The organism is Mycolicibacterium houstonense (assembly GCF_900078665.2).
GTDB lineage: Bacteria > Actinomycetota > Actinomycetes > Mycobacteriales > Mycobacteriaceae > Mycobacterium > Mycobacterium houstonense.
In genome coordinates, this window is record NZ_LT546207.1 from 738,057 (window position 1) to 850,044 (window position 111,988).

Below are 111,988 nucleotides of genomic sequence, written 5' to 3' on the forward strand. Positions count from 1 at the left end.
GGCGCCTCGAGGCCGACGCGGCCCCGGCCCGACCCGGCCATGACATCGATGCGTTGTTCGCGACCCACCGGCAGCGCATCGAGGGGGCCGAGATGCGGGCCGGCTACGACGAGCGCGGCATCCAGTACGGACCGGCCTTCGCCGGGCTGGTGGCCGCGTACCTCACGGACGACACGGACGGCCCGGTCGACACGGTGCTGGCCGAAGTCGCGCTGCCGGGGTCGATCCGGTCTCAGCAGGGCGTCTACGAGATCCATCCGGCGTTGCTGGATGCCTGCTTCCAGGCGGCAGGCGCTCATCCGGCCCTGCGCGACCTGACCGGGACACTGATGCTGCCGCTGGGCGTGCGACGGCTCCGGGCGTACGGCTCGACCCGCAACACTCACTACTGCCTGGTGCGGATCACCGATGTCGCCGCCTCCGGCGTCGAGGTCGACATCGACCTGCTCGATGAGCAGGGCACCGTGTTGTTGAGCGTCGGCGGTTTGCAGCTGGGGACCGGTGTATCGGCCGACCGGCAGCAGGAGCGCACCCTCAACGACCGGCTGCTTGCCATCGAATGGCGCCGGCAGGAGCTTCCCGAACCGGACTTCTGCGAGCCGGGCCGGTGGCTGCTGATCAGCACGTCCGACGCGGCCGATCTGAATGCGACCAGGCTGGCCGATGCGCTGAAGACCCACGGTGCCGACGTCACGACCATGGCGTGGCCGCAGCGGTCCGATCACGCTGCGCATGCCGAACGGCTGCGCGAGTACCTCGCCGCCCGGCCGTTCACCGACGTGCTCGTGGTGACGGCGCCACGCAGCGGCGTCACCGACGATCAATCCGGCGTCCGCGGCGGCGACACCGTGCGGCATCTCGTGCACATCGTGCGGGAACTGACCGAGGTTCACGGCGAGCCACCACGCCTGCATGTGCTGACCCGCACCGCCCAGACGGTGTTGGCCGAGGACACCGCGAATCTGGAGGAGGCCGGACTCCGCGGCCTGATCCGGGTGATCGGCATGGAGCACCCGCGGCTGCGGGCCAGCCAGATCGACGTCGACGACTACACCGATCCGGCCCGGGTGGTGGCGCAACTGGTGGCCGGATCCGACGAGGACGAAACCGCCTGGCGTGGTGGGAATTGGTATGCAGCCCGGTTGATCCCGGGCCCGCTCCGCCCGGAGGAACGCCGCACCACGGTGGTGAACCCGGCCCGCGACGGCATGCGGCTTCAGATCCGGACACCTGGTGACATCCAGTCCCTGGAACTGGCCGCGTTCGAACGCGTGGCGCCGGGACCCGGGCAGATCGAGGTGGCGGTCCGGGCGTCGAACCTGAACTTCGCCGACGTGCTGGTGGCCTTCGGCCGGTACCCGAGCTTCGAGGGGCGCCTGCCCAAGCTGGGTGCCGACTTCGCCGGCGTGGTGACGGCCGTGGGTCCCGGAGTGGTCAGCCACCAGGTCGGTGACCAGGTGGGTGGCATCTCGGCCGACGGGGCCTGGGCGACGTTCGTCACCTGCGACGCCAACATGGCTGTGACGCTGCCGCCCGGCGTGCCCGTCAACCGGGCCGCCGCCGTGCCCAGTGCCCACGCCACCGCCTGGTACGGCCTGCACGATCTGGCCGGGATCTCGGCCGGAGACAAAGTGCTCATCCATTCCGCCACCGGCGGTGTGGGACAGGCCGCGATCGCCATCGCGCGAGCGGCCGGTGCCGAGATCTTCGCCACCGCGGGCAGTGAGACGCGACGGGACTTGTTGCGCAGCTGGGGTATCGAGCACGTCTACGACTCGCGTAGCACCGACTTCGCCGACGCGATCCGCCGGGACACCGACGGCTACGGCGTGGACATCGTGCTCAACTCGCTGACCGGTGCTGCCCAGCGGGCCGGGCTGGAGCTGCTGTCCTTCGGCGGGCGGTTCGTCGAGATCGGCAAGCGCGACATCTACGGCGACACCCGGCTCGGGCTGTTCCCGTTCCGCCGCAACCTGTCTTTCTATGCCGTCGACCTGGCCCTGCTGGCCCTGACCGAGCCCGACACCGTGCGTCGGCTGCTCGAGGTCTGCTATCAGCGGATCGCCGACGGAACGCTGCCACTGCCGGAGACGACCCACTTCCCGCTGCAGGACGGCGCCACCGCGATCCGCGTGATGGGTGCGGCCGAGCACACCGGCAAGCTGGTGCTCGACATCCCGGAGGGCGGGCAGATCTCCGCGGTGGTACCGCCGGAAGAGGCACCGGCATTCCGCTCGGACGGCGCCTACGTGGTGACCGGCGGGCTGGGCGGGCTCGGATTGTTCCTGGCCGAGAAGCTCGCCGCGGCCGGTTGTGGCCGCATCGTGCTCAACGGTCGGTCGGCGCCGTCGGACGAAGCCCAGGCGGTCATCGATCGGATTCGGCGCGCGGGCACCGAAGTCGCGGTGGAGCTGGGTGACATCGGCGAGCCCGACACGGCTGTCCGGCTGGTCGAGGTGGCCTGCGCGACCGGCCTGCCGCTGCGTGGCGTGCTGCACGGCGCCGCCGTGGTCGAAGACGCGGTGCTGGCCAACATCACCGATGAACTCATCGAAAAGGACTGGGCGCCCAAGGTTTACGGTGCCTGGAATCTGCACAGCGCGACGCTGCGCCAGTCGCTGGACTGGTTCTGCTCGTTCTCGTCGGCGGCAGCACTGGTCGGCTCGCCCGGTCAGGGCGCCTATGCCGCCGCGAACAGCTGGCTGGACGCGTTCACCCACTGGCGGCGCAGCCAGGGCCTGCCCGCCATGGCGATCGCATGGGGGCCGTGGTCGGAGATCGGCCGTGGTACCGGTCTGGCCGACGGTGCGGGTGCGGCGATCTCGCCGGAGGAAGGTGCCTACGCCTTCTCGACATTGCTGCGCCACAACCGCGCGTACACCGGATACGCGCCGGTGCTCGGGACCCCGTGGCTCACCGCGTTCGCGCAGAACAGCCGATTCGCCGAGGCGTTCGCGTCCGCCGGTGGCGGACGTGGCGGTGCGGGCGGCAGCGCATTCCTCACGGAGTTGCGCGGTCTTGCCCCGGCCGAGTGGCCGAGCCGGATGCGCCGGATGATCGCCGAGCAGATCAGCATGATCCTGCGCAGATCGGTTGATCCGGACCGTCCGCTCGCCGAGTACGGTCTCGACTCGCTCGGCACCCTCGAGGTGCGGACCCGGATCGAGGCCGAAACCGGTATACGTATCGGCGCAACGGATATCAGCACGATCAGGGTTCTGGCCGACCGGCTCTGTGACGCGCTGGCGCCGGATTCGCCCGTAGCGGTTTCGTCGTGATGACGGAATGCGCCAAGGTGCCGACCGGGGGCTCACCGACGTGCATTTCGCCCGGCGTGGTCGTTGAGACAGGAGATACGCAGTGGTTGCGATGAAACCAATCCACGACTGGTCGGGCGAGCCCGGCGAGGTGGTCTCGTGGAGCCCCTCGCGGGCATCGGTGGCCAAGGTGGCCGAAGCCCCGGTCAGCGACGTCCCGGTGAGCTATCAGCAGGAACAGCACCTGTTGGCCTTCCGCAAGCACACGTCGCAGGGCACCGACATGGCGCGGCTGAACATCCCGGCCTGGGATGTTCCCGGCCGCTGCGATCTGCGTGCGATGTCGCACGTGATCAACGCCTACCTGCGCCGCCACGACACGTTCCACAGCTGGTTCGAGTACACCGACGACGACCGGATCGTCCGTCGGACCGTGGACAATCCGCGGGACATCAAGTTCGTGCCCACCAAGCACGGCGAGATGTCGGCGAGCCAATGGCGGGAGCACATTCTGGCCACCCCGGATCCGTGGCAGTGGGACTGCTTCCGGTTCGGGATCATTCAGCGCGAGAGCCATTTCACCGTCTACATCAGCGTGGACCACGTCCATACGGATGCCATGTTCATGGGTCTGGCCTTCGTCGAGATCCACATGATGTACCAGGCGCTGGTGCACGGTGCGGCGCCGCTGCAGCTGCCCGACGCCGGTAGCTACGACCGGTACTGCCAGGAGCAGCGCCGGTACACGGCCGAACTCAATGCGGACTCGCCGGAAGTGCGGGATTGGATCACGTTCCTGCAGGCCAATGGTGGGACCCTGCCGCAGTTCCCGCTACCGCTCGGCGATCCGTCATTGCCCCATACGGGCGACGTGATCACCGTCGAGCTGCTCGACCGTGAGCAGGGGGACCGGTTCGAACAGGCCTGCATGGCCGCGGGCGCCCGGTTCAGCGGCGGCGTATTCGCCTGTGGCGCAATCGCTCAATATGCCCTCACCGGCGCCGAGACCTATCGGGTGATCACCCCGACCACGACGCGGCGCAGCGAGGCCGAGTTCATGACCACCGGCTGGTTCACCGGCTTGGTCCCGATCACTGTCGGGGTGTCCACCTCGTCGTTCGGCGCCACCGCGCGAGCCGCCCAGCAGTCCTTCGACGGCGGCATGGGCCTGGCACACGTCCCGTTCGAGCGGGTGCTCGAAATCGCCGACCCCGACAGTGGCATCCGCAGCCCGGATCCCGGCGTGCCGATGTTGTCGTACCTGGACGCGGGCCTGCTGTCGCCCGGTGTCATCGCCGAATGGCAGCGGCTCAACGGCACCCTGTACAGCGATTCCCGGTCGGCGTACCAGGTCGGGATGTGGGTGAACCGGGTGGAGGATCGCACCACCGTCACGGCGGCCTTCCCGAGCAACCCCGTCGCGCGGGAATCGGTGCTTCGGTACCTGGAAGCGATGAAGGCGGTGTACCTGCGGGTGATCGAGGGTCACGACGAGGTGATGGCACTCGGCGAGCTCGACGGCGCCGATGCCGACCTTGATCTGAAAACTGCGTGAGCACGACGATGTTGGGGGATTCTGCGCGATGACGGATGCCATCACGCGTCAAGCGGACCGGCTGGAGTTCACCGACCAGGCCATGTTTCTCGGCCTGCGCGCCACCGGCCAGGAAGCCGTCATGCAATGTGTGTGGATCTACGAGCGGCCGGTGGACTACGACGGTCTGCGCCGGTTCCACGACGGCATCGGTCACGGGGTCTTCGGGCGCCGGATCGAACGTTCGCCATTGCCCTTCGGCCGGCATCGCTGGGTCGCGGCTCCGGGACCGCAGGCCGATCTCGACATCGCCCAGCCCCGGTCGCGCGAGGAACTCGGCGCCTGGGTGGACGAGCGCGCGGCGATGCCGTTGGACCCCGAACACGGTCCGGGCTGGCACATGGGTGTGCTGCCGATGACCGACGGTTCCACCGCGATCTGCCTGGTGGGCTCGCACTGCCTCGGTGACGGCGGTGGCGGGATACTCACGATCCTGGATGCGGTGTACGGCAACAAGACCGACTTCGGTCACGCACTGCCTGCCTCGCGCACCCGGTGGCGCGCCATCGGGGCGGACCTGCGCGAAACGCTGCGAGGAACTCCCGAACTGGCCCGCACCGTGGTCGCCGCGACCAAACTGGCCCGACGCAAGCGCGGCGACATCTCGCGTTCCGGCGCGGCGCGACCCCGCGTCGTTGCGGGGGCGGACGAGCGGGTCTACATGCCTGCCGTCACCGTCTACGTCGCCGTGGAGGACTGGGACCTGCGAGCGAAAACTCTTGGTGGGAACAGCTATTCGCTGGTGGCCGGCCTGGCGGCCAGACTCGCCGAGTCGATGGGACGGGTACGCGCCGAGGACGGCGCGGTCACGCTGAACATTCCGCAAAACGATCGCACCCTGGATCGCGACACCCGGGCCAACGCGGTACGGCTGGTCAACGTCGCGATCGACCCGCAGAAGGTGACCACCGATCTCTCCGAGGCCCGTGCCGCGATCAAGCAGGGCCTGGCCACCGCCCGCGACGTTCCGGACGAGACGTTGCAGCTGCTTCCGCTGACCCCCTTCATCCCGAAGCGGGTGGTGCGCAAGATGGCCGACGTGGTGTTCGGCTTCGCGGCCGATCTACCGGTCTCGTGCTCGAACATGGGAGTGGTACCCCCGGCGGTGGCAATGGCCGACGGCACCGAGGCCGACTACGTCTACTTCCGCGGGATCGATCGGTATGCCACCCGGGGGGCCCTTGAGCAACGCTGTGGTCTGCTCACCGTGGTCGCGTGCCAGGTCGACAACAAGGTCTCGCTCAGCGTCGTTGCCTACCAGCCGGGTTCGGCGAACTCCACGCCCTGGCTGCGTGATCTGGTCGCTCGGACGCTGACCGACTTCGAACTGACCGGCGTGATCGAGTAGGTACGTATGCCCAGATCCCTCTCTTTGCCCAACCGACCCAAGCCGGCTGCCGCTCTGCCGGACAACCGGCTGTCACTGTGGGACGAGGCCGCGGTGCGGACCATGCGTGCCACCGGGCGCGTACAGGTGATGCAGTGTTCGTGGGTTTATGACCACCCCGTGGACTTCGACGGCATCCGGCGGTTCCACGAGAACTTCGGTGGTGGCCTGTTCGGCCGCCGTATCGAGCGTTCCCCGTTGCCGTTCGGCCGCTACCGCTGGGTCAGCGCGGTGGGTCCCCAGGCGCCGCTCGATGTCGCAGAGCCACGCACCCGGGCCGAGATCGGGGACTGGATCGACGAGCGGGCGCAGTTGCCCATCGATCCCGAACGCGGTCCGGGCTGGCATATGGGCGTGCTGCCGGTGACCGACGGCTCGACCGCGGTGACCGTGGTGGTGTCGCACTGCCTGGGCGACGGTGTCGGGGGAGTGATGGTCATCGCCGATGCCATCGCCGGCCGACGGCCCGACCTCGGCTACCCGATACCCAACTCGCGCAGCAGGTTACGCGCCATCGCGGCCGATCTACGGGCCACCCTGTCCGACGCGTCTGAGGTGGCCGGCGCGATCGGCGTCGGAATCGGACTGTTGCGGCGCCGGGAGTCCGATGTGGCCGAGACGACCACGCCGAAGCCGGCGCGGGTGGTGCCGAACGGTGCTGAACAGATTGTGCTACCTGCGATTTCGGTCTTCGTCGACCTCGCGGACTGGAACGCGCGCGCGGAGGCGATCGGTGGCAACAGCTACTCGATGCTGGCCGGATTCGCGGCACGGCTCGGTGAACGGATGGGGCGCTGCGCCGCCGAAGGCGATGTCACGTTGCTGATCGCCGTCAACGACCGCACCGACGGCGATACCCGGGCGAACGCGATGCTGCTGGCCACCGCGCAGATCGACCCGATGTCGGTCACCGCCGACCAGTCCGCCGCCCGCGGCGCCATCCGCCAGGCGTTCAAGACGTTGCGTGAGGTGCCCGACGAGACCCTGCAGTTGTTGCCGCTGACGCCGCTGGTGCCCAAGGGGGTGCTCAAGCAGGTTGCCGACGGATTCCTCGGGAATGACGATCTGCCGGTGTCGTGCTCGAATCTGGGCGATCTCACCACGGACGTGACCAGGCTGGACGGCACCGAGGCCGAGTACATCGTGTTTCGGGGTGTCGATCAGGGCACCACCCGGCAGGAGCTGGAGGACAACGACGGACAGCTGGTGCTGGTATCCGCCCGGGTCGGCGGAAAAGTGTCCATCGGGATCACCGCATATCAAGCGGGCGAACAGAATTCGAAGGCGAGGCTGGCCGAGTTGGCGGCCAAGACCCTGGCCGAATTCGATCTCACCGGCGAGATTGACTGGAACAGCTGAGGAAGGCTGAATCGATGAACGATACGACTCTGGTCGGTGTTCTGCGGGAGCGTGCCAGCCTGCAGCCCGACGACATCGCCTACACCTACCTGGATTACGACCAGGACCCGGAGGGCGTGCCGGTCACGCTGACGTGGGCACAGCTGTACCGCAAGGTGCGCGGCCTGGCACATGTGATCCGGCAGCACGGAGCGGTCGGCGATCGCGCGGTGATCCTCGCGCCCCAGGGCCTGGAATACGTCATCTCCTTCCTCGGCTCCCTCGAGGCCGGGTTCATCGCGGTTCCGCTGTCGGTCCCGATGGGCGGCGTGCACGATGAGCGGGTATCGGCCGTGCTCGGCGACTGCCGGCCGTCGGTGATCCTCACCACCTCGCCATCCAGCGCCGCGGTCACCGAATATGCGGTCCGGCAAGGGGACTCGGCGTCGCCGACGGTAATCTCGGTCGATACGCTCGATCTGGACGCGCGGGTCAAGGCGATCAGCAGTCGCGAGGCGCGTCCGGCGACCGCCTACCTGCAGTACACGTCCGGTTCCACCCGTACCCCGGCCGGTGTGATGGTGACTAACACCAACCTGACGGCCAACTTCGAACAGATGATGTGCGATTTCTTCCCGCACTTCGGCAAGGTCCCGCCGCCGGGCACCAATGTGGTGTCCTGGCTGCCCTTCTACCACGACATGGGCCTCATGCTCGGGGTGGTGGCACCGATCCTGGGCGGCTGGCACACGGTGTTCACCACACCACTGGCCTTCCTGGCCCGCCCGGCGCGGTGGATCCAGTTGATGGGCAGCTATCCGCGCGTGGTCACCGCCGGACCGAACTTCGCCTTCGAACTGGCTGTCGGCCGCACGTCGGACGAGGACATCGCCGGTATCGATCTCGGTGATGTGATCGCGGTGTGGAGCGGAGCCGAGCGGGTCCACGAGGCGACGCTGAAGCGTTTCACGCAGCGGTTCGGCAAGTTCAACTTCCCCGACGATGTGCTGCGTCCGTCCTACGGTCTGGCCGAGGCCACGCTGTATGTCGCGACCGGTCAGCCCGGTCCGCCCAACGTGGTGGCGTTCGAAACGGAGAAGCTGTCGGCCGGGCACGCAGAGCGCTGTGCCCCCGGGTCGGGCACCGAACTGGTCGGATACGGCACTCCGGAATCACCGCTGGTGCGCATCGTGGACCCGGAGACCCGCGTCGAGGTTCCGGCCGGTGTCATCGGCGAGATCTGGTCGCACGGTGAGAACAACTGCCTCGGCTACTGGGAGAAGCCCGAACAGACCGAGTACACCTTCGGCGCCAAGCTGGCCGGCCCGTCGGCGGGTACGCCGGAAGGGCCGTGGCTGCGGACCGGTGACCTCGGGTTCATCTCGGACGGCGAGCTTTTCATCATCGGGCGGATCAAGGACCTGCTGATCGTGCGGGGCCGCAACCACTATCCCGACGACATCGAGGCCACCATCCAGGAGATCACCGGCGGACGTGTCGCGGCGATCGGTGTGGAGGAGGATCGCACCGAGCAGCTGGTCGCGATCATCGAGGTCAAGAAGCGCGGCGACACCGAAGAAGCGGTCGCGGAGAATCTGTTGACCATCAAACGTGATGTGGCGGCGGCGATTTCGCAGGCATACGGCCTCAGCGCCGCGGACCTCGTGCTGGTACCCCGGGGCGCGATCCCGATCACCACCAGCGGCAAGATCCGCCGGGCTTCGTGCGTGGAGCAGTACCAGAACGGTCAGTTCAACCGGCTCGACGACTGCCTGCAGTCGGCGTAGCGAGGTACCCGACGCACGTGGATTGTCGACTCGCCTATATCGACCAGGCCTCGTTTCAGGGTTTGCGGGCGCTGGAACGTGGACCGCTGATGCAGTACACGTGGATCTACGATCGCCCGGTCGACGTGGACGGCATCCGCCGATTCCAGCGCAATCTGGCCGACGGGCTCCTCGGGCGACGTATCGAGCGGTCGCCCTTGCCATTCGGACGACACCGCTGGGTGGCGTCGGCCGGACCCGCCGATGTCGAGATCTCGGCGCGGACGTGCCCGCGGGCCGACGTCTGGACGTGGGCCGACGACCGGATGCGGCGGCCGATCGATCCGGAGCACGGGCCGGCCTGGCATCTCGGTGTACAGCCCTTCACCGACGGCGGCGCGGCGGTGTCCCTGGTGGCCTCGCACTCCGTGGTCGACGGTCAGGGAATGACGATCGCGGTCGTCGACGCGGTGAACGGTGCCGATCGTCAACTGGGCTACCCACTTCCGGGGTCACGGCCCCGCCGGCGGGCACTGGTGGACGATGCCGGGGCCGCGCTCCGTTCGATACCCGAGATCGGCCGGGCGGTTGTCGCCGGGGTGCGGGTGGCCCGGTCCGAACAGCAGGATCTGGCGTCGTCGTTCAAGACCGCCGCCGAGGCGCCGCCGGGCGACGACCGTCCGGTACTGGCCCCGACGGTGGCGGTGTTCATCGATCTGGATCAGTGGGACGAACGCGCGAGACGGCTTGGCGGCACCAGCAATTCGTTGTTCGCCGGTCTGGCCGCACGGCTGGGGAAGAGGTTGGGCCGTTCCGGCGCGGATGGGACGATCGCACTGTCGTGGCCGGTCAGCGAGCGCACTGAAGGCGATACCCGCGCCAATGCGTTGATCGCCGCGAAGATGCGGGCCGACCCCGACACGGTGACCACCGACCTGAACCCGGTTCGCGGCGCGATGAAGTCCGCTCTCGCGGAGTCGGGCGAGCTGTCGGCTCGGCTGCTCGCACCGCTGCCCCTGACGCCGTTCACGCCGAAGGCCTTGGTCCGACGGCTGGAGGCGCTGGTGGTCTCTGTCGACAACCCCGTCGGGTGCTCCAACATCGGAGATTTGGATCCGGCGATGAACCGTCCCGACGGTACCGACGCGGACTTCGTTTCGCTGCGCCTGCTCGAGCCTCAGATCACCACCCGAGTCCTGAACCGGATCGGTGGCTATCTCTCGCTGGTGTCAGGGCGGGTACACGGGCGGATCTTCATCAGCGTGGGCGCATGGACGGTCGGCGCCGGCAATACGAAACAGGAGCTGCGCGAGACCGTGCTGGCGGCCCTGTCCGATTTCAGCCTGTCCGGCATCGTCGAATAACGGTCAGTGCCCGGCGATCCCCATGGCGATCAGCACGCAACCCGCCACGGCGAGCACCACCGCGAAATCGCGCCGCTTGCGCGCCCGGATCCAGCTCTGGAACCCTGCCAGAGCCGTACGCGTACGGTCCGGGGCGATGTAGTAGCTCACCAGCGGAACCGCGGACACGATGTTCGCGACCAGAAGATAGACGCCGATGGTCAGCGCCTTGGCCCATGCCGAGACGCTCGATGCCCCGATGACCACGAGCAGAGCCATGTACTCCACCGACGGCAGTGCGGTGCTGACCCCCATCGCTCCCGAGAACCACGGGGACGTGCTCAGCGAGCTGCCCTCGAAGCGGCCGGGCTTCTTGGCGACGTTCCCGTCGTCCGGGCCGGGGGAGACCCCGCCGGCGGCCACCTTGCTGCGGGACCGACGGCTGACCGAGGTGCTGGCGGCCAGGCCCGCGGCAAGTAGCAACGCCAGCACGCCAACGGCGATTTGTACTGTGGCTCCGTCGATCTCGGGGATGCTGAACAACCCGCGGTGAACCACGAACACCACCAGGATCGCGACGGCCGCGCTCATCAGCACGCCGCCGCTCAGATAGGCAGCCAATTGGAGGATCGGGCGGGGCCGGCTCAGCACGACGAGGATGAAGCCGATGCGGGTCGGATCGAAGTTCACCGCGATGGCAAGGGCCAGAACGGTGGTCCACATGGCAGCCGACCCTACCGGCGCCCGGCGACGGCGGCTTCTTCGAGCAGTCGGACCGCCGTCGCGACACTGGTTTCCGGCGGTGTCGCCGCGGCCCCGAACGCACGCGCGCGTGCGGCGTATCCGGGCTGCAACACGGTCTGCAGCGCGGTGCGCAGCAGGTCCGGGGTGAGTGCGGAAAAGCGATGTGACGTACCCACTTTGAGCCGGCGGATCTGGCGCGCGAAGATCGGCTGGTCGGCGGCCACCCACAAGATCAGCGTCGGGACCCCGGCGCGCAAGCCGGCTGCCGTGGTACCCGCACCGCCGTGGTGTACGACAGCACGGCAGCGGGGGAAGACCGCCGCGTGGTTGACGGCCCCGACCATCTTGACGTGATCGGGCCCGTGGTCGTGGGGCAGATCCCACACACCCGAACTGATCAGTGCGCGCTGCCCCAGCTCGGCGCAGACGTCGGAGATCATCTGAACCGTGGCGGCCGGGTTGCTGACCGGCATGCTGCCGAATCCGAAGTAGATCGGCGGCTTTCCGGCGTCGATCCACGACGCCACCTCGTCATCGCCGTCGGTGCCCAATCCCATCGTGATGGCGCCGACCAACGGTCGGGTGTCGCCCCACTCCGCGGACAAGCCCGGGAACAGCAGTTCGTCGTAGGCCTGGATCTCCAACGCGCCGCTCTCCACGATGCGGCGCACCGAGCGGACCCGTGCCGGCGGCAAGCCGAGTTCGCGCCGCTGGGCATCCTCGGCTTTCTTCGACAGGCGCCAGAGTCCCCATTCCAGGCTCGCGAAGCCCGATCGGATCAACCAACCCGGCAATGGCATCGGGACGATCTGGCGGTTGGGGCGCGCCGGGAAGTAGTGCAGTGCGGCCAGCGGAATGCCGTGGTGTTCGGCCACATTCGCGGCGACTTCCTGATATGTGGTGCCCGTCAAGATCAGATCCGCGCCGTGGGCCAGCGGCGCCAGGGCGGTGTTCATGTCGGCCCAGCCCTCGGCGATGTAGGCGATGCCCTCGCGGAGGGCGGTCACCGGATTCTGCGGTTTCCAGAAGTTGCGGAAGACGTCGTTGTCGAGTTGCTTCTGGGAATCCACTCCGTACGCGGTGGCCGGTGCCAGGCCCACCTTCTCGACGAACCCGATCAGGTTGGGCGGCACGGCCATCCGGACTTCGTGGCCACGGTCGCGTAACGCCAGGCCGACCGCCGCGCACGGCTCGATATCGCCTCGAGTCCCGTGGACTGCCACGACAAACTTCACTGGCCACCCAATGTCGATCTTCGGGCGCTGGGCACCCTGGTTCGGGTACACGTTAGCCGCTGACCGGGGTGTAAGGCGTGCCAGGTCGGCAGCGACCGTGGGTAATTCGGTTCCCGCCGCGGGGGATGTGCCGAAGCCGACTTTGCCAGGGGTGCACTGCATCAGCCCGTTTCTGATATCGTCGCAGCCCTCGCCGTGCGTAGGATGACCGCGGCTCGTAGCCGTTGTTTGCGCGTGGCGGCCGTGTAGCCTATGGGAATGTTCAGCCGCGCCAAGATCCGCGGCGCGTTTGCCGGCGTGGGATTCACAGGTCTTGGTCAGCTGGTGGTCCGGCGCCCGGTGACGATCATTCTCGGATGGTTGCTGCTCGCGCTGACGCTGTTCTTGGCCGTTCCGTCATTGATGGAAGTGGCGCAGAAGAACCCGCCCGATTTCCTGCCGGCCGACGCGCCGGTGCTGGTGGCGGGGCAGCAGATGAAAGACGCCTTCCACGAGGCCGACGCGGGCAATTTCGCCGTCGTCGTACTGAGCAATGAAAACGGACTGTCCGAGGCCGACGAGGCCACCTATCGGAACCTGGTCGCCCAGCTGAAGGCCAACAGCGCCAGTGTGACGTCCACGCAGAACTTCGTCGACATTCCCGAGCTGCGCCAGGCGATGACCAGCAAGGACCAGAAGGCCTGGACCTTGCCGATGAGTCTGGCCGGCACGATGGGGACCGGGCCGGGCCAGGAGTCCTACCGGAGCGCCATCAAGACGGTCAACGAGGCCACCGCGAATTCGACCCTGGCGGTCAACGTCGTCGGCGCCGCCGCCACGTTCGACGACATCGACAAGATCGGCGCGCGCGACCAGCACCTGATCGAGATCTCCACGGTCGTGATGGTCCTGACGATCTTGATCATCGTCTACCGAAACCTGGTCGCGATGCTCATCCCGCTGATCACCATCGGGGTGTCGATGATCGTCGCCCAACAGGTGGTGGCCGCCCTGGGCGAACTCGGGCTCGGGCTCGGACCGCAGACGATCGTGCTGATGACCGGCATGCTTATGGGCGCCGGGACGGACTATGCGGTGTTCCTGTTCAGCCGATATCAGGAATGTCTGCGCGGCGGCATGGAGTCGGACACGGCCGTCGTCAGCGCGCTGAGCTCGATCGGCGAGGTGATCGCCGGGTCGGCCGCCACCGTCGCGATCACCTTCCTCGGCTTGATGTTCACCAAGCTCGGCGCCTTCTCCACCGTGGGCCCGGCACTGGCGGTAACCGTGTTCATCGGCTTCCTGGCATCGGTCACTTTGCTTCCGTCACTGATCGCGCTGGCCGGTCGCCGCGGCTGGGTCAAGCCGCGCCGCGACGTCACCGGGCGGTTCTGGCGCCGCTCGGGCATCCACGTGGTGCGCCGGCCTGTCGCGCACCTCGCCGGCAGCCTGGTGATCCTGGTGGCGCTGGCCTCGTGCGCGGCGATGGTCAAGTACAACTACGACGATCGCAAGGCGCTGCCCGCCGACTCCTCCAGCAACCGCGGCTACGAGGCGATGGACAAGCATTTCCCGATCAGTCAGACGCTGCAGCAGTTCATCCTGATCGAATCGCCGCAGGATCTGCGCACGCCCAAGGCGCTGGCGGACATGGAGCAGATGGCCCAGCGGGTGAGCCAGCTGCCGGACATCGAGGTGGTGCGCGGCATCACCCGGCCCACGGGTGAGGTCCTCGAACAGGCGAAGGCCACCTACCAGGCCGGTGAGGTCGGCGGCAAGCTCCGCGATGCGTCCAATCTCATCGCGAACAACGACGAGAACCTCAACCGGCTCAGCGGTGGGGCCCACCAGCTCGCCGACGTCCTGGGCCAGGTGCGCACCCAGGTGGTCGGGGCGATCGGCTCGGTGCGCGGCCTGGTCGGTGCGCTGAAGGAGATGCAGACCCGGTTCGGCGGGGACAAGACGCTCGCCGATGTCGGTTCGAAGTCCAAACTGGTGACGAACATGCACTCGCTGGGTGATGCGCTGCGGCAGAACATCGCCCAGGCCAAGGCGATCCGCGACTGGGCCCTGCCCGCCGTCACCGCGCTCAACGCCAGTCCGGCCTGCAACATCGACCCGGCGTGCGTGTCGTCGCGGGCCGATCTGCAACGCGTCGTCACCGCCTATGACGACGGGACCGTCAACACCATCGCCGACCTGAGCCGACAACTCGAGTCGGCCGAGGGGACAGACACCGTCGACGAGGCGGTCGAATCCCTCGGGACGACGGTGACGACGGCGACCAAGGCGCTTCAGCAGTTGGGCATGGACGATCCGGATGGGCTGCAGCAGAAGATCAACTCCGCGGTGGACGGGGCCAATCTCCTGGCCGATGCGAGTCGCCAGCTCGCCGACGGTGTGCAGTTGCTCGTCGACCAGACCAGGACCATGGGCGGTGGTCTGGACCAGGCCTCCGGCTTCCTGCTCGGGATGAAGCGCGACGCGGCGAATCCGCCCATGTCGGGCTTCTACATTCCGCCGGAGATCCTCACCCAGGCCGAGTTCGAGAAGGCGGCCAAACTCTTCGTGTCCGATGACGGGCACACCGTGCGCTACCTCGTCCAGACGGCCCTGAATCCGTTCGGCAGTGAGGCGATGGATCAGATCGATCAGATCATCGCCACCGCGAACAGCGCCAGACCGAACACGACGCTGTCCGACGCGAAGATCTCGATGGTGGGGTTCTCGGCCGTCAACCGCGACATCCGCGGCTTCTACAACGCCGACATCCGCTACATCGTGGTCATCACGCTGATCGTGGTGTTCCTGATTCTGATGGTGCTGCTGCGGGCCATCGTGGCACCGCTGTACCTCGTGCTCTCGGTGGTGTTGTCGTATCTGTCAGCGCTCGGTATCGGCGTGGTGCTGTTCCAGTTCATCTTGGGCCAGGAACTCTCCTGGAGTGTCCCGGGCATGGCGTTCTTGGTGCTCGTGGCGGTCGGAGCCGACTACAACCTGCTGTTGATCTCCCGAATCCGAGATGAATCGCGGCTGGGCATCAGATCCGGCATCATCCGAACGGTCGGAGCGACCGGGGGAGTGATCACCTCGGCCGGTCTGATCTTCGCCGCCTCGATGTTCGCGTTGACGGTGAGCAGCATCGCCAGCATCGTCCAGATCGGTTTCATCATCGGCGTCGGTCTGTTGCTCGACACGTTCCTGGTGCGCACCATCACGGTGCCTGCCGCCGCCGCGCTGATCGGGAACGCCAACTGGTGGCCGTCGAAACCCCGCTACTCCCAGAAAGCCGAGGGTGATGCGGCCGGCCACAGCCCCGCACCCGACCGTGAGCGCGAGTCCGAGGATGCCACCGGTGCGGCGACGTCGGAAGAGGCCGGTTCCGAGCTGGCGGCGGTGGACTGAGCCGCGTCAGAGGAGGCGGATGCGCGGCGTCAGCGCCGGGTGCCGACCAGCCACTTGGTCTTGATCCGCCAGGAATGGGCCGAGGCGAGTGCGAAGATCGCACCGCAGGCACAGGCGAAAACCCATACCAGGCGGCCGTTTTCGATCGGCTGCAGCGACGGCACCAGCGACGTCACGATCCGGGTGGTGCAGGCGAGCATGCCGCTCACCGAGGCGAACAGGTAGATGTTGGCGATCCGGCGGGACCGCGGATCCCGGCGCAGCACCAGCATGGCGCGGGCGCCGTAGCACAGCAGGTAGATCAGGGTGCCGCACAGCAGGATCCAGTAGGCGGCGAGCCAGAAGTCGGTGGGCACCTGGAAGAAGTCCGCGCGGTAGACGCTGGCGCCGTTGCCCATCGAGAACGTCGCCAGCAGCACCGGGATGCAGATGGTGGCCGGGCGCTCCACGTATTGCTTGAACGAACGCTGCATCGCGTTGTCGTCCTGAAGCCGGCCCAGGGAGTTGTAGACGATGGCCGAGGCGGCCACGATGTAGCAGTCGTGCCCGATGTAGTCCTCGACGTTCCACTTGCCGGTCAGCTCGTACAGGACGTGGCCAATGGTGCCCGAGGCCCACGGCGACATCAGCAACACCGCGGCGCCCTGCAGCGCGATGTTGAGGGTGGCGGCCACCTCCCACCGGCAGGACCAGGTGACTCGCCTGATCCACAGGCTCCACAGAATGCAGGCCAGGGTGATGGCGATGAGTGTGGCTACGGACATAGAACTTTGCCTCGGGCGGTGTTGCGGGTCAGCGGACGTGCGGGTCGCTCATAGCGGCGGCGCGTCGGATCGTGGGGTCAGCTCGGACAGTTTCCTGGGCCGAACACGGGTGGCGGTCTCGACGGGAGCCACGGTGACCGGAGAAGACTCCATGTAGTGCCAGACTTCCTGCCGGCTCATCAGGCCGAAGCGGATCTGCAGATCGGGGTAGCTCAGGTGGAAGCGATCGGCTACCTGGCGCAGTTCTTCGGCGTTGGGATAGTCGGCTTCCTTCACCCGCCGGTAGTACGTGCTGCTGGACACGCCGAGGGCGCTGTACACGGCTTTGGCATCAACCTCGCCGTCCAGCAGATAATCGAGCAAGGCTTTGAGTTGCCTGCCGTTCTCGTCGGTACGCGGCATCAGAACACCATAAACCCCGTACCCGGTGTTGGTCACAGCGAACCGCAGCGAAGGCAGCAATCACGAAATTGACAACCATGTCAGAGTTTTGGCACAGCTCTCCCAATTCTGGGAATCACTGGCTACCGTTACGGATATGTCTGTTTCTGTCCTTCCCAGTGCTTCCGGCACCAACTCATGGATCGCCGACCATGACACCGCCGGGCCGCCGTTGGCCGCGGACATGGCAACGGTCTGGAGCGCATTGGACGAGGTGCTGGCCGCCGAGCTGCTCGGCGCCCATGTCGCGATGGGCTGCACCGTCGAGGATCTGCTACTGGCCGCGCTCGGGCGGACGGTCGCCCGCACCATCGGTGAGGGCATGCTGACCGTGGACATCGCGAGTGATTCCGGGGCCCGAACCCGCCGGGTGGGTGTGCCCTGTGTGGCGCGTCGCGGCCTATCGGGTGCCGAACTGCTCGCGGCCGCTCGACGAGATGCCGGTGACGCGCGGGCCGAGGCAGACGTGAGCTTCGGTTACGGCGAGTGCGCCGGTGACTGCGGGCATCCGCTGGCGCTGCGGGTCCACCGCGACACCGCCACCACCATGCGCCTGCGCTGGCAGTTCGACACCCGCGGTTTCGACCGGTGCACGGTCGAGGAGCTGGCCGAGCAGTTCCCGCTGGCGCTGATCGAGGTCACCTCCGGATAGGCGGTCCCCGAACGATTTGCGGTGCTCATTAGACTTGGTGCATCGGCGCTGATCCGGCCATCACCGGGGAGCCTTCGGAAGAACAGCCGCGGCATCGAATACCGCAGCCCAGTAGAACCGGACGGGTGGGCCCGTGATCGCCCGAAAGTTGAGCGGCGCGCTGCGGTGCAGCGCGCAAGCGGGGTGGTACCGCGGCGCTTGCGCACCCGTGCGACGTCGTCCCCGTGCCTGGACAGACAGACTCCCTGAGCGGGAGTCCCCGACGCGGCCCGGCCGCGTCATAGGCACAGGAGACGCGTAGTGACTGCCCCATCGGAGTCTTCAACGTCGGCCGGGTACCCCAAGCCGGCCGCACCCAACTTCCCCGAGCGGGAACTCGAGGTGCTCGACTACTGGGCCGCCGACGACACCTTCCGGGCCAGCCTGGAAAGACGTGCCGGCGCGCCTGAATACGTCTTCTATGACGGCCCGCCGTTCGCCAACGGGCTGCCGCACTACGGCCATCTCCTGACCGGCTACGTCAAGGACATCGTGCCGCGCTTCCGCACCATGCGGGGCTACAAGGTGGAGCGCCGGTTCGGCTGGGACACCCACGGGCTGCCCGCCGAGCTCGAGGTGCAGCGCCAGCTCGGCATCGCCGACAAGGCCCAGATCGAAGAGATGGGCATCGAGAAGTTCAACGAGGCATGTCGTGCCTCGGTGCTGAAGTACACCGACGAATGGCGTGCCTACGTCACCCGGCAGGCCCGCTGGGTGGACTTCGACAACGACTACAAGACCCTGGACCCCACCTTCATGGAGTCGGTGATCTGGGCCTTCAAGCAGCTGTGGGACAAGGGTCTGGCCTACGAGGGCAACCGGGTGCTGCCGTACTGCTGGAACGACGAGACCCCGCTGTCCAACCACGAACTCCGCATGGACGACGACGTCTACCAGAGCCGCCAGGACCCGGCCGTGACCGTCGGCTTCACCGTGACCGACGGTCCGCTCAAGGGTGCCCACCTGCTGATCTGGACGACGACCCCGTGGACGTTGCCGTCCAACCAGGCGGTGGCCGTGAATCCGGACATCGACTATGTCCTGGTGCAGGCGCCCGACGGCCGACGTTATGTCCTGGCTCAGGCCCGGCTCGCCGCGTATGCCCGTGAACTCGGGGAGGAGCCCGAGGTGCTGGGCGGCTACACCGGGCGGGACCTGCTCGGCACGCGGTACCTGCCGCCGTTCACCTACTTCATGGATGCCCCCAACTCGTTCCAGGTGCTGGCCGCCGACTTCGTCAGCACCGAGGACGGCACCGGCATCGTGCACATGGCGCCGGCCTACGGCGAGGACGACAAGGCCACCGCGGACGCCGCCGACATCGTCGCGGTGACACCGGTGGATTCGAAGGGCCGCTTCGACGCGTCGGTGCCCGATTACGCGGGCCAGCAGGTCTTCGAGGCGAACTCGCAGATCATCCGTGATCTCAAGAATCATGCCGCGGGCGCAGCCGCCAACGGGGCGGTGCTGCTGCGGCACGAGACCTACGAACACTCGTATCCGCACTGCTGGCGCTGCCGCAACCCGTTGATCTACCGCGCGGTGTCGTCGTGGTTCATCAAGGTCACGGAGTTCCGGGACCGGATGGTCGAGCTCAACCAGCAGATCACCTGGTATCCCGAGCACGTCAAGGACGGGCAGTTCGGCAAGTGGCTGTCGAATGCCCGCGATTGGTCAGTATCGCGAAATCGCTACTGGGGCAGCCCGATCCCGGTGTGGAAGTCCGATGACCCGGCCTACCCGCGGATCGACGTCTACGGCAGCCTCGATGAGCTCGAGCGCGATTTCGGGGTGCGTCCCACCGATCTGCACCGGCCGTTCATCGATCAGTTGACGCGCCCCAATCCCGACGATCCGACCGGCAAGTCGACGATGCGGCGGATCGAGGACGTGTTCGACGTCTGGTTCGACTCGGGCTCGATGCCATACGCGCAGGTGCACTATCCGTTCGAGAACCAGAAGTGGTTCGACGGCGTCAGTGGCGCGGCCGGCGATGCGGGCGAGGATGCCCATTTCCCGGGCGATTTCATCGTCGAGTACATCGGCCAGACCCGCGGCTGGTTCTACACCATGCACGTGCTGGCCACCGCGCTCTTCGACAAGCCGGCCTTCAAAACCTGTGTCGCGCACGGGATCGTGCTGGGCAACGACGGTCAGAAGATGAGCAAGTCGCTGCGCAACTACCCGGATGTCAGTGAGGTGTTCGACCGCGACGGGTCCGACGCGATGCGCTGGTTCCTGATGGCCTCGCCGATCCTGCGCGGGGGCAACCTGATCGTCACCGAGCAGGGCATCCGCGAAGGCGTGCGTCAGGTGCTGCTGCCGTTGTGGAACGCCTACAGCTTCCTGGCGCTGTACGCGCCGAAGAAGGGCACCTGGCGTACCGATTCGACCAACGTGCTCGACCGCTACATCCTGGCGAAGCTGGCGCAGCTGCGCGACGACCTCACGGTGGCCCTGGACACCTGCGACATCTCCGGGGCCTGTGACGAGCTGAGGCAGTTCACCGAGGCATTGACGAACTGGTATGTGCGCCGGTCTCGTTCGCGGTTCTGGGAAGAAGACGCCGACGCCATCGACACACTGCACACCGTCCTGGAGATCACCTGCCGGCTGGCTGCACCGTTGCTGCCACTGGCCACCGAGGTGATCTGGCGCGGCCTGACCGGCGAGCGCTCGGTCCACCTGACCGACTGGCCGGAAGCGGGAGTGGTGCCGCATGACGCCGAGTTGGTGGCCGCGATGGACCAGGTCCGCGAGGTGTGCTCGGTCGGGTCCTCCCTGCGTAAGGCCAAGAAGCTGCGGGTCCGGTTGCCGTTGCTGAAATTGACTGTCGCGGTGGAGAATCCATCCGTCCTGACCCCATTCGCCGATCTGATCGCCGACGAACTCAACGTCAAGGCGGTCGAGTTGACCGACGACATCGACACCTATGGCAAGTTCGAGCTCGCGGTTAACGCCCGGGTAGCCGGACCGCGGATCGGCAAGGATGTGCAGGCCGCGATCAAGGCGGTCAAGGCGGGAGAGGGCGTCGTCAACCCCGACGGCACCCTGACCGCCGGATCTGTGGTGCTGCAGCCTGAGGAGTACACCGCCAAACTGGTTGCGGCCGACCCGGAGTGGACCGCCGCCCTACCGGACGGCGCCGGCCTGGTGGTGCTCGACGGCACGGTCACCGAGGAGCTCGAGGCCGAGGGCTGGGCCAAGGACCGCATCCGGGAACTGCAGGAACTGCGCAAGTCGACCGGTCTGGAGGTGTCCGATCGCATCGTGGTCACGATCGCGGTGCCCGATCGGTACGAGCCGTGGGCCCGGGCCCACCGCGACCTCATCGCCGGTGAAATCCTCGCCACCAGTTTCGAATTCGTGGGTACCGACATGGTGCTGGAGGGCACGGTGATCGGGGACGGGGTGCGGGTCGCGATCGCCAAGGCATGACGCGCGCGACGGCGTCGAGCGTGCACAAGATTGCGAGGAATCAGACCTTCTTCGACACCATGTTCACGTTCGGCGCAGCTGTCGATCAGCCTTCGGCCACGCGAGCCGTGCGGCCGGCGAGCGACACGATGTCGCCCGGCCGTAGCTGGCGCCCGCGCCGGGTCTCGACCTCGCCGTTGACACTGACCAGGCCGTCGGCGATCACCGCCTTCGCGTCAGCGCCGCTGTCGATCAGGGATGCCAGCTTGAGGAACTGTCCGAGGCGAATCGACTCATCCCTGATCGGCACGTCATCCGGCATCATGGAAGTCAGGCTAGCGCCATAGCATCAGCAACTATGAACGGCGCCGAGCACTCGGGCGCAGGCGGCCGCTGGGTGCTGCACCTCGACATGGATGCGTTCTTCGCGTCCGTCGAACAGCTCACCCGGCCGACCCTGCGCGGACGGCCCGTCCTGGTCGGCGGACTGGGCGGCCGCGGTGTGGTGGCCGGGGCCAGTTACGAGGCGCGACGGTACGGCGCTCGCTCGGCGATGCCGATGCATCAGGCCCGTCGTCTGGTCGGGGCACCGGCGGTGGTGCTCCCGCCCCGCGGCGCGGTTTACGGCGTCGCCAGCCGTCGTGCCCTCGACACCGTCCGCAGCGTCGTCCCGGTGCTCGAGCAGCTGTCGTTCGACGAAGCGTTCGGCGAGCCGGCCGAATTGGCCGGCGCCACCGCCGCCGACGTCGAGGCGTTCTGTCAGGACCTGCGTGCCAAGGTGCGTGAGCAGACCGGTCTGGTGGCCTCGGTGGGCGCCGGATCCGGCAAGCAGATCGCCAAGATCGCCTCCGGCCTGGCCAAGCCGGACGGAATCCGGATCGTCCGGCGCGACGAGGAAACCCTGCTGCTGGAAGGGCTGCCGGTCCGGAAACTGTGGGGCATCGGACCGGTGGCCGAGGAGAAGCTGCACCGGCTCGGGATCGAGACGGTGGGTGCGCTGGCGGCCCTGTCGGATGCCGAGGCGGCCAGCGTGCTGGGCACCACCATCGGACCCGCGCTGCATCGGCTGGCCCGGGGAATCGATGACCGCCCCGTGGCCGAGCGGGCCGAGGCCAAGCAGATCAGCGCCGAGTCGACGTTTCCCGAAGACCTCACCACCCTGCGCCAGCTGCAGGATGCGATCGGTCCGATCGGTGAGCACGCGCACCGGCGCCTGGAGAAGGACGGCCGCGGCGCCCGCACCGTGACGGTGAAACTGAAGAAATCCGACATGAGTACGTTGACCCGGTCGGCGACGCTGGCCTACGCCACCACCGAGGCCGCCACCCTGATCGGCACCGCGCGCCGGCTGCTGCTCGACCCGGTCGAGGTCGGCCCCATTCGCCTTGTCGGCGTGGGCTTTTCGGGTTTGTCGGACAGCAGGCAGGAATCGTTGTTCCCGGATCTGGAACAGCCCGACGACATCGTCGAGGCGCCCCAGCAGGCCGCCGAGGCCGCCCAGGTGACCCAATCCGGCTGGCGCATCGGCGACGACGTGACGCACCCCGACCACGGACACGGCTGGATCCAGGGCGCCGGGCACGGGGTGATGACCGTGCGGTTCGAGACCCGCGCCAGCGGCCCCGGCCCGGCGCGTACGTTTCCCGAAGACACCCCGGGTTTCAGCCGGGCCAACCCGGTCGACAGCCTCGACTGGGGCGAGTACCTCAGCGGATTGGCCGACTACCAGAGCACGCCGTAGGTGCTGCTCAGGATGAAGCCGTGCGCGCCGTACGTCTTGCACGTCACGGTGCCCTGGAAGCCCACCCCGCAACTGGCGCCCCAGTTCTCGAGCCGGTGTCCCTCGGGCAGCACGTCGACGTCGCGGGTGAACGATGCCGTGTCCGAGTGGCGGTAGGACGCGGGGGCTCCGCTGTTCACCACGGTCTGATTGGCGCCGGCCGGAGCGTCGATCGGCACGGCGTCGCAACCCACCGGCCCGCCGTTGGGGCCGATTCCGCAGTGTCGACCGTCCGGGGTCCGGAAGAACACCCCGTAGAAATCGGTGGGCGAGCTGTAATTGCCCTGCGCAATCGGATAGTCGTCGATGTCGTAGGCCCCGGGCGGAGGCTCGGCCGCGGCCATCGGCGCGGCGCCGAGTGTCACCAGACCGATCGCGGCGAATGCGATGAGCTGACGGCGCATGGCTTCCATTGAACCGGCGTCGTCAATGCCTGACCAGCAGAGCACGCCAGAATCGGCGGTCAGCGAAAAGCCGTGCCGGCCGGAGATTTTACAGATCTGTCCGAGCGCCAGCAGGCCAACAGGCCGCAGCCGGGCAAACGTGGAAGCGCACGTTCTCTATGTGAGTACAGGCCGTCAACCCCAGACGTCGACGACCTCGGCAACCGGCCGTCCCGCAGCCAGGACGGCCATCAGCAGAACCCGCGCCTGAGCGGGGCGCAGGCGGGGCACGACCACTGCACCGGCATCGACAAGCTCCTGCCCGGGCCCGTACCGAGCGGCGACGGGGCCATCGGGAACCCGGGTCGACACCGCGATCACCACGCCGTCACGGCAATGCCGGCGCACCCCCTCGATCATCGCCGCACCCGCGTTGCCCGAGCCGAACGCTTGGATCACGACGGCCCGCGCCCCGGCGGCGACACAGGCATCCAGCGCCGCGGTGTCGGCCCCCGGATAGGCGGCGACGATGTCGACCCGAGGTGCCGACGCTGCGGCCTGCCGGCCCAGAAGCAGCCGCTGCTTGGCCGTATCGATCGCACACCTGCCGTCGGCGACGACTCCCAGCGCCGTGCCGGTGAAGGCGGCCAACTCGTCGGTGTGCCGTTTGTGTAGCCCCAGTGGCTGCCACACCGTGCCGGCGAAACTCACCGTCACGCCGAGCTCCCGGGCCTGCGGGCTGGCCGCGACGGTGATCGCGTCGCGCAGGTTGCCCGGTCCGTCACTGTCCGGTGTGTCGGTGCTGCGCTGGGACCCGGTCAGCACCACGGGCACGTCGCCGCCGTAGGTGAGGTCCAGCCACAGCGCCGACTCCTCCATGGTGTCGGTGCCGTGGGTGACCACGACACCGTCGTAGCGCGCCGCCGCGGAGCGGACCGCCGCCGCGATCTGGTCCCAATCCGCCGGGGTCAGCTTGGCGCTGTCCATGGTCATCAGATCTATGACGTCGATGTCGGCACCCATGGCCAGGCCGGCCGTCAACTCGGCCCCCGAGCGGGTCGGGCGCCGGATTCCCGAGTCGTCGGTGCTGGTCGAGATGGTGCCGCCGGTGGTGATGACGACGATGCGCCTGGTCGGACCACCGGGCACCGTCACGCTCTCCGTCACGGTGCAGATTGTCCCGCACGGACTGTTTGGGATGATGGGGGAGTGACTGATGAATCGTCAGGCCCGGCGCAGCCGGTGACCGACGCAACCGGGGACGGCGAATCGTCCTCCGCACCTCGGCGACGCCTGCGTCTGCTGCTCACCGTTGCGGCGGTGGTGCTGTTCATCGACGTGGTGACCAAGGTGCTCGCGGTGCGACTGCTGACACCGGGCCAGCCCGTGTCGATCATCGGCGACACCGTCACCTGGACACTCGTGCGCAACTCCGGAGCGGCCTTCTCGATGGCCACCGGATACACCTGGGTGCTGACGCTCATCGCCACCGGCGTCGTGATCGGGATCGTCTGGATGGGTCGCAGGCTGGTGTCCCCGTGGTGGGCGATCGGCCTCGGCATGATCCTGGGCGGTGCCACCGGGAACCTCATCGACCGGTTCTTCCGCGCGCCCGGGCCGCTGCGCGGTCACGTGGTGGATTTCTTCTCGGTCGGTTGGTGGCCGGTGTTCAATGTGGCCGACCCCGCCGTGGTGGGCGGGGCGATCCTGTTGGTGGCCCTGTCGTTGTTCGGCTTCGACTTCGATACCGTCGGCCGGCGTCAGCCCGACAAGCCCGTTGACGGGGATACCCAGCGGCAACCGGAACAGGCGGACGAGGCCGAGCCGAAGGCGGAGGCCGCGGCGGACACTGCCGCCGAGAACACGCCCGACACGGACCCGACGGCCCCTGCCGACGAAACGAGCAAGGTCGGTCGCCAGGCCGAGACGTCATAGTGACGACCCGGTCGATGCCGGTGCCCGAGGGCCTGGCCGGAATGCGTGTCGACGCCGGGCTGGCCCGGCTGCTCGGGCTGTCGCGCACCACCGTGGCGGCCCTGGCCGAGGACGGCGGAGTCGACATCGACGGGGCGCCTGCGGCCAAATCCGACAAGCTCGTCGCCGGATCCTGGCTGGAAGTCCGCCTGCCCGAGGCGCCCGCGCCGGTCGAGAACACCCCGGTCGACATCGAGGGCATGGGAATCCTCTACGCCGACGACGACATCGTGGCGGTGGACAAGCCGCCGGGGGTTGCCGCGCACGCCACCGTCGGCTGGCACGGCCCGACCGTGCTGGGCGGGCTGGCTGCGGCCGGCTTCCGGATCAGCACGTCGGGTATCCACGAGCGGCAGGGCATCGTGCACCGGCTCGACGTCGGCACCTCCGGGGTCATGGTGGTGGCGTTGTCCGAGCGGGCGTACACGGTGCTCAAGCGGGCGTTCAAACAGCGCACCGTGGACAAGCGTTACCACGCCCTCGTACAGGGGCACCCCGACCCGTCGAGCGGGACCATCGATGCGCCGATCGGCAGGCACCGGGGGCACGACTGGAAATTCGCGGTCGTGGACGGCGGCCGGCACAGCATCACCCATTACGACACGCTTGAGGCGTTCCAGGCCGCGAGCCTGCTCGACATCGAGCTCGAGACCGGCCGGACCCATCAGATCCGGGTGCACTTCGCCGCCCTGCACCATCCGTGCTGCGGGGACATGACCTACGGGGCCGATCCCACCTTGGCCAAAAAGCTCGGGCTGGAACGCCAATGGTTGCACGCCCGGTCCCTGGCCTTCGCTCATCCGGCAGACGGCAGGCGCATCGAGATCACCAGCCCGTATCCGGCTGACCTGCAGGCCGCCCTCGACGTGCTGCGCCGCCACTAGCCGTGGGCGTGACCGCACCTCGACAGCGAAACGGCGCAGACCGCACCGGAATGTTGTACGGAGCGGGCGCCTACATCTGGTGGGGGTTGTGCCCGGGTTTCTTCCTGCTGCTGCTCCCCGCGGGGGCACTGGAGGTGCTGGCCCACCGCATCGTGTGGAGTGCGGTGTTCCTGCTGCTGGTGCTGGCGGTGGCGCGCAAACTCGGCGACCTGCGCCGGTTGCCGGCGCGCACCTGGCTGCAACTGGTGGCGGCCTCCGCGCTGATCTCGCTCAACTGGGGGACCTACATCTACGCCGTCACGACCGGACATGTCGTGGATGCGGCCCTCGGCTACTTCATCAATCCCTTGGTGAGTGTGCTGCTGGGTGTCCTCGTGTTTCGTGAGCGGGTCAACCGATGGCAGGCGGTCGCGTTGGTGCTCGCGCTCGTCGCGGTCGCGATCCTGACCGTCGAGCTCGGCGCACCGCCCTACATCGCGGTGACCCTGGCGTTGTCCTTCGGAATCTATGGCCTGGTGAAGAAGGTGGTGCAGGCCGATCCACGGGTGAGCGTGGCGGTGGAAACGCTGGTGGCCCTTCCGCTCGCCGCCGGCTACGTGATCGCCCTTGAGGTCCTGGAGCGCGGCAACTTCCTCAACCACGGACCCTGGCATGCGGCGCTGCTGCTGTTGGCCGGTCCGGTCACCGCGGTGCCGTTGTTGTTGTTCGCCGCGGCCGCGCAGCGACTGCCGATGGTGACGCTCGGCCTGCTGTTCTATCTCAATCCCGGACTGCAGATGGCCTGGGGCGTGTTCATCGGCCACGAACCGATGCCGCCGGGACGGTGGATCGGGTTCGCTCTCATCTGGGTGGCGCTCGTGGTCATGACCATCGGCGCGCTGCGCAAGAAGCCGGCCCATCCGGCGCCCGGCATTGTCGATCAGGTCCAACCGGAATCGTCATCACGGTGACAGGCTGAAAACGAGACCGGGAGGACACCATGCAGTACTGCCTACTGATGCACTACCAGGAAGGGCCGGAGGCGGGCCTGAGCGACGAGGACATGAAACCGGCTCAGGCGGCCTTCGCGCGGTATGCCGATGACCTGGACGCGGCCGGGGTGCTGATCGGTACTCAGGTACTTCAATCGGCGTCGGCGACGACGACCTACAGCGCGCGCACCGGAACCGCGGAAATTCAGGACGGGCCGTTCGCCGATACCAGGGAACGGTTGGGCGGAATCTTCGTCATCGAGGTGCCCGATCTCGACGCGGCGCTGGCCTGGGCCGAGAAGTGTCCCGCCGCGGCGNAGGCATCCAGCGCCGCGGTGTCGGCCCCCGGATAGGCGGCGACGATGTCGACCCGAGGTGCCGACGCTGCGGCCTGCCGGCCCAGAAGCAGCCGCTGCTTGGCCGTATCGATCGCACACCTGCCGTCGGCGACGACTCCCAGCGCCGTGCCGGTGAAGGCGGCCAACTCGTCGGTGTGCCGTTTGTGTAGCCCCAGTGGCTGCCACACCGTGCCGGCGAAACTCACCGTCACGCCGAGCTCCCGGGCCTGCGGGCTGGCCGCGACGGTGATCGCGTCGCGCAGGTTGCCCGGTCCGTCACTGTCCGGTGTGTCGGTGCTGCGCTGGGACCCGGTCAGCACCACGGGCACGTCGCCGCCGTAGGTGAGGTCCAGCCACAGCGCCGACTCCTCCATGGTGTCGGTGCCGTGGGTGACCACGACACCGTCGTAGCGCGCCGCCGCGGAGCGGACCGCCGCCGCGATCTGGTCCCAATCCGCCGGGGTCAGCTTGGCGCTGTCCATGGTCATCAGATCTATGACGTCGATGTCGGCACCCATGGCCAGGCCGGCCGTCAACTCGGCCCCCGAGCGGGTCGGGCGCCGGATTCCCGAGTCGTCGGTGCTGGTCGAGATGGTGCCGCCGGTGGTGATGACGACGATGCGCCTGGTCGGACCACCGGGCACCGTCACGCTCTCCGTCACGGTGCAGATTGTCCCGCACGGACTGTTTGGGATGATGGGGGAGTGACTGATGAATCGTCAGGCCCGGCGCAGCCGGTGACCGACGCAACCGGGGACGGCGAATCGTCCTCCGCACCTCGGCGACGCCTGCGTCTGCTGCTCACCGTTGCGGCGGTGGTGCTGTTCATCGACGTGGTGACCAAGGTGCTCGCGGTGCGACTGCTGACACCGGGCCAGCCCGTGTCGATCATCGGCGACACCGTCACCTGGACACTCGTGCGCAACTCCGGAGCGGCCTTCTCGATGGCCACCGGATACACCTGGGTGCTGACGCTCATCGCCACCGGCGTCGTGATCGGGATCGTCTGGATGGGTCGCAGGCTGGTGTCCCCGTGGTGGGCGATCGGCCTCGGCATGATCCTGGGCGGTGCCACCGGGAACCTCATCGACCGGTTCTTCCGCGCGCCCGGGCCGCTGCGCGGTCACGTGGTGGATTTCTTCTCGGTCGGTTGGTGGCCGGTGTTCAATGTGGCCGACCCCGCCGTGGTGGGCGGGGCGATCCTGTTGGTGGCCCTGTCGTTGTTCGGCTTCGACTTCGATACCGTCGGCCGGCGTCAGCCCGACAAGCCCGTTGACGGGGATACCCAGCGGCAACCGGAACAGGCGGACGAGGCCGAGCCGAAGGCGGAGGCCGCGGCGGACACTGCCGNCGACGCGGCCGCCATCGCTGCGGCGTTCGCCGTCGCCCCGGCGACCATGGCGCAGCGACTGGTGCGGGCCAAGAAACGGATTCGCGACACCGGCATCCCGTTCACGCTGCCCGAGCGTGCCGACCTGGCGCCGCGACTGCGCGAGGTACTCGAAGCCGTCTACGGCGCATATTCCATCGACTGGCTGTCGGTGCCGCAGGGTGCGCCCGTCGATTCGCTGTCGTCGGAGGCACTGCACCTGGCCATGGTGCTGGTCGAGTTGTTGCCCGATGAGCCCGAGGTATTGGGCCTGGCCGCCCTGCTGTGCCTGTGCGAAGCGCGGCGCCCGGCGCGCCTGGACGCCCACGGCAACTTCGTCGCGCTGGACGATCAGGACCGGGCCCGGTGGGATGCCGAGTTGTACGCGCGGGGGGAGCGCCTGCTCGGGCGGGCCCACGGTTTGGGACGGCCGGGCCGGTTCCAGTACGAGGCGGCGATTCAATCGGCGCACTGCGCGCAAGAGGTCGACCTACCCGCGCTGCGCAAGCTGTATCGGGCGCTGACCCGCGTGGGACCGTCGCTCGGCGCCGCGGTGGCATTGGCGGCACTGGACGGCGAAATCGACGGTGCCGACGCCGGACTGCGCGCCCTCGATGCCATCGCGGACCGCTCGGTCGACGTGTTCCAGCCGGCGTGGGTCACCCGCGGCCATCTGCTGGCCAGGTCCGGCCGCGTCGATGAGGCGGCGGTTGCCTACCGGCGAGCGATGGAGTTGACGGCCGACAGCGCGGTGCGGACCTATCTGGATGGCCGTTTGACTGCGCTGCTGTCGTCCGGGAACACGGCGCCCCCGCCAGAGTGACGCCCGCACCCGCACGGGGGTTCAACTCGACCGGGACCCCGCGGCTGCGTCGCCGCTTCCGGCATGCTATTTGCGAATGCCGTTTTTGACGCCCATTTGGCAATGCAATAGTGTTTGCTAGATGACTCCGCGGGGTAGGTCTCGGGGCGGTGGCCGTGGGCCGGGTAGGCCGGTCGGCGCCGACGCCGCGCAAACGCGTGAACGTATCGTGCGTGCGGCATATGAAGTCATCAACGAGCACGGCTACGCCGGGGCCACCTTCCAGGAGATCGCCAAGCGCAGCGGGTTGAGCCGCCCGACGCTGAACTATTACTTCGCCACTCGTGAAGATCTGTACGGCGCACTGCTCACGCAGGCGCACGAGGTCGTGACCAGGTGTATCCACCTCGCGAAACAGCATGAGGGAACACTGGATCGGTTGCGTGCGTACATCGACGCGGTGGTGGCGGTCTGGCATCGCGACAGCGCCGTGGTCGGGTTCCTGGTCAATGCCAGACTCGAGGCCTGCCGTCATCCGGACCTGCCGGCCGCGACGGCTGCGGCCACCCGCGGATTTCTCGACGAGGTGGTGACCGAGGCGATCGCCCGCCGGGAGCTGCCGCCACACACCGAGCGGGCGGCCCTGGTCGAACTGCTCCACGCGATGCTGTGGGGAGTCGGAGCCTACACCGGTTGGCAGCGGCGTTCCGTTGACTTTCCCGGCATAGCTAGGCAACTGCACATGGTGATCGGAAACGGGTTGCTGTCCGGCGCGGGTGGGGAGTGCTGACCGGCCGGCAGAGACACGCCTCGCGACACGCCCGGAGGGTGTCGGTGGTCGGCAATAGACTGGCCACCCTATGAGCGGTTCATCTTCGGGCTCCTTTGTCCACCTGCACAACCACACCGAGTACTCGATGCTGGACGGCGCCGCGAAGATCACCCCGATGCTGGCCGAGGCGCAGCGGCTGGGCATGCCCGCGATCGGCATGACCGACCACGGCAACATGTTCGGCGCCAGTGAGTTCTACAACTCGGCCACCAAGGCTGGCATCAAACCGATCATCGGTATCGAGGCGTACATCGCGCCGGCCTCCCGGTTCGAGACCAAGCGTGTCCAGTGGGGCGATCCGAGCCAGAAGAGTGACGACGTCTCCGGTAGCGGCGCCTACACCCACATGACGATGGTCGCCGAGAACGCGACCGGTCTGCGCAACCTGTTCAAGCTGTCGTCGCTGGCCTCGTTCGAAGGCCAGCTCGGCAAGTGGGCGCGCATGGACGCCGAGATCATCGCCGAGCACGCCACGGGCATCATCGCCACGACCGGTTGCCCGTCGGGTGAGGTGCAGACCAGGCTGCGGCTGGGCCACCGCCAGGAGGCGCTGGAGGCCGCCGCCAAGTGGCGCGAGATCTTCGGCCCCGAGAACTTCTTCCTCGAGCTCATGGACCACGGGCTCGACATCGAGCGCCGGGTCCGCGAGGGCCTGCTGGAGATCGGGCAGAAGCTCAACATCCCGCCGCTGGCGACCAACGACTGCCACTACGTCACGCGCGAGGCCTCGCAGAACCACGAGGCGCTGCTGTGCATCCAGACGGGCAAGACCCTGTCCGACCCGAACCGGTTCAAGTTCGACGGTGACGGCTACTACCTGAAGTCGGCCGAGGAGATGCGCGCACTGTGGGATTCCCAGGTGCCGGGTGCGTGCGATTCCACGGTCCTGATCGGCGAGCGGGTGCAGTCCTACGCCGACGTGTGGACGCCCACCGACCGGATGCCGGTATTCCCGGTCCCCGATGGACATGACCAGGCCTCATGGCTGACCCATGAGGTGCAGGCCGGGCTGGAGCGCCGATTCCGTGGGGCGGCCGTGCCCGTCGAGTACACCGACCGCGCGTCCTACGAGATCAAGGTCATCTGCGAGAAGGGATTTCCGTCCTACTTCCTGATCGTCGCCGACCTGATCAACTACGCCCGTTCGGTCGGGATCCGGGTGGGGCCCGGCCGTGGATCGGCCGCCGGGTCATTGGTGGCCTACGCGCTGGGCATCACCAACATCGACCCGATCCCGCACGGTCTGCTGTTCGAGCGCTTCCTCAACCCGGAGCGCCCGTCGGCCCCCGATATCGACATCGACTTCGACGACCGTCGCCGCGGCGAGATGCTGCGGTATGCGGCCAACAAGTGGGGCAGCGACCGGGTCGCCCAGGTGATCACCTTCGGTACCATCAAAACCAAAGCGGCGCTGAAGGATTCGGCCCGCGTGCACTACGGTCAGCCGGGCTTCGCGATCGCCGACCGGATCACCAAGGCGCTGCCGCCGCCGATCATGGCCAAGGACATCCCGGTCTCGGGGATCACCGATCCCAACCACGAGCGGTACAAGGAAGCCGCCGAGGTCCGCGCGCTCATCGACACCGATCCCGATGTCCGGACCATCTTCGAGACCGCGCGTGGCCTGGAAGGCCTGGTCCGCAACGCGGGTGTGCACGCCTGTGCGGTGATCATGAGCTCCGAGCCGCTCATCGACGCGATCCCGCTCTGGAAGCGCCCGCAGGACGGCGCGGTCATCACGGGTTGGGACTATCCGTCGTGCGAGGCCATCGGCCTGCTGAAGATGGACTTCCTCGGCCTGCGGAACCTGACGATCATCGGTGACTGCCTGGAGAACATCAAGGCTAACCGGGGCATCGACCTGGATCTGGACACGCTGCCGTTCGACGATCCGGCCGCGTACGAGCTCCTCGGCCGCGGGGACACGCTGGGCGTGTTCCAGCTCGACGGCAGCGCGATGCGGGATCTGCTGCGCCGCATGCAGCCCACCGGATTCAACGACATCGTCGCGGTGCTCGCGCTGTACCGGCCCGGGCCGATGGGCATGAATGCCCACAACGATTACGCCGACCGCAAGAACGGCCGCCAGGCGATCAAGCCCATTCACCCCGAGCTCGAGGAACCGCTCAAGGACATCCTGGCCGAGACCTATGGCCTGATCGTCTACCAAGAGCAGATCATGTTCATCGCCCAGAAGGTGGCCTCCTACACGATGGGTAAGGCCGACGCGCTCCGAAAGGCCATGGGCAAGAAGAAGCTTGAGGTGCTGGAGGCCGAGTACAAGGGCTTCTACGAGGGCATGACCGCCAACGGCTTCTCGGAAGGCGCGGTGAAGGCGTTGTGGGACACCATTCTCCCGTTCGCCGGCTACGCGTTCAACAAGTCGCACGCGGCCGGTTACGGCCTGGTCTCCTACTGGACCGCCTACTTGAAGGCGAATTACCCGGCCGAGTACATGGCCGGCCTGCTCACCTCCGTCGGCGACGATAAGGACAAGGCCGCGGTCTACCTCGCGGACTGCCGCAGGCTGGGCATCACCGTGCTGCCACCCGACGTCAACGAGTCGGTGCAGAACTTCGCCTCGGTGGGTGACGACATCCGGTTCGGCCTCGGGGCGATCCGCAACGTCGGCGCCAACGTCGTTGCCTCCCTGATCAATACCCGCACCGAGAAGGGCAAGTACGCCGACTTCTCCGACTATCTCAACAAGATCGACATCGCGGCCTGCAACAAGAAGGTCACCGAATCGCTGGTGAAGGCAGGCGCGTTCGACTCGCTCGGCCATCCCCGCAAGGGGCTGTTCCTGGTGCACACCGATGCCGTCGACTCGGTGCTCGGTACCAAAAAGGCCGAGGCCATGGGGCAGTTCGACCTCTTCGGCGGTGCCGACGACGGTGGCGGCACCGACGCCGTCTTCACCATCAAGGTGCCCGACGAGGAGTGGGAGGACAAGCACAAGCTCGCCCTCGAACGCGAGATGCTGGGCCTGTACGTGTCCGGCCATCCGCTCAACGGCGTCGCCCATCTCCTGGCCAACCAGGTCGACACGCAGATCCCGGCCATCCTCGACGGCGATGTCGCCAACGATGCGCAGGTGGTCGTCGGTGGCATCCTGGCTTCGGTCAACCGTCGCGTGAACAAGAACGGCTTGCCTTGGGCCTCAGCCCAACTCGAAGACCTCACCGGTGGTATCGAGGTGCTGTTCTTCCCGCAGACCTACTCGCTGTTCGGCCACGAGATCGCCGACGACGTGGTGGTGCTGGTCAAGGCGAAAGTGGCCGCGCGCGACGACCGCATCTCGCTGATCGCCCACGAACTGGTCGTGCCCGACTTCAGCAGCGCCCAGGCCGACCGTCCACTGGCGGTCAGCCTGCCCACCCGCCAGTGCACGATCGACAAGGTGAGCGCCCTCAAGCAGGTGCTGGCCAATCATCCTGGCACCGCCCAGGTGCACCTGCGGTTGATCAGCGGGGAACGGATCACCACGCTTGAGCTGGATCAGTCGCTGCGGGTGACACCGTCCTCGGCGCTGATGGGTGATCTCAAGGCGTTGCTCGGTCCGGGCTGCCTGGGCTAGTCGGGGAGTGCTGCGGCGCCAGTTCGATGCGGACGATGGCGCTGTCGGGCCACACCTCACGGGTTCGGGCGCGCCGCAACTTCTCGCGCAGGGGCAGGTCGCGGTGCACGTTGTTGACACCGGGGATCTTCAGCAGCGGCACGATGTTCCACTGCCAGCCGTATCGCCGGTGCAGGGCCCGGTTGGCCTGTTGCGCCCGATCGCCGGACAAGATGACGGCCCGGCCGTGCACGGTGGTGGTATCGGTGACACGGCCACGGTGATCGCAGGCGACCAGTTCGACTTCGGGATGTGCGGTGAGCCGCTTGGTCTTCGGGCCCACCTTGGTCCGGAACACGAGCGCGTCGTCGCCGTCGGCGGCGAACCAGATCGGGGTGTCGACGGGGGAGCCGTCGCGGCGGAACGTGCGCAGCAGGGCGTAGCGGGTTCGGTTCAGGCTAGGGGTAGATGGCATGTCACGAGTCAACAACTTAGAGTTGGCTGTAAGTCAAGCCTACGGTGAGGAATCCACGATGAGCGGACAGCTGACCATCGGCGAGGTGGCCCGTCGCACCGGCGTGGCTCAGACCGCGCTGCGCTACTACGAGCAGGTCGGTCTGCTCCCCGCCCCGCACCGGGTGGGTGGTCAACGTCGATATCCGGAGTCGGTGCTGGTCCGGCTTGAGGTGATCCGGCTGTGCAAGACCGCGGGTTTCGCCCTCGACGACATCGCCATGCTGATGGACGACGACACCCCTGGGCGTCCGGTGGCCCGGGCGCTCGCCCAGGCGAAGCTCACCGAAATCGATGAGCAGATGAGCGCATTGACGCGGGCCAGGGCAATCATCGAGTGGGGCATGCGATGCACGTGTCCGTCCATCGATGCGTGTACGTGCGGCATCCACAACGCCATTCCGGTGTGAGTCGGGCGCCGACGTGGCGGTCAGTACCGGCTAGAACGTGTACCGGAGGATTCTCGCCTTGCGCGCGGTGGCCGGCGTCAGGCCACTCAGCCGGGTCGCCACCCGCAACCAGCCCGGAAACCGGTCGACTTCCGGCTGGTGCGCGAGGCTTGACTCCTCGACCGGGCGCAGCTGTGGGCTCCAGAGCTGAGGATGACGCGCATCCTTGAATCCCGGGTAGCCCCACTGACTTCCGACGTCTTTGAACATCTTCTGCGGGAAGAACTTGAGTGCTGCCCGGCTGACCCAGCCGATCCGGCCGTAGTCGTTGAAGACCACCTCACCCGAGGCGAAGTGGCCGGTGATCTTTCGGAAGATGCCGGCGATCACCGGTTCGGTCAGGAAAGCGAACAGGCCGTCGGCCACCACGATGGTCGGCCGGTCACCCGGGATGGCGTCGGCCCAGCCCGGGTCCGACACAGATGCTGCCACCGTATGCGCCTGCGGCAGCGCGGGCAGCACACGATCCCGCAGTGCGCTGATTCCGGGCAGGTCGACGCTGTACCAGTCCACTGTCGCGACGGGGGAGACTCGGTAGACGCCACTGTCCAGGCCTGCGCCGAGATCGACGACCACTGCGTCGGGGTGGACGGCGACGAAGGCCCGGACCCGGTCGTCGAGCATCTTGGCGCGCAGAGCCGTCTGACACACCACACTGCTCTGCACGCCCAGGCCGGCGAAGTCGTAGGCGAGTTCGCCGACTGTCGCGTCGGCCAATGAATCGCCCAGGATCGGGTGCGCCCAGCGGTTGTCGAGCGCTCTGGCGTACAGGGTCAGGAACGCGGTTTCCTCCACCGGTGTCAGGCCGGTCGTCGCAGCACCCACACGCCCGACCATACACCGGCCCCGTGACTGAACAATAAGGCGAAAACGTTTACCGCCCTTGCGATCACGGGCCTTCGCGCATCGGATCCCCGGTGTGTGGGGTGCGCGCCGACGATGCGGGGGCCTACGGTGGAATCATGCGCAGCAGGCACGTGAGCGTCTGGATCGATGTCGCCCCCGACGCGGTGTATGCCTACGCCGCCGATCCGCACCAGATGGTCAACTGGGCCGCGGGTCTGGCGCAGGGCGGGCTGCGTCTAACCTCGCGGGGGTGGTCGGCGGATTCCCCGATGGGCGAGGTCACCGTCGAATTCACCGGGCCGAACACCCTGGGTGTCCTCGACCACGTGGTGCGTCTGCCCTCGGGCGAGGCCGTCTACAACCCGATGCGGGTCGTTCCTGCGGGCGTGGATGCGAGGTCGTGCGAAGTGGTGTTCACCGTGCGGCAGCGGCCAGGGATGACGGACGAACAATTCGAGGCGGATGTGGCCGCCGTCGCCGCCGATCTCGAGACGTTGCGGGAATTGCTCGAAAACTACTGATCGGCCGGCGTCACGTTGCCCAGCACGAGCCAGATCACCGCGGTGACCGCGGCAGCCGAGAGGACGGCCGGTGCGGCACTCATCGTCGCGACGCCGACAACCACCAGCACCAGCGCGCCGATCGCCAGGGCGATCAGCTTGTAGGTCGGCCAGGGCACCCCGGCGATGTCTACCTGATGATCGGCCCGGGTGCTACGAAGGTTCCCGGCGGTGGTCATGTATTGACGATAGCTCGCAACAAAGATTTCGGCCAGCCGAAACATCGGATGAGGGTCGCACTTTAACGGTCCAGAAGGTTCAGCAGTGGGCTTCCATCCGGTACTTGACCTCGGCCGCCTTGGTGGGGCGATCGTTGAACGAGCCGTGCGCCGTGCCGCTCATGTGGAATGTCGTGCCGTCGATGGTGGCCTGGGTGTCGGTCGCCTCGTCGGGGGAACTACCGGTGAATCCGGCCAGGTCCCGGATTCGCATCACCTCGGGTGTGACCGTGCCGCCCGTCTGCACGATCGCGGTGAAACCGGGGGCCGGCGGCAGCGTCTCGATGGTCCAGAACCAGTCCTGCTGCGTGCACTGCACCGAATACGTCGTGGGCATTTCCTGGTTGTTGATCAGCACTCGGGCGGTGTAGGCATCGGCCGAGATGCCGGTTTCCGTCGCGCACCCGGATGCGACCACTCCGATCGCGATGGTCGCCGCGACCACCTGCACCTGCTGCCCGATCCGCCGCATGTGGTTGTTTTCCCGGTTCCGGGCCGGTGCAACCATATGGGGCCGAATTTCGGCGGTCCGCCGGTCGGTTGCGCCTGTCCGTCCCTTTGTGTTCCCCCCGATGCAGTGAAACCGCTGGCCAATGGCACCATTGAACAGTGACTGCCGACTTGAGCAAAGGCTCCCGAGTGCCCCCGCTGGCTGCGCCGCTTTCCGCGGCCGACATCGACGATGCCGCCAAGCGAATTTCCGGGGTGGTCACGCGCAGCCCGCTGCAGTTCAACGAGCGGCTGTCGGAAGCGACCGGCGCCAACGTCTATCTCAAGCGCGAGGACTTGCAGGCGGTGCGTTCGTACAAGGTGCGCGGGGCGTTCAATCTGATGGCCCAGCTGTCCCCCGAGGAACTGGCCGCCGGTGTGGTGTGCTCCTCTGCGGGCAACCACGCCCAGGGCTTCGCCATGGCCTGCCGGTCGATGCGAACCCACGGCCGCGTGTACGTCCCGGCCAAGACGCCCAAGCAGAAGCGCGACCGGATTCGCTACCACGGCCGTGAGTTCATCGAACTCATCGCGATCGGAAAGACCTACGACCTGGCCGCCGCGGCGGCACTGGATGACGTGGCGCGTACCGGGGCCACCCTCGTGCCCCCCTATGACGACGTGCGCACGATGGCCGGGCAGGGCACCATCGCCGCCGAGGTGCTCGACCAGCTCGACGAGGAACCGGACTTGGTGATCGTGCCGGTCGGCGGCGGTGGGTGTATCGCAGGCATCACCACGTATCTGGCCGAGCGGGCCTCCGGCACNCCAGTTCGTCGACGGCGCGGCGGTGGCACGGGCGGGGGCGCTGCCGTATGCCGCGCTGGCCGCCGCCGGTGACATGGTCACCCTCACCACGGTCGACGAGGGCGCGGTGTGCACTGCGATGCTCGACCTCTACCAGAACGACGGAATCATCGCCGAACCTGCCGGCGCGCTGTCGGTGGCCGCGCTGTTGGAGGCCGACATCGAACCCGGCTCCACCGTGGTGTGCCTGATCTCCGGCGGCAACAACGACGTGTCGCGCTATAACGAGGTGGTCGAGCGCTCACTGGTGCACCTGGGTCTCAAGCACTACTTCCTGGTCGACTTCCCCCAGGAACCCGGGGCGCTGCGCCGCTTCCTCGACGAGGTGCTCGGCCCGGGCGACGACATCACGTTGTTCGAATACGTCAAGCGCAACAATCGGGAGACGGGCGAGGCGTTGTGCGGTGTCGAGCTCAGTGCGGCAACGGATCTGGAAGGTCTGCTGGCGCGCATGGCGGATTCCGACATCCACGTCGAGTTGCTCGAGCCGGGTTCACCCACCTACCGCTACCTGACCTGAACCCACGGCGGTTCAGGCACCGATCCCGGCGGCCTCGAAGCCGGCGTTGATCGCGGCGACCTTCTCGTCCCGCCCGGAATCGGAGTCCCCGCGGAACAGGGATTTGGCGACCAGTTCGACGGCTCGACGGCTGTCGCTGAACCCCGATGTCCGCGAAAGGTGAAGGGTCAACGCGAGATAGAACAGCGTTGCCGCGTCCTGGGGCGTGAACAGGTGCCCGTTGCCGTTCTTCGCCGTGATGATGTTGAACGCCGCCTTGTTGTGGATGCCGCTGTTGGTGTGCACACCACCGTTGTCGCGGGTGGTGACCAGGTAGTCGCGCATGTGGTCGGGCTGACCGCGGCGCACGGGGTCGCTCAGATCGCGCAAGGGGATGCCGGTTCCGTCGAGATCCTCGCCCATCTCCCAGTTCCAGTTGTCGATGTCGGGTTCGTGGGCGTTGGCGATGATCGTGCCCAGGATGTCGGAATATGACTCGTTGAGGGCTCCGGATTCGTTCTTGTACTCCAGCCGGGCCGTGTTGTCGGTCAAACCGTGTGTCATCTCGTGGGCCACAACGTCTTTGGCCACCGCATAGGACCGCAGTTCACCGTCGACGCTGCGTTGCCCGTACACCATCTGACTCCCGATCCAGGCGGCGTTGCGCCACTGCCGAGGCGTCGGGTCCTGGATCGAGGTGCAATTGATGGACGAGATGAACCGGCCGCCCTGGTTGTCGAGGCCGTTGCGCCGCAACGTGTTGAGCAGATAATCGGCGACTTCCTGCGCATTGGCATGAGCGCTGATCGCCGCCGGACTCCACGGTGCGGGCGGGTTGCTGATCGGCGCGCTACCCGGTAGCGAGCGGAACTGCGGCTCGATCTTGCGGAATCCGAAGTCGTACGTTTCGATGCGCCGGGTGGGATCCACCAGGCGCGTGTTCGCGAACTCGTCGCGCTCGGCCCGGATTCGCCTGGTCTGCCCGAGGGCATCGGTGGAGTCCAGTTCTTCTAGCGTCCACGAAACAGTCTGGGTGCGAGGAAGTTTGGTGACGAGCTCGCCGGAGTGAGCGTCGACGACGTAGTCGAACAGTTCCGGCAGCGTCTGCGGGTGACCGTCCGAGGTGCGCTTGCGGTGCCGCTGCACGTTCTTGGCGATGTAGACCAGGCGCCATACCCCGGGACTGGAACCGTTGTCGTAATAGAAGTAGAGCCGTGGCGGTTCCGGCAACGGTAACGCGTCCGTGCCGGCGTCCTCGACGATCACGGACTGCGCCTGTGCCGGCGATACCGCCGCGACCGCGTCCACCGCGGTGGGATTGCCGATCGCCGAACTCACGGCCAGCATGTTGTTGTCGTCGTCCAGTTCGATGGTCACCAGCGATCCGTAGACGGGAATGCGCTGCCGGTACTGGGCGAACTTGACGACGGTGGAGTCGGTCAGCGGGATGGATTCGGTGCCCAGCGCTCGATACTCGGTGCCCTGTCCGGCACTGCTGTCGGTGATGGCCGGCACCTCTGGGCTGGCGATCATCTGGTTCAGGTAACGGCGCGCGGCGGATTCCGGGTCGAGCGTCGCCACGTCGACGCCGGGGGCACCGCCCGTCCTGACGGACTCGTCATTGATCGCCTGCACCGCGGGGCCCTGGTACCGGTCCGCGCTGTGCAGGGCAAAGCTCTCCAACCCGTTGTCGTTCATGGCTTCTCACGCTTTCTGCTCCGACGGGATCGGCTGCCGCGCTGCTGGGCCGGCGCCGGCCGCTTGGCACGTCGTTGATCATGCGTCGGCGGGCGGCCGGAATTCGTGCGTAGTCGCCTACTCGAAAATCGGCCCTGGATCAGGTCCGGGCGGCACAGCCAGGGGGCGAAGGAGCCGACTCGCCGATACCCCGGTCCCGAATACAGGTAGTGGCGTACGCGCGTGCGCCGCGGTCCGGGTACCTAGCGTCCATTCCGTGGGATAGCGCCCCACTTGCCTATCGCCGTCGAGGGAGTCAGCCATGGCCCGATATGTCGTCCATTCCGGGGATACCCTCGGCGCGATCGCGACTCGGTTCGCCGTGAGCCTGGCGGGCCTGGTTTCGGTGAACCCGCAGCTCGCCGATCCGAACCGGATCTTTCCCGGCCAGGTGATCACCATCCCGGGCAGTTTCCCGGCGCCCGGCCCCGATTACGTCGTGCGCTCCGGGGACACCCTCGGCGCGATCGCGAGCCGGTTCGCCGTGAGCGTGACCGGTCTGGTTCTGGCGAATCCGCAGATCGCGGACCCGAATCGCATATTCGTCGGCCAGGTCATCACGGTTCCGGGGAGTTCGCCGGCGCCCGGACCGGAGTATGTCGTGCAGCCCGGTGACTCCCTCGCCTCGATCGCCGGCCGATTCGGGGTCAACCTCGGCGCGGTGAAGTCGGCGAATCCACAGATCTCCGATCCGAACCGGATCTTCGCGGGCCAGGTCATCACGGTTCCGGGGAGTTCGCCGGCGCCCGGACCCGGGTATGTCGTGCAGCGCGGTGACACTCTCACCGCCATCGCCGCCAGATTCGGACTCCGACTGTCTGATCTCGAGGACGCCAATCCGCAGATCATCGACGCGAACCGGATCTTCGCCGGGCAGATCATCACAGTCGCCTCACCCGCCGCCTTTGTCCGGCAGAACATCTGGACGCTGGACCAGATCGATCATTGGCACCCGACGATCCATGCCTACGCCAGGGGAGTGCAGGTACTGATCGATCGGGCCGCCGCGGATCAGCTCGACCCGATCGGGTGGCAATACCAGTCGGACATCCACGGCACCACGGAGAGCCCCGACCAGTTCCGCAACCAGTGTCAGCACTTCTGCTGGTTCTTCCTGCCCTGGCACCGGATGTATCTGCAGTGGTTCGAACGGATCATCAGGTCGGCCATCGCCGATCTCGACGACGTCGACGACCAGACGAAGGCCATGTGGGCGTTGCCGTACTGGGATTACAGCAGCGACGATCCCGCCCGCAGGCGACTGCCGCAGGCGTTCCTGGATGTGACCCTGCGCGACGGCGTGACGCCGAATCCGCTGTGGGTACCCGGGCGCAACCTCAACGACGGTTCGTCATTGCCCGCGTCCGACGTCGATCTGTTGAGTGCGCTCGCGCCGGTGGACTTCGCCGGAATCGGCGGATTTGCCGGCGGGCGCACCGGTTTCAGTCATGCGGGTGAGGACCCGGGCTCGGCGATGGGTCCGCTCGAAGGCACGCCGCATGGTGCGGTGCACGTCGGTGTCGGTGGATTGATGGGATCGTTCAACACCGCGGCGCTCGATCCCATCTTCTGGTTGCACCACTGCAACATCGACCGGATCTGGGAGATCTGGCGGGCGATGCCGGACCGGTCGAACAGCACCGAGGCGGCGTGGCTGACCGGCGTCACGTTCCACTTCCATGACGAGAACCGGGCTCCACTGGCCGAGACGGTGCAGGACGTGCTCGACACCGCGGCCCAACTGGGCTACAGCTACGACGACATCGCCGCACCGTTCGCCCTGGAGGCTCTCATGCCCGCCGCTCCCGCACCGGAGAATCCACCAGAACTCGTCGGCGCGTCGGACAACGCCGTCGCGCTGGCCGGCGAGACGACGAGCGTCGCATTCGCCATCGCACCCCCGGTGGGCCCGCTGGCTCAGGAAGCGACACCGGCGTCCCGCGCGTATCTCCGCGTCGAGGATGTGACGTCGCCGGCGCCGGTGGGGGTGACCTACAAGGTCTATCTGAACGTGGCCGGCGCCGAACCCGTCATCGACGACGACCACTTCGTCGGTGTCGCGGCGTTTTTCGGGATCGAGGAGACGAGCAACCCCGACAACGAGCACGGCGGGATGCGGCTCGCGTTCGACATCACCGGTCTGTATCAACGATTCAGCGCCGAAGGTCGGTGGGGTGATCAGGTCAATGTCACCTTCGTCCCACAGTACGTCGAGCCGGCCCCCGATCCGATCCGGCGCGCAGGTGCTCAGGCTTCGGCTCCGCAAGAGCCGGGCAGCGCGCGGGTCGGGCGAGTCAGCGTCTTCCTGCAATGACCACCACCCGGGTGCGACCATCGGCCTGGCAACGGCTGTGGTGGACGCATCCGGAATTGTCCCTCCTGGTCGTCGCGCTCCTCGCCTGGCTGGTCGTACTGGTGCTGCATTCGACGATGCCGTCTCACGCGGCGGCCCAACACTGTTCGGCATCACCAGATGGCGGTGTGCTGCACCATCACGGCCCGGCGAGCCCGGGTACCGCGGTTCGGTGTACGGCGAGTTCGGCGGGGATGCCGCGATTCCCAGAGACGCCGGCCCTGTGGACGGTGATGGCGGCGGCCATGATGCTGCCGACGACACTGCCCGTCGCACGGTCGATCTCGCTGAACGGCAGGTGGAACCGCCGTCACCGCAACCAGGCTTTGTTCGCGGCCGGCTATCTCGCGGTGTGGTCGGCCTTCGGTGCGGTGGCCGCTGTGTTCGCCAGGTTGGCCGGGCCCGGATCGGGTGGCGCGATGGTGGTTTCGGGTGCCCTGGCAGCTGCGGCCGCCTGGGAGCTGACCCGCAGGAAGCGATTCTTTCTCCGAGCGTGCCACCGGGTCCGATCACTGGCCGCCGACGGCCGGCGCGCGGATCGCGCCTGCATCGGTGAGGGATGGCGTAACGGGCTGCAGTGCACCGGTTCCTGTGGCCCGATGATGGTGCCGATGGTCCTGGCGCCGCACAGCGTGTGGCTGATGGTCCTGCTGTTCGGGCTCGTCTCGGCGGAGAAGCTGGTCACGAAAGGCGTGGAGCACCTTCGGCTTTTCGCCGCGGTGCTGGCCCTGACCGCGCTCGTCGTGGCGTTCGGCGCACCGCTCGCCTAACAGGTGTGCTGCGGCAACTGCATGCCCAGACGATGAGGGCGCAGCCGGCGAAGCCGGCGCCGAGGATGCTCGAGCCCGGCCATCCGGCCGATGCGAATACAGCTGTTGTGGTCGTGGCGCCGAGGGCTGAGCCCAGCGAGTAGAAGATCATGTAGCCGCCGATGACGCTGCTGGTCCGGTGCGGATGCGCCGTGGTCAGCAGGTGCTGGTTGTTCACGTGTACGGCCTGCACGGCGAAGTCGAGAACGACCACGCCGGCGCCCACCAGCAGCAGTGACCACGATGCCTGGCCGATGGCCGCCCAGGAGGCGACCAGCAGCGCGAGTGCCCCGCCGGTGACGATTCGGGCGTACCCCGCGTCCGCCCAGCGCCCCGCCCTCGCGGCACCGAGTGCACCGGCGAGGCCGGCGATTCCGAACAACCCGATCTGTGCGGTGCTCAGGTGCCAAGGCGACGCCGACAGGGGCAGGGCCAGACCGCTCCACAGCGTGCCGAAGGACGCGAACAGGAAGAACGCGATCAGCCCGCGCGATACGAACAGGCCGTCGCCGAACAACCGCCACATCGATGTCAGCACCTGCCGGTAGGTGGATTGGCGAGGCCGCGGGTCGGGTGGCAGGAGCCGGGGGACAAGGCATGCCAACACGATCAGGAGTACCGCCAGCACGATGTAGACGCTGCGCCATCCCCACGCGGCGGCGAGCGCCCCGGCGACCACCCGGGCACCGAGGATCCCGACCACGACCCCGGAGGTGACCAGGCCGAGGGTGTGACCACGCGCCTCGGGAGTGGACAGCGCCGCGGCGTAGGCAACGGTGGTCTGCACGACGACCGCGAATACGCCCGCGATCGCCAGCCCGGCCAACAGCAGCCAGAGCTGATCGGCCACCGCGGCCAGGGTCGTGGCGGCGGCGGCCAACGCGAGATGTGTGGCGATGAGGGTGCGGCGGTCGACCATGTCGCCGACCGGAACCAGCAGCACCAGGCCTGCCAGATAGCCGACCTGTCCTGCCGTGACCACCCAACCGAGCTCAGCGTCCGGTACGCCCAGGTCGCCGCCGATCTGGGCGAGCACCGGCTGCGCTGCGTAGATGGTGGCGACGGCTACCGCGCAGACGGCGGCAAACAGCATCCGTAGGGCAAGGGTCAATTCGATCCGCCTCCATTCCAATTGGTTGCATATTGCAACTTATTGCACGGTACGGCAGAATGGTTTCAATCAGCAACTCTTCGGGGGTGGGATGACCGACTCGCCGGATCGCGAGAAGGGTGTGACGTGGACCGACCCGTCCTGCCCGGTGGCGCGCACGCTGGACCTGGTCGGGGACCGCTGGAGTCTGCTCATCGTCCGCGATGCCATGGACGGGGCGCGGGCGTTCACCGACTTTCAGCAGCGCACCGGCATCGCCCGCAACATCCTCACCGACCGGCTGCGCCGCCTTGTCGAGCGCGGCGTCCTGCACCGGGAATCGGCGCCGTCGGGACGTCGGCAGGTCTACACGCTCACCCCGGCCGGCCGCGACCTCTTCACCGTCGTGGTTGCGTTGCGGCAGTGGGGCGAGCGGCACGCGTTCGCTGCCGGGGAGTCCCACTCCGTTCTGGTCGACGAGGACGGGTCCCCGGTGCCGGAACTGGTGCCGACGAGTTCACGCGGTCGTGCCGTGGATGTCGACACGGCGTCGGTCCGAAAGGGATAGCCGTCGCTAAGCGGTGCGTACGATCGCGAACGAATGCCCGGGCAGCGTCGTGGCGTCGGGACCGAGCTCAGGGGCGTCCCAGGCCAGCACCAACTCGCCGATGACCGGCACCGAAACTTCCTCGCGGCCGAGGTTGCAGGCGATCGCCAGGGCCCCGCGGTGCAGGACGATCCAGCGCTGCTCCTCGTCGAAGTCGATCGCCATGTGGTCCAGCCACGGGTCGGCCAGATCGGGCTCCCTGCGCCGCAACGCGATCAGCTCGCGGTAGACGCGGTGTAGTCGACCGTGATCGCCTTCGCTGACCTCTGCCCAGTTCAATTTGGACCTCAGGAACGTCGCCGGGTCCTGTGGGTCGGGGATCTCGTCGGCATCCCAGCCGTGTTCGGCGAACTCGGCCTTGCGACCCTCGGCGGTGGCCCGGGCCAGCTCCGGTTCGGGGTGTGAGCTGAAGAACTGGAACGGCGAGGACGATCCCCACTCTTCACCCATGAAAAGCATTGCCGTATATGGTGACCCGAGCGCCAGCGCGGCCTTGACCGCGAGCTGTCCGAACGTCAGCCGCTGCGACGGCCGGTCACCGACGGCACGGTTGCCGACCTGATCGTGGGTGAGCGTGTACGCCAGCAGCCGGGTGGCCGGAATCGTCGCGGTGTCCAACGGGCGCCCGTGCCTGCGGTGCCGGAACGACGAGTACGTACCGGCGTGGAAATAGCCGTGCCGCAGCGTCTGCGCCAGGGTGGCCAGCGACCCGAAATCGGCGTAGTAACCCTGCCGTTCACCCGACACCGCGGTATGGATGGCGTGATGGATGTCGTCATCCCACTGGGCGGTGAGGCCGTAGCCGCCACGATCTCGCGGGGTGATCAACCGGGGATCGTTGAGGTCGCTCTCGGCGATCAGGGACAGCGGCCTGCCGAGATCCTCGGCGAGCGCATCGGTTTCGGTGGCCAATTCCTCGAGCAGATGGATCGCGGTGTTGTCCATCAGGGCATGGACGGCATCGAGCCGGAGGCCGTCGGCGTGGAAGTCCCGCATCCAGCGCAACGCGCACTCGATGATGTAGGTGCGCACCTCGTCGGCGTCGGCATCGGACAGGTTGATCGAACTGCCCCAAGGATTCTGCCCGGCCGACAGGTACGGCCCGAATCGCGGTAGGTAGTTGCCCGACGGGCCGAGATGGTTGAACACCGCGTCGATCAGTACGCCGAGGCCGCGCGCGTGGCACGCGTCGATGAGCCGGACGAGTTCGTCCGGGCCCCCGTAGGGTTCGTGGACCGCGTACCACAGCACCCCGTCGTAGCCCCAGCCGTGCGTTCCGCTGAACGCGTTGACCGGCATCAGCTCGACGAAGTCGACACCGAGATCCACCAGGTAGTCCAGCTTCTCGATGGCGGCGTCGAATGTGCCCTCCGTGGTGAAGGTTCCGATGTGCAGCTCATAGATCACCCCGCCACCGACGGGACGACCCGTCCAGCCGGTGTCCGTCCAGGCGTCCGGCCGGGGCTGCCACAACTGCGAGCGTTCGTGCACGCCGTCGGGCTGCCGGGGTGAGCGTGGGTCGGGCAGCACCGCCGGATCGTCGTCGAGAACGAACCCGTACCGGGCGTCGGGACGGCACGTCACGCCGGCGCGCCACCAGCCGTCGGCGGAGCGCGTCATCTCATGCAGGATCCCGTCCACGTCGACCCGTACCAGATCGGGTGTCGGTGCCCACACGGCGAACTCAGTCATCGATGCGCTCCAGCAGTGCCACGGGTGATTGCGCGAGCAGGTCCGCCGCGGGAACGGGACCCGTCCACCGTCGACCGCTGAGGCGATCTCTCCACTGACCGTCGGGCAACGTCAACACGGTGTCCGCCCAACCGGTTTCGGCCAGTTCGACCGTCCATCGGCTGACGGCCACCACCACGTCGTCCCCACGTGCGAAGGCGATCAGGTGCCGCGCCGTGCTGCCGGTGGCCGGAAGCGGGGTGTAACGCCCCGAGCGGAACGTCGCCGGCCGCGCGCGGCGCAGCGCCAGGGCGGCAGCGGTCACCAGGAGTTTGGGGTCGTCCCCGCGCTCCAGGGCCGCGCGCAGCGCCGGATAGTCGACCGGCCGCCGGTTGTCCGGGTCGACGAGGCTGTCCTCCATGGATTCGGTGCCCTGGTAGACGTCAGGAATGCCCGGTGCGGTCAACTGCAGCAACTTCTGGCCCAGGCTGTCGTTGCGGGCGTGCACCTCGAGCCGGGCTACCAGCGCGGTCAATTCGACCGAGACCGGGCCGTCGAGCACGCGGTCCAGCCAATCGTGCATCTCACGCTCGAAGTCGGTGGCCGGATCATGCCAGGAGGTCCGGACGGCGGCCTCGCGCATCGCCTTCTCGGTGTAGCCGTGCAGCCGCTCGCGTAACGCGTCGGTGACGGTGCCGTCGACCGGCCAGACACCGAAGATGTTCTGCCACAGGAACAATGCGGTGGGCGTGTCCGGGGGAGTGGTCAGTGCTGTCCACCGCTCGACCGATTCGGCCCAGGTCTGCGGAATCTGCGACAGGAGCCCGATACGGGCGCGGACATCTTCGCCGCGTTTGGTGTCGTGTGTTGACAGCGTGGTCATCGCCGACGGCCAGGCCTGCGAGCGGGTCGCCGCCCGCTGATGGAACTCGGCTGTGGAGACCCCGAACAGCTCGGGCGCCCCGCCGACCTCGTTGAGCGAGACCAGCCGGGCGTCGCGATAGAACAGGCAGTCCTCGATGGCCTTGGCCGTCGCGGCCCCGCACAGTTGATTGAACCGCGCGACCACCTCGGGGCTGGTCGACGACGCGGCCGCGATCAGCGACAGGGAGTCGGTGAGTTCGGGTGAGACGCAGGAAGTTTCCTGCAGTGCGACCGGCAGGATCGCGGCCAGCGCCGGATAGTCACTGCGGTACACGCCGATCCGGCTGATCAATGCGGCCACCGCCGTGGGCAGCAGCGGGTCATTCCGCGCGGCCTGCACCGAGATGACGCGGCACAATCGGTTCAGCTCGCTGGCCAGGGTATCGGTGACGGCCGCCATCTTGAGTCGGTGCTCGGCGTCGGGATCCGGACCCGTGCTCGCCGCGGTGAGCGCGGCCTTGCCCGCGGGAGAGACGAACAGTCCGCCGATCTCGCGCAGTGCGTCGTATCCGGTGGTGCCGTCGACCGGGAGCGATGCGTCGAGGCTCTCGTCGGGGGCCAGGATCTTCTCCACCACGATCCAGGCGTCAGGGCCGGTGAGCTCACGCAGCCACCGCAGATACCCGGCCGGGTCGGCCAATCCGTCGGGATGGTCGATGCGCAGCCCGTCCACCAGTCCTTCGTCGAACCAGCGCTTGACTTCCACGTGGCTGGCGTCGAAGACGTGGCGGTCCTCCTGGCGGAGCGCGGCCAGCGATGTGATCGAGAAGAAGCGGCGGTAACCGCACACCCCGGTGCGCCAACCGGTCAATCGGTAGTGCTGGCGATCGTGCACCTGCTGCCCGGTGCCGGACCCCGTTCCCGGTGCGATGGGATACCGCAGGTCGCCCAGGCGCAGCGCGTCGCCGTCCACGGTCAGGTTCGCCACGTCATCGTCGGAACCCAGGACCGGCAACACGATTCGGCCACCGTCGAGGTTCCAGTCGACGTCGAAGAACTCGGCGTACTCGGAAGCCCGGCCATGCCGCAGCAGGTCCCACCACCAGGGGTTCTGCTCGGGGTGGTCGACCCCGACGTGATTGGGGACGATATCGACGATCAGGCCCATGCCGCGGGACCGGGCCGCCTCCGAGAGCCGGCGGAGACCGTCGTGGCCGCCGAGGGCCGGGGAGACCGTGGTCGGATCCGTGACGTCATAGCCGTGCGTCGAGCCGTCGGCCGCGGTCAGGATCGGTGACAGGTACAGGTGCGAGACACCGAGCTTGTCGAGGTAGTCCAGCAGGTTCACCGCGTCGTCGAATGTGCAGCAGTCCCCACGCATCTGGAGTCGATACGTGGACAGGACCGGCCGGGGCATGTCAGGCCGTCTTGCGCAGGACGAGTAGTGACCGGGCCTGAAGGGAGATCTTCTCGCCCGCCGCCAAGACGAGGTCGGAATCTCCCGTCGGACTGGCGGTATCGAGATCGCCGGTCCACTCTGTCGCGTAGTCGCCGTTCGGCGTGACGAAATCCTGTGCGTGGTCGTTGGCATTGAAGCACAACAGGAACGTGTCGTCGACGACACGTTCGCCGCGGGCGTTGGGAGCCGGAATGGAATCACCGTTGAGGAACACCGCCACGCAGGTGCCGAGCCCGGTACCCCAGTCCTCCGGCGTCATCTCGGTGCCCGCCGGCGTCAGCCAGGCGATGTCGCGGACCTGATCACCGCTGCGGATCGGTTTGCCCTCGAAGAACCGGCGCCGCCGAAAAGCGGGATGCCGCTTGCGGAATGCCAGTGCCTTGCGGGTGAACTCCAGGTGCTCGGCATTGGTCTCCAGCAGCGACCAGTCCATCCAGGACAGTTCGGAGTCCTGGCAGTAGACGTTGTTGTTGCCGCGCTGGGTCCGGCCGATCTCGTCGCCGTGGGCGATCATCGGGGTGCCCTGCGAGAGCATCAATGTCCCCATGATGTTGCGCATCTGCTTGGCGCGTAACGCCAGGATCTCGGGGTCGTCGGTCGGCCCCTCGACGCCGCAGTTCCACGATCGGTTGTGGCTCTCGCCGTCGCGGTTGTCCTCGCCGTTGGCCTCGTTGTGCTTCTCGTTGTAGGAGACCAGATCGTTGAGGGTGAAGCCGTCGTGGCAGGTGACGAAGTTGATGCTCGCGCTCGGGCGCCGGCCGGTGGCCTCGTAGAGATCCGAGGAACCCGTCAGCCGGGAGGCGAATTCGCCAAGGGTTGCGGGCTCGCCCCGCCAGTAATCGCGCACGGTATCGCGATACTTCCCGTTCCACTCGGTCCACAAACCTGGGAAGTTGCCGACCTGGTAGCCACCCTCGCCGACGTCCCACGGTTCGGCGATCAGCTTCACCTGGCTGACCACGGGATCCTGCTGGACGAGATCGAAGAACGCCGAAAGCCGGTCCACGTCATAGAACTCGCGCGCCAGGGTGGAGGCCAGGTCGAACCGGAAACCGTCGACGTGCATCTCCAGCACCCAGTACCGCAACGAATCCATGATCAGCTGCAGTGTGTGCGGATGGCGGGCATTGAGACTGTTGCCTGTTCCGGTGAAGTCCTTGTAGTACTCGGGTTGACCGTCGAGCAGCCGGTAGTAGGCGGCGTTGTCGATGCCGCGGAAGTTGATGGTGGGGCCGAGGTGGTTGCCCTCAGCGGTGTGGTTGTAGACCACATCCAGGATCACTTCGATGCCGGCGTCGTGGAAGGCCTTGACCATGGTCTTGAACTCGGCCACCGCACCGCCGGCATGCCTGGTGGCCGCGTACTGGAAGTGCGGGGCGAAGAAGCCGACCGTGTTGTAACCCCAGTAGTTTCGCAGCCCGAGGTCCAGCAGCCGGTGGTCGTGCATGAACTGGTGCACCGGCATCAGCTCGATGGCGGTGACGTTCAGCGACTGCAGGTGCTCGATCACCACCGGATGGCTCAGCCCCGCGTACGTGCCGCGGAGCTCTTCGGGAATGCCGGGGTGGGTCTGCGTCATGCCCTTGACGTGGGCCTCGTAGATCACCGTGTCGTGATACGGGGTCTTGGGCGCCCGGTCCGAGCCCCACTGGAAGAACGGGTTGATCACCACGCTGGTCATGGTGTGGCCGAGCGAATCGACCCGCGGCGGCGTGCCGGTTCCCGGCGGTTCGGCCGACATGTCGTAGGAGAACAACGCCTGGCTGAAATCGAAGTCGCCGTGGAACGACTTGCCGTAGGGATCCAACAGCAGCTTGCTCGGATCGCACCGGTGTCCGGCCCCGGGATCCCACGGGCCGTACACCCGGTAGCCGTAGCGCTGTCCCGGGGTGACCGTGGGCAGGTAGGCGTGCCACACGTACCCGTCGACCTCTTCGAGGTTGATCCGGTGTTCGGTGCCGTCCTTGGCGATCAGGCACAGCTCGACCCGCTCGGCGACTTCGGAGAACAACGAGAAGTTGGTGCCTGCGCCGTCGTAGGTCGCACCGAGGGGGTAGGCCTCACCTGGCCAGACGGTCGACATCGGCGTGGGCACTTGAGCTGACGGTCCAGGAGACGACGGCGGCATGGCCTCACCACCAACCGGTGGCCGCCGCCAACTGACGACCCAGTTCACCCGTCATCGTGCGCATGTATGTCGTGGAGAGATGGTGGGAATCGTGATACATCAACACGTTTCCCTCCACCACGCGGCAGTAGTCCTTACGGCACACGGCATCGCTCATGTCGAGTGGCTTGAGCAGAGGGAACCTCCCGACGAAGTCCAGCGTGGGGTTGTGGTCGGAGAGTACCTTGGACCGGTCGATGCCGCAGGAGATGGCGTCGCCACCGTTGGCCAGGCAGTCATAAGGAAAGTAGGGCTTGCCGTTTCGCGTCAGCCACGGCGTGTCGCGCATGGCCAGGATCGGAATGTTGTTCTTGGACAGGGTTTCCCAGATTCCGATGTAGGTGCCGGGCATCACGTCGCCGGGCTTGATGTTCCACGGGCGGGTCGAGGTGGTGAACACGTAATCGGGATGATCGGCAATCAGCTGAGCCATCACCTTTTCGTTCCACTCACGACATTTCGGATACGGGCGGTTGTCGCCCATCACGAGTGGTGTTTCCTCGGTGGTCAGCGGACAACCCATCTTCAGGTAGGTGACCACCTTGAAGTTGTGCAGCCGGCCCAGAAGATCGAGCGCGGTGATCCAGTGTTCGGCGTGCGATCCGCCGGCCACCGCGATGGTGCGCGCCGCGGCCTTGTCGCCGTAGGTGCAGTTGATCACATCGGTGTTGCCGAAATCGCTGATGCAACCGTCCGTCGTCGATGCGGGCAGATCGTCTTTGGCCTCCAGGACCGTCGGGCGCATCGGCAGTTTCGGGACCCGCGCGTGGTCGATCAGGGCCCGGGCTCCCGGATAGTCGCGGGCGGACAACCCGGAGAGTTCCTTGCCACTGGCGCGTTGCACGGTGACGTGCTCGCGCCAGGTGAACGACGTTGCGGTGAGCGCGACGCCGAGCAATCCGACGATCGAGCCGAGAACGATGGTGGGCCTGCGCATCCGGACCCGCAGCGGCACGGCCGGCGCGGTGGTGGCCTTCACCTTCTGCGGGCGCAGCGGCTCCTCGATGTAGCGATTGGTCAGCCAGGCCAGCACACCCGAGATCAGCAGAATGATCGTGCCTTCGAGGAAGTTGGCGCGGGTGTAGCCCGAGTAGGACAGCCAGAAGATCAGCAGTGGCCAGTGCCAGAGGTAGAGCGAGTAGGCCATCGACCCGAGCGATACGAACGGTTTCGTCGCCAGCATCCGGTTGGGCGCGGGCAGCCGCTCCGCGGTGGCCGGATCGTCCATCCGGTTCGCGGCGGTCAGGATGAAGATGACGGTGGCCCCGACCGGCACCAGTGCCCAGGGGCCTGGGAATTCCTTGACGCCGTCGATCAACCAACCGCACGACAGGATGGCCGCCAGCGACACGGTGGCCAGGACGGTGCGCAGCCACATCGGCCACCGCACGGCAGGCACCAGCGCACCGGCGAGTGCACCGATCAGCAGTTCCCAGCCGCGGGCGAAGCTGTTGTAGTACGCCGTCGCCTGATCGCTGTTGTGGGCGATGATCGCGTACACGAACGAGGCGATGGTCAGTGCGCTCAGTAACACGATGAACGCGACGCGCAGGTGCCGGCCGAACACCCGCCGACCGAGGAAAGCGAACCCGAACACCACGGCCAGGAACGCCACGTAGAACTGTCCCTGGACCGACATCGACCAGATGTGTTGGAGCGGACTGACCGCCTCACCGGCGCGAAGGTAGTCCGCGGCGGTGTTGGCCAGTTCCCAGTTCTGGAAGTAGCCCAGGCTCGCCAGGCTCTGGTCAGCAAATGTTTCCCAGCGGGTTTCGGGCTGGACCAGGATCGTCAGCACGGCCCCGGCGGCAAGCACCACGACCAAGGCGGGCAGCAGTCGCCGCACCAGCCGGAGCACTTCTGACAGGGGCTGCAGCGGAGCGTCCGGGTTGAGCGCGATGCGCAGGATCTTGCCGCCGAAGAAGAATCCGGACAGCGCCAGGAAAACGTCCACACCACCGGAAACGCGGCCGAACCAGATGTGGAACACCGCCACCAGGGCGATGGCGACACCGCGCAGTCCGTCCAGATCATGCCGGTAGAAACCCGCGTTACGGGTCCCCATGGCCGCGCGCGAAACGGAACCGGATTCGGTGCCGGGCTCCGTCCGGGGGGCGTCAAGGGTTTTCATGGTCGAGGCCAATTTACCTAACATCGGCCTGCCGCTCACATTTCGGATGGGTGCGTCACGCCCGGTGAGCAAAGGGCTAGGCTGCCCGACTGTGGCTGAGCTGACCCCAGCGCAGATCAACGCCATCGACACGGCCCACATCTGGCATCCCTACAGCGCCATGGGCGCGCAGGCGTTGCCTCCGGTGGTGGCGGTCGGGGCCAAAGGCGCGTGGCTGACTGTGATCGACCCTTCCGACGGTGCACCGATCGAGGTGCTCGACGCGATGGCGTCCTGGTGGACGGCCGTGCACGGGCACGGACATCCGGTGCTGGACCGTGCGATCAACGACCAGCTCGCCACGATGAACCACGTCATGTTCGGTGGTCTCACCCACGAGCCGGCCGCACGGCTGGCCCAGCTGCTCGTCGACCTCACCCCCGCGGGTCTGGAGACGGTGTTCTTCAGCGATTCCGGATCGGTGTCGGTCGAGGTGGCGGTGAAGATGGCGCTGCAGTACTGGCGCAGCCTCGGCCGAGGTTCCAAACACCGGCTGATGACCTGGCGCGGCGGCTATCACGGCGACACGTTCACCCCGATGAGCGTGTGCGACCCGGATGGCGGCATGCATGAGCTGTGGGCCGGGGAAAACTCAGTTCTGGTGCCCCAGATTTTCGCGCCGCCCGTGCCCGCCGACTATCAGCCGGCCTACAGCGAGGCGTTCGAGCGGCAGCTCGCCGAACACGCCGATGAACTGGCCGCGGTGATCGTCGAACCCGTCGTGCAGGGTGCCGGGGGCATGCGTTTCCACGATCCCCGCTACCTGTCCGACCTGCGGGCCATCTGCGATCGCCACGACGTGTTGTTGATCTTCGACGAGATCGCCACCGGGTTCGGGCGCACCGGAAAGCTGTTCGCCGCCGAACATGCGGGCGTCAGCCCGGACATCATGTGCGTCGGCAAGGCATTGACCGGGGGCTACATCACGTTGGCCGCCACGTTGTGCACGCGTGCGGTCGCGCAGACGATCAGCGCGGGGGAGCCCGGCGCACTGATGCACGGTCCGACCTTCATGGCCAACGCGCTGGCTTGTGCCGTCGGCGTCGCCGCGGTGGAGTTGTTGGTCGCCGGAGACTGGCAGGCCCGGGTCCGAGAGATCGAGGCTGGTCTGCGCACCGGACTGGAGCCGGCCCGCGCGCTGCCGAGCGTCGCCGACGTCCGGGTGCTCGGTGCCATCGGCGTGATCGAGATGCGGGAGCCGGTGAACATGCGGGTGGCCACGCTGGCGGCGTTGAACCACGGGGTATGGCTGCGGCCGTTCGGCAAGCTGATCTATGCCATGCCGCCGTTCATCTGTACCCCGCAGGAGGTCGAACAGATCACCGCGGGCATGGTGGGCGTGGCCCGTGCACTAACCTGAACGGTGTTCAATGGCCCGCCGGGTTCACCGAGGAGCACCGCGTGACACGCACTGACCTTTCACCGCTGGCCTGGTTGGCCGGCGTCGAGCAGCAGCGCCGGGACGCCGGGCTGCGTCGTGAGCTGCGCACCCGCCCGCCCGTCGCCACGGAACTGGACCTGGCCTCCAACGACTACCTGGGGTTGTCGCAACACCCGGCAGTGCTCGACGGCGGCGTCGAGGCGCTGCGTACCTGGGGCGCGGGTGCGGGCGGATCCCGGCTGGTCACCGGCAATACCGAACTGCACGAGGGATTCGAGACGGCCCTGGCGACGTTCGTCGGTGCCGAATCGGCGCTGGTGTTCTCATCGGGCTACACGGCGAACCTCGGCGCTGTCGTCGCGCTGTCGGGCCCGGGTTCGCTGCTGGTGTCCGACGCGCTCACCCATGCCTCCCTGGTCGATGCGTGCCGGCTGTCGCGCGCGCGGGTGACGGTCACGCCGCACCGCGACGTCGATGCGGTCGAGGCGGCGCTGTCGACCCGCGCCGAGGAACGCGCGGTGGTGCTGACCGAATCCGTGTTCAGCGCCGACGGGGTATTGGCGCCGCTGCGGGAACTGCACGCGGTCTGCCGGCGTCACGGCGCACTATTGCTCGTCGATGAGGCACACGGCCTCGGTGTGCGCGGTGCCGGTGGGCAGGGCCTGCTGTACGAGGCAGGTCTGGCCGGTGCGCCCGACGTGGTGATGACGACGACGCTGTCCAAGGCGCTGGGCAGCCAGGGTGGTGTGGTGCTCGGTCCCGAAGCCGTCCGCGCCCACCTGATCGACGCGGCCCGGCCGTTCATCTTCGACACCGGGCTGGCGCCGGCCGCCGTCGGTGCGGCCTGGGCCGCGCTGAATGTCCTGATCGCAGAACCTCATCGGGCCCGCGCGGTGTTGGACCATGCCGCCGAACTGGCCCGGATCTCCGGCGATTCCGCGGTGCCGGACTCCGCGGTCGTGTCGGTGATCCTCGGCGACCCCGAGGTGGCGGTGGCCACCGCGGCAGAATGTCTGGACCGTGGTGTGCGGGTGGGTTGCTTCCGCCCGCCGACGGTGCCCGAGGGCACCTCCCGGCTGCGCCTGACCGCCCGGGCCTCGCTCACCGCCGACGAGATGGGCCTGGCCCGACAGGTGCTTACCGAGGTCCTGGCCAAGGCCCGGTCGTGAGCACGCTGGTTGTCACCGGGACCGACACGGGGGTCGGGAAGACGGTGACGACTGCGGCGCTGGCCTGCGCGGTGCGCCTGGCCGGATTCGACGTCGCGGTGTGCAAGCCGGTGCAGACCGGAACCGTGGACGGCGACAACGATCTCGGTGAGGTGGGGCGGCTGTCCGGGGCGGTCAACCTGCACGGCGGCTGGCGCTATCCGGAGCCACTGGCCCCGCTTGCGGCAGCGCAGCGGGCCGGGCTGGCATTGCCGACCCGCGCCGAGTTGGTGGACGCCGTTCGGGCAGCCGAACTGCCCGGTGGGATCACGCTGGTCGAAGGCGCCGGGGGTCTGCTCGTCGAATTGGGCGCCGGTGGGGTCACGGTTCGCGATCTGGCGGCCGACCTCTCGGCGGCCGTCCTGGTGGTCGTCTCGCCCGGCCTCGGCACGCTCAACCACACCGCTTTGACCTTGGAATCCCTTGCTGGACAGGGAATTCCGTGTGCCGGCCTGGTGATCGGCGCGTGGCCGGCGAACCCGGGTACCGCCGAGTCGGGCAACCGGGACGCGCTGGCCGAGCTGGCGCCGGTGCGCGCGGTGCTGCCCGCCGGCGCCGGTGGCCTGGGCGCCACGGAGTTCGAAGCGTTGTGCGCCGACGCCTTCGACCGGGACTGGCTGTCCGGCCTGATCTGACATGGTCCACTCCGTCGAGCTGGTCTTCGATCCGGACACCGAGGCCGTGGTCCGCGGGATCTGGGACGCCCTGCGCGAGGCGGGAATTCCCAGTCAGGCGCCTGCCGGCCGTCCGCATGCGACGCTGACCGTCGCCCAGCACATCGACGCCGCGGCCGACGTGGCGCTCGAGGATCTGCTCGACCGCTTCCCGCTACCGTGCAGTCTCGGTGCGACCTTGATCTTCGGGCGCACCGGCGGGGTGCTGGCACGCCTGCTGGTCCCCACCGCCGAACTGCTCGATCTGCAGGCCGAGGTCTATCGCCGGTGCCTGCCGCATGTCAGCCCGGCCCCGATGCCGCATGCCGAACCGGGCCAGTGGAGCCCGCACGTGACGCTGGCTCGGCGGGTTGCTCCGGCCAGGCTGGCCACCGCCGTGCGGATCGCCGGCCGGCCCACCGAAATCGTCGGCCAGGTGACCGGGATCCGGCATTGGGACGGCGATCACCGCCTCGCCCATCCGATCGGCTGACCCGCCCGGCCGTCAGCTCCGGCTGCGCTGCCGATCGTCGCCTCCCGCGCTCAGCGTGCTCGCGCCCCGCACAGCCAGCCCGTCGACCAGGAGCTGAAGGCCGAACGCGAACTGCCGGGAGGTGTCGCGATTCAGTACCGACTGCTCGTCGGTGAGGGCACCGGCTGCGTCCCACTGGAGCCGGGACTGTTCGTCGGCGGTGAATCCGAGCACGTAATAAAGCACGGTGCGGGCGGCCAGTTCATCATCCGGCGCCGTCACGCCGGCATGCTGGGCGGCGTCGGCAAGCCGCGCCACGATCTCGCCGGCGATCTGCGACTGACCGGCCGCGAAGCTGGACGAGACGAGTTCGGCTCCGTCGGTGTGTGAGAGCAGCGCGTCGCGCAACGCCGTACAAATCTGGTGGATTCGTCCCGGCCAGGCCGACACGGCACTCTCGACGTGTACCGGTTGCAGGATGCGGTCGGCGACGGCGCCCAACAGCTCCTGCTTGTTGGCGAAATGCCAGTACAACGCGCCCGGGCTGACATTGAGCTCACGGGCCAGGCGTCGCATCGTCAGGTCGGCGATGCCGTAGGTGTCCAGGATGGCCGTCGCCGCATCCACCACGTCGGGTTTGTGGAGTTGCACACCGTTACCCTAGCCTGAACGGTGTTCAAGTGTTGGCCCGACCGGCCACCATGATCCACAGGAGGACGTTTCGTGACGCAGGCAGCCGTCGATGTGTTGGGCATGGCTCGCGAGCAGGTTCTGGAGCGGGGCGTCGGCCTGGACCGGGACCAGACGCTGCAGGTGCTGCAGCTGCCCGACGACAAGCTCGAGGAGCTGCTGGCTCTGGCCCACGAGGTCCGGATGAAGTGGTGCGGCCCCGAGGTCGAGGTCGAGGGCATCATCAGCCTCAAGACCGGCGGCTGCCCGGAGGACTGCCACTTCTGTTCGCAGTCGGGTCTGTTCGCCTCCCCGGTGCGCAGCGCCTGGCTGGACATCCCGAGCCTGGTCGAGGCGGCCAAGCAGACCGCCAAGACCGGCGCCACCGAGTTCTGCATCGTGGCCGCGGTCCGTGGGCCCGATGAGCGCCTGCTGTCCCAGGTGGCCGCGGGTATCGAGGCCATCCGCAACGAGGTCGACATCCAGATCGCCTGCTCGCTGGGCATGTTGACCCAGGAGCAGGTGGACCGCCTCAAGGACATGGGCGTGCACCGCTATAACCACAACCTGGAGACGGCACAGTCGTTCTTCCCCAATGTCGTCACCACCCACACCTGGGAGGAGCGCTGGGGGACGCTGGAAATGGTCCGCGAGGCAGGCATGGAGGTGTGCTGCGGCGGCATTCTGGGCATGGGGGAGACGCTGGAGCAGCGTGCCGAGTTCGCCGCCAATCTGGCCGAGCTGGACCCGCACGAGGTGCCGCTGAACTTCCTGAACCCCCGTCCGGGCACGCCGTTCGGCGATCTCGAGGTGCTTCCCGCCTCCGAGGCGCTCAAGGCCGTTGCCGCGTTCCGGCTGGCGCTGCCGCGCACGATGCTGCGATTCGCCGGTGGCCGCGAGATCACGCTCGGTGACCTCGGTGCCAAGCAGGGAATCCTGGGCGGCATCAACGCCGTCATCGTCGGCAATTACCTGACCACGCTGGGCCGCCCGGCCGAGTCGGATCTCGAATTGCTCGACGATCTGCAGATGCCGATCAAGGCGCTGAACGCCAGCCTGTAGAACTGGTGGTGATGGTTCACAATCTGCCCGCGCCCGTCGGCGCCGGCCTCTACAACGTCTACACCGGGGTCCAGGCTGACGCCGCGGACGGAAGTGTCGTGCCCACGGCCGCCCAGCTCGGTCTGGAACCGCCCCGGTTCTGCGCCGAGTGCGGACGCCGGATGATCGTTCAGGTGCGGCCGACCGGATGGTGGGCCAAGTGTTCGCGGCACGGGCAGGTGGATTCGATCGACCTGGATACGCGGCGATGAGCCTCTCGGGCGAAGAGCAGAAGGCACCGATGAGCCTCTCGGGCGAAGAGCAGAAGGCACCGATGAGCCTCTCGGGCGAAGAGCATGCCCGGCTCAGTTCGCCTACCGATATTCCTGGCGCGCCGCGAGTTTCGCGTGACCGGGCGGTGCTGATCGTCATTGCGGCCCTCGCGGTCGCTGGTGCGGTGCTCGGCGCGCTGTGGGCCTGGTTGGCGCCGGGAGTGCACGGAGTAGTGGCGCTGACTCGTGGCGGTGAACGAGTGCACGCCTATCTGGGCGCCGAATCCGACCACTTCTTCACCTCGGCGTTCATGTTCGTCGGCATGCTCGTGGTGCTGGGCATCGTGGCCGCGGTCGCGCTGTGGCAGTGGACGGCCCGCCGCGGGCCGGTCATGGTCGCCGCGCTGTCGGTCGGTTGTGCGGCGGCCACCGCGGTGGCCGCGGGTGTCGGTGCAGCACTTGCCCATTGGCGGTTCGGTTCGGTCGACATTGCGGCGGCACCGGTCAGTCCGGAACACCGGGTCCACTACGTGGTGGAGGCCGCGGCGGTCTTCTTCGGGCATTCGCCGCTGCAGATCGCAGGCACCCTCTTGTTCCCGGCTGCCGCGGCGGCGCTGGTCTACGCGCTGATCGCGGTCTCCACGGTGCGCGACGACCTCGGCGCCTGGCCGCCGATGCAGACTCCGACCTATCCGGTGCTCCCGCCGGTGGTCAGCCCACCTGGGGCTTGACCCGCTGCCACCTTGTTGACGAGGAGGCCGACCGAACTCTTATCGGGGCGGGCCGGCCAGGTGCGCCGCCAAGCGGCGGTAGTACCTGCGGTTGGCCCACCAGGCCACCAAAACCAGGACACCCAGCAACGTCCCGTATCCGGCGAAGAACACCCATGCCCCGGGACCGGTGTACGGCTTCGTCAGCAGAAATCGCGCATCTTCCACCCCGGTGCAGTTCACGGTCAGGGGTCCTCTGTCGGTGGGCAATTGGGCCACTGACCGGTATTTCGTCGCTGGTCTGCGGTTACGCGACACGGTGACAGGTTCGGCCGGGGGAGACAGCGTCAGGCGCTGCCCGGAGTCGGTGATCCCCGTACAGCGCACGGTGCTGGGAAGCTGGCCGGACAGATCCTTGTCCTTGATGAACACGATGTATTCGTCAGCTGAGGGCGTCACCTGCGCGCCGCTGGTGAAGTACTGGCCGCCCCTGGGCATCACCATGAACATGTAGCCGGCGACGAAGACCATGGTCAGGATCGCGACACCAAAGGCCACGCCCACACCCAAACGGTTCGACGGTCCCGGTGGACTCGGTGGCGCCGGCGCGGCCTCCCATGGGGTCGGCGGAATCGGCGCCGCCGGCGGGTATCCCGGCGGTGGGTAGGGCGGATACGCGGGATGGCCGTGGGGCTGCCGGTACTGGGGATGGTGCGGATATCCGGGCGGATACTGCGGACCTGAATAAGGTTGTTCGCCAGACGGATACACGCTTCCCCTTCCTTGGCGCCACTGCGGTCTGCAGTGATCGTAGGGTGCCGCTGAGCACCCTCGGTGCAGCAGTTTGGGTGTGGCCGTCACTCGGCCGCAGGCTTGACTGCCGCGGCTTCGAAGAGCTCGATGGGGTTGCCGTCGGGGTCGTCGACCTGGATCTGCCGGCCACCGGGTCCGGTCTCCATCGTGTTGCGGAATGTCACTTCGGCTCCTCGTAACTCTGCGATCGCCGCGTCGAGGTCGTCGACCTCGAGGACGATCCGGTTGAATCCTCCTGGGGTCTGCGGGCTGCCGTCGGGCAGCTGCCGCGCGCCCGAGCTACCGGGCCCGCTCAAGAACACGGTGAGATTGCCGTTGACCACGGAGGCGAAGGCCGGCCCGCCGCGGAGAGCGACATCGAACCCCAGGTGCTGGGTGTAGAACGCGACCGCACGCTCCACGTCGGTGACCTGGTAGCGCACTGCGCCGGTTCGGTAGGTGATGTGTCCAGACATGACCGCAGTGTGCCGGTCGCCGCGGCGGTTGTATTGAACAAAATTGACCTATGGTTCGAGCGCGATGTGGTCGTCCTTCGCGGCATACCCACGTCGGCGCAGTTGCTCGGCGGGCGTCATCCCGGAGAACTCCTGGAACTCGCGGATCATGTGCGATTGGTCGGCGTACCCGTGCTCGATGGCGAATGTCGACCAGTGCGGCGACGCCGGCGCTGAGCAGACGGCAGCGTGTGCGTGGCGGAATCGGTGTAGGCGGGCAAAGCGTTTGGGCGACATGCCGATCTGCTCGGTGAACAACTGGATCAGCCTGCGGTGGCTCAACCCCACGTCGCGCGCCACTGTGGCGATCGACGGCTGGTGGGAGGCGACCCGCAGGGCGGCCATGGCGAAGGACACCGCACCGGCCGGTTGCCGGTCATCGCGGAACTGCGCGAGCAAGGCGGCTTCCACGATCGCCAATCGTTGTGCGGTCGAGGTCGCCTCGCAGACCCTGTCGCGGAATCCTGCCGCGCGGCCCCACAGCGCATCGAGGTCGACATGCGCATCGAGCAGTTCATGCGGGGCCACGCCGAGCACCGCCCGGACGCCGCCCGGCTTGAAGTGCACGCCGATCATGGCGGTGTGCTCGCGGGCGTCGATGTCGAACGGGCCGGTGTAGGGCCCGGACACCGCGGCTCCCGAAAACCGTTGTGAACCTGAATGGTTCGTAATTGCGACGACGTCAGCGCTCAGGTTGATGACGAGTTCGGTGATGCCGGTGGGAAGGATACGCTCGGCGGGATAGGCGGGTCCGTCCGCAATACTCCACAGGTGGTCGACGCTGTCGCGTAGGGCCACCGCCGGGGGCTGACGGATGTAACGCATCTACCCCCATTCTGCCAGCGCCTGGTCGATCAGAGGGGCCGCAGCCGGACCGTCCGCCCCAACGCGACCTTGGCGGAGATACCGGCCAGCCGGGCCATCCCCATGTACGTGATCGGGTTGAGCAGGGTCGGCCACTTCGACCGCACCAGGTTGGCGGTCAGCGGGCGACCGGCGAATCGGTCGGTGAGCCAGCGCAGGGCCATCGGTGCGGAGAACGGGTGCAGCAACAGGTGTTCGCTGAACATGTCGCGGTGGTAGGTCACGTCGGCGCCGCCGGCCAGATAGGTGTCGGCGAGCTCGTCGATGTCGTCGACCGAGATGATCTCGTCGTGCACGGCCTGCACGATCAGCACGGGCGGAACCGGCGCGGCCACACCGAGTTTGGTGTCGTGGAAGACCTCGCTGACGGCGGGCCCGTCGAGGATCTGCTCCAGGGGCAGGTCGACCAGATCGGCCATGTCGGTGCGGAACATCCGGATGATGGCTTCCACGGTGGTCATGCGGTGCAGCCGGTCCAGGAGCTTGCGGCCCTCGACAGTGGCGTGCTCGGCGATGACGCGGTTGAGTCCTGGATAGATGTCGGCGAGCGCGGCCACCACCAGCCCGGGAAGGCCGGAGAACACGGTGCCGTTGAGCCGGCGGAAGGTGTTGCCGAGGTCGCCGACGGGTGAGCCGAGAACGGCCCCGACGATGTTGAGCTCGGGGGCGTAACCGCCGGCCATCTCGGCGGCCCAGGCGCTGGCCAGGCCGCCGCCGGAATAACCCCAGAGTCCAATGCGCGCGGTCGGCGCCAGCGAGAGCTGTTCGGAGTTGAGCGCCGCGCGCAAGCCGTCGAGTACCCGGTAGCCCGGTTCGTAGGGTGCGCCCCACATGCCGTCGATGCCCTCGTGATCGGGAACCGAGACCGCCCATCCCTCGGCCAATGCGGCCGAGATCAGCAGCAGTTCGAGCTGCGCCAGCGAGCCGGTGGCCTTGGCGTGGCGCCGCAATGCGTAGGACGGGAAGCATCGGGCCGAGATGGCGTCGATCGCGCACTGGTAGGAGACCACGGGGCAGTCGGGTGCGGCGTCGGGCGGGACGATCACCGTGGTGACCGCGGCCTCAGGCACACCGTTGCGGTCGGTGGAGCGGTAGAGCAGCTGCGTGGCGTGCAGGCGCTGCGGGATCAGGCCCAGAAACGCCAGCTCGACGTCGCGGCTGCGCAGGACGGTGCCGGGCTCGGCATGTTGGAAACCCGCAGGCGGAGCGTAGAACGCGTCGTCGTGGGGGAGTCTGGGGCGCGCTGTCCGGTCGAGCTCCTGATGGAGCGGTCGACCGATCCACTCGGCTCCGGTGGCTGTGGCCGCACTGCCCAATTCCATCCGGGCATTCTTACTTAAGAGGGGTCTAAGAATCCAGTCGACTCACCCGGGCGGACGCAGGGCGGCGAATTCGTCGGTGACGCGGTAGCGCGAGTCGGTGAAGCGGTACAGGGCCGCCGGGCGTCCGCCGCTGCGTCCGGAGCGCGCGGTGGTGCCGGTGCGGGTGATGACGTTTCGGCGTTCCAGGACGCGTTGCAGATTGGTGGCGTCGACTTGGTAGCCGAGCGCGGCGCTGTAGATGTCACGCAGCGTCGAGAGTGCGAATTCCTTTGGTGCCAGGGCGAATCCGATGTTGGTGTAGGACATCTTGGCGACCAGCCGGTTGCGGGCGTGCTCCACCATCGGCGCGTGGTCGAAGGCCATCGCGGGCAGGTCGCTGACCGGGTGCCACCGGGTGTCGGGCGGCAGCGCCGGGGTGGCGGGGGAGGGCACCAGACCGAGGAAGGTGGATGCGATGGTCCGGATTCCCGGAACACGGTGCGGATCGGAGAACACGGCCAGTTGTTCCAGGTGGGCAAGCTCACGGAGGTCGACCTTCTCGGCCAACTGGCGGCGGACCGAACTGATCAGGTCTTCGTCGTCGTCGAGCCGCCCGCCGGGCAGGGACCATTTGCCGCGCTCGGGATCGAGTGCACGTTCCCACAACAGCACGTGAAGTGCGGGTTGCCGGGAGTCGAGACCGCGAACCTGGAACACGGCGGCAAGGACTTCGTGCGCGGTGTTACCATGTGGCATGTTTTCGATTATAAGTCGAAAACCTGACGAAGTGGAGGAGGTCGACGTGACCGCTCTCGATGGCGCCCTCGCCGGGGGCTTGGCAGATCAGATCGTCGATGGTCCCGGTGGCTATGCCGGCGTCGATGGCGACGCGAAATGGGCCGCCGAGATCCGCCGTTTGGTCGACCTGCGCGGTGCGACGCTGCTTGCGCACAACTACCAGCTGCCGGCCATCCAGGATGTCGCCGACCACGTCGGTGATTCCCTGGCGCTGTCGCGCATCGCCGCCGAGGCACCCGAGGACACCATCGTGTTCTGCGGCGTGCACTTCATGGCCGAGACCGCCAAGATCCTCAGCCCGGACAAGACGGTGCTGATCCCGGACCAGCGCGCCGGGTGTTCGCTCGCCGACTCGATCACCGCCGATGAGCTGCAGGCCTGGAAAGACGAGCATCCCGGTGCGGTCGTGGTGTCCTACGTGAACACCACCGCGGCGGTGAAGGCGTTGACCGACATCTGCTGCACGTCGTCGAACGCCGTCGAGGTGGTGGCCTCGATCCCGGAGGATCGCGAGGTGCTGTTCTGCCCCGACCAGTTCCTCGGCGCCCACGTCCGGCGGGTCACCGGCCGCAAGAACCTGCACGTGTGGGCCGGGGAATGTCACGTGCACGCCGGCATCAACGGCGACGAATTGGCGGACCAGGCCCGGTCGCACCCCGATGCCGAACTCTTCGTGCACCCCGAATGCGGATGTGCCACCTCGGCGCTGTACCTGGCCGGTGAGGGAGCCGTTCCCGAGGAGCGGGTGAAGATCCTGTCCACCGGAGGCATGCTCGACGCCGCCCGCGAGACCCGGGCCCGTCAGGTGCTGGTCGCCACCGAGGTCGGCATGCTGCACCAGTTGCGCAGGGCCGCACCCGAAGTGGACTTCCTGGCCGTCAACGACCGGGCGTCGTGCACCTTCATGAAGATGATCACCCCGGCGGCTCTGCTGCGCTGCCTGATCGAGGGCGCCGACGAGGTGCACGTCGATCCCGAAACCGCCCGGCGCGGTCGTGCCAGCGTGCAGCGGATGATCTCGATCGGTCAGCCCGGCGGCGGCGAATGACCCCGACGGGCAGCGCCCGGGGATCCAGCCGCTTCGCCTGCGGCAGTTCGACGCTGTGGCAGCAGCGCGCCGATGTCGTCGTGGTCGGCACCGGCGTCGCGGGTCTGGTGGCAGCCCTGGCCGCGCATCGCCGCGGTCGACGGGTCGTGGTGCTGAGCAAGGCCCGCGAGACCGCGACGTTCTACGCGCAGGGCGGTATCGCCGTCGTGCTGCCCGACACTGAGGACTCCGTCGAGGCGCACGTCAATGACACGATCGCCGCGGGCGGTGGTTTGTGCGATCCGGATGCGGTGCGCTCGATTGTGGCGGCCGGATACGAGGCGGTCGCCGACCTGGTGGCCGACGGCGCCCGATTCGACGAGGCCACTCCCGGGCAGTGGGCGCTGACCCGCGAGGGCGGCCACACCCGCCGCCGGATCATTCACGCCGGCGGCGATGCCACCGGCGCCGAGGTGCAGCGGGCCCTGGACTCTGCGGCGGCCACCCTCGACATCCGGCGCGATCACGTGGCACTGCAGGTGCTGCGCGACGACACCGCGGTCACCGGGGTGCTGGTCCGCAATGCGGACGGGTTCGGCATCGTCCATGCGCCGTCGGTGATCCTGGCTACCGGCGGGATCGGACATGCGTACGCCGCCACCACGAATCCCGGTGGATCGACGGGGGACGGCATCGCCCTGGCCCTGTGGGCGGGCGCCTCGGTCCGCGACATCGAGTTTGTCCAGTTCCACCCGACGATGTTGTATGCCCAGGGTGGCAGTGGGCGGCGTCCGCTCATCACCGAGGCGCTGCGCGGTGAAGGTGCCGTTCTCGTTGATGCACGCGGTGATTCGGTGACCGAAGGCGTGCATCCGATGGGTGATCTGGCTCCGCGTGACGTGGTCGCGGCGGCCGTCAACGCCCGTATGAGCGCCACCGGCGACCCGTGCGTCTACCTCGACGCCCGTGGGATCACCGATTTCGCCGGGCGCTTTCCCACGGTGGCGGCGGCCTGCGCGGCGGCCGGTGTCGATCCCACGCGCCAGCCCATCCCGGTGGTGCCCGGTGCCCACTACAGCTGTGGTGGCGTGGTCACCGACGTACACGGACNGCCGCGCTGACCGCGACGGCGCGTGCGATCGCCGTCGCGGCCCAGGCCCGCACCGAGAGCCGCGGCTGCCACCACCGAAGCGACCACCCCGAAACCGACCCTGCCCAGGAGCAATCCGTGACGATTCGCGCCGTAGCCGGCCGTCCCACCCTCGACGCCCCGACGGCGGTGTGCTGATGGCGCTCTCGGACAACGAGCTGGCCGAGGCCCGGGCGACGATCGCTCGGGCCCTGGAAGAAGACCTCCGGTACGGCCCCGACGTGACCACCATCGCCACCGTCAGTGCCGATGCGATGACCACCGCGTCGGTGGTCAACCGTGAACCCGGAGTGGCCGCGGGCGTCGACATCGCGCTGCTGGTGCTGGACGAGGTGCTCGGTGCGGACGGCTACCGCGTGATCGGTCGCGTGCAGGACGGTGCCCGGCTGCAGGCCCGCTCGGCGATCCTGACCGTCGAGGCGCCGACCAGGGGTCTGCTGACCGCCGAACGCACCATGCTGAACCTGGTGTCGCACCTGTCGGGGGTCGCGACCGCGACCGCCGCCTGGGTCGACGCGGTGGCGGGCACCAACGCGAAGATCCGCGATACCCGTAAGACGCTGCCGGGCCTGCGCGCGCTGCAGAAGTACGCGGTGCGGATCGGCGGCGGCGTGAACCACCGGATGGGATTGGGCGACGCGGCGCTGATCAAGGACAACCATGTCGCCGCGGCGGGATCGGTGCTGGCCGCGCTCAAGGCCGTGCGGGCCGAGGCGCCGGACCTGCCGTGCGAGGTCGAGGTGGATTCGCTCGAGCAACTCGACGACGTCCTCTCGGCCGACGTCGAGCTGGTGCTGCTGGACAACTTTCCGGTGTGGCAGACCCAGATCGCGGTTCAGCGCCGGGACTCGCGCTCACCCAAGACCCTGCTCGAATCGTCGGGCGGCCTGACGCTGGACAGCGCGGCCGAATACGCCGGGACCGGGGTGGACTATCTCGCGATCGGGGCCCTGACCCATTCTGTGCGAGTGCTCGACATCGGTCTCGACACCTAAGCCCTTGCGTCGCGGCGCAATTCGCGCCGCAACGCGGCCGGCGTTCGGCCGGTGTGCTGGCGCATACTCCGGCTCAGATGGGCCTGGTCGGCGAACCCCAGGGTGGCGGCGACCTCGGCCAGTGGGCAGTCGTCGCCGCGCAGCAGATCCAGCGCCGTCGCGATCCGCACCCGATTGCGGTACCGCGTGACCGACACCCCGAGCTCACGGCTGAACGATCGGCTCAACTGGTACGGGGACACCTCGAGTGCGGCCGCGAGCGGGAACAGCCCGCCGGCCGCCGGGTCGGCCTGGCGGATCGCTTCGCGTGCCCGATCCCCCATCCGACGGTCGGACAGGCGGGCCGGTGATCCGACGGGTGTCGGCCGCCGCGCCGCCGAACGCAATGCCGCCGCCACCAGCCGCAGCAGACCCTCGGCGAGCTGGTAGTCAGGATCGTCGCGGCACGTTGCCAGCAGCCGTCGGTGCGCCAATTCCAGCCGGGCGTCCACGTACACGGCTCCGAGCCCGGGGCGTTGTGGTTCACCCGCCAATTGCCACCAGCTTTCGGCGCTGAGCTGCAACGACGTACACGCATCGCCACCGTGTGGGTGCGCGAACTGCTCGATGTCCCCGGGCTCGCCCAGGTAGCCGACGGTCGCGTCGTGGTCACTCGGCCCGTCGCAACTGCGCCGTCGGAACCGCCCCGCCCGGACCAGGACGAACCGCCCCGCCGACGGACTTTCGGGCTCGGACCAATCGGCGTGCTCGCCGGTGCAGTTCCAGGTGGCGACGCTGAAATCCGGCCGCGAGATCAGCGTCTCGGCGGTCAACATGTCTCGCACGTTAAACCTCGGGTCCGACATCGCCGCCCGCAAGAATGTTCAAGAGTCAGCGTCACCCCGCGACCAGACTGGTGCCATGGCTTTGATCCAGATCGAGTTCGACATTGCGGCCGACAGTGCCCGGGTGTGGCAGGTGATTGGTGACTGGGCAGATGGTCCGGTGCGCATGGCGCCGGGCTTCGTGGCGTCCTGCGAGGCGGAGGCAGATGGACGGGTCGTTGCGTTCGCCGACGGATTCATCGCCCGCGAACGCCTGGTCAGCCGTGACGAGCCGGCCCGGCGCATCGCCTACTCGCTGACCGGCGACGGCGCGCCCGCGCATGACAATGCCGTCATGCAGGTGCTGGCTGACGGTCCGCTACGGTGCCGTTTCATCTGGACCCGCGATGTGTGGCCGGACGAAGCCGCGGGCCCGTTGCGGGCCGCGATGCAGGAGGCCGCGCCGATCATCAAGCGGGCGCTGGAGACTGCGACCGGTTAGGCCGCGGCGCCGCGGCGCACCAACGAGAGCGCGACGGCGGCGGTGGCGAACAGCCCGGAGAACACCCGGCCCAGAACGGTCTGCTGGCGCGGGGTCTGCAACCAGGTGAGCAAGCGGGCCGCCAGCCCGGTGTACAGCGTCATCACCACGATGTCGACGGCAACCATCGTCGCGCCGATCGCCAGGTACTGCGGCAGTAACGGCGCCGTCGGCACGACGAACTGCGGCAGCACGGCGAGCAGGAACACCAGACCCTTCGGATTGGTGGTGTTCACCAGGAAGCCACGCATCATCAACGCCAGCCGGCCTCGCTCGACCGGGCCACTCATCCGGTCACGCAGATCCTGCGAGGCGCTGCGCCATTGCTGGACCGCCAGGTAGACCAGATAGGCCACACCGAGCCACTTGACGATCTGGAACACCAGGACCGATCCGGCGACGACAGCGCCCAACCCGACGGCCACCAAAACCAGTTGGAGCATCAGTCCGACCTGCAGCCCCAACACGCTCCACGTGCCGCGGCGCACGCCGTGAGTCAGGCCGGTGGCCATCGACAGGATCGCCCCGGCTCCGGGCGACACGCTGATAACGATCGATGCGCCGAGAAACGCCAGCCAGATCTGCCAGGTCATGTATGCAGTCTGGCGAGCGTGTCAAACGATATCTGCGACGAAGACACCCATCCGGCGGGCGGCGGATCGAGGGATCCGGGGGAGCGTCGGGTCATCGGTACCGGCGGAGACCACCCGCGGATTGGTGATCTTGATGTCGCCGCTGTACAGGTGCACGTCGGCCTCGCCGGCCGCCAGCACGTTCTTCACCCAGTTGGTCTTGCCGTGCATCAGCGTCACCGCGAAGACGTTGCCCTTGCGGTAGCTGGTGACGATCGTCTCGTACGGCGTGCCGGACGTGCGGCCACGATGCTTGATGACGGTGAATCCGGGCAGCCGCTTGGAGAACGGCTTCACCAGCGGGTTGATGTACTTGATCTGGAACCGCTCCAGGGCGGGCGGCATGAGCATCGGTACGCCGGGGGCGTTGTTCGGGTGGTCTTTCGCGGACATCTCGGGCTCCATTCGGCAGGCTGGGACTACCCTACGGCGCGTCGGGCCGGCGGCAACCGGCCACGGATTTTTATCAACTGGACTGATCAGGGACAATTGAACCGATGGCCGAGTTTCAGATGTCCCGAATCGACCTGCGCAACCGCGTCCTGAATGCCGCGCAGTTGCGCTCGGCGCTGCCCCGCGGGGGCGTCGATGTGGATGCCGTGGTGCCCAAGGTCCGCCCGATCGTGGAGGCCGTCGCCGAGCGCGGCGCCGAGGCCGCCCTGGAATACGGCCATTCGTTCGACGGCATCCGCCCGGACACCGTGCGGGTGCCCACGGCGAAACTGGCCGAGGCATTGGCCGCCCTCGACCCCGACGTGCGCGCCGCCCTGCAGGTGGCGATCGATCGGGCTCGCGCCGTGCACGCCGACCAACGTCGCACCGACACCACGACCACGCTGGCGCCGGGTGCCACCGTCATCGAACGCTGGGTGCCGGTCGAGCGCGTCGGCCTGTATGTCCCGGGCGGCAACGCCGTCTATCCGTCGAGCGTGGTGATGAACGTCGTCCCCGCCCAGACCGCCGGGGTGGACTCGCTGGTGATCGCCAGCCCGCCGCAGGCGGAGTTTGACGGACTGCCGCACCCGACCATCCTGGCCGCCGCGGCCCTGCTCGGCGTCGACGAGGTGTGGGCCGTCGGCGGAGCGCAGGCAGTGGCGCTGCTGGCCTACGGCGGCACCGACGTGGGGGACGCGGCCGGCGCCGAACTCGCCCCGGTCGACATGATCACCGGTCCAGGCAACATCTACGTGACCGCCGCCAAGCGGATCTGTCGCTCGCAGGTCGGCATCGACGCCGAGGCCGGCCCGACCGAGATCGCGATCCTGGCCGACCACACGGCCGATCCGGTGCACGTCGCCGCGGACCTGATCAGCCAGGCCGAGCACGACGAGATGGCGGCCAGTGTGCTGGTCACCGACAGCGAAGCGCTGGCCGCGGCCACCGACCGCGAGCTCACCCGTCAGCTGGCCACCACCGTGCACGTCGAGCGTGTGACGGCGGCGCTGAGCGGCAAGCAGTCGGCGATCGTGCTCGTCGACGACATCGATGTCGGCGTGCGGGTGGTGAACGCCTACGCCGCCGAACACCTGGAGATCCAGACCGAGGACGCGTCTGCTGTGGCCGGCCGGATCCGTTCTGCGGGAGCCATTTTCGTGGGCGCCTGGTCGCCGGTCAGCCTGGGTGATTACTGTGCCGGCTCCAACCACGTGCTGCCGACCGCGGGCTGCGCGCGGCATTCCAGCGGCCTGTCCGTGCAGACGTTCCTGCGCGGCATCCACGTGGTCGAGTACGACGAGGCCGCGCTCAAAGACGTCTCCGGACACGTGATCACGTTGTCCAAGGCGGAAAACCTGCCCTCGCACGGCGAGGCGGTACGACGGAGGTTCGAACGGTGATGAGCGCTTGCGCGAAGAACCGAGGGCACTGATGGGCGCACGGGACGTGACGCTGGCCGATCTGCCGCTGCGCGAGAACCTGCGCGGGAAGTCGCCCTACGGGGCGCCGCAACTGGTGGTGCCGGTGCGGCTGAACACCAACGAGAACCCGCACCCGCCGACCCAGGCCCTGATCGACGATGTGGCCGCGTCGGTGCGTGACGCCGCGGCCGAACTGCACCGCTATCCGGATCGCGACGCCGTGGTGTTGCGGACCGAGCTGGCCGCGTATCTCGGCGCGGCCACCGGTGTGTCCTTGACCGTCGACAACCTTTGGGCGGCAAACGGTTCCAACGAGATTCTGCAGCAGCTGCTGCAGGCGTTCGGCGGTCCCGGACGTACCGCGATCGGCTTCGTGCCGTCGTACTCGATGCACCCCATCATCTCCGACGGGACACAGACCCAATGGTTGCAGGCCGCGCGGGCCGAGGATTTCGGGCTTGACGTGGATGTCGCCGTCGCCGCGGTTCAGGAGCGCACCCCCGATGTGGTGTTCGTCGCGAGCCCCAACAACCCGTCGGGCCAGAGCGTCTCGATCGAGGACCTTCGGCGTCTGCTGCAGGCGATGTCGGGTGGCATCCTGATCGTCGACGAGGCCTACGGCGAGTTCTCCTCACAGCCGAGCGCGGTCACCCTGATCGACGAGTTCCCGACCAAGCTGATCGTCACCCGCACGATGAGCAAGGCGTTCGCGTTCGCCGGAGGCCGGCTCGGCTATCTGGCCGCCGCCCCGGCGGTGATCGACGCCTTGCTGCTGGTGCGGCTGCCGTATCACCTGTCGGTCCTGACGCAGGCCGCGGCGTGTGCGGCACTGCGGCATGCCGACGACACCCTGGCCAGTGTCGCGACCCTGGCCGCCGAACGTGACCGGGTGAGCGCCGAACTGACCCGTCTCGGGTACCGGGTGATTCCCAGCGACGCCAACTTCGTGCTGTTCGGCGAGTTCGCCGACGCGCCCGCCACCTGGCAGCGTTACCTGGACAAGGGAATCCTGATCCGCGACGTCGGCATCCCCGGTTTCCTGCGCACCACGATCGGCCTGGCCGAGGAGAACGACGCGTTCCTGGCCGCCAGCGCAGATCTGGCCGCCACCGAACTTCAGCCCGCCAACAGCCCGGTAGGAGCATCGTGACCCGTCGCGCGAAAGTCGAACGTAAGACCAGGGAATCCGACATCGTCGTCGAGATCGACCTGGACGGCACCGGTGTCGTCGACATCGACACCGGCGTGCCGTTCTTCGACCACATGCTGACCGCGCTGGGTACCCATGCCAGCTTCGACCTCACTGTGCAGGCCAAGGGCGACATCGAGATCGAAGGCCACCACACGATCGAGGACACCGCGATCGTGCTGGGTCAGGCGCTCGGGCAGGCCCTCGGCGACAAGAAGGGCATCCGCCGGTTCGGCGATGCGTTCATCCCGATGGACGAGTCGCTGGCGCACGCCGCCGTCGATGTGTCCGGCCGGCCGTATTTCGTGCACACCGGTGAGCCCGAGTTCATGGTCGAGTTCACCATCGCCGGATCCAGCGCGCCTTACCACACGGTGATCAACCGGCACGTGTTCGAATCGCTGGCCTTCAACGCCCGCATCGCGTTGCACGTGCGCACCCTGTACGGCCGCGACCCGCACCACATCACCGAGGCGCAGTACAAGGCGGTGGCCCGCGCGCTGCGGCAGGCCGTCGAGTACGACGCCCGGGTGACCGGCGTCCCGTCGACCAAAGGCACGCTGTGACAAAGAAAGTCGTCGTTCTCGACTACGGATCGGGCAATCTACGCTCGGCCCAGCGGGCGCTGGAACGTACCGGCGCCGACGTCGAGGTCACCGCTGACCCCGGTGCCGCCGCGGCGGCCGACGGGCTGGTGGTGCCCGGTGTCGGTGCGTTCGAGGCGTGCATGACCGGGCTGCGGGCCATCGGCGGCGAGAAGATCATCGCCGACCGTGTGCAGCACGGCCGGCCGGTGTTGGGTGTGTGCGTCGGCATGCAGATCCTGTTCGCCCGCGGGGTCGAGTTCGGCGCCGAGTCCACCGGCTGTGGGCAGTGGCCCGGCTCGGTGACGCGACTGGACGCCCCGGTCATCCCGCACATGGGCTGGAACGTCGTCGACGCGGCGGCCGGCAGCACCCTGTTCAAGGGGCTCGACGCAGGCACGCGTTTCTATTTCGTGCATTCGTACGCGGCTCAGGAGTGGTCCGGTAACCCGGACGCGCTGGTGACCTGGGCGACGCACCACGTGCCGTTCATCGCCGCCGTCGAAGACGGTGCGTTGGCCGCCACGCAATTTCATCCGGAGAAGAGTGGCGACGCCGGGGCGACGCTGCTCGCGAATTGGGTTGAGGGACTGTGAGTTCGAACGATTCTGTGGCGAACAAGCCGCTGATCCTGCTGCCGGCCGTCGATGTGGTCGACGGCAAGGCCGTGCGTCTGGTGCAGGGGAAGGCCGGCAGCGAGACGGACTACGGCTCGGCGCTGGAGGCCGCGCAGGCCTGGCAGCGGGACGGCGCCGAGTGGATCCATCTGGTCGATCTGGACGCCGCGTTCGGCCGGGGTAGCAACCGTGAACTCCTTGCCGACCTGGTCGGCAAGCTCGACGTGAAAGTCGAACTGTCCGGTGGCATCCGGGACGACGACTCGCTCAAGGCGGCCATGGACACCGGCTGCGCCCGGGTGAACATCGGCACTGCGGCGCTCGAAAGCCCCGAATGGTGTCGCGGTGCGATCGCCGAGTACGGCGATCGGGTGGCCGTCGGGCTGGACGTGCAGTTCGAGAACGGCAGCTGGCGACTGCGCGGGCGCGGCTGGGAGACCGACGGCGGCGATCTGTGGCAGGTCCTGGATCGCCTTGATCGCGAAGGGTGTTCGCGGTACGTCGTCACCGACGTCACCAAGGACGGCACCCTGACCGGGCCGAACCTGGAACTGCTCGCGGCGGTCGCCGGCCGCACCGACGCCCCGGTGATCGCCTCGGGCGGGGTGTCCAGCCTCGATGATCTGCGGGCGATCGCCACCCTCACCGGCCACGGGGTGGAGGGTGCGATCGTCGGGAAAGCGCTCTACGCCGAACGATTCACCTTGCCGCAGGCGCTGGCCGCGGTCAGCGGATAGCGGGGGTGGGTGCCCTGGACCCCTCCAAGTTGGCCGCTCTGGTCGACGCGGCGACCGAGATCCTCGATGCGGCGTCGGTGCCGTTCATCGCCGGCCACCGTGCCGATTCCGCGGTGAGCAAGCAGGGCAACGACTTCGCCACCGAGGTCGATCTCGCGATCGAACGACAGGTGGTGCGGGCGCTGACGGAGGCCACCGGGATCGGGGTCCACGGCGAAGAATTCGGTGGTGAACCCATCGATTCGCCGCTGGTGTGGGTGCTCGACCCGATCGACGGCACCTTCAACTACGCGGCCGGTTCGCCGATGGCGGCCATCCTGCTCGGCCTGTTGGCCGATGGTGAGCCGGTGGCGGGCCTGACCTGGCTACCGTTCACCGGACAGCGGTACTCGGCACTGGTCGGTGGCCCGGTGCGGGACAACGGCACCGCGCTGCCGGCGCTGGGTTCGCCGACGCTCACCGATTCGATCGTCGGCATCCAAACGTTCAACGTCGACTCCCGCGGGCGGTTCCCCGGCCGGTACCGCGCCGAGGTGCTGGCCAACCTCAGCCGGGTGTGCTCGCGGGTGCGGATGCACGGCGCCACCGGTGTCGACCTGGCCTACGTGGCGGCCGGAATCCTCGGCGGGGCCATCAGTTTCGGGCACCACATCTGGGATCACGCGGCCGGAGTGGCGCTGGTCCGCGCGGCCGGGGGGATCGTGACCGACCTGGCAGGCGAGCCGTGGACGTCCACCTCCAAGTCGGCGCTCGCCGCCGCGCCCGGCGTGCACGAACGCATGCTGGAAATCGTGAAATCCGCTGGCAATCCGGAGGACTACCTGTGAGCACGATCAGTGATGTCGCGACGAGGGTCATCCCGTGCCTCGACGTCGACGCCGGCCGGGTGGTCAAGGGCGTCAACTTCGAGAACCTGCGTGACGCGGGCGATCCGGTCGAACTCGCCGCCGCCTACGACGCGGAGGGCGCCGACGAGCTGACCTTCCTCGACGTGACGGCGTCCTCGTCGGGGCGGTCCACCATGCTCGAGGTGGTCAAGCGCACCGCCGAGCAGGTGTTCATCCCCCTGACCGTCGGCGGTGGAGTCCGCTCGGTCGACGACGTCGACGTGCTGCTGCGCGCGGGCGCGGACAAGGTGTCGGTGAACACTGCCGCGATCGCCCGCCCCNGGTGCGGTGGCCGACTTCGCGCCCGCCGTGCAGGCCGGCGCCGATGCGGTCCTGGCCGCCAGCGTGTTCCACTTCCGGGAACTGACCATCGCGCAGGTGAAGGCGGCGATGGCGGCGGAAGGGATCGTGGTGCGGTAATGGCTCTCGATCCCGATATCGCCAAGCGCCTCAAGCGCAATGCCGACGGGCTGTTCAGTGCGGTGGCACAGGAGCGGTCCACCGGCCAGGTGCTGATGGTCGCCTGGATGGACGACGATGCACTGGCTCGCACGCTGGAAACCCGTGAGGCCACCTACTTTTCGCGATCCCGCGGCGAGCAGTGGGTCAAGGGCCTGACCTCTGGGCACACGCAATACGTGCACTCGGTCCGACTGGACTGCGACGGCGACACCGTGCTGCTGGAGGTCGATCAAGTCGGCGCGGCCTGCCACACCGGCGCGCACACCTGCTTCGACGCCGACGTACTTTTGCCGCCCGTCGACTGACCGGAACGGTATTACCGTGAAGCGATGGGAGATTGGTCGCAGTCACTGGTCGATGTCGAGGTGTCGGCCGGGGACGCACCGGAGCTGGGTGCCCGCCTGACCCGGTGGCTCATCGACACCGGGGTGATCAGTGCCGAGCAAACCGACTGCGTACTCGGGTCGCCACTTGGTCACCCGCCCGGACCGAACTACGGCCGTGCCGTCGGCGGCACCGATCCGGCGCCGGTGCTGTGGACCAATGGGGCTGCAATCAGCGTCGGCCGGGTGGTGTCGTACAGCTACGAGCCGGAAGTCCTGATCTGCCGGCTCTGTCAGCACCGGGAGCTACTGGTTCCGAATGACGAGCAGCGGGAGGCGGCATTCGCTGCCATCGGTGATTGGGCCGATGGTGGTGCCGGGGCGATGCCGTGCCCGTCTTGTGGTGCCGTCAACGACCTCAACGGGTGGGATTGGAAGCCGGCCTGGGGCTTCGGCCTGCTGACCATGGAGGTCTGGAATTGGCATCCGTTGGCGCCTGAGTTCATCGCCGAGATCAGCCGATTTCTCGGGCATCGCGTCGTCTACACCAGCTTCAAACTCTGAGCGGGCGTTGCGGTCATCGACTTGTCGGTGCGGTATCGCACAATAACGGGGTGACCGAGTCCGCCGCCGCCCGCAAAGCGCGCGGTGCGTTCTTCACGCCGACGCCCATCACCGAGTATCTCGCGCAGTGGGCGGTGCGCTCGGCTGACGAGCGAATATTGGAGCCCTCCGCCGGTGACGCGGCTTTTCTCATCGCCGCCACCCACCGGCTACAGCGGCTGGGCGCCGGCGAACCCGCGCTGCACGGCGTCGAGATCCACCGGTCCAGTGCCGCCACCGCGCGCCGCCGGGTCGCTGAGGCCGGGGGGCGGGCACACATCCGCACCGCGGATTTTTTCGCCATCGAGCCGCGGGGCGAATACACCGCGGTGATCGGCAACCCGCCCTACATCCGGTACCAGGAATTCCGGGGCGCCACCCGGGCGCAGTCCCGCCGGGCCGCGCTCAAGGCCGGGGTCACCCTGTCCGGGCTGGCCTCCAGCTGGGCGGCGTTCACGGTGCACGCCGCCCTGTTCCTCAAGCCGGGCGGCCGGTTGGCCTTGGTGCTTCCCGCCGAGCTGCTCAGCGTCAACTACGCGGCGGCGGTGCGGAAGTTCTTGTTCGACCGGTTCACCAGTGTCGAGCTGGTGATGTTCGACGAGCAGGTGTTCCCCGAGGCCGAGGCCGACGTCGTGCTGCTGCTGGCCGACGGGTACGGGGGCGGGCCGTGTGGCCACGCGGTCATCCATCGCGCCCGTAATGCGGACTCACTGACAACCGAACTGGCGCAGCGTCGTTGGTCCCCGCGTGATCCCGCCGACAAGTGGGTCAGCGGCCTGATCGGCAATGCGCCGGTCGATGCGCTCCACTGCCTGCACACCGACGGCACGTTCACGCTGCTGGAGACATGGGGCGACACCACCCTGGGCATGGTGACCGGCAACAACGGTTTCTTCGCGCTGTCCCCGGACCGGGTGCGGGAACTGGGCCTGCGGCGCACCGACCTGTTGCCGTTGTCGCCGCCCGGTAGTGCGCACCTGCGCGGCCTGACGTTGACTGCAGAACAGTTGGCCCGGCTGGGGGAGGATGGGCGCTCCGTCCATCTGTTCCGGCCGACCGGGCAACTTTCGGCCGCCGCACAGCGCTACATCGACGCCGGGCACGCCGCCGGCGTGCATCTGGCCTACAAGTGCCGGGTGCGCCGGCCCTGGTATCAGGTACCGCTGGTGAATCCGGCTGACCTGCTGCTGACGTGTATGAATGCCGACACTCCGCGGCTGATCACCAACCGGGCCAAGGCGCATCACCTCAACTCGGTGCACGGCGTGTACCTGCGCGACGAGATACGGGCGTTGGGCCGTGACCTGTTGGGCCTGGCCGCGCTGAACTCGGTAACGGTGCTGCACGCCGAGATCGTCGGCCGCTCCTACGGCGGCGGCATCCTCAAAATCGAACCGCGCGAGGCCGACCGGTGGTTGGTTCCATCGCCCGACCTGGTGACGGCCCGAGCCGACGAGCTGCGGGCGGTGCGCCGGCGTGTCGGTGCGCTGTTGGACCGCGGCAGCCTGCTCGAGGCCACACACCTCGTCGACGACGCCTTGGGGCTGGCGGCCCGCAACATCCTGGAACCCGTTCGGACGGCACGCGATTCATTGGCCACGCGCCGGACGGTAAGGTCTCGGCGTGCCCACTGAACCGTCGACCAAGGCCACCGCGTGGGCGATCTTCGACCGGATCGTGGCGGACGCGGCGCCCGGCGGCGTGCACACCAACCCCTGGGTCCGCACCGCGGGGGAGCTGAGCTTCGTGCCCGATTTCCGGGTGCTGCGCAGGCTGCTCGGGGTGCCGCTATATCTCGATGCGCCATCCACCACCGGAGTTCCGGCGCTGGCCCTGGATGTGTGGCTGTCCTACGAGCTGCGGCGGGCCGGCTTCCACCCGGACGCGGTGTGGCCACGGCCCACCGACCCGCGCATCATGCCGAGTGCCATCGCCAATCTGCTCGACGCGCTGCCGCAGAAAGAACGCCAGCTCATCGAGCAACGGCTCAAGCGGTCGATGAAAGGCGTTGCCGGGTCGAGTGCCAGCGTGCTGGGCAAGCACTACATGAAGCAGGTCGACGTGGTGATGTCGGACTGGGACACCGGCCCCGAACTGCTGATCAGCACCAAACGCATGGATTCCAGCTTCGGCAAGAACGCCGCCAACCGGGTCGAGGAAAGCTACGGCGACGCCAAGAACCTTCGGCTGCGCCACCCGCTGTCGGCGCTCGGCTTCGTCTACGGCCTGCGCTCGACGATCCTGCACACCGAACCGGACAAGGCCGAGTGGCTCATCGACCTGCTGGGCAAGCTCGGCACCGAGGACGACGCCTACCACGCTGTCGCACTGGTGATGATCGACTACGACTCAGAGGTGAGCGAGACCGCTGACGAGGAAGTCGACAGCATCGAGAAGGCCGAGCCCGACGCCCTGTTCGAGATCGTCGACGTCGCCACGGCCGCCGTCGACGAGGCGCTGGCCGCCCTGCCCGACATCGCCATCCGGCACGACACGGTGCCGCCCGAGCTGCAACCGTCCCGGTTCCTGGCCACCATGGTGTCGCGTGTCATCGACACCACACCGGTGACCCGGCACCGCGAGGCGCGCCGGCGTCGCAACACCGCTGCCGAGGCGTGACGGAATCACCGAGATCAACACAGAGGTCGTAAATGCTTGCCGCACACGACCTTTTCGTCGCACTCGGGGGGAACTAGAGCACCCGCGAACTGGCCTTGGCGCGGGCGCTCCATCTGCCGTCGTGGTAGCCGACCGTCACCGGATGGGCAAACGCCGTTGTGACGTTGTCGGTGTTGACGACATCGTGGGCGGAGCCGCAGGCAACCGTCTGACCGTGCGCGATCAACAGGGCATGCGTGGTGGACGTCGGCAGCTCCTCCAGGTGGTGGGTGACCAGGATCGAGGCCATGTCCGGATGCGAGTCATCCAGGGTGTCAAGGGTTTCCAGCAACTGCTCGCGGGCGGCGACATCGAGGCCCGTGGTGGGCTCGTCGAGCAGCAGCAGCTGCGGGTCGGAGATCAGCGCGCGGGCGATCAAGGTCCGCCCGCGCTCGCCCTGCGACAGCGTCGGCCAGATCGCGTCGGCACGGGCCGACAGGCCCACGGTGTCGATCAGATCGTCGGCGCGGCGCACCTGCTCGGCGGTGGGCGTCCAGTGCGCGGCGATGTCGATGGTGGCGGTGATGCCGGTCAGCACCACCTCGCGCACGGTCAGCGGATACTGCAGCCGGTGCCGAGGATTGACATGGCCGATCGACCGGCGCAGCACGGCCAGGTCGGTGCGGCCCATCTGGTTGCCGAGCACGTGGACGGTGCCCGTCGTCGGAAAGGTCACGGCGGCACAGAATCCCAGCAGCGTGCTCTTGCCGGCGCCGTTGGGGCCGAGCAGCGCCCAGTGCTCACCGGACTGCACGGTCAGCGAGATGCCGTCGATGATCTGTTTGCCCTCGCGGCGGAAGGTCACATCGGCGATGTCGAGGACCGGGGTCATGCGAAAGACTCCTTCAGTGAGCTCAAATGGGTTCTGCTGGCCGCCGCTGCGGCCTCGGGATCACGGGCGACGATCGCGTCGGCCAACTGTTGGTGCAGCGCATGGTCACACGGCTCGGACGCGATCGGCCGGATCTTGAGCATGTCGATCATGGCGAGCCGAAGGCGGGGCAGGAAGGCGTCGAACAGCTGGAGCAGCACCTCGTTGTGGGCCGCGGCGATCACCGTGCGGTGAAACGCCATGTCCGCATCCACATGATCGGGTACCGACTGTCCCATCACGCCGCGCGCGGTCAGGGTGCGGCGGATCGCGCGCAGGTCGGCCGGGGTGCGCCGGGTGGCGGCCAGGGCGGCGGCCTCGGCCTCGATGGCGATGCGGGCCTCGATCACCGACACGATGGTGGCGCGCCGCAGCACGGTGTCCCAGTCCTCGGCGGCGTCGAGCGCGGTGACGAAGACCCCGGCGCCCTGGCGACTCTCCAGTACACCCTTGCCGGACAGCTCACGGATGGCTTCGCGCAGGGTGGAGCGGCCCACGCCGAGCTGTGCGGCCAGTGTGGTCTCGCCGGGAAGTCGGTGGCCCAGGGCCCATTCGCCCTGGCGGATGCGCGTCAGCAGAAGTTGGGCCGTCTGGGCGGCCAGCGGGTGACGCTGAACTTGGGAGGTCATCGCAACCTGTCTACTTGTCTGAGGAGTTGTGTATAGTCTAGCCATCATGACGCGCGTCCTGCTCCTTAGCCGCCGCGGCGGGGCCTGAATCGACCGGCCCCCTGCCGTGGGGCTCTGTCGCGCCGGTCGAACTTCAATCCGACCGAAAGCGTCCCCATGAATTCTGTTTTTCCCACCATCAGCACCCCGGCCGGCGAGATCCCGGCCAACGCGCCGGCGTGGAACCGGCAGCGGCAGTCGCAGATGCCGTCGCATCGCTACGCCAGTGTCTTCGATCGCGTCGAAGTGCCTCTGGTCCAACGAGATTGGCCGAACGCCCGGATCGTCACCGCGCCATTGTGGGTGCCGGTCGATCTTCGTGACGGGAATCAGGCGCTGGCCGAGCCGATGGACCCCTCCCGCAAGCGCCGCTTCTTCGAGCTGCTGGTGGCCATGGGCTACAAGGAGATCGAGGTCGGATATCCGTCCGCGTCGCAGACGGACTTCGACTTCGTCCGCCTGCTGGCCGAATCCGACATCGCGCCTCCGGATGTCACTATCGTGGTATTCGTCCCGGCGCGCCGCGACCTGATCGAGCGGACCGTGGATTCGGTCCGCGGCATCGACAACGATGTCGTCATCCACATGTACACCGCCACCGCGCCGACCTGGCGTGACGTGGTGCTGGGCAAGGCTAGAGGCGAGCTGAGCCAGCTCATCTATGCCGGCGTCCGCGACGTCCTGGAACTCACCGAGGGCATGCCGAACGTGCGGTTCGAATTCTCGCCGGAGGTGTTCAACCTCACCGAACCCGATTACGTGTTGGAGCTGTGCGACGCGGTGACCGGGCTGTGGCAGGCCACGCCGGACCGCCCGGTCATTCTGAACCTGCCCGCCACCGTCGAGGTCGCCACCCCGAACGTCTACGCCGATCAGATCGAGTACATGCACCGCAACCTGTCCAGTCGCAACAGCGTGATCCTCTCGGTGCACCCGCACAACGACCGGGGGACCGGCATCGCCTGCGCCGAGCTCGCGGTGCTGGCCGGCGCGCAGCGGGTGGAGGGCTGCGTCTTCGGCAATGGCGAACGCACCGGCAACGTCGACATCGCCACGCTCGCGCTGAATCTGCATGCGCAGGGCGTGGATCCGATGATCGACTTCTCCGATGTCGACGAGATTGCCCGGACGGTCAGCTACTGCACGCGCATGCCGATCCACGAACGCCATCCCTACGTCGGCGACCTCGTGCACACGGCGTTCTCCGGAACCCATCAGGACGCGATCAAGAAGGGATTCGTCGAACATCGTGAACGTGCCGCCGCGACCGGTCGGCCGGAGAATGAAATCGATTGGCGGGTGCCGTATCTGCCGATCGACCCGGCCGACATCGGCCGCACCTACGACGCGGTGATCCGGGTGAACTCCCAGTCCGGCAAGGGCGGCATCGCCTATCTGCTGGCCACCGACAACGGGCTGGACCTGCCCCGCCGGCTGCAGATCGACTTCGCCCGTCACGTCCAGGCCCACACCGACGAGAGCGGTGCGGAGATCACCGCCGCCGAACTGTTCGAGCTGTTCGAGGCGACCTATCTGAATTCCTCGGGTCCGGTGCAGATCAAGGACTGGCACACCGGCGGTGACGGCGCGGCAGCCGTCACCGACCTCACGTTGGTGTACGACGGCCGTACCGTCGCCAGCAGCCATCGGGGGATCGGACCGGTGGACGCGCTGCGGGCAGCACTGGCGGAGATCGGCCATCCGGTCGAGGTGCTGAGCCTGACCCAGCAATCGATCGGCAGCACCGCCGTCAGCTACCTGGAGTACCGGTCGGGCGGTCGCACCGGTTGGGCATGCGGCCGCAGCGATTCGGTGCTCGCGGCGTCGATGGCGGCGGTACTGCGAGCGGTCAACGCGCCTTGAGCACTTCCAGCGCCTTGTCGGCGTGGGTGTCCATGCTGATCTCGCTGGAGATGACCTCGAGGACGGTGCGGTCAGTGTCGATGACGAACGTGGTCCGCTTGACGGGCATCAGCTTGCCGAGCAGGCCACGTTTCACCCCGAACTGGGCGGCCACCTTGCCCTCGGCGTCCGACAGCAGCGGGTAGTCGAAGCTCTGGATGTCGGCGAACTTGGCCTGCTTGGCGACCGGGTCGGTGCTGATGCCGACCCGGGTCGCGCCGGCCGCGGCGAATTCGGCGGCCAGATCTCGGAAGTGACAGGCTTCCTTGGTGCATCCCGGGGTCATCGCCGCCGGGTAGAAGAACAGGACCACCGGGCCGTCGGCGAGCAGGCTCGTCAGGCTGCGCATCGCGCCGGTTTGATCCGGGAGTTCGAACTCGGGAACGGTGTCACCCGTCCTGATCTGTGTCATGGCTGCCCACGCTACGCCGTCTGCCTGCCGGGACCGTGGCGCCTGTCTGGGAGAATTGAATCCGTGCAATCCACAGCCACCCACGCCTCCGGATCGCCGCGCGCCGGTTCATCGCTTGCGGTCACCACGTCGCGCGAGGATTTCCGCGCGCTGGCCGCCGAGCACCGCGTGGTCCCGGTGACCCGCAAGGTGCTGGCCGACAGTGAGACGCCGCTGTCGGCCTACCGCAAGCTCGCCGCCAATCGTCCCGGCACGTTCCTGCTGGAATCGGCCGAGAACGGCCGGTCGTGGTCGCGCTGGTCATTCATCGGCGCCGGCGCCCCCTCGGCGCTGACCATCCGGGACGACGAGGCGGTGTGGCTGGGCACCGCGCCCAAGGACGCCCCCAGTGGCGGGGATCCGCTGCAAGCCCTGCGCACCACGTTGGACCTGCTGCAGACCGAGGCCATGCCGGACCTGCCGCCGTTGTCCTCCGGGTTGGTGGGCTACTTCGCCTACGACATGGTGCGCCGGTTGGAGCGGCTGCCCGAGCTCGCCGTGGATGATCTGGGGCTGCCCGACATGGTGTTGCTGCTGGCCACCGACATCGCCGCCGTCGACCATCACGAGGGCACCATCACCCTGATCGCCAACGCGGTGAACTGGAACGGCACCGACGAGCGGGTGGACGAGGCCTACGACGATGCGGTCGCCCGGCTGGATGTGATGACCGCCGCGCTGGGCCAGCCGCTGCCGTCGACCGTGGCGACGTTCAGCCGGCCCCAGCCCGAGCACCGGGCACAGCGCACGGTGGAGGAGTACACCGCGATCGTCGAGAAGCTGGTCGGTGACATCGAGGCCGGTGAAGCCTTTCAGGTGGTGCCTTCGCAACGCTTCGAGATGGACACCGCCGCCGACCCGCTGGATGTCTACCGGATGCTGCGGGTGACCAACCCGAGCCCGTACATGTACCTGCTCAACGTGCCCGACGCCGACGGCGGCCTGGATTTCTCGGTCGTCGGCTCCAGCCCCGAGGCGCTGGTCACGGTCAAAGACGGTCGGGCCACCACCCACCCGATCGCCGGCACCCGGTGGCGCGGTGCCACCGAGGAAGAAGACGTGCTGCTTGAGAAGGAACTGCTGGCCGACGACAAGGAACGGGCCGAGCACCTGATGCTGGTCGACCTGGGCCGCAACGATCTCGGCCGGGTGTGCCGCCCGGGCACCGTCCGCGTCGAGGACTACAGCCACATCGAGCGCTACAGCCACGTCATGCACCTGGTGTCGACGGTGACCGGCGAGCTGGCCGACGGTAAGACCGCGCTGGACGCGGTGACGGCGTGCTTCCCGGCGGGCACCCTGTCCGGAGCCCCCAAGGTGCGGGCCATGGAGCTGATCGAAGAGGTCGAGAAGACCCGCAGAGGCCTCTACGGCGGCGTGCTGGGGTATCTCGACTTCGCCGGCAATGCCGACTTCGCGATCGCCATCCGCACCGCACTGATGCGCAACGGCACCGCATACGTGCAGGCCGGCGGGGGAGTGGTGGCCGATTCCAACGGGCCCTACGAGTACAACGAGTCGGCGAACAAGGCCAAGGCCGTGCTGAATGCCATCGCCGCCGCTGACACATTGGCCGAGCCGTGACCCGGATCGCGCAGGCCTTGTTCGTCGTGGCCGCCGTGGTGCTGTGGGTGGCATCGCGGATGACGTGGGTCTCGGTGACGTCGTTCGACGGGCTCGGCCAGCCCAAGACCACGGCGGTGACGGGCGCCACCTGGTCGACAGCATTGATCCCGCTGGCGTTGCTGGTGCTGGCGGCCGCGGTCGCGGCGCTGGCCGTGCACGGCTGGGCGCTGCGGTTGCTGGCGCTGTTGATCGCCGCCGCCAGTGCCGGCATGGGGTACCTGGGAATCAGCCTGTGGGCGGTCAAGGATGTCGCACAGCGGGCCGCTGACCTGGCAGTCATTCCGCTGTCGCAACTGACCGCGACCGGGGGCGGAACCAGCCGGTCTTACGGTGGCGCAGTGCTGACGTTGGTAGCGGCGGTGTGCGCGCTGGTCGGTGCGGTGCTGCTGATGCGTACGGCCAACAGTCCGAAACGCGGCATTGCCGGCCGGTATGCCGCACCCGCGGCGCGCCGCGAGGCGGCCAGGAGCGACCGCGGCGATGAGCCGATGTCGGAGCGAATGCTCTGGGATGCGCTGGACGAAGGTCACGATCCGACCGGCGACGACGGTGATCCAGACAATAAGGGCCGGTGAATGGTGACGGTGTGGCGGCGGCTACCCTTCCAGGGAGGGCAACCGGGATCGGCCCGGAGGCACCAGAAAGGAACCGACGGGCGATGAGTTCGGCCACAGTGCTCGACTCCATTATCGAGGGAGTCCGCGCCGACGTTGCCGCCCGCGAGGCCGTGATCAGCCTGGCTGACATCAAGGCGCGGGCCCAGGATGCACCACCTCCGCTCAACGTGATGGCTGCGTTGCAGGAACCGGGAATCGCCGTGATCGCCGAGGTGAAGCGCGCCAGCCCGTCTCGTGGCGAGCTGGCCAACATCGCCGATCCGGCGGAGCTGGCCAAGGCCTACCAGGCCGGCGGCGCGCGGGTGATCAGCGTGCTCACCGAGCAGCGAAGGTTCAACGGCTCGCTGGCGGACCTGGACGCGGTGCGGGCCGCGGTGTCAATTCCGGTGCTGCGCAAGGACTTCATCGTCAAGCCGTACCAGATCCATGAGGCCAGGGCGCATGGCGCCGACATGCTTCTGTTGATCGTGGCGGCGTTGGAACAGCCGGTGCTCGAATCGCTGCTGGAGCGCACGGAATCCCTCGGGATGACCGCCCTGGTGGAGGTTCACACCGAAGAGGAGGCGGACCGGGCGCTGCAGGCCGGCGCCAAGGTCATCGGGGTCAACGCCCGCGATCTCAAGACGCTGGACGTCGACCGCGACTGCTTCGGCCGGATCGCGCCGGGGCTGCCCAGCAACGTCATCCGCGTCGCGGAGTCCGGGGTCCGCGGTACCGCCGATCTTCTCGCCTACGCCGGCGCCGGTGCCGACGCGGTGCTGGTCGGTGAGGGCCTGGTGACCAGCGGGGATCCCCGCAGCGCGGTCGCCGATCTGGTAACCGCCGGCACGCACCCGTCCTGCCCGAAACCGGCTCGCTGAACCAGGCATGAGCTGCTCGCACGAAAAGACACTTTGATGGCGGATCTCACGGGGCCCGAGTTGCCCCGGTCCAGCGCAGGCGTCGCCGAACGCACCGTGCACGATCCCGACGCCCGGGGGCACTTCGGCTCCTACGGCGGCCGATTGGTGCCGGAAGCGCTGATGGCGGTGATCGAAGAGGTCACCGCCTCGTACGAGAAGGCCCGCGGAGATCAAGCCTTCCTCGATGAGCTCGACCGGCTGCAGCGGCACTACAGCGGCCGGCCGTCGCCGCTGTACGAGGCCACCCGGTTGTCCGAGCACGCCGGCGGGGCACGCATCTTCCTCAAGCGAGAAGACCTGAACCACACCGGTTCTCACAAGATCAACAACGTGCTGGGGCAGGCGCTGCTGGCGCGTCAGATGGGCAAGACCCGAGTCATCGCCGAAACCGGCGCCGGTCAGCACGGCGTGGCCACGGCGACCGCATGCGCGCTGCTCGGGTTGGAATGCGTCATCTACATGGGCGCGGTCGACACCGCCCGGCAGGCGCTCAATGTCGCGCGGATGCGCCTGCTCGGCGCCACCGTCGTCTCGGTGGAAGCCGGCTCCAAGACCCTCAAAGACGCGATCAACGAGGCGTTCCGGGACTGGGTCACCAACGCCGACAACACCTACTACTGCTTCGGCACGGCCGCGGGCCCGCATCCGTTCCCGCTCATGGTGCGTGATTTCCAGCGCATCATCGGTATGGAGGCCAGGGCCCAGATCCTCGATCAGGCCGGCCGGCTGCCCGACGCGGTCACCGCGTGTGTGGGCGGCGGATCGAACGCCATCGGCGTCTTCCACGCCTTCATCGATGATCCGGCAGTGCGTCTGGTCGGCTTCGAGGCCGCCGGCGACGGTGTGGAAACCGGGCGTCACGCCGCGACGTTCACCGGGGGCTCCCCGGGCGCGTTCCAGGGATCGTTCTCCTACCTGTTGCAGGACGAGGACGGCCAGACGATCGAATCGCATTCCATCTCGGCCGGCCTGGACTATCCCGGTGTCGGGCCAGAACACGCTTTCCTCAAGGACATCGGTCGCGCGGAGTACCGCCCGGTCACCGATACCGAGGCGATGGACGCGTTTTCGTTGTTGTGCCGCAGCGAGGGCATCATCCCGGCCATCGAGTCGGCGCACGCGGTGGCCGGCGCCCTCAAACTCGGCCCGGAACTCGGCAGCGGAGCGATCATCGTGGTGAACTTGTCCGGGCGTGGTGACAAAGACGTCGAGACCGCGGCCAAGTGGTTCGGATTGCTCGACGAGGGGAGCGTGGGATGAGCCGGCTGGCCGAGCTGTTCGACGGCTGCCGTGCCGAGGGTCGTGCCGCACTGATCGGCTACCTGCCCACCGGGTTCCCCGATGTGCAGACGTCCATCGCAGCGATGACCGCGATGGTCGAATCCGGTTGCGATCTGGTGGAAGTCGGCGTGCCCTACTCGGATCCGGGCATGGACGGACCCACCATCGCCGCCGCCACCGAGACCGCCCTCGCCGGCGGCGTTCGCGTGCGTGACACCCTGGCCGCGGTCGAGGCGATCAGTAACGCCGGTGGTCGTGCCGTGGTGATGACGTACTGGAACCCGGTGCTGCGCAAGGGTGTTGACGCGTTCGCGCGTGACCTGGCCTCCGCCGGTGGTTATGGGTTGATCACCCCCGACCTGATCCCCGAGGAAGCCGACGACTGGATCGCGGCCTCGGAAGCACACAATCTCGACCGGATCTTCCTGGTTGCCCCGTCCTCGACGCCGGAGCGACTCGCCAACACGGTGAACGCCTCGCGCGGCTTCGTCTACGCCGCGTCGACCATGGGCGTGACCGGGGCGCGGGATGTGGTCTCGAACGCGGCACCAGAGTTGGTGCAGCGCATCAAGGAAGTGTCCGACATCCCCGTCGGAGTCGGCCTCGGCGTCCGCTCGGGCGAGCAGGCGGCCGAGATCGGCGCATACGCCGACGGCGTCATCGTGGGGTCGGCACTCGTGTCGGCCCTGCAGGAGGGGCTGGACGCGGTGCGTCGGCTCACCGAAGAACTGGCCAGCGGAGTGAGGCAGAGGATTTCAGCTTGACCACTACGGTGCTCGCGTACTTGCCCAGCCCGTCTCAGGGTGTCTGGCATCTGGGCCCGGTGCCGATCCGCGCGTACGCGCTCTGCATCATCGTGGGCATCGTCGCGGCGCTGATCATCGGTGACCGGCGTTGGCAGGCGCGCGGCGGGCAGGCCGGCGTCATCTACGACATCGCCTTGTGGGCAGTGCCTTTCGGCCTGGTCGGCGGACGGCTGTACCACGTCCTGACGGACTGGCCCAAGTACTTCGGTCCGGGCGGCAAGGGCCTCGGCGCCGCATTTCAGGTCTGGGAGGGCGGTCTCGGGATCTGGGGCGCCGTCGCGCTGGGTGGGGTCGGCGCATGGATCGGCTGCCGGTCCCGGGGTATCCCGCTGCCGGCCTTCGGCGATGCGATCGCCCCGGGCATCATCCTGGCCCAGGCCATCGGCCGGCTCGGCAACTACTTCAACCAAGAGCTGTACGGCGGTGACACCACGCTGCCGTGGGGCCTGGAGATCTACCAACGACTCAACGCCGCCGGGCAGGTGGACTATCTCAACGGGGTGTCCACCGGTGAGGTCCTGCGGGTCGTTCACCCCACGTTTCTCTATGAATTGCTGTGGAACCTCCTGGTTTTCGCGCTCCTGATCTGGGCCGACCGCAGGTTCAAACTGGGTCATGGACGGCTGTTCGCGCTCTACGTGGCCGGCTACTGCGCGGGCCGGTTCCTGGTCGAGCTGATGCGCACCGACCCGGCGACCGAATTCGCCGGTATCCGGGTGAACACCTTCACCTCGACGTTCGTGTTCATCGGCGCTGTTGTCTACATCATGCTGGCGACCAAGGGCCGGGAAGACCCGGCCTCCTTGGCGGGCAAGAGCGATCAGGAAGAACTCGAGGACGAGTCGGCGGTCGACGAGCTCGGCAAGGAACTGGTCGCCGCGGCGGCCACGACCGGTGTGGTCGCAGCGGCGACGGTGGCCGGACGAGATGACGATGACGAGAACGCCGAGGATGCCGACCACATGCATCCGGACGAGGTCGGTGCCGGCGAAGATGACGGAGCCGAGGCCGCTGCCGCCATCGAGCTGAAGGCAATCCCGGCTGAACCCGACGAGGCCGAACCCGACGAGGCCGAGGAAGGCGGGGAGGGGACGGCCGCCGAAGAGGTCGGCGAGGTCGAGGCTGTGACGGAACCCGATTCTGAGGAATCGGAGGAGGAATCGGCCGACGAGGCATCCGCCGATGAGGTCATCGAGGCTGGGGCCGTCGCAGAGACCGAAGCTGAGGAATCCGTCGCAGAGACCGAAGCTGACGAATCCGAGGCAAAGCCGGCGGACGAAGACGTCGATGCTGAGGCCGCCGAGGAAGCAACCGACGAGGCTGCGGCCGAGGACGAGTCCGGCGAGACCGAGGCAGAAACCGAATCGGCGGTAGCCGACGAGGACGTCGAGCCGGAGGCCGACGAATCCGAAGCCGAGGTCGAGTCGGCCGACGAAGAGGAAGCCGTCGAAGACGAGGGCGCAGTGGACGCCGAATTCGCCGAAGCTGGGGCGGCTGTCGAAGAGGTCGCCGCGGATGAGGATGACGACACGGCGGCTGCCGACGAGCCCACCGATCACGACGCATCGGACCAAGAGGCCGCTGAGGAAGCTGAGGTCGAGCCCGAGCCGGAAGCTGAAGCCGAGGTAGCGGAAGCGGATGCGCAGCCGGCCGACGACGATGCCGAGCCGGAGACAGTCGATGCTGCCGCGGATGCCGATGCCGATGCCGCGGTCGCGGTTGGCGACGAGGACGAGGCGGAGGACACCTCAACCGAGGCCGTTGCGGACGACGAGTCAGCCGAGGCCGAGGTCGAGGATGCCGAATCGGCCGACGCGAGCGACGCCGTGGATACCGATGCCGACTCCACCACGCCGGTGGACGAGCCGGTAGCCGAGGTCGACGAGGAAGCCGAAGCAGAGTTGGCCGCCGATGCCGCCGCTGCCGCTGAGGCCGAGGAACACGACAGCGAGACCGCCGAGCTGTCTGACACCGAAGAAGACTCCGAGCCGGCTGAATCCGATGCCGAGGCGGTCGACGAACCGGTTGTCGAGGACGAGGCCGAGCAGGATGCGGAAAAGGAAACCGCCGTTGAGGATGCGGAGCCGGCGAAGGAAGTAGACGTCGACGAATCCGACGCCGAGAATGCCTCCGAAGCCGAAGCCGAAGCCGAAGCCGAAGCCGAAGCCGAAGCCGAAGCCGAAGCCGAAGCCGAAGCCGAAGCCGAAGCCGAAGCCGAAGCCGAAGCCGAAGCCGAAGCCGAAGCCGGCGATGCCGCTGAGGGCGATGAGGAATCCGAGCCGGAAGCCGAGTCCACCGGGGATTCGGACGCCGAGGAGGACGCCGAGCCGGCCACCGAGGACACCGAAGGTGACGCTGAGCCGGCCACCGAGGACGTCGAAGCTGACGCTGAACCGGTGGCCGCGGAAGCGGACGAGGTTGAGGCGAACTCGGCGGCCGCCGATGAATCGGCAGCTGCCGCCGGGCAGCCCGAGCCGGCCCAGAGCGGCGGCCGGGTGCGCCGGTGGTTCCGCCGCAACCGATAGGCACCGGCGCTCTGGCATCCTGGCTGTATGACTGATCCGTCGCAGTCCGGAAGTCCCTCGGGCGACCCGCAGCCGGCGAGTTTTCCGCCGCCGGCCGGCTACCCGCCACCGCCCCCCGGCTATCCGCCGTATTACGTGGATCCGAGCGCGCCGTATGGCCGGCATCCGGCCACCGGTGAGCCGTACTCGGACAAATCCAAGGTGGTGGCCGGCCTGCTGCAACTGGTCGGTCTGTTCGGCTTCGTCGGCATCGGGCGCATTTACCTCGGCGAGACCGCATTCGGTATCGCTCAGCTGGTGGTCGGCCTGGTCACCTGCGGTATCGGTGCGGTGATCTGGGGTGTCATCGATGCGGTCCTGATCCTCACCGACAAGGTCCGCGACCAGTACGGGCGTCCGCTGCGCGATGGAACCTAGCAGTCCCACCAGCACGAGGCCGCAGCGGTACGCACTGCTGGCTGGGGGCGTGCTCGGCGCCGGCACACTGACCTACATCGGCGTCGCCGATCCGCATCGCCCGGGTTTTCTGTTCCCACCGTGCCCGTTCAAGGTATTGACCGGGTGGGACTGCCCGGCCTGCGGTGGACTGCGGATGACCCACGATGTGCTGCACGGCGATCTGGGCGCGGCGGTCGTCGACAACGTATTCGCCCTGGTCGGGCTCCCCGTGCTGGCGCTCTGGCTGCTGGTGCGGTGGCGTCTGGGCCAGCGGCTGTTCCCACTGCCCGCCGTGGTGGCGATCGTGATCGCGGTGGTGCTCTGGACGGTGGTGCGCAACGTGCCCGGCTTCCCGTTGGTACCCATCACAAGCGCCCAGGAGTAGCCCACCTGCGCTGATACACTGAAAATTCGGGCCGGTGCAGTCCCGGGACCAGGATGTTCCGGACTTGCGGAGGTGCGATCACGTGCTGTTCTCGGCATTGCCAGATGCGCAGGGGCTGTATGACCCCGCCAATGAGGCCGATTCCTGCGGCGTCGCCATGATCACCGACATTCAGGGACGGCGGTCCCACGGCATCGTTGCCGATGGTCTGACCGCCCTGGAACACCTCGAACACCGAGGGGCCGCCGGGGCCGAACCAAACAGCGGCGACGGCGCGGGCATCCTGCTGCAACTTCCCGTCGAGCTGCTGCGCGAGGTGGTCGACTTCGCCCTGCCGGAACCCGCCGCCGACGGCACCAACACCTTCGCCGCCGGGATCTGCTTCCTGCCGCAGGATGAGGACGCGCGCAGTGCCGCTCGCGCCCGAATCGAGGCGTTGGCCGGGGAGGAAGGCCTGGAGGTGCTGGGCTGGCGACCGGTGCCGGTGGATCCGGCCGGCGCGGGCATCGGTCTGACCGCGCTGGGCTGTATGCCACACATGGCGCAGCTGTTCGTCGCGGCACCGGAGGCCGACGGCATCCGGCTCGGCGGCATCGAACTCGATCGCCTGGTCTACCCGCTGCGCAAACGGGCCGAGCAGGGCGTGGGGCCAGACGCGGTGTACTTCTCCTCGTTGTCCAGCCGGACCATCGTCTACAAGGGCATGCTGACGACAATGCAGCTGCCGCAGTACTTTCCGGATCTGCGGGACGAGCGCTGCAGGAGCGCGATCGCGATCGTGCACAGTCGCTTCTCCACCAACACGTTCCCGTCCTGGCCGCTGGCGCACCCGTTCCGCTTCGTCGCCCACAACGGCGAGATCAACACCGTGCGCGGCAACCGCAACCGGATGCACGCCCGGGAGGCCCTGCTGGCCAGTGCCCATATCCCGGGTGACCTGAGCCGGTTGTCACCGATCTGCACTCCCGGCGCCTCCGACTCGGCCTCGTTCGACGAGGTGCTCGAACTCCTGCACCTCGGTGGACGCAGCCTGCCGCACGCGGTGCTGATGATGATCCCCGAGGCGTGGGAGAACGCCACCACCATGGATGCCGCCGAGCGGGCGTTCTGGAAGTTCCACGCCTCGCTGATGGAACCGTGGGACGGACCGGCGTGCGTGACCTTCACCGACGGCACCGTGGTGGGTGCGGTGCTGGACCGCAACGGGTTACGGCCGGGCCGCTGGTGGCGGACGGTCGACGACCGCGTCATCCTGGCCAGTGAGAGCGGTGTGCTCGATGTGCCGTCGGGGGAGGTCGTCGCCAAAGGCCGTCTGCAGCCCGGGAAGATGTTCCTGGTCGATACCGCGGCCGGGCGCATCGTCAGTGATGACGAGATCAAGGCGCAGCTGGCCGCGGCCGAACCGTATGCCGAGTGGCTGCATTCGGGCCTGCTGGACCTCAACACGCTGCCCGAGCGGTCCAGGATCCACCCGAACCACGAATCGGTGGTCCGCCGGCAGATCGCCTTCGGCTACACCGAAGAGGAACTGCGAATCCTGCTGACGCCGATGGCGGCCTCCGGTGGCGAGCCGCTCGGTTCGATGGGAACCGATACACCCGTCGCGGTCCTGTCGAAGCGGTCACGACTGTTGTACGACTACTTCGTCGAGCTGTTCGCGCAGGTGACCAACCCGCCGTTGGACGCCATCCGCGAAGAGGTGGTCACCTCGATGGCCCGCGTCATGGGGCCCGAGGAGAATCTGCTCGAACCCACGGCCGCCTCCTGCCGCCAGATCGTGCTGCGCTGGCCGGTTCTCGACAACGACGAGTTGGGCAAGATCGTCCATATCAACGACGACGGTGAGCATCCGGGTCTGCGCACTGCGGTACTGCGGGCGCTCTACGACGTCGAACGCGGTGGGGAAGGGCTGGCCGAAGCGCTCGATGACCTCCGGGCGCGGGCCACCGACGCCATCGCCAAAGGCGCTCGCACGCTGGTAATCTCGGATCGCGACTCGGATCACACGCGGGCTCCTGTCCCGTCGCTGCTGGCGGTGTCGGCCGTGCACCATCATCTGGTGCGCACCAAAGAGCGCACCAAGGTGGCGTTGGTGGTGGAAAGCGGCGACGCCCGCGAGGTGCATCACATCGCGATGCTGATCGGATTCGGTGCCGCCGCGGTCAATCCCTATCTGGCCTTCGAGTCGATCGAGGATCTGATCCGCGAGGGCGAGCTCACCGGCATCGAAACCGCCACCGCGGTCCGCAACTACGTCAAGGCGCTGGGCAAGGGCGTGGTCAAGGTGATGAGCAAGATGGGCATCTCCACGGTCGCGTCCTACACGGCGGCACAGGTTTTCGAGGCGATCGGGCTCAGCCGCGAGGTCGTCGACGAATACTTCACCGGCACCACCAGCCAACTCGGCGGCGTCGGGTTGGACGTGCTGGCCGAGGAGGTCAAGCTGCGGCACCGGCGTGCCTACCCGGAGAATCCCACCGAGCGGGTGCACCGCCGGCTGGAGGTCGGGGGTGAGTATGCGTTCCGCCGTGAGGGTGAACTGCACCTGTTCACCCCGGAAGTGGTGTTCCTGCTCCAGCATTCGACGCGGACCGGCCGCCGCGACATCTTCGCCAAGTACTCGGAGGAGGTCGACCGGCTGTCGCGTGAAGGCGGGACGCTGCGCGGGCTGTTCGAGTTCAAGAAGGGATTGCGTCCCCCGGTGCCGCTCGACGAGGTCGAGCCGGTCGAGGCGATCGTGACCCGGTTCAACACCGGGGCGATGAGTTACGGGTCCATCTCGGCCGAGGCCCACGAGACCATGGCGATCGCGATGAACAACCTCGGTGGGCGGTCCAACAGTGGGGAAGGTGGCGAGGAGGTCGACCGGCTCTACGATCCGCGCCGGCGCAGCGCCGTCAAGCAGGTGGCCTCGGGACGCTTCGGCGTCACCAGCGACTACCTGGTGAACGCGACCGACATCCAGATCAAGATGGCCCAGGGCGCCAAACCCGGTGAAGGGGGCCAACTTCCGGGCTACAAGGTGTATCCGAGTATCGCCAAGACCAGGCACTCCACACCGGGCGTGGGATTGATCTCGCCGCCCCCGCACCACGACATCTACTCGATCGAGGATCTCGCGCAGCTCATCCACGATCTGAAGAACGCCAACGATCAAGCGCGGATTCACGTGAAGCTGGTCAGTAGCGTCGGCGTCGGCACGGTCGCGGCCGGGGTGTCCAAGGCGCACGCCGACGTGGTGCTGATCTCCGGGTACGACGGCGGCACCGGCGCGGCGCCGCTGACCTCGCTCAAGCACGCCGGGGCGCCGTGGGAGATCGGCCTGGCCGACACCCAGCAGACCTTGGTGCTCAACGGGCTGCGCGACCGCATCACCGTGCAGTGCGACGGCGGGATGCGCAGCGCCCGTGACGTGGTGGTGGCGGCGCTGCTCGGAGCAGAGGAGTTCGGTTTCGCGACGGCCCCGCTGGTGGTGTCGGGCTGCATCATGATGCGGGTCTGCCATCTCGACACCTGCCCGGTCGGCGTGGCCACCCAGAACCCCGAGCTGCGGGCCCGGTTCAACGGCAAGCCCGAATTCGTGGAGAACTTCTTCACGTTCATCGCCGAGGACATCCGTCGCTATCTCGCCGAGCTGGGGTTCCGCAGCATCGACGAGGCGGTCGGGCATGCCGAGGTGCTCGACACGGATCCCGGTGTGGCGCACTGGAAGAGCCGTGGGCTGGACCTCAGCCCGATCTTCGCGCTGCCCACCGATGCCGACGGCAACACGCTGCCGCAGCGGCGGCGGGTGCGCGACCAGGACCACGGACTCGACCAGGCCCTGGACCGCACCATGATCCAACTCGCCGAGGGAGCGTTGGAGGACGCCCTCCCGGTTCGCCTCGAGCTTCCCGTCCGCAACGTCAACCGCACGGTGGGAACGTTGCTGGGGGCCGAGGTGACCCGCCGCTACGGCGCGGCCGGGTTGCCCGACAACACCATCCACGTCACCTTGACCGGCTCGGCCGGGCAGTCGATCGGCGCGTTCCTGCCGCCGGGGATCACGCTGGAACTGATCGGCGACGCCAACGACTATGTGGGCAAAGGTCTTTCCGGCGGCCGGGTGATCGTGCGGCCGCCCGACGATGTGTTGTTCCTGCCGGAGGACAACGTCATCGCCGGCAACACCCTGCTCTACGGCGCGACCTCGGGCGAGGTCTACCTGCGGGGTCGTGTCGGTGAGCGGTTCTGCGCCCGCAACTCGGGGGCACTGGCCGTGGTGGAGGGGGTCGGCGACCATGCGTGTGAGTACATGACCGGTGGCCGGGTGGTGATCCTCGGCAAGACCGGACGCAACCTGGCCGCCGGCATGTCCGGTGGCATCGCCTATGTGCTGGGCCTGGATCCGGCCAGGGTCAACGCCGAGATGGTCGAGCTCCAGCGCCTGGAAGCCGAGGACCTGGCCTGGCTGCACGATGTGGTGGCCCGGCACGCGCGCCATACCGACAGCACCCTGGCCGCCTCGATCCTGGCTGACTGGCCAAGGCGCAGCACGCAATTCACCAAAGTAATGCCCACCGACTACCAGCGTGTGCTGCAGGCGACCCGGATGGCCAAGGCCGAGGGACGAGATGTGGACAGCGCGATCATGGAGGCCAGCCGTGGCTGATCCGACCGGTTTTCTTCGTGTGCCCAAGATCGAGGCGGCCAAGCGGCCTGTCGAGGAACGGGTGGGGGACTGGCGCGAGGTGTACGAGCGCGAGGATCCCCAGGAGCGGGCCGGCGAGGTGTCGCAGCAGGCCCGTCGCTGCATGGATTGCGGGATCCCGTTCTGTCACTCCGGCAAGGCGGGCTGTCCGTTGGGCAACCTGATCCCCGAGTGGAACGATCTCGTCCGGCGTGGTCGCTGGGATGCGGCCAGTGACCGGCTGCACGCCACCAACAACTTCCCGGAGTTCACCGGCCGGCTGTGCCCGGCACCGTGTGAGGCGGCCTGTGTGCTGTCCATCGCCGAGGAACAGACCGGTGGCAGCGTGACGATCAAGCGGATCGAGCAGACGATCGCGGACCGCGCCTGGATGAACGGCACGGTCGAACCGCAGCCGGCGGCGATCTCGACGGGTAAGAGCGTGGCCGTGGTCGGTTCTGGCCCGGCGGGTCTGGCTGCCGCACAACAACTCACCCGGGCCGGGCATGAGGTGACGGTTTACGAGCGTGACGACCGCGTCGGCGGGCTGCTGCGCTACGGCATTCCCGAATACAAGCTGGAGAAGTCGGTGCTCAATCAGCGGCTGGCCCAGATGCGGGCGGAGGGCACCCGGTTCGTCACCGAATGCGAGGTGGGGGTCGATCTGACCGTCGAGCAGCTGCGTCAGCGCCACCAGGCGGTGGTGCTCGCCGTCGGGGCGCTGCGTGGCCGCGACAACGACGTCCCCGGCCGCGAGCTCGACGGCGTGCACCTGGCCATGGAACACCTGGTGCCGGCCAACCGGGAGTGCGAAGGCGATGCGTCCTCGCCCATCTCGGCCGCGGGCAAGCACGTGGTGATCATCGGGGGCGGTGACACTGGCGCCGACTGCCTGGGCACCGCGCACCGTCAGGGCGCGGCGTCGGTGACACAGCTCGACTACAACACCGAGCCGCCCGAGACCCGCGACGAGACGGTGTCGCCGTGGCCGACGTGGCCGCTGGTGCTGCGGACGTCGCCGGCTCATGCCGAGGGCGGTGCCCGCCGCTTCGAGGTCGCGGTGCAGCGGTTCATCGGCGACGACACCGGTCATGTGCGGGCGATCGAGATCGCCGAGGTCCGGGTGACCCGCGACGCCGAGGGGCGACGGGAGATCACGCCGGTCGGCGAGTCGCTGCAGATCCCCTGCGACCTGGCGCTGCTGGCCATCGGCTTCGAGGGCGTCGAGCACATGCCGCTGCTCGACGGGTTGCACCTGAACCTCACCCGCCGCGGCACCCTGTCGTGTGGTTCGGACTGGCAGACCGACGCGCCCGGAGTGTTCGTCTGCGGGGACGCCCACCGCGGTGCCTCGCTCGTGGTGTGGGCGATCGCGGAGGGTCGCAGCGCCGCACATGCGGTGGATGCCTACCTGATGGGCGAGTCGGATCTGCCCTCGCCCGTGCGCCCCGGAACCCTGCCGCTGGCCGTCATCTGAATCGATTAACGACTATGCTGACATGACGTGAGCAGACGCGGAAAGATCGTTTGTACCCTTGGCCCGGCTACCAGCACGGATGAGACGGTACGGGCGCTGGTTGAAGCAGGTATGGACGTCGCTCGGCTGAATTTCAGCCATGGCGACTACGCCGATCACGAGGCGTCCTACAAGCGGGTGCGGGCGGCATCGGATGCCACCGGCCACGCCGTGGGCATCCTCGCCGATCTCCAGGGGCCCAAGATCCGGCTGGGCCGATTCGCCGACGGCCCCACCTACTGGGCGACCGGCGAGTCGGTGCGCATCACCGTCGACGAGTGCGAGGGCAACCACGACCGGGTGTCGACCACCTACAAGCTGCTCGCGGCCGACGCCAAGGCAGGCGATCGCCTGTTGGTCGACGACGGCAAGGTCGGTCTGGTCGTCGACCAGATCGACGGCAACGACGTCGTCTGCACCGTCACCGAGGGCGGGCCGGTCAGCAACAACAAGGGGCTGTCGCTGCCCGGGATGAACGTCTCGGTGCCGGCGCTGTCCGAGAAGGACATCGACGATCTCGAGTTCGCGTTGCGGCTCGGTGTGGATCTGATCGCGCTGTCGTTCGTGCGTTCCCCGGCAGACATCGAGCTGGTCCACGAAGTGATGGACCGGGTCNCCCCGCCGTTGGTGGCTTCACCGCGCCGGCAGCGCGCACGAGCCACGAAGCCGAGGATCACCGCGGTGATACCGAACATCAGCCCGCCAACCACCGACCACACCAGCACCAGCCCGATCACGGCGACGATCAGTGCCGCGATGCCGAGTCCGTTGGCCGGGCCACGCGGGCTCGGCTGCATCGGGTAGCCACCGTACGGCGGCGCCGGCGGGTAGCCGCCGGGATACATGCCCGGGGGCGGCGGATACGGGTACCGCGGCGGAGGGGGAGGCCCGGACGGTTGCGGCTCGTCAGACCCGGGCGGGTTGGCTCGCTCGTCGGTCATATCTGCGAGGCTACCCGCCGACGGCGCCGGTCGGTGCCGGACAGCGGATCACGGGACAGTCGAGCGTGTCGGGCAGATGGTGGGTGGCGACGACGACGGCCCGGTCGGCGGCGAACCATTCACCCGGAGTGAGGATTTCGGCCAGGATGCGTTGACCGTCGTCGGCGTCGAGGTTCTCGGTGGGTTCGTCGAGAAGGACGACGGGAAATTTCGATATGAGCACCCGCGCCAACAGCAGACGGCGTCGTTGTCCGGCCGATACCGCTGTGTGCCCGCCCTCCAGCACCGTCGACAACCCGTCGGGCAGCGCGGCCAGCCAGTCGGCGAGGCCGACACGACGGATCGCCGAGAGCAATTCGGTGTCGGTGGCATCGCCGCGCACGACGAGCAGGTTGTCCCGGATCGTGGTCTCGAAGATGTGTGCGTCCTCGGCGAAGAACGCGGCCNAACACCGAGCCGCCCGAGACCCGCGACGAGACGGTGTCGCCGTGGCCGACGTGGCCGCTGGTGCTGCGGACGTCGCCGGCTCATGCCGAGGGCGGTGCCCGCCGCTTCGAGGTCGCGGTGCAGCGGTTCATCGGCGACGACACCGGTCATGTGCGGGCGATCGAGATCGCCGAGGTCCGGGTGACCCGCGACGCCGAGGGGCGACGGGAGATCACGCCGGTCGGCGAGTCGCTGCAGATCCCCTGCGACCTGGCGCTGCTGGCCATCGGCTTCGAGGGCGTCGAGCACATGCCGCTGCTCGACGGGTTGCACCTGAACCTCACCCGCCGCGGCACCCTGTCGTGTGGTTCGGACTGGCAGACCGACGCGCCCGGAGTGTTCGTCTGCGGGGACGCCCACCGCGGTGCCTCGCTCGTGGTGTGGGCGATCGCGGAGGGTCGCAGCGCCGCACATGCGGTGGATGCCTACCTGATGGGCGAGTCGGATCTGCCCTCGCCCGTGCGCCCCGGAACCCTGCCGCTGGCCGTCATCTGAATCGATTAACGACTATGCTGACATGACGTGAGCAGACGCGGAAAGATCGTTTGTACCCTTGGCCCGGCTACCAGCACGGATGAGACGGTACGGGCGCTGGTTGAAGCAGGTATGGACGTCGCTCGGCTGAATTTCAGCCATGGCGACTACGCCGATCACGAGGCGTCCTACAAGCGGGTGCGGGCGGCATCGGATGCCACCGGCCACGCCGTGGGCATCCTCGCCGATCTCCAGGGGCCCAAGATCCGGCTGGGCCGATTCGCCGACGGCCCCACCTACTGGGCGACCGGCGAGTCGGTGCGCATCACCGTCGACGAGTGCGAGGGCAACCACGACCGGGTGTCGACCACCTACAAGCTGCTCGCGGCCGACGCCAAGGCAGGCGATCGCCTGTTGGTCGACGACGGCAAGGTCGGTCTGGTCGTCGACCAGATCGACGGCAACGACGTCGTCTGCACCGTCACCGAGGGCGGGCCGGTCAGCAACAACAAGGGGCTGTCGCTGCCCGGGATGAACGTCTCGGTGCCGGCGCTGTCCGAGAAGGACATCGACGATCTCGAGTTCGCGTTGCGGCTCGGTGTGGATCTGATCGCGCTGTCGTTCGTGCGTTCCCCGGCAGACATCGAGCTGGTCCACGAAGTGATGGACCGGGTCGGCCGTCGCGTTCCCGTGATCGCCAAGCTGGAGAAGCCCGAGGCCGTCGAAAATCTCGAGGCCATCGTGCTGGCCTTCGACGCGGTCATGGTGGCCCGTGGCGATCTCGGTGTCGAGCTGCCCCTGGAAGAAGTGCCGCTGGTGCAGAAGCGCGCGATCCAGATGGCAAGGGAGAACGCCAAACCCGTCATCGTCGCGACGCAGATGCTGGAGTCGATGCTGGAGAATTCCCGGCCCACGCGGGCCGAGGCCTCCGACGTCGCCAACGCCGTGCTCGACGGTGCGGACGCGGTGATGCTGTCCGGCGAGACCTCGGTCGGCAAGTATCCGCTGGAAGCGGTCAGGACCATGGCCCGCATCATCAAGGCCGTCGAGGACAACTCGGTTTCGGTGCCTCCGCTGACGCACACCCCGCGCACCAAGCGCGGCGTCATCTCCTACGCGGCCCGCGACATCGGTGAGCGGCTGGACGCCAAGGCACTGGTGGCCTTCACCCAGTCCGGGGACACGGTGCGTCGTCTGGCCCGGCTGCACACCCCGCTCCCGGTGCTGGCTTTCACCGCGCTGCCCGAGGTGCGCAGCCAACTGGCCCTGACCTGGGGCACGGAGACGTTCATCGTGCCGCAGATGTCGAACACCGACGACATGATCCGGCAGGTCGACAAGTCGCTGCTGGATCTGGGGCGCTACAAGCGGGGCGAGCTGGTGGTGATCGTCGCGGGCGCTCCTCCGGGCACAGTAGGCTCCACGAATCTGATCCACGTGCACCGTATCGGCGAGGACGACGTCTAGCGGGCGATTGTTGGCCGAACGCCGGGCCCGATGCCCGGACGCGAAACCTCGGAAAGGGCTTCCTTGACACACCCGGATTTCGAGGAGCTGCTGGCTGTTCTCGATCTGAACCGCGTTGACGACGATCTGTTCATCGGCTCGCACCCGAGCAAGAACCCGGTGCGCACGTTCGGTGGGCAGATGATCGCGCAGGCGTTCGTCGCCGGCGGCCGCACGCTGGAGCACAAACTCTCCCCGAGTGCGCTGAATGCGCACTTCATCGCCGGTGGCGATCCGGAGAAGGATCTGGAGTTCCACGTCGTGCGGCTGCGCGACGAGCGCCGGTTCGCCAACCGCCGGGTGGACGTCATGCAGGACGGCAACCTGCTGACCACGGTCATGCTGTCCTACATGAACGCCGGGCGCGGGCTTGAGCACAACGTGCCCGCGCCCGAGGTTCCGCATCCGGACACGCTGCCCAAGATCGACGACCTGCTGCGCGGCTACGAGAAGACGGTGCCGTTGTTCGTCGAGGCGCTGCGGCCGATCGAGTGGCGCTACACCAATGACCCGGCCTGGGTGATGCGGGACAAGGGCGGCAAGCTCGACCACAACCGGGTGTGGCTCAAGACCGAGGGCATGATGCCCAGCGACCCGGTGCTGCACGGTGCGGCCCTGGTCTACTCGTCGGACACCACGATCCTGGACTCGATCATCACCACTCACGGGCTGTCCTGGGGCTTCGACCGGATCTTCGCGGTGACGATGAACCATTCGGTGTGGTTCCACCGGCCGATCAAGTTCGACGAGTGGGTGCTCTACTCGACCACGTCACCGGTCGCCGCGGAATCCCGTGGTCTCGGTACCGGACACTTCTTCGACGAGTCCGGTCACCTGCTGGCGACGGTCGTGCAGGAGGGGATCGTCAAGTATTTCCCCGGCGCCGCTACGCCGTGAGCCCGCTCAGCGGGTAGGCGTGGGCGTGACGCCGAACGAGTCTTCGACGCGTCGCTGGAGCTCTTCCTCGCCNGGTCGGGGCGGTGGTGGCAGGCTGCGTGCCACCACCGGCCGGCGGGTGGGCCCGGCACAGCCGAAAGGCTTCTTCTGCCGCGGTTTTCCCGTCTTGCGCGGCGTGGAAAGCCGCTCCGACCCGCCGCAGCGGCCAGAACACCTCGGGGGCCAGCAGCAGGGCGGTCAGCCCGGCGGCCAGGGGCACCTCGCCGTATACCAGTCTGAGTCCGACACTGACCGCCACCAGTGCCACCCCGAGCGTGGCCAGCAGTTCCAGCACCAACGACGAAAGGAAGGCGATCCGCAGCGTCGCCATGGCCGAACGCCGGTGCGCGGCAGTCAGTTCGGTGATGCGCTGGACGGACCCGGCGGCTCGTCCGACGGCTCGCAGGGTGGGGATGCCCGCGACCAGATCGAGCAGCCGGGCCTGCAGTGTGGTCATCGCGGCCAGGGAAGCGGCCGACCGTTCGGCGGTGAGCAGACCGATCAACACCATGAACACCGGGATCAGCGGCAGGGCGATCACGACGATGACGGCGGCAGGCAGGTCGTAGCAGGCCATCACCACCACGGCAACCGGGGTCAGGACGGCGGCTTGGATCACTGCGGGCAGATAGCCGGTGAAATAGGGACGTAGCCCGTCCAGGCCGCGGGTCACCACCGCGGCGGCAGCGTCGCGGTCGGTGGTCAATTGCCTTGGCGGCCTGGCGGTTACCGAGCGCAGCACGTCGCTGGACAACTCACCGATCACTTCGGTGGCGCCGTGCTNGCCTGGCCCCACTCACGGTGGTGGCGCTCGACGGTCGCGATGACCCCGTCGAGACGTCCACTCACCCGCAACTCGGGGGCGTATTCCAGTGCGAGCATGGTGGCGGAGTCCCGGTCGCTACGGTGTTGAACGGCAACGGATTCCGCTGCGGCAACGGCACGGGCGGTGATCGCCGGTGCGGCGGCTCCGGCAATCAGCAGGCACAGCGCCAGTATCGCGGCGGCACCCGGCGAGATCAACGCGATGACGCCCACGGCGGCGCAACTGAGCACCGTGGCCACCACGATCGGCAACACCGAGCGCACCACCACGTCGGCGAGCTCGTCGACGGAGCTGCCGACCCGCGCCACCAATTCGCCACTGGAGAGCCGCATCGCGACATCCTCGGGACCTTCGGCGAGCTTGCGGTACAGGCCGGTGCGCGCATTGGCGGCCGCCCGTAGCGCGGTGTCGTGCGCGGCCAGACGCTGGCAGTACCCGAGCACGCCACGTGAAATGCCCAAGGCCCGCACCGCGACCACGGCCACCGTCAGATCCAGGATCGGCGGCATCTGCCAGGCGCGGGCGATCAGCCAGGCGGAGACGCCGGCCAGTGCCAGTGCGCTGCCGAGAGACAGCACCCCGAGCACACTCGCCACGATGAGCCGGCTCAGCCGTGGCCGCAACAGATCCAGCGTCAACCGCAACAACGGGTCACGACGAAACATGAGTGGCACCAATCGTGATCACGTCATCGCCGATGTCGAGCACGGGTTCGCGGTGGCCGACCACGATCACCGTCGCACCTGCCGCGGCTCGGGCCCGGACGGCCTGCAGTACCCGGTGCTCCAGTGCGGCATCCAGATGCGCGGTGGGCTCGTCGAGTAGCAGCACGGGTGCGGACGACCCGAGCGCACGGGCCAAACCCAGCCGTTGCCGTTGTCCCAGCGACAGGCCGACGCCGGCGCGGCCGATCCTGGTGTCCAGACCGTCGGGTAGATCGTCGACGACCTCGTCGAATCCGGCATCGCGGCAGGCCCGGTCGAGTTCGGCGATCGGTCCGAGCAGTTGCAGGTTCTCGCGAACAGTGCCCGGGATCAGCACCGGGCGGTGGGGGAGCCAGGCGATGTTGCGCCACCACTTGGCCAGGTCCAGGTCACCGATGTCGATCCCGTCGATTCGCACCGATCCGGCAGGGAGCTCCGCGAGCCCGAGAATGGCTTGTAGCGCAGTGGATTTGCCCGCGCCGTTCGGCCCCGTCAGCACGGTCACCCGGCCGGGCCGGATCGACGGTCCCAGACCGTCGACCTCAATGGTCGGGGCGGTGGTGGCAGGCTGCGTGCCACCACCGGCCGGCGGGTGGGCCCGGCACAGCCGAAAGGCTTCTTCTGCCGCGGTTTTCCCGTCTTGCGCGGCGTGGAAAGCCGCTCCGACCCGCCGCAGCGGCCAGAACACCTCGGGGGCCAGCAGCAGGGCGGTCAGCCCGGCGGCCAGGGGCACCTCGCCGTATACCAGTCTGAGTCCGACACTGACCGCCACCAGTGCCACCCCGAGCGTGGCCAGCAGTTCCAGCACCAACGACGAAAGGAAGGCGATCCGCAGCGTCGCCATGGCCGAACGCCGGTGCGCGGCAGTCAGTTCGGTGATGCGCTGGACGGACCCGGCGGCTCGTCCGACGGCTCGCAGGGTGGGGATGCCCGCGACCAGATCGAGCAGCCGGGCCTGCAGTGTGGTCATCGCGGCCAGGGAAGCGGCCGACCGTTCGGCGGTGAGCAGACCGATCAACACCATGAACACCGGGATCAGCGGCAGGGCGATCACGACGATGACGGCGGCAGGCAGGTCGTAGCAGGCCATCACCACCACGGCAACCGGGGTCAGGACGGCGGCTTGGATCACTGCGGGCAGATAGCCGGTGAAATAGGGACGTAGCCCGTCCAGGCCGCGGGTCACCACCGCGGCGGCAGCGTCGCGGTCGGTGGTCAATTGCCTTGGCGGCCTGGCGGTTACCGAGCGCAGCACGTCGCTGGACAACTCACCGATCACTTCGGTGGCGCCGTGCTGGGAGAGCCGGCCCTGCAGCCACTGTGCGGCGGCGCGCAGGATCCACAGCGCACAGAGCGCGACCAGTGCACCGCCATGGCCGGCGGCCGAACCAGGCTCGACGATGATCGCGGCCACGACGTGGGCCAGCACGACGGCCGCGGCGATGGTGCTGCCGCTGATGATCACCCCGCACGCGACCGTGGCCAGCAGGTGCCGCCGCAGTGCCGCCGAGGATCCGGCGGCGCCGCGGATGCCGAGTGCGCGCCAGAGGTTCAGACCGACCGCCGTGACAACCCGATGGGGGCTGGGATGCGATCCGCCGAAATGCGCTTGCGGAACACCCAGTACGTCCAGCCCTGGTACACCAGGACCAGCGGCAGCAACGTCAACGACGCCCAGGTCATGATCTTGAGGGTGTACGGGGTCGACGAACCGTTGTAGATCGTCACACCCCACTCTGGATTGAGGGTGGACGGCAGCAGGTAGGGGTACATCGAACCGAACAGCAGGACGACCACGGCCGCCACGACCAGCACGGTGGCCACGAACGCCCAGCCTTCCCGCGACCGTGACCACATCAATGCCACCGAGATCAGCAGCGCGAGGACCGCAACCGCCAGCGGCGCCCAGGTCCACGGCTTGCCGTACGCCAGTTGGGTCCACAGCCCGAAGCTGCCGGCCAGCAGGATCACGGGCAGGGTGAGGAACCGAGCGAACCGGAAGGCGTCATCGCGCACGGGCCCGGCGGTTTTCAAGGCGATGAACACCGACCCGTAGAACGCGAACAGCGATGCGGTCGCGAGCCCACCCAGCAGCGTGTAGGCGTTGAGTACGTCACCGATTCCGGCGTGGACGCGATGATCGCCGTCAATGGGCAAGCCCTGCAACAGGATTGCGAAGGCGACACCCCAAAGGATGGCCGGCAGCCACGACCCGACGGCGATGCCGAGGTCAGCGTACTTGCGCCACTTGGTGTCGTCGATCTTGCCGCGCCACTCGATGCCTACGATGCGCAGGATCATTCCGAACAGAATTGCCAGCAGTGGCAGGTACAACGCCGAGAACAGGGTGGCGTACCAGTTCGGGAAGGCCGCGAACATGGCGGCTCCCGCGGTGATCAGCCACACCTCGTTGGCGTCCCATACCGGGCCGATGGTGTTCAGGACCGCTCGCCTGCGGCTCTCCGGATCGCCTTCGCCTGCGCTTCCCAATGGCGCCATCAGCATCCCGACACCGAAGTCGAAACCCTCCAGAACCACGAACCCGAGGAACAGGACGGCGATGAGTATGAACCAGAGTTCTTGGAGTCCCATCGGAGATCAGTCCTCTCAGTACGCGAACGACAAGGGGGCGGATTCGTCCTCGTCCGGTGGCGTGGGCGGTGCCGGCTCGGAATCGTGTTCCTGAGGCCCTTCGGTCACGTAGCGGCGCATGAGCCAGAACCAGACGACCGCGAGGGCGCCGTAGAGCAAGGTGAAGACCGCGAGCGAGAAGAACACCGTGCCGGCCGAATGGTCCGACACACCTTGTTGCACGGTCAGCCGGACCATCTGATCGCCGGTCGGATTGGGTACCACCACCCAGGGTTGGCGGCCCATTTCGGTGAACACCCAGCCTGCGGAATTGGCCAGGAACGGTGTCGGCAGGGTGATCAGCGCCAAAGTGCCGAACCAGCGCTGGTCGGGGAGCCGCCTGCGCCGCGTCATCCACAGCGTGAGCAAGGCGAACGCCAGTGGCACCAGCATGAGCCCGATCATGGCCCGGAACGACCAGTAGGTGACGAACAGGTTCGGCCGGTAGTCGCCGGGACCGAACTTCTCCTCGAACTGGCGCTGCAGGTCGTTGACTCCCTCCAGGGTGACGCCGCTGAACTTGCCCTCGGCCAGGAAGGGCAGTACGTAGGGGACCTCGATCACGTGCGTCACGCTGGCGCAGTTGTTGTGGGTCCCGACGGTCAGGACCGAGAAGTCCGGGTCGGTCTGTGTGTCGCAAAGTGATTCGGCCGATGCCATCTTCATCGGCTGCTGGACGAACATGAGCTTGCCCTGGACATCACCGGTGAAGAACAGCACCACCACCGCGGCCAGCGCGACCACGCTGCCCAGAATCGTTGCCGGACGGTACATCCCGGCGGAGTCGCCGCCGGCATCTGCGGCCGGGGCGTCCAGCGTTTCGCCGCGGGCGGCCTTGCGCCGGTCCCGAACCATCAGCCAGGCGCTGACGGCCGCGACGAAGGTGCCTGCGGTGAGCAGCGATCCGGCGACGACATGCAGGAATGCCCAAATCGCAGTGTTATTGGTGAGCAGGGCACCGAAATCGATGAGCTCGGCCCGTCCGCTCTCCGGGTTGAACTTCGCCCCGACCGGGTGCTGCATGAACGAGTTCGCCGCAATGATGAAGAAGGCCGACGCGTTCACGGCGAAGGCCACCATCCAGATGCAGAACAGGTGGACTGCCCGCGGCAGTCGCGTCCAGCCGAAGATCCACAGGCCGATGAACGTGGACTCGACGAAGAACGCGACCAGACCTTCGAATGCCAGCGGTGCGCCGAAGATGTCGCCGACGAACCGTGAGTATTCGCTCCAGTTCATGCCGAACTGGAACTCCTGCACGATGCCGGTCGCCACCCCGATCGCGAAGTTGATCAGGAACAGCTTGCCGAAGAACCGGGTGAGGCGATACCAGCTGTCGTTGCCGGTGACCAGCCATGCGGTCTGCATGACCGCGATCAACGGTGCCAACCCGATGGTCAGCGGAACGAATATGAAGTGATAGACGGTGGTGATTCCGAACTGCCACCGCGATACGTCCAAAGCGTCCATCTGGCCCTACTTCCGAGGTCTCAGACCAATCTACGACGGAGTGTAGTAGATAGTTCGGGGCCAGGCGTCCACCGTGACCGGTGTCTTACGTCACCGGCGGCGCCTGGTGTGAGATTGCGGCCTTGAGCTTCTTGGCGTCGCTGCGGATTCCGAAGGCCGAGACGACCTCGAACACGCCGAGGACGATCAGGATGATGCCGGTGACCTGCGTCAGGGCCACCAGGCCTTCGAGCGGTGCGACGAACATGATGATGCCGGCGATCACGCTGACGATGCCGACGATGATCTCCCAGATCCGTCCGGGCAGCGAGGCATCCCCGATGGCGGACATCGCCGTTGCGACACCGCGGAAGATGAACCCGACGCCGATCCAGATGGCCAGCAGGTCGATCGAATTCTGCAGGTTGATGAAACACAGCACGGCCAATACGAGCGCGGCGGCGCCGCCGATGAACGGCAATACCCGTCCACCGGCCGAGGACCGGATACTGAATGCGAGGACGAGCTGCGAGATGCCCGTGATCAACAGGTAGGCGCCAAAGAAGATGGCGGTGACGAAGATTGCCGCTCCGGGACGGAGGAACACGAGAATTCCCAAGAGGATGGCGAGGAGGCCGGTGACCAGTGCCGTCTTCCACAGGTGCGGCAACAGGCTTGGGGCAGCGGTGGATTCCATGCACGAAGTGTGGCACAGGCCGGTGCCCTGAACACGGATTTTGCGGTACCGCTGTGGCGTAGGAGCGTGGTCGTTAATGTTCGGTTACCGAAGCTGCGCCTCCGGGCGCCGGACGTTATCGTCTCCGATTTGGAACAGGCCGACGGCAGCTGCAGAGAGAGAAATGAGGCAACCGTGACAGTTGGATGTCATCCCCGCCGACGCAGGATGTTGCGCTTTGCGGTGGTCGTCGCCGCGAGCAGCGCACTGGCGCTGGCCGGGTGCGCGAACAATACCGAGACCGGTGGATCGGAAACCAAGACCGCGGCAAAGGTCGAGAAGGTCGACGCGATCGCCGACACGCTGCCACCCGAGATCAAGTCGAGCGGCAAGCTGATCGTCGGCACCGACCCGTCCTATCCGCCCAACGAGTTCAAGGATCCGAGCGGCAAGATCATCGGCTTCGACGTGGAGCTGATGGATGCGGTCGCCGCCACCCTCGGCCTCACCGCGGAGTACCGCGCGTCGTTGTTCGACAAGATCATCCCGTCCGTCCAAGGCGGCAACTACAACGTCGGCATGTCGTCGTTCACCGATTCCAAGGAGCGGGAGAAGCAGGTCGACTTCGTCACCTACTTCCAGGCCGGTTCGGCGTGGGCGCAGAAGGTGGGCGCGGGTATCAATCCGGACGACGCGTGCGGCAAGAAGATCGCGGTGCAGACGGCCACGGTGCAGGACACCGAGGAGTTGCCCGCCCGTAACGACAAGTGCATCCAGGCCGGCAAGCCGGCGATCCAGGTCGTGAAGTTCGATGACCAGACGGCGGCCACCAGCGCGGTGATGCTCGGTCAGGCCGATGCCATGTCCGCGGATTCTCCGGTCATCGCGTACGCGGTCAAGCAGAGCGACGGCAAGCTCGAGGAGGCGGGGGACATCTTCGATTCCGCGCCCTACGGCTGGGCCGTGCAGAAGAATTCACCGCTGGCACAATCTCTGAAGCAGGCCCTCGAGCACCTCATCGAAAGTGGTGCCTACGAGCAGGTGGCCAAGAACTGGGGTGCGGAGAACGGGATGATCGACAAGCCGGCCATCAACGGTGCGATCAGCTGACCAGCCGATGACTGACGCATCGCCGCCACCCGCCATCGACGCCGTCCCGCTGAGACATCCGTGGCGGTGGGTGGCGGCGAGCGTCATCGTCGTCCTACTCGGTCTTTTCCTTTGGGGTGCCGCGACCAACGAGGCCTACGGCTGGGACACGTACGTCAAGTACCTCTTCGACCAACGCATTTCGCAGGCGGCGTGGAACACGTTGCAGCTGACCATCTACTCGATGGTGCTGGCTCTCGTGCTCGGCGTGCTGCTGGCGGTGATGCGGCTGTCGCCGAATCCGGTGCTGAAGGCCGTGGCCTGGACGTACCTGTGGATCTTCCGCGGCACGCCGATCTACGTGCAGTTGGTGCTGTGGGGCCTGGTCCCGGTGATCTACAAGAACATTCAGCTCGGCGTCCCGTTCGGCCCCACGTTGTTCGAATTCAGCCTGTCCGACCCCAACGTGTTCTGGCTGGCGGTTCTCGGCCTGGGTCTCAACGAGGCCGCCTATATGGCCGAGATCATCCGCGCCGGCATCAACTCGGTTCCCGAGGGCCAGACAGAAGCCTCGGTCGCGCTCGGCATGTCGTGGGAAATGACGATGCGGCGCACCGTGCTCCCGCAGGCGATGCGGGTCATCATCCCGCCGACGGGCAATGAGTTCATCAGCATGCTGAAAACCACGTCGCTGGTGACCGCCGTTCCATACAGCTTCGAATTGTACGGTCGCTCAAAGGATATCGGCGTCGAGCTGTTCCAGCCCGTGCCGCTGCTGTTGGTGGCGTCCACCTGGTATTTGGCGATCACCAGCGTCCTGATGGTCGGTCAGTACTACCTCGAGCGTCATTACGCACGAGGCGCGTCGCGCAAGCTGACGTCCAAGCAACTTGAGGCGTTGGCCAAAGCGCAGATGGGAGAGCCGCATCCATGACCTCCGCCGAACCGATGGTGCGCGCCGAGAGCGTGTGCAAGAACTTCGGCGCCCTGCACGTCCTCAAGGGCGTCACCTTGGACGTCGGCAAGGGCGAGGTGCTGTGCATGGTCGGTCCGTCGGGCTCGGGCAAGTCGACGTTCCTGCGGTGTATCAACCATCTTGAGCAGGTCAACGCCGGCCGCCTGTATGTCGACGGGGAGTTGATCGGCTACCACGAACGCGGCGGGAAGCTGCATGAGATGCGGCCGCGCGAGGCCGCCAAGCAGCGCCGCGACATCGGGATGGTGTTCCAGCACTTCAACCTGTTCCCGCACCGCACCGCGCTGGAGAACATCATCGAGGCGCCCATGCGCGTCAAGAAGGTGAAGAAGGACGCTGCCCTCGCCCGGGCCAGGGACCTGCTCGATCAGGTGGGGCTGGCGGCCAAGGCCGATGCCTATCCCGCGCAGCTGTCGGGCGGGCAACAGCAGCGGGTGGCGATCGCCCGGGCGCTGGCGATGAACCCGAAGCTGATGCTGTTCGACGAGCCGACCTCGGCATTGGACCCCGAGTTGGTCGGCGAGGTGCTGGCGGTCATCAAGAAGCTCGCGGGCGAGGGCATGACCATGGTGGTGGTCACCCACGAGATGGGTTTCGCCCGTGAGGTCGCCGACAAGCTGGTCTTCATGGACGGCGGTGTCGTGGTGGAGACCGGCAATCCGCGCGAGGTGATGAGCAACCCCAAACACGAACGCACAAAGGAGTTTCTGTCGAAGGTGATGTAGCTTCGACGATGTGGCCTCCGCGCGCAACGATGTATTCGTTACGGTCGACGAGCTTCGAGAGCACATCGCCTCGGGGCGTCCCGTCACGCTGCTGGATGTGCGCTGGACTCTCTCCGAGCCCGACGGTGAACCGGCCTACCTGACCGGCCACCTGCCCGGCGCCGTGTATGTCTCCTTGGACGACGACCTCACCGATCACCGGATGGCCGGCCGCGGACGTCATCCGCTGCCGTCGGGGTCCGACCTGCAGGCCGCCGCGCGGCGGTGGGGCATGCGCAAAGGCATCCCCACCGTCGTCTACGACGACTGGAACCGGGCCGGTTCGGCCCGGGCCTGGTGGGTGCTGACCGCGGCCGGTATCGACGACGTCCGCATCCTCGACGGTGGGTTCGCGGCCTGGACGGCAGCCGGTGGCGACCTGCAGAGCGGCCCGGTCACGCCGGTCCCCGGTGACGTCGACGTCAGCCACGACGACCTGTACCGGGGGGCGCGCCGCACGCTGACCGCCGACCAGGCCGCTGAGGCGGGATTGCTGCTGGATGCCCGCGCACCGGAACGGTTCCGTGGCGACGTCGAGCCGATGGACCCGGTGGCCGGGCACATCCCCGGGGCGG

93 protein-coding genes and 10 pseudogenes are annotated in these 111,988 nt (G+C 67.8%); 66 read left to right on the top strand and 37 right to left on the bottom strand.

Annotated elements, in window-relative coordinates; genetic code table 11:
• The 6 genes from BN4332_RS03835 to BN4332_RS03860 all read left to right on the top strand — a co-directional run.
• The coding region (locus BN4332_RS03835; RefSeq protein ID WP_160110801.1) for an SDR family NAD(P)-dependent oxidoreductase at positions 1 to 3,278 on the top strand (3,278 nt) is incomplete at its 5' end.
• Between the two features lie 82 nt (positions 3,279 to 3,360).
• Positions 3,361 to 4,812, top strand: a complete 1,452-nt coding sequence (locus BN4332_RS03840; protein ID WP_084459161.1) for a condensation domain-containing protein — start codon at positions 3,361 to 3,363, stop codon at positions 4,810 to 4,812.
• 28 nt (positions 4,813 to 4,840) lie between these two features.
• The gene (locus BN4332_RS03845) at positions 4,841 to 6,199 is read left to right on the top strand and encodes a wax ester/triacylglycerol synthase domain-containing protein (protein ID WP_066897253.1); all 1,359 of its coding nucleotides are present in this window, start codon (positions 4,841 to 4,843) and stop codon (positions 6,197 to 6,199) included.
• 6 nt (positions 6,200 to 6,205) lie between these two features.
• On the top strand, positions 6,206 to 7,597 hold the full coding sequence (locus BN4332_RS03850; RefSeq protein WP_066897254.1) for a wax ester/triacylglycerol synthase domain-containing protein: 1,392 nt from the start codon (positions 6,206 to 6,208) through the stop codon (positions 7,595 to 7,597).
• Between the two features lie 14 nt (positions 7,598 to 7,611).
• Complete coding sequence (locus BN4332_RS03855; RefSeq protein WP_066897255.1) at positions 7,612 to 9,363, top strand: AMP-binding protein; 1,752 nt, start codon at positions 7,612 to 7,614, stop codon at positions 9,361 to 9,363.
• Positions 9,364 to 9,380: 17 nt separating this feature from the next.
• The gene (locus BN4332_RS03860; protein WP_235654008.1) at positions 9,381 to 10,706 is read left to right on the top strand and encodes a hypothetical protein; all 1,326 of its coding nucleotides are present in this window, start codon (positions 9,381 to 9,383) and stop codon (positions 10,704 to 10,706) included.
• A 3-nt stretch (positions 10,707 to 10,709) separates the two neighbouring features.
• Here the strand turns inward: BN4332_RS03860 and BN4332_RS03865 are convergent, their stop codons facing one another.
• The gene (locus BN4332_RS03865) at positions 10,710 to 11,408 is read right to left on the bottom strand and encodes a GAP family protein (protein WP_066897256.1); all 699 of its coding nucleotides are present in this window, start codon (positions 11,406 to 11,408) and stop codon (positions 10,710 to 10,712) included.
• Between the two features lie 11 nt (positions 11,409 to 11,419).
• The gene (locus tag BN4332_RS03870) at positions 11,420 to 12,664 is read right to left on the bottom strand and encodes a glycosyltransferase (protein ID WP_066897257.1); all 1,245 of its coding nucleotides are present in this window, start codon (positions 12,662 to 12,664) and stop codon (positions 11,420 to 11,422) included.
• Between the two features lie 258 nt (positions 12,665 to 12,922).
• On the opposite strand from BN4332_RS03870, the gene BN4332_RS03875 reads away from it, so the two are divergent.
• Positions 12,923 to 16,048, top strand: coding sequence for an MMPL/RND family transporter (locus BN4332_RS03875; RefSeq protein WP_084459167.1), 3,126 nt, complete (start codon positions 12,923 to 12,925; stop codon positions 16,046 to 16,048).
• 29 nt (positions 16,049 to 16,077) lie between these two features.
• Here BN4332_RS03875 and BN4332_RS03880 read toward each other — a convergent pair whose 3' ends face one another.
• Complete coding sequence (locus BN4332_RS03880; RefSeq protein WP_066897258.1) at positions 16,078 to 16,812, bottom strand: hypothetical protein; 735 nt, start codon at positions 16,810 to 16,812, stop codon at positions 16,078 to 16,080.
• Positions 16,813 to 16,860: 48 nt separating this feature from the next.
• A complete protein-coding gene (locus tag BN4332_RS03885; protein ID WP_066897324.1) occupies positions 16,861 to 17,214 on the bottom strand; it encodes a DNA-binding protein in 354 nt (117 codons plus the stop codon).
• Positions 17,215 to 17,350: 136 nt separating this feature from the next.
• On the opposite strand from BN4332_RS03885, the gene BN4332_RS03890 reads away from it, so the two are divergent.
• Both BN4332_RS03890 and ileS read left to right on the top strand, forming a co-directional pair.
• Complete coding sequence (locus tag BN4332_RS03890) at positions 17,351 to 17,905, top strand: hypothetical protein (RefSeq protein ID WP_066897259.1); 555 nt, start codon at positions 17,351 to 17,353, stop codon at positions 17,903 to 17,905.
• Between the two features lie 300 nt (positions 17,906 to 18,205).
• Positions 18,206 to 21,382 (top strand): isoleucine--tRNA ligase, encoded by a 3,177-nt coding sequence (gene ileS / locus BN4332_RS03895; RefSeq protein ID WP_066897260.1) that lies wholly within the window; start codon positions 18,206 to 18,208, stop codon positions 21,380 to 21,382.
• An 85-nt stretch (positions 21,383 to 21,467) separates the two neighbouring features.
• Here ileS and BN4332_RS03900 read toward each other — a convergent pair whose 3' ends face one another.
• A complete protein-coding gene (locus tag BN4332_RS03900; RefSeq protein WP_066897261.1) occupies positions 21,468 to 21,686 on the bottom strand; it encodes an RNA-binding S4 domain-containing protein in 219 nt (72 codons plus the stop codon).
• A gap of 33 nt (positions 21,687 to 21,719) precedes the next feature.
• Between BN4332_RS03900 and BN4332_RS03905 the strand changes: the two genes are divergently transcribed.
• The gene (locus BN4332_RS03905; protein ID WP_066897262.1) at positions 21,720 to 23,102 is read left to right on the top strand and encodes a DNA polymerase IV; all 1,383 of its coding nucleotides are present in this window, start codon (positions 21,720 to 21,722) and stop codon (positions 23,100 to 23,102) included.
• Here BN4332_RS03905 and BN4332_RS03910 read toward each other — a convergent pair.
• Together BN4332_RS03910 and BN4332_RS03915 are read right to left on the bottom strand one after the other, a co-directional pair.
• Positions 23,084 to 23,545 carry a hypothetical protein gene (locus BN4332_RS03910; protein WP_066897325.1) on the bottom strand — a complete coding sequence of 154 codons (462 nt, stop codon included), beginning with the start codon at positions 23,543 to 23,545 and terminating at the stop codon, positions 23,084 to 23,086. The two genes, BN4332_RS03905 and BN4332_RS03910, sit on opposite strands and share 19 nt — an antisense overlap.
• 174 nt (positions 23,546 to 23,719) lie before the next feature.
• The gene (locus BN4332_RS03915) at positions 23,720 to 24,691 is read right to left on the bottom strand and encodes an asparaginase (protein ID WP_235654009.1); all 972 of its coding nucleotides are present in this window, start codon (positions 24,689 to 24,691) and stop codon (positions 23,720 to 23,722) included.
• 42 nt (positions 24,692 to 24,733) lie between these two features.
• Between BN4332_RS03915 and lspA (BN4332_RS03920) the strand changes: the two genes are divergently transcribed.
• From lspA (BN4332_RS03920) to BN4332_RS03935, 4 genes are read left to right on the top strand one after another with little or no spacing between them, the layout of a single operon-like run.
• Entirely contained in the window at positions 24,734 to 25,459 is a 726-nt protein-coding gene (gene lspA / locus BN4332_RS03920) for a signal peptidase II (RefSeq protein ID WP_066897263.1), read from the top strand.
• The gene (locus BN4332_RS03925) at positions 25,459 to 26,382 is read left to right on the top strand and encodes an RluA family pseudouridine synthase (RefSeq protein WP_066897264.1); all 924 of its coding nucleotides are present in this window, start codon (positions 25,459 to 25,461) and stop codon (positions 26,380 to 26,382) included. Before lspA (BN4332_RS03920) ends, BN4332_RS03925 begins: the two co-directional genes overlap by 1 nt.
• 50 nt (positions 26,383 to 26,432) lie before the next feature.
• On the top strand, positions 26,433 to 27,332 hold the full coding sequence (rarD, locus tag BN4332_RS03930; RefSeq protein WP_066897265.1) for an EamA family transporter RarD: 900 nt from the start codon (positions 26,433 to 26,435) through the stop codon (positions 27,330 to 27,332).
• A 47-nt stretch (positions 27,333 to 27,379) separates the two neighbouring features.
• Positions 27,380 to 27,706 carry a YciI family protein gene (locus BN4332_RS03935; RefSeq protein ID WP_235654237.1) on the top strand — a complete coding sequence of 109 codons (327 nt, stop codon included), beginning with the start codon at positions 27,380 to 27,382 and terminating at the stop codon, positions 27,704 to 27,706.
• Positions 27,707 to 27,858: 152 nt separating this feature from the next.
• Here the strand turns inward: BN4332_RS03935 and BN4332_RS03940 are convergent.
• A pseudogene (locus BN4332_RS03940) lies at positions 27,859 to 28,353 on the bottom strand (asparaginase); the annotation flags it as partial.
• A gap of 42 nt (positions 28,354 to 28,395) precedes the next feature.
• Between BN4332_RS03940 and lspA (BN4332_RS03945) the strand changes: the two are divergent.
• From lspA (BN4332_RS03945) to dnaE, 4 genes and pseudogenes are all read left to right on the top strand, one after another.
• A pseudogene (gene lspA, locus BN4332_RS03945) lies at positions 28,396 to 29,019 on the top strand (signal peptidase II); the annotation flags it as partial.
• Between the two features lie 69 nt (positions 29,020 to 29,088).
• Entirely contained in the window at positions 29,089 to 29,883 is a 795-nt protein-coding gene (locus BN4332_RS35045) for a DUF6596 domain-containing protein (RefSeq protein ID WP_338066796.1), read from the top strand.
• 121 nt (positions 29,884 to 30,004) lie between these two features.
• Complete coding sequence (locus BN4332_RS03955; protein WP_066897269.1) at positions 30,005 to 30,652, top strand: TetR/AcrR family transcriptional regulator; 648 nt, start codon at positions 30,005 to 30,007, stop codon at positions 30,650 to 30,652.
• A 70-nt stretch (positions 30,653 to 30,722) separates the two neighbouring features.
• Complete coding sequence (dnaE, locus tag BN4332_RS03960) at positions 30,723 to 34,271, top strand: DNA polymerase III subunit alpha (RefSeq protein WP_066897270.1); 3,549 nt, start codon at positions 30,723 to 30,725, stop codon at positions 34,269 to 34,271.
• Here dnaE and BN4332_RS03965 read toward each other — a convergent pair.
• A complete protein-coding gene (locus BN4332_RS03965; RefSeq protein WP_066897271.1) occupies positions 34,237 to 34,725 on the bottom strand; it encodes a PPOX class F420-dependent oxidoreductase in 489 nt (162 codons plus the stop codon). The two genes, dnaE and BN4332_RS03965, sit on opposite strands and share 35 nt — an antisense overlap.
• Positions 34,726 to 34,783: 58 nt before the next feature.
• Between BN4332_RS03965 and BN4332_RS03970 the strand changes: the two genes are divergently transcribed.
• Positions 34,784 to 35,173, top strand: a complete 390-nt coding sequence (locus tag BN4332_RS03970) for a MerR family transcriptional regulator (protein ID WP_066897272.1) — start codon at positions 34,784 to 34,786, stop codon at positions 35,171 to 35,173.
• Between the two features lie 30 nt (positions 35,174 to 35,203).
• Here BN4332_RS03970 and BN4332_RS03975 read toward each other — a convergent pair whose 3' ends face one another.
• Positions 35,204 to 36,037 carry a class I SAM-dependent methyltransferase gene (locus BN4332_RS03975; RefSeq protein ID WP_066897327.1) on the bottom strand — a complete coding sequence of 278 codons (834 nt, stop codon included), beginning with the start codon at positions 36,035 to 36,037 and terminating at the stop codon, positions 35,204 to 35,206.
• A 137-nt stretch (positions 36,038 to 36,174) separates the two neighbouring features.
• Here BN4332_RS03975 and BN4332_RS03980 point away from each other — a divergent pair, with 137 nt between their 5' ends.
• Positions 36,175 to 36,579: a polyketide cyclase gene (locus BN4332_RS03980; RefSeq protein WP_066897328.1), complete on the top strand. Its 405-nt coding sequence runs from the start codon at positions 36,175 to 36,177 to the stop codon at positions 36,577 to 36,579.
• On the opposite strand, the gene BN4332_RS03985 is transcribed toward BN4332_RS03980, so the two are convergent.
• Entirely contained in the window at positions 36,573 to 36,842 is a 270-nt protein-coding gene (locus BN4332_RS03985) for a hypothetical protein (protein ID WP_435405145.1), read from the bottom strand. The two genes, BN4332_RS03980 and BN4332_RS03985, sit on opposite strands and share 7 nt — an antisense overlap.
• A gap of 34 nt (positions 36,843 to 36,876) precedes the next feature.
• Positions 36,877 to 37,308 (bottom strand): lipoprotein LpqH, encoded by a 432-nt coding sequence (locus tag BN4332_RS03990; RefSeq protein WP_074132963.1) that lies wholly within the window; start codon positions 37,306 to 37,308, stop codon positions 36,877 to 36,879.
• A 137-nt stretch (positions 37,309 to 37,445) separates the two neighbouring features.
• Here BN4332_RS03990 and BN4332_RS03995 point away from each other — a divergent pair.
• A pseudogene (locus tag BN4332_RS03995) lies at positions 37,446 to 38,652 on the top strand (threonine ammonia-lyase).
• Positions 38,653 to 38,664: 12 nt separating this feature from the next.
• On the opposite strand, the gene BN4332_RS04000 reads toward BN4332_RS03995, so the two are convergent.
• Complete coding sequence (locus BN4332_RS04000; protein WP_066897274.1) at positions 38,665 to 40,329, bottom strand: M4 family metallopeptidase; 1,665 nt, start codon at positions 40,327 to 40,329, stop codon at positions 38,665 to 38,667.
• A gap of 301 nt (positions 40,330 to 40,630) precedes the next feature.
• Here BN4332_RS04000 and BN4332_RS04005 point away from each other — a divergent pair, with 301 nt between their 5' ends.
• Both BN4332_RS04005 and BN4332_RS04010 read left to right on the top strand, forming a co-directional pair.
• Positions 40,631 to 42,682: a LysM peptidoglycan-binding domain-containing protein gene (locus BN4332_RS04005; RefSeq protein ID WP_066897275.1), complete on the top strand. Its 2,052-nt coding sequence runs from the start codon at positions 40,631 to 40,633 to the stop codon at positions 42,680 to 42,682.
• Positions 42,679 to 43,491, top strand: coding sequence for a copper chaperone (locus tag BN4332_RS04010; RefSeq protein ID WP_066897276.1), 813 nt, complete (start codon positions 42,679 to 42,681; stop codon positions 43,489 to 43,491). The genes BN4332_RS04005 and BN4332_RS04010 overlap by 4 nt, the downstream gene beginning before the upstream one ends.
• Here the strand turns inward: BN4332_RS04010 and BN4332_RS04015 are convergent.
• Positions 43,403 to 44,623 (bottom strand): MFS transporter, encoded by a 1,221-nt coding sequence (locus tag BN4332_RS04015; protein WP_084459163.1) that lies wholly within the window; start codon positions 44,621 to 44,623, stop codon positions 43,403 to 43,405. The genes BN4332_RS04010 and BN4332_RS04015 overlap by 89 nt on opposite strands.
• Before the next feature lie 109 nt (positions 44,624 to 44,732).
• Here BN4332_RS04015 and BN4332_RS04020 point away from each other — a divergent pair, with 109 nt between their 5' ends.
• A complete protein-coding gene (locus BN4332_RS04020; protein WP_066897277.1) occupies positions 44,733 to 45,188 on the top strand; it encodes a winged helix-turn-helix transcriptional regulator in 456 nt (151 codons plus the stop codon).
• Positions 45,189 to 45,194: 6 nt separating this feature from the next.
• Here BN4332_RS04020 and treZ read toward each other — a convergent pair whose 3' ends face one another.
• Genes treZ through sucT form a run of 4 tightly spaced genes read right to left on the bottom strand, consistent with a single transcriptional unit; the run spans position 45,195 to position 53,519 of the window.
• Positions 45,195 to 46,919 carry a malto-oligosyltrehalose trehalohydrolase gene (treZ, locus tag BN4332_RS04025; RefSeq protein ID WP_066897278.1) on the bottom strand — a complete coding sequence of 575 codons (1,725 nt, stop codon included), beginning with the start codon at positions 46,917 to 46,919 and terminating at the stop codon, positions 45,195 to 45,197.
• Positions 46,912 to 49,179: a malto-oligosyltrehalose synthase gene (gene treY, locus BN4332_RS04030; protein WP_066897279.1), complete on the bottom strand. Its 2,268-nt coding sequence runs from the start codon at positions 49,177 to 49,179 to the stop codon at positions 46,912 to 46,914. The genes treZ and treY overlap by 8 nt, the downstream gene beginning before the upstream one ends.
• A gap of 1 nt (position 49,180) precedes the next feature.
• Complete coding sequence (glgX, locus tag BN4332_RS04035) at positions 49,181 to 51,349, bottom strand: glycogen debranching protein GlgX (RefSeq protein WP_066897280.1); 2,169 nt, start codon at positions 51,347 to 51,349, stop codon at positions 49,181 to 49,183.
• Between the two features lie 4 nt (positions 51,350 to 51,353).
• A complete protein-coding gene (gene sucT / locus BN4332_RS04040) occupies positions 51,354 to 53,519 on the bottom strand; it encodes an acetyltransferase SucT (RefSeq protein WP_066897281.1) in 2,166 nt (721 codons plus the stop codon).
• Positions 53,520 to 53,610: 91 nt separating this feature from the next.
• Here sucT and BN4332_RS04045 point away from each other — a divergent pair, with 91 nt between their 5' ends.
• From BN4332_RS04045 to BN4332_RS04060, 4 genes are read left to right on the top strand one after another with little or no spacing between them, the layout of a single operon-like run.
• Positions 53,611 to 54,918, top strand: a complete 1,308-nt coding sequence (locus tag BN4332_RS04045; protein WP_066897282.1) for an adenosylmethionine--8-amino-7-oxononanoate transaminase — start codon at positions 53,611 to 53,613, stop codon at positions 54,916 to 54,918.
• Positions 54,919 to 54,959: 41 nt separating this feature from the next.
• Positions 54,960 to 56,108 (top strand): 8-amino-7-oxononanoate synthase, encoded by a 1,149-nt coding sequence (locus BN4332_RS04050; protein ID WP_066897283.1) that lies wholly within the window; start codon positions 54,960 to 54,962, stop codon positions 56,106 to 56,108.
• Positions 56,105 to 56,782, top strand: coding sequence for a dethiobiotin synthase (bioD, locus tag BN4332_RS04055; protein WP_066897284.1), 678 nt, complete (start codon positions 56,105 to 56,107; stop codon positions 56,780 to 56,782). The genes BN4332_RS04050 and bioD overlap by 4 nt, the downstream gene beginning before the upstream one ends.
• 1 nt (position 56,783) lies before the next feature.
• Positions 56,784 to 57,293 (top strand): 2'-5' RNA ligase family protein, encoded by a 510-nt coding sequence (locus BN4332_RS04060; protein ID WP_066897285.1) that lies wholly within the window; start codon positions 56,784 to 56,786, stop codon positions 57,291 to 57,293.
• A gap of 12 nt (positions 57,294 to 57,305) precedes the next feature.
• On the opposite strand, the gene BN4332_RS04065 is transcribed toward BN4332_RS04060, so the two are convergent.
• Positions 57,306 to 57,923 carry a TetR family transcriptional regulator gene (locus BN4332_RS04065; RefSeq protein WP_066897286.1) on the bottom strand — a complete coding sequence of 206 codons (618 nt, stop codon included), beginning with the start codon at positions 57,921 to 57,923 and terminating at the stop codon, positions 57,306 to 57,308.
• A gap of 102 nt (positions 57,924 to 58,025) precedes the next feature.
• Between BN4332_RS04065 and bioB the strand changes: the two genes are divergently transcribed.
• The 3 genes from bioB to BN4332_RS04080 are packed head-to-tail and all read left to right on the top strand — an operon-like array spanning position 58,026 to position 59,985.
• The gene (gene bioB, locus BN4332_RS04070) at positions 58,026 to 59,003 is read left to right on the top strand and encodes a biotin synthase BioB (RefSeq protein WP_066897330.1); all 978 of its coding nucleotides are present in this window, start codon (positions 58,026 to 58,028) and stop codon (positions 59,001 to 59,003) included.
• 11 nt (positions 59,004 to 59,014) lie between these two features.
• Positions 59,015 to 59,254, top strand: coding sequence for a biotin synthase auxiliary protein BsaP (gene bsaP / locus BN4332_RS04075; protein WP_066897332.1), 240 nt, complete (start codon positions 59,015 to 59,017; stop codon positions 59,252 to 59,254).
• Positions 59,251 to 59,985 (top strand): DUF2567 domain-containing protein, encoded by a 735-nt coding sequence (locus BN4332_RS04080; protein ID WP_096866823.1) that lies wholly within the window; start codon positions 59,251 to 59,253, stop codon positions 59,983 to 59,985. Before bsaP ends, BN4332_RS04080 begins: the two co-directional genes overlap by 4 nt.
• 39 nt (positions 59,986 to 60,024) lie before the next feature.
• Here BN4332_RS04080 and BN4332_RS04085 read toward each other — a convergent pair whose 3' ends face one another.
• From BN4332_RS04085 to BN4332_RS04105, 5 genes are all read right to left on the bottom strand, one after another.
• A complete protein-coding gene (locus BN4332_RS04085; RefSeq protein WP_066897287.1) occupies positions 60,025 to 60,528 on the bottom strand; it encodes a hypothetical protein in 504 nt (167 codons plus the stop codon).
• 293 nt (positions 60,529 to 60,821) lie between these two features.
• Positions 60,822 to 61,232, bottom strand: a complete 411-nt coding sequence (locus BN4332_RS04090) for a VOC family protein (protein ID WP_066897288.1) — start codon at positions 61,230 to 61,232, stop codon at positions 60,822 to 60,824.
• Between the two features lie 48 nt (positions 61,233 to 61,280).
• The gene (locus BN4332_RS04095; RefSeq protein WP_066897289.1) at positions 61,281 to 62,096 is read right to left on the bottom strand and encodes a helix-turn-helix domain-containing protein; all 816 of its coding nucleotides are present in this window, start codon (positions 62,094 to 62,096) and stop codon (positions 61,281 to 61,283) included.
• A gap of 29 nt (positions 62,097 to 62,125) precedes the next feature.
• Positions 62,126 to 63,457 carry a lipase family protein gene (locus BN4332_RS04100; RefSeq protein WP_066897290.1) on the bottom strand — a complete coding sequence of 444 codons (1,332 nt, stop codon included), beginning with the start codon at positions 63,455 to 63,457 and terminating at the stop codon, positions 62,126 to 62,128.
• A gap of 42 nt (positions 63,458 to 63,499) precedes the next feature.
• Complete coding sequence (locus BN4332_RS04105; protein WP_066897291.1) at positions 63,500 to 64,192, bottom strand: NUDIX hydrolase; 693 nt, start codon at positions 64,190 to 64,192, stop codon at positions 63,500 to 63,502.
• A 46-nt stretch (positions 64,193 to 64,238) separates the two neighbouring features.
• Here BN4332_RS04105 and nadA point away from each other — a divergent pair, with 46 nt between their 5' ends.
• From nadA to nadC, 4 genes and pseudogenes are all read left to right on the top strand, one after another.
• Positions 64,239 to 65,282 carry a quinolinate synthase NadA gene (nadA, locus tag BN4332_RS04110; protein ID WP_066897333.1) on the top strand — a complete coding sequence of 348 codons (1,044 nt, stop codon included), beginning with the start codon at positions 64,239 to 64,241 and terminating at the stop codon, positions 65,280 to 65,282.
• Positions 65,279 to 66,370, top strand: a pseudogene (gene nadB / locus BN4332_RS04115) (L-aspartate oxidase); the annotation flags it as partial. The gene nadA and the pseudogene nadB, both read left to right, overlap by 4 nt.
• 29 nt (positions 66,371 to 66,399) lie before the next feature.
• Positions 66,400 to 66,549 carry a hypothetical protein gene (locus tag BN4332_RS35340; protein WP_435405185.1) on the top strand — a complete coding sequence of 50 codons (150 nt, stop codon included), beginning with the start codon at positions 66,400 to 66,402 and terminating at the stop codon, positions 66,547 to 66,549.
• Entirely contained in the window at positions 66,549 to 67,406 is an 858-nt protein-coding gene (gene nadC / locus BN4332_RS04120; protein ID WP_066897334.1) for a carboxylating nicotinate-nucleotide diphosphorylase, read from the top strand. The genes BN4332_RS35340 and nadC overlap by 1 nt, the downstream gene beginning before the upstream one ends.
• On the opposite strand, the gene BN4332_RS04125 is transcribed toward nadC, so the two are convergent.
• Positions 67,403 to 68,221: an AraC family transcriptional regulator gene (locus tag BN4332_RS04125; RefSeq protein WP_200820257.1), complete on the bottom strand. Its 819-nt coding sequence runs from the start codon at positions 68,219 to 68,221 to the stop codon at positions 67,403 to 67,405. The two genes, nadC and BN4332_RS04125, sit on opposite strands and share 4 nt — an antisense overlap.
• Between BN4332_RS04125 and BN4332_RS04130 the strand changes: the two genes are divergently transcribed.
• Complete coding sequence (locus BN4332_RS04130; protein ID WP_235654010.1) at positions 68,172 to 68,711, top strand: SRPBCC family protein; 540 nt, start codon at positions 68,172 to 68,174, stop codon at positions 68,709 to 68,711. The genes BN4332_RS04125 and BN4332_RS04130 overlap by 50 nt on opposite strands.
• Here BN4332_RS04130 and rhtB read toward each other — a convergent pair.
• Together rhtB and BN4332_RS04140 are read right to left on the bottom strand one after the other, a co-directional pair.
• The gene (gene rhtB / locus BN4332_RS04135) at positions 68,708 to 69,343 is read right to left on the bottom strand and encodes a homoserine/homoserine lactone efflux protein (RefSeq protein WP_066897294.1); all 636 of its coding nucleotides are present in this window, start codon (positions 69,341 to 69,343) and stop codon (positions 68,708 to 68,710) included. The two genes, BN4332_RS04130 and rhtB, sit on opposite strands and share 4 nt — an antisense overlap.
• A gap of 21 nt (positions 69,344 to 69,364) precedes the next feature.
• Positions 69,365 to 69,775 carry a nitroreductase family deazaflavin-dependent oxidoreductase gene (locus BN4332_RS04140; RefSeq protein WP_066897335.1) on the bottom strand — a complete coding sequence of 137 codons (411 nt, stop codon included), beginning with the start codon at positions 69,773 to 69,775 and terminating at the stop codon, positions 69,365 to 69,367.
• A gap of 104 nt (positions 69,776 to 69,879) precedes the next feature.
• On the opposite strand from BN4332_RS04140, the gene hisD reads away from it, so the two are divergent.
• From hisD to BN4332_RS04195, 11 genes and pseudogenes are all read left to right on the top strand, one after another.
• A complete protein-coding gene (hisD, locus tag BN4332_RS04145) occupies positions 69,880 to 71,217 on the top strand; it encodes a histidinol dehydrogenase (RefSeq protein WP_066897295.1) in 1,338 nt (445 codons plus the stop codon).
• Positions 71,218 to 71,248: 31 nt separating this feature from the next.
• Positions 71,249 to 72,388 carry a histidinol-phosphate transaminase gene (locus tag BN4332_RS04150; protein WP_066897296.1) on the top strand — a complete coding sequence of 380 codons (1,140 nt, stop codon included), beginning with the start codon at positions 71,249 to 71,251 and terminating at the stop codon, positions 72,386 to 72,388.
• Entirely contained in the window at positions 72,385 to 72,993 is a 609-nt protein-coding gene (gene hisB, locus BN4332_RS04155) for an imidazoleglycerol-phosphate dehydratase HisB (RefSeq protein ID WP_066897297.1), read from the top strand. The genes BN4332_RS04150 and hisB overlap by 4 nt, the downstream gene beginning before the upstream one ends.
• Complete coding sequence (gene hisH / locus BN4332_RS04160) at positions 72,990 to 73,607, top strand: imidazole glycerol phosphate synthase subunit HisH (protein WP_066897298.1); 618 nt, start codon at positions 72,990 to 72,992, stop codon at positions 73,605 to 73,607. The genes hisB and hisH overlap by 4 nt, the downstream gene beginning before the upstream one ends.
• A 29-nt stretch (positions 73,608 to 73,636) precedes the next feature.
• On the top strand, positions 73,637 to 74,365 hold the full coding sequence (gene priA, locus BN4332_RS04165; protein WP_200820373.1) for a bifunctional 1-(5-phosphoribosyl)-5-((5-phosphoribosylamino)methylideneamino)imidazole-4-carboxamide isomerase/phosphoribosylanthranilate isomerase PriA: 729 nt from the start codon (positions 73,637 to 73,639) through the stop codon (positions 74,363 to 74,365).
• Positions 74,362 to 75,192 carry an inositol monophosphatase family protein gene (locus BN4332_RS04170; protein ID WP_096866826.1) on the top strand — a complete coding sequence of 277 codons (831 nt, stop codon included), beginning with the start codon at positions 74,362 to 74,364 and terminating at the stop codon, positions 75,190 to 75,192. The genes priA and BN4332_RS04170 overlap by 4 nt, the downstream gene beginning before the upstream one ends.
• Positions 75,189 to 75,672, top strand: a pseudogene (gene hisF, locus BN4332_RS04175) (imidazole glycerol phosphate synthase subunit HisF). The gene BN4332_RS04170 and the pseudogene hisF overlap by 4 nt, the downstream one beginning before the upstream one ends.
• The gene (gene hisI, locus BN4332_RS04180) at positions 75,672 to 76,019 is read left to right on the top strand and encodes a phosphoribosyl-AMP cyclohydrolase (RefSeq protein ID WP_066897299.1); all 348 of its coding nucleotides are present in this window, start codon (positions 75,672 to 75,674) and stop codon (positions 76,017 to 76,019) included. Before hisF ends, hisI begins: the two are co-directional and overlap by 1 nt.
• 24 nt (positions 76,020 to 76,043) lie before the next feature.
• Positions 76,044 to 76,601: a hypothetical protein gene (locus BN4332_RS04185; RefSeq protein WP_066897300.1), complete on the top strand. Its 558-nt coding sequence runs from the start codon at positions 76,044 to 76,046 to the stop codon at positions 76,599 to 76,601.
• 50 nt (positions 76,602 to 76,651) lie between these two features.
• Entirely contained in the window at positions 76,652 to 78,274 is a 1,623-nt protein-coding gene (locus BN4332_RS04190) for an HsdM family class I SAM-dependent methyltransferase (RefSeq protein ID WP_200820258.1), read from the top strand.
• Complete coding sequence (locus tag BN4332_RS04195) at positions 78,264 to 79,259, top strand: hypothetical protein (RefSeq protein WP_066897302.1); 996 nt, start codon at positions 78,264 to 78,266, stop codon at positions 79,257 to 79,259. The genes BN4332_RS04190 and BN4332_RS04195 overlap by 11 nt, the downstream gene beginning before the upstream one ends.
• Positions 79,260 to 79,332: 73 nt before the next feature.
• Here the strand turns inward: BN4332_RS04195 and BN4332_RS04200 are convergent, their stop codons facing one another.
• Together BN4332_RS04200 and BN4332_RS04205 are read right to left on the bottom strand one after the other, a co-directional pair.
• Positions 79,333 to 80,130 carry an ABC transporter ATP-binding protein gene (locus BN4332_RS04200; RefSeq protein ID WP_066897303.1) on the bottom strand — a complete coding sequence of 266 codons (798 nt, stop codon included), beginning with the start codon at positions 80,128 to 80,130 and terminating at the stop codon, positions 79,333 to 79,335.
• Complete coding sequence (locus tag BN4332_RS04205; RefSeq protein ID WP_066897304.1) at positions 80,127 to 80,798, bottom strand: FadR/GntR family transcriptional regulator; 672 nt, start codon at positions 80,796 to 80,798, stop codon at positions 80,127 to 80,129. Before BN4332_RS04205 ends, BN4332_RS04200 begins: the two co-directional genes overlap by 4 nt.
• A 243-nt stretch (positions 80,799 to 81,041) precedes the next feature.
• Here BN4332_RS04205 and BN4332_RS04210 point away from each other — a divergent pair, with 243 nt between their 5' ends.
• Entirely contained in the window at positions 81,042 to 82,700 is a 1,659-nt protein-coding gene (locus tag BN4332_RS04210; RefSeq protein ID WP_066897338.1) for a 2-isopropylmalate synthase, read from the top strand.
• Here BN4332_RS04210 and BN4332_RS04215 read toward each other — a convergent pair.
• Positions 82,687 to 83,151, bottom strand: coding sequence for a peroxiredoxin (locus tag BN4332_RS04215; protein ID WP_066897305.1), 465 nt, complete (start codon positions 83,149 to 83,151; stop codon positions 82,687 to 82,689). The genes BN4332_RS04210 and BN4332_RS04215 overlap by 14 nt on opposite strands.
• Positions 83,152 to 83,214: 63 nt before the next feature.
• On the opposite strand from BN4332_RS04215, the gene BN4332_RS04220 reads away from it, so the two are divergent.
• From BN4332_RS04220 to BN4332_RS04270, 11 genes and pseudogenes are all read left to right on the top strand, one after another.
• Positions 83,215 to 84,774 (top strand): anthranilate synthase component I, encoded by a 1,560-nt coding sequence (locus tag BN4332_RS04220; protein ID WP_066897306.1) that lies wholly within the window; start codon positions 83,215 to 83,217, stop codon positions 84,772 to 84,774.
• A complete protein-coding gene (locus tag BN4332_RS04225) occupies positions 84,771 to 85,391 on the top strand; it encodes a TIGR02234 family membrane protein (protein WP_066897307.1) in 621 nt (206 codons plus the stop codon). The genes BN4332_RS04220 and BN4332_RS04225 overlap by 4 nt, the downstream gene beginning before the upstream one ends.
• 83 nt (positions 85,392 to 85,474) lie before the next feature.
• Positions 85,475 to 86,293: an indole-3-glycerol phosphate synthase TrpC gene (trpC, locus tag BN4332_RS04230; protein ID WP_066897308.1), complete on the top strand. Its 819-nt coding sequence runs from the start codon at positions 85,475 to 85,477 to the stop codon at positions 86,291 to 86,293.
• A gap of 36 nt (positions 86,294 to 86,329) precedes the next feature.
• The gene (gene trpB / locus BN4332_RS04235) at positions 86,330 to 87,595 is read left to right on the top strand and encodes a tryptophan synthase subunit beta (protein ID WP_066897309.1); all 1,266 of its coding nucleotides are present in this window, start codon (positions 86,330 to 86,332) and stop codon (positions 87,593 to 87,595) included.
• Positions 87,592 to 88,380 carry a tryptophan synthase subunit alpha gene (gene trpA / locus BN4332_RS04240; RefSeq protein ID WP_066897310.1) on the top strand — a complete coding sequence of 263 codons (789 nt, stop codon included), beginning with the start codon at positions 87,592 to 87,594 and terminating at the stop codon, positions 88,378 to 88,380. The genes trpB and trpA overlap by 4 nt, the downstream gene beginning before the upstream one ends.
• On the top strand, positions 88,377 to 90,947 hold the full coding sequence (gene lgt / locus BN4332_RS04245) for a prolipoprotein diacylglyceryl transferase (RefSeq protein WP_074132962.1): 2,571 nt from the start codon (positions 88,377 to 88,379) through the stop codon (positions 90,945 to 90,947). Before trpA ends, lgt begins: the two co-directional genes overlap by 4 nt.
• A 27-nt stretch (positions 90,948 to 90,974) precedes the next feature.
• Positions 90,975 to 91,364: a TM2 domain-containing protein gene (locus BN4332_RS04250; protein ID WP_066897311.1), complete on the top strand. Its 390-nt coding sequence runs from the start codon at positions 90,975 to 90,977 to the stop codon at positions 91,362 to 91,364.
• Positions 91,354 to 91,770, top strand: coding sequence for a DUF2752 domain-containing protein (locus BN4332_RS04255; RefSeq protein WP_066897312.1), 417 nt, complete (start codon positions 91,354 to 91,356; stop codon positions 91,768 to 91,770). The genes BN4332_RS04250 and BN4332_RS04255 overlap by 11 nt, the downstream gene beginning before the upstream one ends.
• A gap of 82 nt (positions 91,771 to 91,852) precedes the next feature.
• Complete coding sequence (gene gltB / locus BN4332_RS04260; protein WP_066897313.1) at positions 91,853 to 96,421, top strand: glutamate synthase large subunit; 4,569 nt, start codon at positions 91,853 to 91,855, stop codon at positions 96,419 to 96,421.
• On the top strand, positions 96,414 to 97,916 hold the full coding sequence (locus BN4332_RS04265) for a glutamate synthase subunit beta (protein ID WP_066897314.1): 1,503 nt from the start codon (positions 96,414 to 96,416) through the stop codon (positions 97,914 to 97,916). Before gltB ends, BN4332_RS04265 begins: the two co-directional genes overlap by 8 nt.
• 27 nt (positions 97,917 to 97,943) lie before the next feature.
• Positions 97,944 to 98,609: pseudogene (locus BN4332_RS04270) on the top strand (pyruvate kinase); the annotation flags it as partial.
• Positions 98,610 to 98,906: 297 nt separating this feature from the next.
• Here the strand turns inward: BN4332_RS04270 and BN4332_RS04280 are convergent.
• A pseudogene (locus BN4332_RS04280) lies at positions 98,907 to 99,341 on the bottom strand (ATP-binding cassette domain-containing protein); the annotation flags it as partial.
• Positions 99,342 to 99,343: 2 nt separating this feature from the next.
• Between BN4332_RS04280 and BN4332_RS04285 the strand changes: the two are divergent.
• From BN4332_RS04285 to BN4332_RS04295, 3 genes and pseudogenes are all read left to right on the top strand, one after another.
• Positions 99,344 to 99,877, top strand: a pseudogene (locus BN4332_RS04285) (FAD-dependent oxidoreductase); the annotation flags it as partial.
• Between the two features lie 27 nt (positions 99,878 to 99,904).
• Positions 99,905 to 101,323, top strand: a complete 1,419-nt coding sequence (gene pyk, locus BN4332_RS04290) for a pyruvate kinase (protein ID WP_066897316.1) — start codon at positions 99,905 to 99,907, stop codon at positions 101,321 to 101,323.
• Between the two features lie 63 nt (positions 101,324 to 101,386).
• Positions 101,387 to 102,259: an acyl-CoA thioesterase II gene (locus BN4332_RS04295; protein ID WP_066897339.1), complete on the top strand. Its 873-nt coding sequence runs from the start codon at positions 101,387 to 101,389 to the stop codon at positions 102,257 to 102,259.
• Positions 102,260 to 102,323: 64 nt separating this feature from the next.
• Here the strand turns inward: BN4332_RS04295 and BN4332_RS04300 are convergent.
• From BN4332_RS04300 to BN4332_RS04325, 6 genes and pseudogenes are all read right to left on the bottom strand, one after another.
• A pseudogene (locus BN4332_RS04300) lies at positions 102,324 to 103,085 on the bottom strand (ABC transporter transmembrane domain-containing protein); the annotation flags it as partial.
• Positions 103,079 to 103,789 (bottom strand): annotated as a pseudogene (locus BN4332_RS04305) (ABC transporter transmembrane domain-containing protein); the annotation flags it as partial. The pseudogenes BN4332_RS04305 and BN4332_RS04300, both read right to left, overlap by 7 nt.
• The gene (cydD, locus tag BN4332_RS04310; RefSeq protein WP_200820375.1) at positions 103,776 to 105,329 is read right to left on the bottom strand and encodes a thiol reductant ABC exporter subunit CydD; all 1,554 of its coding nucleotides are present in this window, start codon (positions 105,327 to 105,329) and stop codon (positions 103,776 to 103,778) included. The gene cydD and the pseudogene BN4332_RS04305, both read right to left, overlap by 14 nt.
• Before the next feature lie 50 nt (positions 105,330 to 105,379).
• Positions 105,380 to 106,420 (bottom strand): cytochrome d ubiquinol oxidase subunit II, encoded by a 1,041-nt coding sequence (cydB, locus tag BN4332_RS04315; protein WP_066897317.1) that lies wholly within the window; start codon positions 106,418 to 106,420, stop codon positions 105,380 to 105,382.
• Positions 106,421 to 106,435: 15 nt separating this feature from the next.
• On the bottom strand, positions 106,436 to 107,929 hold the full coding sequence (locus tag BN4332_RS04320; protein ID WP_066897318.1) for a cytochrome ubiquinol oxidase subunit I: 1,494 nt from the start codon (positions 107,927 to 107,929) through the stop codon (positions 106,436 to 106,438).
• 85 nt (positions 107,930 to 108,014) lie between these two features.
• The gene (locus BN4332_RS04325; RefSeq protein WP_066897319.1) at positions 108,015 to 108,605 is read right to left on the bottom strand and encodes an HdeD family acid-resistance protein; all 591 of its coding nucleotides are present in this window, start codon (positions 108,603 to 108,605) and stop codon (positions 108,015 to 108,017) included.
• Positions 108,606 to 108,812: 207 nt separating this feature from the next.
• Between BN4332_RS04325 and BN4332_RS04330 the strand changes: the two genes are divergently transcribed.
• From BN4332_RS04330 to BN4332_RS04345, 4 genes are all read left to right on the top strand, one after another.
• Positions 108,813 to 109,694 (top strand): ABC transporter substrate-binding protein, encoded by an 882-nt coding sequence (locus BN4332_RS04330; RefSeq protein WP_066897320.1) that lies wholly within the window; start codon positions 108,813 to 108,815, stop codon positions 109,692 to 109,694.
• Positions 109,695 to 109,701: 7 nt separating this feature from the next.
• Complete coding sequence (locus BN4332_RS04335) at positions 109,702 to 110,607, top strand: amino acid ABC transporter permease (RefSeq protein WP_066897321.1); 906 nt, start codon at positions 109,702 to 109,704, stop codon at positions 110,605 to 110,607.
• A 14-nt stretch (positions 110,608 to 110,621) separates the two neighbouring features.
• Positions 110,622 to 111,374 carry an amino acid ABC transporter ATP-binding protein gene (locus BN4332_RS04340; protein ID WP_066897341.1) on the top strand — a complete coding sequence of 251 codons (753 nt, stop codon included), beginning with the start codon at positions 110,622 to 110,624 and terminating at the stop codon, positions 111,372 to 111,374.
• A gap of 10 nt (positions 111,375 to 111,384) precedes the next feature.
• A partial coding sequence (locus BN4332_RS04345) for a sulfurtransferase (RefSeq protein WP_066897322.1) occupies positions 111,385 to 111,988 on the top strand: 604 nt, incomplete at its 3' end.

Coding starts and splice junctions, on each gene's coding strand:
- BN4332_RS04080 (WP_096866823.1), top strand. CDS start 59,251: ATGAGCCTCTCGGGCGAAGAGCAGAAGGCACCGATGAGCCTCTCGGGC.
- BN4332_RS03890 (WP_066897259.1), top strand. CDS start 17,351: ATGTCTGTTTCTGTCCTTCCCAGTGCTTCCGGCACCAACTCATGGATC.
- BN4332_RS04330 (WP_066897320.1), top strand. CDS start 108,813: ATGTTGCGCTTTGCGGTGGTCGTCGCCGCGAGCAGCGCACTGGCGCTG.
- BN4332_RS04100 (WP_066897290.1), bottom strand. CDS start 63,457: ATGGAATTGGGCAGTGCGGCCACAGCCACCGGAGCCGAGTGGATCGGT.
- BN4332_RS04250 (WP_066897311.1), top strand. CDS start 90,975: ATGACTGATCCGTCGCAGTCCGGAAGTCCCTCGGGCGACCCGCAGCCG.
- BN4332_RS04340 (WP_066897341.1), top strand. CDS start 110,622: ATGGTGCGCGCCGAGAGCGTGTGCAAGAACTTCGGCGCCCTGCACGTC.
- BN4332_RS04125 (WP_200820257.1), bottom strand. CDS start 68,221: ATGTTGACCGCCGAGACGCTGATCTCGCGGCCGGATTTCAGCGTCGCC.
- sucT (WP_066897281.1), bottom strand. CDS start 53,519: ATGAAAACCCTTGACGCCCCCCGGACGGAGCCCGGCACCGAATCCGGT.
- BN4332_RS04185 (WP_066897300.1), top strand. CDS start 76,044: ATGGGAGATTGGTCGCAGTCACTGGTCGATGTCGAGGTGTCGGCCGGG.
- BN4332_RS03865 (WP_066897256.1), bottom strand. CDS start 11,408: ATGTGGACCACCGTTCTGGCCCTTGCCATCGCGGTGAACTTCGATCCG.
- bioB (WP_066897330.1), top strand. CDS start 58,026: ATGGCTCGCGAGCAGGTTCTGGAGCGGGGCGTCGGCCTGGACCGGGAC.
- BN4332_RS03900 (WP_066897261.1), bottom strand. CDS start 21,686: ATGATGCCGGATGACGTGCCGATCAGGGATGAGTCGATTCGCCTCGGA.
- BN4332_RS04005 (WP_066897275.1), top strand. CDS start 40,631: ATGGCCCGATATGTCGTCCATTCCGGGGATACCCTCGGCGCGATCGCG.
- BN4332_RS04320 (WP_066897318.1), bottom strand. CDS start 107,929: ATGGACGCTTTGGACGTATCGCGGTGGCAGTTCGGAATCACCACCGTC.
- rarD (WP_066897265.1), top strand. CDS start 26,433: ATGTTGTACGGAGCGGGCGCCTACATCTGGTGGGGGTTGTGCCCGGGT.
- BN4332_RS04325 (WP_066897319.1), bottom strand. CDS start 108,605: ATGGAATCCACCGCTGCCCCAAGCCTGTTGCCGCACCTGTGGAAGACG.
- bsaP (WP_066897332.1), top strand. CDS start 59,015: ATGGTTCACAATCTGCCCGCGCCCGTCGGCGCCGGCCTCTACAACGTC.
- BN4332_RS03990 (WP_074132963.1), bottom strand. CDS start 37,308: ATGCGGCGGATCGGGCAGCAGGTGCAGGTGGTCGCGGCGACCATCGCG.
- BN4332_RS04215 (WP_066897305.1), bottom strand. CDS start 83,151: ATGACACAGATCAGGACGGGTGACACCGTTCCCGAGTTCGAACTCCCG.
- BN4332_RS35045 (WP_338066796.1), top strand. CDS start 29,089: ATGGCGCAGCGACTGGTGCGGGCCAAGAAACGGATTCGCGACACCGGC.
- dnaE (WP_066897270.1), top strand. CDS start 30,723: ATGAGCGGTTCATCTTCGGGCTCCTTTGTCCACCTGCACAACCACACC.
- BN4332_RS03970 (WP_066897272.1), top strand. CDS start 34,784: ATGAGCGGACAGCTGACCATCGGCGAGGTGGCCCGTCGCACCGGCGTG.
- rhtB (WP_066897294.1), bottom strand. CDS start 69,343: ATGACCTGGCAGATCTGGCTGGCGTTTCTCGGCGCATCGATCGTTATC.
- BN4332_RS04010 (WP_066897276.1), top strand. CDS start 42,679: ATGACCACCACCCGGGTGCGACCATCGGCCTGGCAACGGCTGTGGTGG.
- glgX (WP_066897280.1), bottom strand. CDS start 51,349: ATGCCGCCGTCGTCTCCTGGACCGTCAGCTCAAGTGCCCACGCCGATG.
- trpC (WP_066897308.1), top strand. CDS start 85,475: ATGAGTTCGGCCACAGTGCTCGACTCCATTATCGAGGGAGTCCGCGCC.
- treZ (WP_066897278.1), bottom strand. CDS start 46,919: ATGACTGAGTTCGCCGTGTGGGCACCGACACCCGATCTGGTACGGGTC.
- BN4332_RS04150 (WP_066897296.1), top strand. CDS start 71,249: ATGGGCGCACGGGACGTGACGCTGGCCGATCTGCCGCTGCGCGAGAAC.
- treY (WP_066897279.1), bottom strand. CDS start 49,179: ATGCCCCGGCCGGTCCTGTCCACGTATCGACTCCAGATGCGTGGGGAC.
- BN4332_RS04210 (WP_066897338.1), top strand. CDS start 81,042: ATGCCGTCGCATCGCTACGCCAGTGTCTTCGATCGCGTCGAAGTGCCT.
- BN4332_RS03855 (WP_066897255.1), top strand. CDS start 7,612: ATGAACGATACGACTCTGGTCGGTGTTCTGCGGGAGCGTGCCAGCCTG.
- BN4332_RS04255 (WP_066897312.1), top strand. CDS start 91,354: ATGGAACCTAGCAGTCCCACCAGCACGAGGCCGCAGCGGTACGCACTG.
- BN4332_RS03850 (WP_066897254.1), top strand. CDS start 6,206: ATGCCCAGATCCCTCTCTTTGCCCAACCGACCCAAGCCGGCTGCCGCT.
- BN4332_RS04020 (WP_066897277.1), top strand. CDS start 44,733: ATGACCGACTCGCCGGATCGCGAGAAGGGTGTGACGTGGACCGACCCG.
- BN4332_RS04095 (WP_066897289.1), bottom strand. CDS start 62,096: ATGCGTTACATCCGTCAGCCCCCGGCGGTGGCCCTACGCGACAGCGTC.
- BN4332_RS03905 (WP_066897262.1), top strand. CDS start 21,720: ATGAACGGCGCCGAGCACTCGGGCGCAGGCGGCCGCTGGGTGCTGCAC.
- BN4332_RS04200 (WP_066897303.1), bottom strand. CDS start 80,130: ATGACCCCGGTCCTCGACATCGCCGATGTGACCTTCCGCCGCGAGGGC.
- cydB (WP_066897317.1), bottom strand. CDS start 106,420: ATGGGACTCCAAGAACTCTGGTTCATACTCATCGCCGTCCTGTTCCTC.
- nadC (WP_066897334.1), top strand. CDS start 66,549: ATGGCGCTCTCGGACAACGAGCTGGCCGAGGCCCGGGCGACGATCGCT.
- BN4332_RS03955 (WP_066897269.1), top strand. CDS start 30,005: ATGACTCCGCGGGGTAGGTCTCGGGGCGGTGGCCGTGGGCCGGGTAGG.
- BN4332_RS03965 (WP_066897271.1), bottom strand. CDS start 34,725: ATGCCATCTACCCCTAGCCTGAACCGAACCCGCTACGCCCTGCTGCGC.
- hisI (WP_066897299.1), top strand. CDS start 75,672: ATGGCTCTCGATCCCGATATCGCCAAGCGCCTCAAGCGCAATGCCGAC.
- hisD (WP_066897295.1), top strand. CDS start 69,880: ATGGCCGAGTTTCAGATGTCCCGAATCGACCTGCGCAACCGCGTCCTG.
- BN4332_RS03980 (WP_066897328.1), top strand. CDS start 36,175: ATGCGCAGCAGGCACGTGAGCGTCTGGATCGATGTCGCCCCCGACGCG.
- trpA (WP_066897310.1), top strand. CDS start 87,592: ATGAGCCGGCTGGCCGAGCTGTTCGACGGCTGCCGTGCCGAGGGTCGT.
- BN4332_RS04140 (WP_066897335.1), bottom strand. CDS start 69,775: ATGTCCGCGAAAGACCACCCGAACAACGCCCCCGGCGTACCGATGCTC.
- BN4332_RS04060 (WP_066897285.1), top strand. CDS start 56,784: ATGGTCCACTCCGTCGAGCTGGTCTTCGATCCGGACACCGAGGCCGTG.
- BN4332_RS04015 (WP_084459163.1), bottom strand. CDS start 44,623: ATGCTGTTTGCCGCCGTCTGCGCGGTAGCCGTCGCCACCATCTACGCA.
- BN4332_RS04335 (WP_066897321.1), top strand. CDS start 109,702: ATGACTGACGCATCGCCGCCACCCGCCATCGACGCCGTCCCGCTGAGA.
- BN4332_RS04000 (WP_066897274.1), bottom strand. CDS start 40,329: ATGAACGACAACGGGTTGGAGAGCTTTGCCCTGCACAGCGCGGACCGG.
- BN4332_RS03885 (WP_066897324.1), bottom strand. CDS start 17,214: ATGCCGCGTACCGACGAGAACGGCAGGCAACTCAAAGCCTTGCTCGAT.
- trpB (WP_066897309.1), top strand. CDS start 86,330: ATGGCGGATCTCACGGGGCCCGAGTTGCCCCGGTCCAGCGCAGGCGTC.
- BN4332_RS03910 (WP_066897325.1), bottom strand. CDS start 23,545: ATGCGCCGTCAGCTCATCGCATTCGCCGCGATCGGTCTGGTGACACTC.
- BN4332_RS04105 (WP_066897291.1), bottom strand. CDS start 64,192: ATGCCACATGGTAACACCGCGCACGAAGTCCTTGCCGCCGTGTTCCAG.
- BN4332_RS03845 (WP_066897253.1), top strand. CDS start 4,841: ATGACGGATGCCATCACGCGTCAAGCGGACCGGCTGGAGTTCACCGAC.
- BN4332_RS03985 (WP_435405145.1), bottom strand. CDS start 36,842: ATGTTTCGGCTGGCCGAAATCTTTGTTGCGAGCTATCGTCAATACATG.
- BN4332_RS04205 (WP_066897304.1), bottom strand. CDS start 80,798: ATGACCTCCCAAGTTCAGCGTCACCCGCTGGCCGCCCAGACGGCCCAA.
- BN4332_RS03875 (WP_084459167.1), top strand. CDS start 12,923: ATGTTCAGCCGCGCCAAGATCCGCGGCGCGTTTGCCGGCGTGGGATTC.
- BN4332_RS04090 (WP_066897288.1), bottom strand. CDS start 61,232: ATGTCTGGACACATCACCTACCGAACCGGCGCAGTGCGCTACCAGGTC.
- BN4332_RS03880 (WP_066897258.1), bottom strand. CDS start 16,812: ATGTCCGTAGCCACACTCATCGCCATCACCCTGGCCTGCATTCTGTGG.